Below are 93,237 nucleotides of genomic sequence, written 5' to 3'. Positions count from 1 at the left end.
GTATCCGGCACCAGGGCGCGGCGCAGCGGCAGGATCGGCAAACCTTGCCGCTCGCAGGCCATGCACTGGTCAGAAGGCAGCCCGGCTTCGGCTGCCGCAATGGCGATACGTTGGCTGATTGTCAAAAACGACCTCGCATTGAAAGGGACCGTGATGGTCCCTGAACACTAACGAGGAATCGCTTGCCGGAGGTTCCTGGGGCGTCCTAAAACCTTGTAGGAAACGTCTCTAAATGAGCCATTGGACAGTCATAAAGCTGTCCATTCATAGGCTCGGGAGCCATGCCGAGGCTTGTGGGAGCGGGCGCGCCCGCGAACACCGGCAGCGCCGGTGCCATCCACCGCGTCGGATTCTTCGCGGGCGTGCCCGCTCCCACAGGTACTGCGCAGGCTTCAGGCCTGCGGAATACCCGTGGGAGCGGCTTTAGCCGCGAACACCGGCAAAGCCGGTGCCATCTACCGTGTTGGATTCTTCGCGGGTGAACCCGCTCCCACAGGTACTGTGCAGGCTTCAGGTTTGCGCAAGACCAGTGGGAGCGGCTTTAGCCGCGAACACCGGCAACGCCGGTGCCAGCTACCGCGTTGGATTCTTCGCGGGGGAGCCCGGTCTCACAGGTATTGCGCAGGCTTCCGGCTTGCGTGATACCTGTGGGAGCGGGCGGGCCCGCGAACACCGGCAACGCCGGTGCCATCCACCGCGTCGAATTCTTCGCGGGCATGCCCGCTCCCACAGGTTTTGCATAAGGCTCGGGTTTATCGAGGCGGCCAACCGCCGGCTACAGCTTTTGTGCATGCTTTGGGACCGATGCGGGCGAGGCCAGGGGCAGCATGAAGGTCAGCAAAGCGCCTATCACCAACAGCACTGCGGCATAGACAATCCCGGCCGTGAAACTTTGGGTCAGGTCTTTAAACCAGCCAACCACCAGCGGGTTCAGCGCCGAACCTGTGTTGCCGAAGGCGTTGATCACCGCAATGCCAATGGCGCGCGCCTTGAACGTCAGCGCCTGGTCCGGGGTAGTCCAGAATATCGACATGGCGGTGTACGACCCGGTGGCCGCCATGCAGATGCCGCACAGTTGCACCATTGGGTTACCGGCATAAGCGGCAAACATCCAGCCGGCAGCGGCCATCAGCATAGGCAGCACCAGGTGCCATTTGCGTTCCTGGCTGCGGTCGGAATGCAGCCCCCATACCACCATGCCGATGATGGTGCACACCTGCGGGATCATCGCCAGAAAGCCAATGGTGCTGTTGCTGCTGTCGGCGGCACTGATGCTCTTGATGATCAGCGGCGTCCACACGGCGATCATCGCCAGCGTGTTGACCAGGCAGAAATACACCAGGCTGAACATCAGCACCGTGGGTGAGAGCATTTCGTGCAACAGGCTAGCGGGGCCGTCCCCTGTTGTGCGGTTGGAAGCTGGGTTGTCTGCGGCCAGGGCATGCTGCAGATGTTGCTTGTCTTCGCGGCTCAGCCAGCGGGCCTGCTGCGGCGTGTCGTTCAGGTAGCCGAACACCACGAAGCCCATGATCACCGAAGGCATGCCTTCGAGCAGGAACAGCCACTGCCAGCCGTGCAAACCCCATACACCATCCAGGCCAAGTATCAGCCCAGAGAGCGCCGACCCGAAGCCTGCGGTAAACGGCATCGCGATCATGAACAGGGCGTTGGCCCGTGCCCGGTAAGCCGCCGGAAACCAGAACGTCAGGTACAGCAGCACACCTGGCAGAAAGCCTGCCTCCGTGATACCCACCAGAATCCTCAGCAGGTACAGGCTGCTGGCATCAGTCGCGAACAGCGTCGCGGTCGAGGCCAGCCCCCAGGCGATCATCAGGCAGCCGATCCATTTGCGTGCACCAACCTTGGCCAAAGCCATGTTGCTGGGGATACCACAGGCGATATAGGCGATGTAGAACAGCGTGGTGGCCATGCCGAACTGGGTACTGCTCAGGCCCAGGTCACCCATCATGGTCAGGCCGGCAAAGCCGATGTTGATCCGGTCGAGAAACGACAGCACAAAGCACAGGAACAGAAAGCCGAGCAGGCGCCTGGACACTTTGCGCATAACGGTTTGCTGGGGACTGCTGGCGGTTTTTATCGTTGTAATGGGGGCAGTGTTCTGATGCATGTGGGCGCCTGGTTATTATTGGTTTCAGCGGCACCGGCTTCGGTGCATTGGCCAGTGCAGGTACTACAGGTCTTTAAGCGCGCACTGGGCAAGTTCAGTGAAGGCCTGGGCGTCGCCAAGCGCATGGGCGCTGAGCAGCGCCAGCTTGGTCAGGAACAGCTCGGCCTTGGCCGGTGTGGCCTGGTCCAAAGCGTCTGCCAGTACGTCGTAAACCACTTCCAGGTCTGTTGCGGTCAGGGTGTTCATGGCGCTTCCTCTCAGTGCTTGCCCAGGGCAGTGTCGATGGCGGATTGCAGTTGTGCGGCCGATACCTGCAGCCAGCGGGCGCAGATGTGCTGGTCTGGGCGCACCAAGTAAGCGCCATTGCGGGGGATGCCATACCTGGCGGCGATGCGGCCGGTGGTGTCGTCGATCAGTTGGTCTGCACCGGTGATGATGGCCTGGGCGTTTTGCGCAATCGCGATGATCTGCAAGGGCACGCCGCTGCTGCGAATGGCAGTCGCCTGCTCGATCACGTCACTTGGGATGCAGTCACTGTCGGTGAAATAGAGCAGGTAGAAGCAGGCACCCAAGTGGTCGAACAGGTAGTCGTCTTCGGCCAGCCTGATGTTCAGTAGCGGGGCGCCGTTGCGCGGGCCGGCGGTGAAATGCTCATTGTCGTCAGTTGCACAGTTGAGCACCGAGTCCGCGTAGTCGTGTGGCCGCGAGGTGCGCCAGTGGTACAACGGGCGGACGAATGCCTGGGTCAGAGACAGCGACAACACCGCATCGCGTACCAGGCGGTAACCCGCTGTGGGTGGCGCCATGAACCGGGTGCTCTTGCCGGCCTCGCCGATGATTTCCCGCGCCGCACTGACGCGTTCGGTGGAATAGGACGGCAGCAGCTTGGGGCCTGCCAAACCCTGGAGCGTGAGGGCCAGTTTCCACACCAGGCCATGGCAGTCCTGGAACCCGGTATTGGCGCCACGCACGCCGAAAATCGGCAACAGGTGTGCCGCGTCCCCGGCAAATATCACGCGCTTGTGGATGTAATTCGGCAGGGTCAGCGCCCGGGTGGAATAGACCGAGCTCCAGTCCATTTCCCACTGTGGGTCTTCAACGCCAAGCATGCGCAGCTGGGCATTGATGCGTGTGCGCAGTGATTCCGGTTGCAACGCCTGTTCCGGGGTTTCGCTTTCGGGCAGTTGGTAGTCGATGCGCCAGATATCACCCGGTTCGCGGTGCATCAATACGGTGTTGCCCGGGTTCCAGTCCGGGTCGAAATAGGCCAGGCGCTCGGTGGGCAGGCCCAGGTCGATCTTGATATCAGCAATCACGAAGCGCCCTTCGTACGCGGTACCCTCCAGTTTCAGCGCCAGCAGGGTGCGCAGTGTCGAGCGGGCACCGTCCGCCGCTACTACCCAGTCAGCGTCCAGTTCATAGCTACCGGCTGAGGTATCGATGCTCAGCCGGGCGAAGTCGTCATGCTGTGCCAGGCCGGTTACGCGGTTACCCCAGCGCAGGTCTACCAACGGATCAGCCTCGGCGGCCTCGACCAGCAACTGCTCCAGGCAGGGTTGTTGCAGGTTGGTCATGGGCGCGTAGCGGTCGTCAGGATCGTGTGGGTTTTCCATACGAAACACCAGCTGGTTGCGGTAGAACGAATTGCCGCAGCTCCACGGCAAGCCAAGCTCGCAGACCCGCTCGGCGACACCTACCTGCTGCAGGATTTCCATCGAGCGACGGGTGAACACGATCGCCCGGCTGCCCTCGCTCACTTGCCGTTCCGCCGCCAGTACCACGCAGGCTATGCCATGACGGGCAAGGTCCAGGGCAGTGGTCAGGCCGATCGGGCCGGCGCCTACCACCACTACAGGTTTGCGTTCAACGGGGGCGGCCCCGACGCTGGCCGTATGGGCGGGGAAGACTTGATAGTTGAAATAGAGGGAACGACGCGGCTCGCTGTGGGGCTGATGCATGTGGTGCACATCCTTATTTTTGTAGCTTTTCAGGTGTGCAAGTGACTGTACGTGAGGCGACAGCCAGCGATGTCCCCTTGAGGGGACAACTGCAATTTCCACGGCCTGCAGAGCGAAGCAGGCGCTGCCCAGTGTCTATAATCTGGGCAACTCTTCGCGCAACGGATGCTCACATGGCCAGATCAACAGTCCTTACAGCTGTTCTCACCTCATTGGCCTTGGCCTTTGGCCCGGCGCTCGCTGACCCGGGTAACGGCAAAGGCCAGGGCCAAGGTCAGGGGCACGGCAAGGGCCAGGCTCAACACTCCCAAGGCCAGGGCAATGCGGGCGGCCACAAGCAGAGCGCTGGCGGCAATGACTGGCACGGCGGCCCGTCCATCGACCGCGGTGATGTGCTGGGCATTCTCGGTGGCCACCGCAGTTACTGGAGCCCAGGCCCCGCATTGCCTCCAGGCATTCAGAAGAACCTTGCGCGCGGCAAGCCCTTGCCGCCCGGAATCGCCAAAAAACTGGATGGCCGCCTGGTGGGGCAGCTGCCGCACTATGACGGGTATGAGTGGATGCAGGCGGGCGCGGACCTGATTCTGGTCGCTGTGGCGACCGGGATCATCTATGAGGTGTTGAACGGGGCGTTCGACTAGGGCCGCAGGCTTTTGAACTGAAACAGGACGAACTCGCCCTGCACGAAGCGGCGCTTCACTTGATGGTGCTTCACTTGGGGGATGGCGCAAAGAGCCTGGTAATGCCGCCCGCTTGCAACTTGGCAAGCAAAAGCCGCGAGCCCGGCCTTTTGCACCACCGGTCGAACACAAGGCACTCACGCCTGCCGATTTCTCTCTGAACAACAAGCGCACCATCGGTGCGCTGCCACCAGGAGAAAGCCCATGGCAATCGACCACAATGGCCCCGACTCGCCGTACCCGGGGCCGACGGAAAGTATCACCGACGCAGGGGCCGGCCACGGCTCGGGCCTTGAGCAGGCTGAGTCCGAGCCCAAACAAGGTGTCGGTGAAGCCTGGTCCGAAAATCGCCCGGTAGACTGGGACCCACCTCCAGGCAATCCAGGCTCTGACCAGGACGGGCAGCTCGACCGGGACAACGGTACCGCAAGAATCAACGATGAGCAGGCGGGTGCAGGTGATGGAGAGGTTCCGTTACCCGCAGATGATGAAGGCCCGATTGAAGAGGAAATGAAAGACGTGGAGGCCAATAACTCGGTATCCGCCGAGCATCCTCTACCGCGTTGATGGAATTTGCCTTACAGGGCCTGATGCCAACAACTACAAGGCGTCCAGGCCCTGCCATCATGATCAGGCGTTTCTCCAGCAGGCCAGCAATGCCCGCTTCGCTGAACGAGTGCTCGACCCTGGCGTGGTCGCGGCATCGTAGTCCGCTGCATTCGTTTGCCGCAGGGCAGCGATGATTACTCGGCTAATATCCGCAGCATCTTCTGGTCGCGCCCTGCGAATCTGATACTTCATGTGGTTACCTCAATTCCTTGATCTGGCACCGCCACCGTGGGGGCGGATTTACCCGCGAAGCATCTTGCGCGGAGTATGGCACCGGCTGCGCCGGTGTTCGCGGGCAAGCCCGCCCCCACAGGTATGGCGCCAGCTCAGACGTTGCACCGTCCCTGTGGGAGCTGGCTTGCCTGCGATGGGCTGCGCAGCAGCCCCTCTGGCGCATCAACGCTTTCGTAATAGGGTAGCCAGCCCAACGGTCAGCACTACGGCGCAAAGCATGGCCAGCCCGATGGTCAGGCCAACGCCCCACACTTCGAGCAGCGCCGCCAGCACAAGATAAAACGCGATCACCCCCACCGCACCGATCGCATTGCCCCGCACCATCGCTACCATCCCGGCCCGCCCGCCTTGTACATGGGCGAACACCACCAGCGGCCAGGCAATCACCGGTATCGGGGCGAGCATCCCGCTGGTCGCCGGGCCCAACCAACTGGCCAGGCTGGTGATGATCATCAGCAGGCAAGTAGCAGACACCATGCGCAGGGGGATCTCCCAAAATCGCTGACGGCTGCGGCTCAGAGTGTCGGGTTTGGGCTCACGGCCGCTGGCGCGTATCAGCACGCCAATAAGCACCAGTGCCACGGCAATCGACAGGTACAGGTTGCCCCAGTGGGTAAACGCATAGGCGGCCACGCCATAGCACAGCAACGCCAGCAGCACGGCTGCGGCGGCGCCCAGCCTGCGCGTGGCCAACAGGTAGAAGGTGTAGGTGGCCTGCACCGCCGCCAGGCCGCCCAGTGCGCCGGGTATCGCGCCCAAGGCGAAGGCATTGCCCTGTTCCAGGCACAGGAAGGTCATTACCAGTGCCGAGGTGATCGGCAGGCCGGACAGCAACCCACCCAGCAAACCGCCCCAGCGGCGCGAGGCGAGGGAGATGGCCCACATCAGCAGGGGGGTGACGATAAGTTTCAGGTAGAACAAGGTCATTGCGGGTGTATCCAGGCTAGATGACGGTGCGCCCGCCGTCGGCATTGGGTAGGGCGCGGATGATTCACCCGCGGCTGGCCTCCAGGGCCTGGGCCAGGTCGGCGATGATGTCGTCACTGTGCTCGATGCCTATCGACAGGCGCACCATGTCCCGCGGCACGCCGGCCTTTTCCAGCTCCTCGTCGTTGAGCTGGCGGTGGGTGGTGGAGGCGGGGTGGCAAGCCAGAGACTTGGCATCGCCGATGTTCACCAGGCGCACCACCAGCTGCAACGCATCAATGAAACGCGCACCGGCTGCCTGGCCGCCCTTGATGCCGAACGACAGGATCGACGCCGGCTTGCCGCCGGTGTAGCGCTGGGCCAGCTCATGCTCGGGGTGGTCGGGCAGCCCGGCGTACTTCACCCAGGCCACCTGCTCGTGCGCTTGCAGGTAATGGGCGACCTTCAGCGCGTTCTCGGTGTGGCGCTCCATGCGCAGGGCCAGGGTTTCCAGGCCTTGCAGGATCAGGAAGGCGTTGAACGGCGACAGCGCAGCGCCAGTGTTGCGCAACGGCACCACGCGGCAGCGGCCAATGAAGGCGGCGGGGCCGAAGGCTTCGGTGTAGGTGACGCCGTGGTAGGACGGGTCGGGGGTGTTGAGCAGGGCGAAACGTTCCTTGTTGTCGGCCCAGGGGAACGTGCCGGAGTCGATGACGATGCCGCCGATGCTGGTACCGTGGCCGCCGATGTACTTGGTCAGCGAGTGCACGACGATGTCCGCGCCATGTTCGAACGGTCGGCACAGCATTGGGGTAGCCACGGTGTTGTCGACGATCAGCGGCACACCGTGGCGGTGGGCGGCTTCGGCCAGTGCGGCGATATCGACGATATTGCCGGCGGGGTTGCCGATGGATTCGCAGAACACCGCCTTGGTGCGTGCGTCGATCAAGGCTTCGAGCGCAGTGATGTCGTCATGGGCGGCGAAACGGGTTTGAATGCCCATGCGCGGCAGGGTGTGGGCGAGCAGGTTGTAGGTGCCGCCGTACAGCTTGGCCACCGAGACGATGTTGTCACCAGCCTCGGCGACGGTCTGGATGGCGTAGGTGATGGCCGCCATGCCCGAGGCCACCGCCAGCGCGCCAACCCCGCCTTCGAGGGCTGCCATGCGCTTTTCGAGTACATCGTTGGTCGGGTTCATGATGCGCGAGTAGATGTTGCCGGCCACTTTCAGGTCGAACAGGTCGGCGCCGTGCTGGGTGTCGTCGAAGGCGAAGGAGGTGGTCTGGTAGATCGGTACGGCCACTGCCTTGGTGGTCGGGTCGGGGCTGAAGCCCGCGTGGATGGCGAGAGTTTCCAGCTTCATGCAATCGTTCCTTGAGCGTGGGGTGGAAGCGTTCGAGCATGCGGCGGCGGAGGGGAGTGGGTCAAGGACGCTTTACGGAGCCATTCTCTCGCCTTCGCCACGCCGTTGTGCCTGCACCGACTGTAAAGATATGCAAAGTTTCCCCGGGCCATCATGCCGCAGCTCTAGAATCCGCCCGCTGCCCAACCGGCTACTGGCAGGCAGCAGATCTAACCCTGTGGAGCGTTCCAATGAAGTCGAAACATTTTTTCCGTGCAGCCCTGGTTGCAGTCCTGGTATCTAGCCTGTCGGGTTGCTGGATGTTCATGCCGCCGGGCGGTGGCGGCGGTCACGGTGGTGGCCACGGCGGTGGCTTCGGCGGCCATCAGGGCGGCGGCCCTCGCTGAGCTGACCTCGCGATGGAACGCACTGCCTCGGCCGGGCTGCAGCAGCGCACCCGGCGCGAGCGCGCTCACCACGCTATCCGCTCGCCATCCCACCCCCAAAAACTGCCACTCTCCGACGGCCCAAGCCGCCCCACCTGCTCAATCACACACCGTGCAGCAAACGGCGGTTCAAACAGCTTCCCCTCCGGCACATTCCCTTGAAACGGCCGCGACAGCTCGGTATCGGTAGTGCCCGGATGCAGCGCCAGCACCGTGGCGTTCGGGTTCAGGCGTTTCAGTTCGATGCTTGCGGTGTGCAGCAGCTGGTTCAGCGCGGCCTTGCTCGCGCGATAGCTGTACCAGCCGCCCAGTCGATTGTCGCCGATCGAACCAACCCTGGCCGACAGGGCTGCAAAGGTGGCGGGCTGACTGCGCAGCAGTGGCAACAGATGCTTGAGCAACAGGATCGGCGCGAATGCATTGGTGGCGAAGCTGGCTTGCAGGCTGGTGAGGTCCAGTTGGGCCAGTGATTTCTCGGCTTTGGTGCCCTCCTGCTGGAGGATGCCGAGTGTGCTGATAACCAGGTGAAGGTGCGGGCAGGCAAGGCCCACCTCGCTTGCAAGCGCAGCCAGCGCCTGCTCGTCGCGAGCATCGTAATCCAGCAGTACCACGCGTTCGCCATGTGCCTGGGCCAGCGCAAGCAGGCCGTCAGCAGTGCGGGCGTGTCGCGACACAGCCCAGACCCGGCTTACATCATCGCGGGCCAGCAACGCCGCACACAGTGCCAGGCCGATACCTCGGCTGGCACCACATATCAGCACGTGGGCATTGTCAGATAACCCGGGGATCAGGCTCATTGGGTGCGCCTCATGTTTCGAATGAATCTAGCCTACCGGCATGGTCTTTTGTTTTAAATATGCGTTCTAGCTTGGGTTTTCGAGGCCGCTTTGCGGCCCCAGTCTGCAAACGGTGCATATCAGAAGTTGTAAGTCAGCCGGGTGAAGTAGTAACCCCCGGTAAAGCCATAAGGCGAATAGGCCCCATACCCCTTGGTCATGGTCTTGCTGCTGGGGTTCTGCCGTTCGGGGTAAACATCAAACAGGTTCTGCGCCCCCACGGCCAGGTTGAGGTCTTTGGTCAGCTGATACCCCACGTCGATATCGGTGATCCAGCGCGCCTTGTACTCCCGGTCCAGGCTGCGGTCGGTCGCCGAGTTCACTTCACGCCATGAACCATAGCGGGTCAGGGTGAGGTTGCTGGTCCAGCGCTCGCGTTGCCAGTTGGCGCCCAGAATCAACTTGGTGTGCGGCTGCACCTCAGTCAAAAAGTTGCGCGCCTGGCGGTCCATCAGGCTGTAGTCCGTGCCCTGGATAGTGACGTTCTCCTTGTAGCTGAGGATCTGCGTCTGGTTCCAGTTGAAGGCAGCTGTCCATTTCAGTTGCCCCCAGTTGCCCAGGTTCTGGTCGAAATTGCCCACCAGGTCCAGGCCCTTGGTGCGGGTGCTGGCGCCGTTGGTGAAATAGCGTCCGCCAGAGGTGGAGTCGATGCCGTTGTCCAGCAGCGCCTGGGTCACTTCGTCGCCCAGCAGGGTACCGGTGAGCGTGATGCGGTCGCGCACATTGATCACGTAGGCATCCGCAGTAAACGACAGCTGCGGAGCAGGCTGGTAGGTCAGGCCCAGGCTGTAGTTGGTCGAGCGCTCGGGCTTGAGTGCGGTGGCGCCCAATGCCTTGGCTGCCGCCGAGTCCACCGGCAGTACGCCGTAGTTGATCGACTGGTATACGCCATTGACCACGCCGTAGGTGGTCGAGCGGGCGCTGAACAGGCTGTTGGCCAGCGAAGGTGCACGAAAGCCGTTACTGACCGTGGCGCGCACGGCCAGCTCGGGGGTGAAGTCGTAGCGGGTGGTCAGCTTGCCGCTGCGGGTGGCACCCACTCCACGGTTGTAGTGTTCATAGCGCAGCGCGCTGCCCAGGTACCACTGCGGCAGCGGGTTGAAGCCGACCTCGATGTAGCTGGCCACGCTGTTGCGGCTGGTGCTGGTGGCTTCGTCCGGCGAGATGCCGTTGGTGACCTGTGCACCGGAGGCGGCGCAGTCGCCGGGCGCACGGCAGTAGCCGCCGTTGGCCCACGAGGCCCAGTCGCCATCGCGCACCTGATAGGTATCACGCCGGTGTTCCAGGCCCCAGGACAGGTCAAGCGGCTTGTCCAGGCCGATGTCGAAGCTGCGTTGCAGGTCGAGGTTGCTGGTCAGCTGTGTGGCAATCCAGGTGCCCGATTCGAAATGGTTGGGCGTGGCCTCGCCCAGCGAGGCGTTCTGGTTGTGCGTGGTGCCCTGCAGCGCCTCGTTGCGCCCGTAGGTGCTGGACAGGTCCCAGGCCCATTCCCCGGCATTGCCCTTGGCGCCGAAGGCGCCCTGCACATCATCTTCCTCGATGTACCAGGTGGGCGTGTAGCCACCGGGGTAGCCGTTGGGGCCGGTGGTGATGGTGTTGGTGATGGTCGGCAGGCGGAAGTTCTGGCCCTGCTCGGCCTTGCGGTGCGAATAGGTGGTGAAGGAATACAGGGTCAGGTCGTCGCTTAGCGGCAGTTCGGCGTTGTAGCCCAGGGTCAGCAGGTTGATCTTCGGCGTGCCGTAGCCGCCGTAGGTCGACTTGCCGGCCTTGTCGAAGGCTTCGGCATAGCTGTAGCCGTTGGCGCTGGCCTTGTTGTCGTCGTTCTGGCTGCGCGCATCCAGGGCCAGCTGCACGATGCCGCTGTCACCGACCTCGAAGCCCTTGTTCAAGCCTTGCTGCACGGTCTGCTTCTTGCCGTCGTAACCCTGGCCTGCGTTGGTCACCGAGGTGCTGGAAGCGTCGGCCTTGAGGATCACGTTGATCACCCCGGCGATGGCGTCGGAGCCGTACTGTGCAGCTGCGCCATCGCGCAGTACCTCGACGTGGTCGATAAGGCTGATGGGGATCAGGTCAAGGTCGGTGGGTGCTGCGCCCGCATGGATGCCGCTGATGTTAAGGGTGGCGCTGGTATGGCGGCGCTTGCCGTTCACCAGTACCAGTACCTGGGCCGCATTCAGCCCGCGCAGGCTGGGCGCACGGGCCATGCCGCTGGCGTCCCAGCCGGTTTTTTCCGGCAGGGTGAAGGATGGCACGGTGGCGCTGAGGGCTTCCATCAGGCCGGGCTTGCCGGTTTGCTGCAGTTGCTTGGCGCTGATCACATCGATCGGCACCGGGCTGGTGGTGACGGTGCGTTTTTCCGAGCCGCGGTTGCCGGTGACGATCACGGTGCCCAGCTGTGACGGGGCCGTGGCCTGGGCAGCGCCCTCGGCAAATGCGTCAGGCGCGGCCAGGCCGGTGGTACCAAGGGCCATGGTCAGCAGTGCGGGTTGCAGGCGCGGGCTGGGCAGTTTCAAGGCGTGAAGCATGTTCGCTCTCCATGAGCGCTGTCGAACAGCGGGTGCACAGGGGCCGCCCGCCGGGTGGCCCCGGCAGGCAAGCAATAGGGGAAATTGGCTAGCGGCGTATCAGGGCGCTTTTGCAGCGACCGCTTCGATCTCGACCAGGGCGCCCGGCAGGGGCAGGGCCACCACCTGCAAGGCGGTGCGGGTTGGCTTTCTCGGCTGCTCGGCAGTGGCGAAAAATTCGGTGTAGGCGGCTTGCAGCCCGGCAAAATCCAGCTTGCCCTCGGTGGCCGGGTCACCTACCAAAAACACCCTCAGCTGTACTACGTCACCCAGGCCCAGACCCTGGCTTTGCAGCGCAGCCTGGATCTTTTTCAGCACTGAGCGGGTCTGGGTTTCGGTGTTGCCATAGGCGGCAATGGTCTGTGGTGGTGCCTTGGGGTCGGCAACGTCGGGCAAGGTGCCGCTGACGAAGGTCAGCGAGGTGCCGGCGGGTACGGTGACCAGTTGCGAAATGGGGAACTTCGAGCCTGGCGGGTCGACACGCTTGATGGTGTCGGCCTGGGCGGTAAGTGCGGACAGTGACATGAAGGCTCCAAGCAGCAGGGCAGTTTTGTTCATGATTGGGCTTCCTTGTTCAGGCGGCGACGCCGCGTTGCTGTTGCAGGGCGTGCCGGGCGATCTGCCCGACCACATGGCGTGCCGAGTCCGCAGCGCTGTTCTGCCAGATGCCCACCCCGCCATGGGCCAGTGCATCGCTGGCCAGCCAGGTGCGGCCCTGGGGCTGGTTGAGGTGCGAGTAGCCGGGTTCGGCAAGCACGTCATGGACAATCCATGGGCTTTCGCTGAACGGCACCTTGGACCAGTTCACCGCCACCCCGCGCTGCAACTTGCCGGCATGGCCCGGGTGCAGCGACTCCACGGCCTGGCGCGACGACGCCAGTTGCTGCTCTGTCGAACGCGTGGCAAATGTGCGCGCCACTTCGCCGGTGTTGTAGGTGCCCACCAGGATGCCTTGCGCACTGTTCAGGTGGTCGCTGGGGTACCACAGCAGCCGCGCTTCGTGGTTGATGTAGGAGAGCCCGCCGTAGATCTGGAACTCGCTTTCCCAGAAGCGCGGTGCCTGCCATGCCACCTTGTTGGCCAGGTCTGGCTTGGCCTGGGCGATGGCCGCCTGGGTCGTCTTGCCAAAGTTGTGGTCGACCCGGGCCAGCAGTGGCAGGGGAATGGTGACGATGGCGTAGTCGGCCGTTTCTACCTGGGTCTTGCCGCTGCGCCGTTCGCGCCAAGTGACCTGGCTGGACTTGTCGCCGGTGCGGATCGCCTGCACTTCGGCGTGCAGCTGCACCTTGTCCCGCACCTTGGCGTACAGGGCTTTGGCAATCTGGTCCATGCCGCCGACCGGCTGGAACATGGTGGCGGAAAACTCCGGGATCTCGTCGAATACCAGCGGCAGCATCAGGTTAGGGTTTAGCAGTTGCCTGAGTGCCACGGGCTGGCGCTGGATCGGGGTCTGGTCGCCCGCCCCGGCGAAGCGGGTATAGCCGGCGCGGACCGAGCCCTTGTAATGGCGCTGCTCGTCGAGGTCGCCGTATACCTTTAGAAAGTCCAGCAGGGCTTTCTGGTCGCCGGTGTCCAGTTCCTTGTCCAGCGCTTTGCCGCTGATGCTGCGCGACAGCAGTTCGCTGAGGTGCCCACGGGTGTCATTCACCGCCTGGCGCAGCAGCAACGGTGGCTGGGCAAGGTCTGGTTGGGCGAGGGCGTTGCGGCTGCTGTTGACCAGCACTTCCAGCGGCACGCCCAGCTCGCGGCAGTAGCCGAGGATGGTCAGGTGATGGCTGGGCAGGCGTGCGGGCCCTGCATTGAAATAGTGGCCGTTGTCGAAACGCACCTGCTGGCGGCTGCCGTCATTGTGCAGTACCTCGTCGCCGTTGCGCAGCGTCCACGCACGCCCGCCGATTCGCTCGCGGGCTTCCAGCACGCGCACCTCAAAACCGGCTTTGCCAAGTTCATAGGCTGCCACCAGGCCGCTGATGCCAGCCCCCACCACCAGCACGCGCTTGCCGTTGCCGGACGTGGTCGGCAGGCCCAGCGGCTGGAAGGTGCTGGCCGTGGCCGCAGTAGGCAACAGGCCTAGCGCGGACAGGCTGCCAAGCGCGGCGCCGTAGCTGCCAGCGGCCATCAGGTGGGCAATAAGGTCTCTACGGGTCAAGCCCATGGTGTGTTCTCCTTGCAAGTGGAAAGTGATTCCGTTCAGCGCGGCGCTACAGCTCGTAGCGCACACTCAGCAGCACGGTGCGTGGGTCGTTGACCGAGTAATAGGCGGTGCGGCTGGCGGCCGAGTTGGCAATGCTTTGCGGGTAGGCGCGGTCGAGCAGGTTCTTGACCGACAAGGTGGTGGTCCAGTGGCCGTCCGCGCTGGCATAACTGGTGCTGGCATTCCAGAAGCCCTGGGCAGGTACTTCGTAGATATCGGCGTTCAGCGGGTTGGCGTAGGAGCGGGTCTGGTACTGGTAGTCGGTGTTGGCCACCAGCTCACCCGGCAGGTTGACGGGCACCGTCCAGTTCAGGCCAAGGCTGGCGTTCCATTCCGGTGCAAAGATCATTTCCTTGCCGTCGGCACTCACGCCTGGGCCACTGGCATTCTGGAAGTCGTCGTACTGGCTTTTCAGGTAGCCCAGGTTGGCGGTCAGGCGCAGGTCGCGCGCCAGCAGCACGGTATTTTCCAGCTCCACGCCGTAGGTGTGGGCACTGCCGACGTTCGTACGCAGGTTGGCGCTGATGGCCGGGTCCCAGGCATTGGTCTGCAGGTCGTCGTAGTCGTTATAGAAGAAGGCGATGTTGCTGCGCAGGCGGCCATCGGCAAAGTCGCCCTTGAAGCCCACCTCATAGGTGGTGACGTTTTCCGGATCAAAGCCCTGCTCGGCAGCGGCGCGGGTTGGCGCGCGGTTGTCGAAGCCGCCGGCCTTGAAGCCCCGGGCCACATAGCCGTACTGCACCAGGTTATCGCTCCAGGCGTACTCCAGGCCGATCTTGGGGCTGAGGGATGCCCAGGAATCACTGGTTTCGGTAGCGAAGTTGGTGCCGGTGATTACCCGGTCGGTGGTGATGGCGTAGTTGCTGTAATCGAAATTCTTGTGCTCGTGGGTGAAGCGCAGGCCGGTGGTCAGCGACAGGCGAGGGGTGAGCTTGTAATTGCTCTGGCCGTACAACGCGTAGCTTTCAGTATCGGTGGTGCTGTATTGGCCGCTGGCATTGACCCGGTTTTGCGCCACCGAAAAGGTCAGGCTGTCGCGCTCGGCGCGAAAGCGCTCCTTGTACAGGTACACACCGAGGGTGTAGCTGAACCTGTCGTATTCGCCGTTGAGCTGGAACTCCTGGGTGGCGTAGCGCTGCTTGTAGGTGATCAGGTTGTTCTGGATCGGCGACGCGGTGCCGCTGTTGGCCTGGCCGGAGTTGTCGTAGTCCACCGGCTGGTCGAACTCGGACCAGGCCGTGACCGACTTGAAGTTCAGGTGGTCATCGATGCTGTAGATCGCGCGCAGCACCGCACTGCCCTGGTCCAGCTTGTTCTTCGGGTCGAGGCTGCTGTAGGTCTTGAACTTGTCGAAATGGCCGTTGGCCGGGTTGAAGGGGGTATAGCTGGTGGTATCGCCGCGGTCGAAGGTGCCGGCCAGGGTCAGTTGCACGTCCCAGGGCGAATCCTGCGGGGCCAGGCGCAGCTTGCCGCGGTAGGACTGGATGTCGATGTTGTTGACGTCCTTGTCACGGGTGCGGTTGTACACGGTGCCGTCGCGGGTCAGGCGTATGGCCGAGAAGCTGCCGAACAGGGTGTTGTCCACCAATGGCCCGCTGACCAGCAGGCGGCCGTTCTGTGCGTTGTAGTTGCCGGCACCCAGCTCGACGAAGGCGCGGGCCTGCTGGGTCGGGTCGCGGGTGATTACCCGTATCGCGCCGGCTGCACTGTTGCGCCCGTACAGGGTGCCTTGTGGGCCGCGCAGCACTTCAACGCGCTCCACGTCGTTGAAGTCCAGCATCGAAGAAATCGCCCGCGGGATGTACAGGTCATCGGCGTATACCGCAACGGCCGCTTCCTGAATCGGGTCGGTCTCGCCAATACCGCGTATGCCATAGGTTTGTGCGCTGTAGGAAATGGACTGGCGGTTCAGGGTGAGGTTGGGCACCCGACCGGACAGGTCGCGGATGTTGTTGATCTGCGCATCCTGCAGGGTGCGCTCGTCGAAAGCGCTGATCGCCAGCGGGGTTTTCTGCAGGTTCTCTTCACGGTGCTCCGCTGTGACGGTGACGGTTGGCAGTTTGTCGCCTGGCGTCTGGGCAGGCTCGGCGAAGGCCGTGGGCGTGAAGAGGGCAAATGCAACGGCGGCGGACAGGTGAGGGCGTACAGGGTAGGGCAAAGGCTTCATGCTGCAGCTTCCAGATAACCAGCATCGAGTGGGATTTCGGATACCTGGATACCGCAGCCGGGTGTGATGACCTGAGGCGCAAGGAGGTATTAGGTTCCTTTGCCTCCGCCAGTCAGGGGTCGGTCTGGTGAGAACATATCTCTATGAAAAAACGTTTTGAAATACTTTTTGCGTCTAAGCTAATATTATTAACATGAATTAATAAAAGTGCTTAAAATTCAATAAATGCATTTTATGGTTGAGATAGAGGTGGTTTTCAGGGGCCGAGTGGCCATGAACCTGTTGCTTGCGGGTGGCGCAACGGCGGCTGGCGCCCGTGCCGACGAGGGTTACTTCGAGTCGCTGCGGGCCAAGGTTCGTAAGCCTCAAGGATGAAAAGCAAACGTCTTTGGCCAACGCAGGGGGCTAGCTGTCTCCGGTTTGCACCACTGCGCCTGAGCGTCACTCCAGGTAAATCTTGGTCAACAACCGCAACAACTGGTCCCGCTCCTCATCATCCAGCGCAGAGGTCGCCTCGCGGTCGCTGTCCTTGGCGATCTGCTTCAGTTCCTTGAGCAGCGCTTCTCCCGTCTTGCTCAAGAAGATCCCGTAAGACCGCTTGTCCGGCTTGCACCGCACGCGCACGGCCAAGGCCCGTTCTTCCAGCTTGTTCAGCAGGGGCACCACCTGCGGTGGCTCGATCGCCAGCGAGCGCGCCAGTTCAGCCTGCAGCAACGCCGGTGTCGTCCTGCTCCCGCACAGGCGTGTCGTGCGGGGAGAGCGTCGTTGAACGCCCCCTGTTCGCCACCCCGAACGGCACATGCACCATCGGCAAATCCCCCGCCGGCGACTGCAAGTGGCTGCGCTGGTCGTCGAAGAACACATGGGGCTTCAGAATCGACAACACCCTGGGCTTCTCCATGCCGCCGAGAAAGAAGCACTCGTCCGGCGATACGCCCCAGTCCTTCAACGTCGTCACCACCCGCTCATGTGAAGGCGCATTGCGCGCCGTGACAATGGCAATCCGCAAGATCCGCTTGTAGTCCGGGTTCTCGGCCAGCTTGCGGTCCTCCAGCATGCGTATCAGCGAAAGCTTGCGGTACAGGTCCGCCAGCGGCCCTGGCGAATGCGGAATGCCCTTGTGTACGCGCTCGTGCTCCTGAAAGTCATCCAGGTTGTCGTTGCGCTTGTACACGCTCTCCGCCTCGTCGTCGGCAATCACGCCATCGAAGTCGAAGGCTACGCGCAATTCGGTGTCGATCTCGTCATCGTAGATGCGCGTCGGCAGCACCCGCCCGGCCGGGTAGTTGGCGTCGATGGCTTTCTGCACGTCTTCCTCATTGGCACTGAGGAACAGCGAGGCGTTGAATGCCGGGATGTACTCGTAGGGCGAGCGGCCCGACATGAACGCCGCGCGGGTGATGTCCAACTGATAATGGTTGATCGAACGAAATACCCGCAGGCCGGTTTCCGGGGAGTTGCGCGAGAGCAGCACCACCTCTACCGGCAGTTGCTCGGGGAATGCCTGGTTGATACTCAGGAAGCGGCGAATGAACGGGAACGCCACGCCTTTGGGGAATGGCTCGTCCAGGTTCTGCTGCTGGTGATGGCGGTACGCCTCGACACCCTGGGTCTTGTAGATGTCGTCCGAGACGGTAAGGTCGAACAGCGCACTCGAGGCAACGCCAATGACCAGTTTCTGTTCGATGGGGTAGGGCATTGAGCAACTCCTGAGCCTGTGCTGATGGCAAGTGTACGCCTGCGCGGTGACGAAAGCCCTCAGGCCTCCGGCACCAGTCCGAGCAGCACCTGAACCTGGCGCTGCAACTGGCTCACATGCTCGCGCTCTGCACGCAGCGCGGACTGCAGTTCGCGGTTTTCCTGTTTATGGATGCGAGCGGAGCGCTCCAGCTCGCGGTCGCCTTGCAGCAGGTCCCACATCTGGCCTTGGCGAGCGTTTTGCAGACCCACCAGCAGCAGGGTGATACCGCAGACGCCCAGCAGAGAGATTTCGATAGCTTCCATGTGACGCTTCCTTGGATAGTGGCAGTTTGCCGGTAAGCGAAACGATATGTCCATAAAGGCTACATGTCGCATTGCAGACCTCCCCGTTACTGATCAACCACTCAAATCTCTCGTTCATCAGTGGATCCAGTGATGCCAATTTGATAGCTTTCCGCCCCTTACCGCTGTATCCGGATAGGAATTGATGAACCAGCTATACGAACACGGCACTCTGACCCCGGTCGCGAAGCCGATTGTGGACAGGGTGATCGAGACCGCCCTTGGCAGTCTGGACGCTACTTCCGATAACAAGGTACTGCGTGGCCTCAACGATGCGTTGGCGGGCGAAATAGAACGTTTGAACGCAGACGTCGCGACCCCGGATGGCGACCTGCAGGGGCCACTGAGGGTGTTGCGCGAACTCAGGCAACAGCTCGACGAACTGCTGGCGCTGGCCGATGGTCATGCCTTGTGCAGGCAAGCGGTGGAGCGCCTGGCAAGTGTGCAAGGCCAGCATGAAATCGAAATGGCCGCGCTGCAGGCCAGTGCCGAGGTGCAGAGCCGCAAGCTGGTGGCAAGTACCTTGGCCCGCGTGCAAAAGGAAGGGGCAATCCGCAAGAGCCTTGAGCAGTACCAGGAGCAGCTGGCCGCCAGCAACCTGGCACGGGACGCGCTGTCTACCACGGTGACGACGGCTTTGAAGAGGCTTGCGCTGGCAACCAGCACCCAGGCTCAGCGCGTTGATAGCGTCGAGACGCATTTGGCCAGCCTGGTGGAGCGCCAGCGTGAATGCGAGCTGCAATTGCAGCAGGTGTGCGGGACGGGCTGGGCGGTGTATCTGGAGCGCAATGCAGTGCCGCTGGTGGCGTTGGCGGTGGCTGTGTTTGCGCTGGGGCTGAACCTGTTCGGTTGAGCGCAACTTAACGGCAAACCTGAGGCCTGCGCGGTCGTTGTGGAAGCGGGTTCACCCGCGAAGAATCCTGCACAGTGGATGGCACCGGCTTCGCCGGTGTTCGCGGGCACGCCCGCTCCCACAGTGATCGCGCAGACTCTGACATTTTTAACACGACAGTGGCTCCCGCAGGGCTCAGCGTCGAGCTGCCAGGGCCTCAGGGTTGGCAACGTTCTTTGGCTTTCCTTCGAAAAACGCCAGCACATTGTCGAAGGCATCGCCAAAGTACAGCTCGTAGCCGTTCTTCTCCACGTACCCCAGGTGCGGCGTACTGAGTACGCGTGGGTGGCGCAGCAGCGGATGGGCCGGGTCGAGCAGCGGCTCCTCCTCGTACACATCCACCGCCGCGAAACCCGGCCGCCCAGCATCCAGTGCCTGTAGCAATGCCCCCGGGGCAATCAGTTCTGCGCGGCTGACGTTCACCAGCAAGGCGTCGGGCTTCATGTTGGACAGGTCGTCGAAGGTCACCCCGTGGCTTGTCTGGTCGGACAGGCGCAGGTTCAGGCTGACAATATCCGCTTCGGCAAAGAATGCCTGACGCGAGGCAGCAGCGCGATGGCCATCGGCTTGGGCTGCGGCGCGGCTGCTGTCGCTGCCCCACACCAGCACAGGCATGTCGAACGCCTGGGCATAACGCGCCAGACGCTGGCCGATCTTGCCGTAGCCCCAAATACCCAGCAGCTGGCCGGCCAGCGCCTGGCCCAGATTGACCTGCCATTGGCCTTGGCGGAAAGCATTGATGGCCGGCACCAGTTGCCGGCGGGCATTGAGGATCAGCGCCCAGGCAAGCTCCGCAGGCGCCACCGGCGAGCCGCGCCCCTCGGTCACCGCAATGCCGCGTGCGGTGCAGGCAGCCAGGTCCAGGTGGCTGGACACCTTGCCGGTCTGGCTGATCAGCTTGAGGTTGGGCAGGCGGTCGAGCAGGGCGGCGTCGATGCGGGTACGTTCGCGGGTGAGTACCAGTGCGTCGGCATCGGCAAAGCGTGCTGCAAGTTGCTCCAGCGTGGCCGGCTGGCGCTCATGGAGCACGCTGACAGCGTGCCCGCTCAGCTTGCCGAAGCAATCGAGCGTGCGGATCACATCCTGGTAGTCGTCGGGAATGACAATGCGCATGGTGGTCTGGCCCTGGCGGTACAGTGAAGCGTCGAAGATAACCCAACTGCGCGCATCAACGTCAGATCAGGATGTAGTCGCTGCGCACCACCACCGGCTCATGCGCCCCTTCGACCAGGTGCACGAACTGCCCGCCCACCTGGTCGATTGCCAGGCAGTCGTCGACATCGAGCAAGGCGTCGGTGTGCGGCTTCAGCCAGTGTGCCTGCATGCGCTGCTTGCCCAGGGCCTTGGCTTCGGTCTTGTTGCGGGCGGCAACCAGCAGGTAGCGGTGCGCCTCGCCGAACACATCGCGCTCGTAACCGCCGAGGTTGATGAAGTACAGGTGCAGTGCGCCGCGGGCGGGGGCGTCCGGGCGCAGTTCGATCCGTTGGCCGTCCACGCCGTGCACTTCCAGCCACGAATCGATGTGCAAGCCTTTCGCGCTACCGAACCAGGCCTGGCGCAGCTGCGGGTAAGCCTGTTCGAAGGTGTCGGCCTGGGCGAATACCACGTCGTGGACTTCGATCTTGGCGCCGGGGTGGCGGCCTCCGAGCATGACGACGTAAAGCATGGGCGGTCCTTTGCGTGGCATTGAGTGAAAGTGCATTGTACCCAGCCACAGCCAGTTCGATGAAGCGATGCCTGAGCATTGTTGGCGCGGGCATGCCCGCGAAGCAGTCCGTGCGGTGGATGGCAAGGGCTTCGCCCGTCTCGCCCGCGCTGCCGTTGGCTTCCTCGAATGCCACCGTGGCACTGTGACGCCTCGCCGGGGACGAGTCCACCGATTACAAGGGATTGCGCAGGCCGCCAGACAGGTGCTCTACCAGAAAATCCACAAACACCCGCACCCGCGCCGGCATCGCCTGGCCACCGACGAACACCGCATGGATCGGCTCGCGGTCGTCAGGGTTGTACGCCTCCAGCAACGGCACCAGCCGCCCGCTGGCCAAGTCGTCGACCACCGTGAAGGTACCGATGCGTGCCACGCCGGCACCGATCCTGGCCAGTTGCGCCAAGGCTTCGCCGCTGCTGCATTCGATATTGCCCGTCACCTTCAACGAGAATACCTGCCCGTCGCGGCGAAACGGCCAGTCGGGCGCGGCACGGCGGAAGTTGAAGCGCAGGCAGTTATGCCGGGCCAGGTCTTCAGGCTCAAGCGGGGTGCCGCAGCGTTGCAGGTACTCGGGCGAGGCAACCACCACCTGGCCGGTTTCACCAATGGCGCGGGCGCTCAATGAACTGTCCGGCAGGTGCCCGAAACGCAATGCCACGTCGGCCTGGCCGCCGAGAATGTCGGCCACTTCGTCACTGAGGGTAAGGTCAACCAGCACTTGCGGGTAACGTGCGCTGAAGGCCGCCAGCAGCGGTACCACGGTCAGCCGGGCATGGCCCAGCGCAGCGCTTACCCGCAAGCGCCCGCGCGGCACGCCCTGGTCGGTGATGGCTTCTTCCACTTCGAGCATGTCGGCCAGCACCCGCCGTGCACCGCGCAGGTACGCCTCACCCTCGGGGGTGAGGGTGATCGCGCGGGTGGTGCGCAGCAGCAGGCGGGTGCCCAGGCGCTGTTCGGTGCGGGCGATGATGCGGCTGACCGCAGAAGGCGTCAGGTTCAGTGCCCGCGCGGCGGCCGACAGGCTGCCTTCTTGCGCCACCCTGGCAAATATCTCCATCTCGCCGGATCTTCCACTGAAGTCCATTTGTGCCTCGTGCGCAAAGGTGGTTGGCAAAAAAGCAGTCTAGTGCACTTTTAAAATGGATCGTAGCATTTGCGGCATAGATAAGGAGCTTGCCATGCGTATCAATCCACCTCTCGTCGCACTTGCCATCGGTGCCTTTGGCATCGGTGTCACCGAGTTCGCCCCCATGGGCATGTTGCCCAGTATCGCCACTGACCTTGGCGTCTCCATCCCCGCTGCCGGGCTGCTGGTCAGTGCCTATGCCATTGGCGTGCTGATCGGCGCACCGCTGATGACCCTGGCCACGGTGAAGATCCCGCGGCGTTATTTGCTGATCGGGCTGATGGCCATTTTCACACTGGGTAACCTGATGTCGGCCCTGGCCAGCGATTACACCAGCCTGCTGGTGGCCCGTGTGGTCACCTCGCTCAACCACGGTGCCTTCTTTGGCATCGGCTCGATTGTCGCGGCCAGCGTGGTACCGCCCGAGAAGCGCGCCGGGGCGGTGGCGGCAATGTTCATGGGCTTGACCCTGGCCACCATCGGCGGCGTGCCGCTGGCGACCTGGTTTGGTGAAATGCTGGGTTGGCGCACGGCATTCTGGGGTATTGCCGGGCTTGGCCTGGTGGCGATGACCACGCTCTGGTACGCGCTGCCCAATGTGCCGTCGCCCAAAGGTGACGGGGCCATGGCCGAAATCCGGGTGCTGGGCCGCGGCCCCGTACTGGCGGCGTTGCTGCTGACGGTGGTGGGTTCCAGTGCGATGTTCACGGTGTTCACCTACATTGCGCCGATCCTGCAGAGCGAGGCGGCGGCGTCCACCACCTTCGTGACAGCCATGCTGGTGTTGTTCGGTGTGGGCCTGACCTTGGGCAACGTGTGGGGCGGCAAGGCGGCAGACCGCTCGATCGACCGCACGCTGATCGTGTCGTTGGCGTTGTTGATTGGCGTGCTGCTGGTGTTCCCGCTGGTGCTGGACTGGCCGCTGCCGACGGCCTTGGCGATCCTGGTGTGGGGCGCGGCCAGCTTTGCACTGGTGCCGCCACTGCAGATGCGGGTGATGGAGGCAGCCAAGGATGCGCCCAACCTGGCATCGGCGGTGAATATTGGTGCATTCAACCTGGGCAATGCGATTGGCGCGGCGCTGGGTGGCGCAGTGATCAACGCAGGTTTGGGCTACCCGGCGATTTCCCTGGCGGGCGCGGCGATGGCGGCGCTGGGGTTGGTGATGGTGTTGCTGTTTGCCTGGCGTGGGCGGGTGGTGGCAGCGGGGCGGCAGGTTGCGGTGTAATTAGCTGAGATCGCCGGGGGCGCTGTGCGCCCCTATCGCGGCACAAGGCCGCTCCTACAGGTACAGCGCACGCCTCAGGTGCTGCGCGATCTTTGTGGGAGCGGCCTTGTGTAGCAATAGGGCTGCAAAGCAGCCCCAGGATCTTGCAGGTGGGACCCCTCAACACACCTCAGAACTTGCCGCGCAAGGTCAGCATGTAGTTGCGTGGCGCGCCGTACCAGTTGCCGGTGTCGCTGGCATCCACGGTCTGGTAGTACGTCTTGTCGAACAGGTTGTTGCCATTGAGCGTGGCCGTCCAGTGTTCCTCGATGCGGTACTCGACCAAGCCGTTCCACACCGCATAACCGGCCTGGCGAAACGCATACGGGTCTTGTTGGCTGAGCCCACCGTCGGGCAGGCGGCGCTGGATGAAGCCACTCTTGTAGCTGTCGCTCTGGATGGTGGCCCCCAGGCCGACCTTCCAGCGCTCGAACTCGCCGGGCAGTTGGTAGGTGGTAAAGAACCTGAACAGGTGCTTGGGTGTTTGCGTGCTCATCGGCGTGCCGTTGTTGGCGGCATTGCCGGCAACACGTTGCCTGTTGATGTTGAAGGTGTAGCCGGCCATGGCTTGCCAACCGGGGGCCAGCTCACCGGAAATCTCGCTGTCGATACCCTTGCTGATCACCTCGCCAGAGGCGCTGTAGAAACCTTGGCCAGTGCTCACCGCTTCGTTCAGACGCTTGGTGTAGTAAAGCGCGCTGGACAGGTTGAGGCGCCCATCGAGCAACCCGCCTTTGGTACCGAACTCGTAAGTTTCGCCCTCGATCGGGTCCAGTGGCTGGCTGCTGGGGGACTTGAAGGCGGTTTGCGGCTGGAAGATCTCGGCATAGCTGGTGTACAGCGACCACTGCCGGTTCAGGTCGAGCACCAGCGCGCCAAACGGGGTGATGACGCCGCGGTTGCTTTCCTTGAGCCGGGTGTCGGCATTGTTGAAAACCGGGACCACGGTGCGGGTGTTGTCACGGTAGTCGGAGTAGCGTGCGCCCAAGGTCAGGTGCAGTGGCTCGGCAAGCTGCGCCTTGAAGGTGGCATATGCACCGGATTTGCGCTGGTTCCAGTCGGGGTTGTAGTAGTAGCTGGGGGGGGGGGGCGCGGCTTGGGCATGGCGCCGGCGTCACCTGTGGTGATGTCGAAGGGCACGTTGATGTCGCTTACTTGCGACAGGTCGCTGTCGTTGCCGCCGACCACGGTGATGCCGGTGGTCTGGTCCAGCACCTGGGTCAGGCTGGTGAGGTGCTGGTCATCCATGCGCTGGCGGGTCATGACACTCACGGACTGCGGGGTTTCGCGCAGGCTGCGTGGCGTCTTGCCGCCTGTGCTGATGGTGCCTGTGGTGTAGGAACCGGTGTTCTCGGTCTGCTCGCCGAGGTTGGCAGTGCCGGTCACGTTGGTCGGGTCCAGTGCCACAGCACCCAATGGCAGCGGTTCGCTGGCCGGGATCAGGCGGTAGCCGCTGTGCTGCGGCATGGCTTGCAGGCCGCTGCCGACCAGTAACTGCTGCAGGGCTTGTTGGCTGCTAAAACTGCCGCGCAGCCCGGCGCTGTATTTGCCGGCCAGGTCACCCGGGGTAAAGGCAATGTTCAGGCCGGTGCTGCGGCTGAGGGCAATCAAGGCTGCATCCAGCGAACCGGCCGGGATGACGAGCTCATAGCGGGTGGCGGTGCTGGCGCTGTCGGTGGCATGGGCCAAGGGCAGCGTAGCCAGGCCCAGGCTGGTGCAGAACAGGGCTTGGCGGATGGCGAGGCGCAAGGGGGCGGGTCGGGTCACGTGGGGTTCTCGTTGGCAATTTGAGTGTTCTGCTGTGTATGCCGGGCGAGATTGCAAACCCCTTCACCCGGCGAGCACTTTTTTTGCCAGGTTGTTTCAGGCGCTAAGGCGCACCCAGTAACGCGTCATTGCCTGTACGCGCAAGCCGTGGGCCTGGGCGATGAACGCCAGGGTGGCGTCGGTGTCGTTGAGGTTGAAATTACCGCTGATAGTGCGTTTCGCAACCTGTGGGTCACAGCCAAGGTAGCCGTTGCGATAACGGCCGAGCTCGTCGAGCAGTTCGGCCAGCGGCATCGCCCTCGCGGTCAGCAGGCCGTCGCGCCAGGCAGCGGCGTCTTCGGCGTTGCCGGGCAGGCGCAGCACGTTGTCGCGGGTTACCCGCCAGGTTTCTCCGGGTTGGGCAACGGCACCGGTACCCGAGCGTGGCTGTATGTTCACGGTGCCTTCGGCAACACCCAGGCGGCAGGCGTCGGCGTACTGACGTATGTTGCAGCGGCTGCCGTGGGCGGTGAACGTGGCAAAGGTGGTGGTGACCTGCAATGGGCGCTGTTGCAGGCTGGCGTTGTCGCCACCACTGACCAGGTAAAGCTCGCCGCGCAGCAGTTCGATACGCCGGTGCCGGGCATCGAAATACACACGTACGGCGCTGTCGGTATTTAGCTCCAACTGGCTGCCATCGGCCAGGGTCCAGCGCTGATGTTCGCCGACACGGGTGCTGTAGTCGGCCATCAGCCGCTGCCAAGGTGCGGTTTCGCGGGTCCCCCAGGCGGTGGTGCCGACTGCCGCGAACAGCGCCAGCAGTTTCAGCACCTGGCGCCGCTGCAGGCGGGCTTCAGGCAGTTTTTCCAGCGCCTGGCGCGCCAGCCCGCTCGGCACACCGGCAAAGTGCCCGCTCAGGCTCTGCATGCGCGCCCAGGCCAGGCGGTGGGTTTCGTCATCCGCCAGCCAGGCCTGGAAGGCCGCCCGGGTAGCAGGGTCGGGCCGGTTGTACGTGAGACGGATCGACCATTCGATGGCCTGGTCTACTGTTGCGCCGGGTAGCGCCGGCAGTGTGCTGGTGCTCATGGCGTGCTCTCGAAGACAAGCTGATAGCAATGGCGCAAGGCTTTGCTGAGGTCGCGTTCGACGGTGGACAGCGACACCCCCAGCTGTTCGGCAATGCGCGGGCAGGGCATGCCATCCAGTTGTGCCAGCAGGAAGATGGTGCGCGTGCGTGCGGGCAGCGCGTCAAGCAGCCGGTCGATGGCCACCAGTGCCTCGAGGGCCAGGGCACTGATCTCCGGTGATGGCACTTGAGCCTCGGGCAGCTGCGCCAGCGTGTCCAGCCAGGCCCGCTCGATGTCGCGATGGCGCCACAGGTCGATGACCAGCCCGCGGGCAATCGTGCGCAAATAGGCACGTGGCTCCAACAGCGCCTTTGCCTGGCGCCTTTGCAGTACCCGGACAAAGGTGTCGTGGGCAAGGTCGGCAGCATCCGCTGCACTGTTCAGCCGATGGCGCAGCCAGCCTTGCAACCAGCCGTGGTGCTCGACGTAGAGATGCTCGATGGGGTGTCTGCTGCCGGGCATGCCACTCTTCCGTGTTCGTGCACTAATGGTAATGACTCGCATTATTACCCGATGCCCGGCACTGAAACCAGTGTTGTACGTTACGGCGTACCGTTACGGCCGTGCAGGTGATAGGCCGGGCGTTCGCTCAGGCGTTCGTAATAATCGCGAACCGCTGGCAGGTGCGGGTGCTCGAACGGCGTTTCGAACCAGCGGTTGACCGAGAGGCCGATAGGGATATCGGCCAGGGTGAACTGGCTGCCGGCTACGTAGGCACCGGTGCTGGCCAGTTGGCGGTCGAGGATATGCATGTAGTGCGACCATTCGGCGCAACCGGCGGCCAGTGCTTGCGGGTCCTGGTGGGAGGGGGAGTGCCTGACCAGTGACATGAATGCGTAGCTCCACGAGCGGTTCAGGTCCGAGGCCTGCCAGTCGATCCACTGGTCGATCCTGGCCCGCGCCTGGGCATCGTCGGGGTAGAACGCGGTGGCACCGTAGCGGTTGGCCAGGTAGCGGATGATGCTGTTGGACTCCCACAAGGTGAAGTCGCCATCCTGGATCACCGGGATCATGGCGTTGGGGTTCAATGCCAGGAACTCCGCGCTGTCAGTGGCCTGGAAGCCAGAGCCCCAGTCTTCGCGCTCGAATGCGACCTCGAACTCGCAGCAGGCCCACAGGACTTTTCGCACATTGATGGAAGAAGCTCTGCCCAGTATCCGTAGCATGGTGTTCGTCCTGGTGTGGGGGAGGTTGATCGTCCGACACTGGCAGGTGCCGGTCAAGGGGCTGATCGGTGGCAGAGCGCCCATTTCATGGGGTTCGTGTAGTCCATTTCCGAAAGTGGTTCTTTCCATCCTGCTGGTCATTGTGATGGGGGAGGTGGCGTCCTAGGCTGGGGATGCTCGTAACCCCGAGGAATGGACATGGACAACGACACCCCGAAAAGCAGCAAGCTCAATGTCGTGCGTGCAGCGAGCCGGTTTGGCAACGCCGATGCCGAACTGGTGCAGATGAAACCGCAGCTGCCAATGAGGACCGCACTGACGGAGGCCTCGGGCATCATGGGCTGCATCACTGAAATTACCCGCAAGGCCATCGACAGGCCAGCCGACCGCAAGGTGATGATGCAGGCCACGTTCTATCTGGCCGGCATGGCCAAGGCACTGATCGATGGCCAGCTGCTGCAGGTGCGTCAGGCGCGTGAAGGTGAGCGCGAACCCTAGTCAAGCTTGCCTGGGGGCCCTTAACTTGGCACCCTTGGGCGGTTTGAATCGTCTGTATCACCACAGAAGGAAGTTTGCATTGAGCTGGGACAAGGTGGGGAAACTCCTCGTAGCCGTGCTTTTAGGCCTGATGGTGCTTTTGACCGCCTACGTGTTGCTCAGGAGCAGCCCGCGCCTGGAGGCGTCACTCACCTATGCCTACCTCACCTATCCCACCCAGTTCAGCGAGCGCATAAGCAAAGCCAGCGAGCAACTCAAGTATGAGCAGTTGCAGGGGCGTATCAACAGTATCGGCCAGGGCGGTCTGAGCCACGATCAGGTCGAGCGCCTGATTGAAATGGCCCAGGCACCCTATGCGCAGTTGTTCGCCAAGCCCTTCGAGGCCGGGCTGGTCGATCACCGTACCGGCTTGCTTATCGAACTGCGCAACAGTGGTGACGCGCCGGTACGGGAGGTAAAGATCCGTCTGCCAGCCAAGGGCCTGGTGCAGGTGCGTGATGCTGCCGGCAACGACACCCTGCTGGAGACCGCAACCGCGCAGGTGGACATCCCGGCCATCGAGCCGGGTGGCACGTGCAAGGTCTGGGTCTATTTCGATGCAGACTATCTGCAGATCCGCCAGGGCGGGGTCAGCATCAGCCACGCAGACGGAGTGGCCAATGTGCAGGTGTACCACGAGGTCATCGGTTTTCCGGCCATGGTGGCCCGCTACAGCCGCGAGTTGATGGTGTTACTGGGCGTACTGGCGGTCAGCGTGCTGGGCCTGGGTTATGCCTGCCTGGCACGGCGTAGACCGCGGTAAACGCCTCACTCGAACATAAATATCTGATTGGGCGGGGCACCTGTGGGAGCGGGCAAGCCCGCGAACACCGGCGCAGCCGGTGCCATGCAGCGCGTCGCACTCTTTGCGGGCGCGCCCGCTCCCACAGGATAAAGCTGCGCTTGCCAAAGCCTTGTTCCACGGGCGACAGCGCAGCATAACGGTGTGGCATGCGTGTTCTGTGATCAAGGGTCATTTGCTTGAAACTCAACACACCCCCGTTGACGACCCTCTATAGTGCTCGGCATTACAAGAGCCATCTCGAGCCTGCCTGATGATCCCTTCCCTGGATTCCATTTTTTCTCGCCTGCGCCTGCGTCAGTTGCGCCTGCTGATCGAGCTGGATCGCTGTGGTTCGCTGCACAAGGCGGCCGAAGCCATGGCCATTTCCCAGCCCGGGGCCACCAAGGCGTTGCGTGAGGTGGAGGAGGTGCTGGGGGTACCATTGTTCCAGCGCCTGCCCAGCGGCCTGGTAGCCAATGACGTGGGCCGTTGCGTGGTGCGCTATGCGCGGCTGATCCACAGCGACCTGGGGCACTTGCGCGAAGAGGTGCTAGGCATCGTCCAGGGCCAGGGTGGGCGGCTGGCGGTGGGCAGCATCATGGGGGCCATGCCGACACTGGTCAGCGCCCTGGGGCGCTTGCGCCGCAAGCAGCCGCAGCTGGCGGTGGAAATTGCCGAGAATACCAGCGCCAACCTGCTCGCCCAGCTGGACGAGGGGCGCCTGGACCTGGCCATCTGCCGGCCGGGGCTGGGCCGCAACGCGGCGGACTATACCTTTGTCGAACTGGCCCAGGAGCCGTTGGTGGTGGTCGCGCACCCGCAGCATCCGCTTGCCGGGGCAGCGGCACTGGCGATCAGCGACTTGAGCCATTACCGCTGGGTGGTCTACCCGGCGAACATGCCCATGCGCCAGGCGCTGGAGCGCGAGTTGAGCGAGGCAGGGGTGGAGGTGCCCCGCTACCCGCTGGAAACCTTCTCCACCTTCGCGACGTTCATGCTGCTGGAGGATGACCCGACGCTGGTGGCGGTCATTCCCAGTGCCGTGGCGGCGTTTGCCGAGCAGCGCGGGTTGCTGGTGTCGCTGGCGGTGCAGCTACGGGCGTTGAGCGAGCCGTTCGGCATCGTGCACCGTGTGGCGGCGCCGCTATCGCCAGCTGCGCGGTTGCTGGTAGAGGAATTGACGGCCAATTGAAGTTTGACGGCGCGCGCCCTCCTGCCCATCGCTGGCGGGCTGGTGGGGATAAGCGATGGTTATTGGTGGATCAGCTCTTTTCATTATCGGCGGCCCTGCCTGTGCTCTAGATTACCCCCGGCACGGCCTGCCAGTACCCCTGTAACCCTATTGCATCAAGGAGCAACCCAATGGATCTAGGCATTTCCGGCCGCTGGGCCATCGTCTGCGCGGCCAGCCAAGGCTTGGGCAAAGGCTGCGCCGAGGCGCTTGGCAAAGAAGGCGTGAACCTGGTCATCAATGCCCGCACCCAAACCACCCTGGAGCAGACCGCCACCGAGTTGCGTGCGGCCTGCCCGGGCATCGAGGTGCTTACCGTGGCCGGCGATGTGGCCGATGCCCAGGTGCGCCAGGCGCTGTTGGCGGCCTGCCCGCAGGTCGACATCCTGGTCAACAACGCCGGTGGCCCGCCACCGGGGGACTTCCGTGACTGGGGGCGTGACGACTGGCTGAAGGCGCTGGACGCCAACATGCTCACCCCCATCGAGCTGATCAAGGCGGTGGTCGACGGCATGGCCGAGCGCGGTTTCGGCCGGGTAGTGAATATCACCTCTGGCGCGGTGAAGGCGCCGATCGACATTCTCGGTTTGTCCAACGGCGCCCGCAGTGGCCTGACCGGTTTCATTGCCGGCCTGGCCCGGCAGCAGCGCCTGGCGGGCAGCAATGTGACACTGAACAACCTGCTGCCTGGGGCGTTCGACACGGCGCGTTTGCAAAAGACTTTGCAGGCGGCGGGTGGCGATGTGCAAGCCACTGCCCAGGCCAGGCGCAAGGCCATCCCGGCGGCGCGCTTTGGCGATGCCGGGGAGTTTGGCGCGTACTGTGCGTTCCTGTGCAGTGCGCATGCCGGTTATATCACCGGGCAGAACCTGCTGATCGATGGCGGGGCGTATCCGGGTACTTTCTAAAAGGTGCGGGGGCGCATTGCCCCCACAACCAAGGGCGGCAGGCAAACTGGCAATGATCCGGCGAATACCGCATACTTGTCGGCAAACGCCGAAACAGGAGTATGCCATGCTTGCCGAAGTGCTTCGCGACAACGGTTACCACGAGTACCGGGCGCGCCTGCAGGCGCTGCTGGAAATACCCGAACTTGCCAGTGACTTCGAAATCCACACTCGCATCACCCATGGGTTTGCCGCCACCTGGCTGGTGAAGTTGACCGAGCGTGGTGTGTTCACCCCGGTGGAGCGGGACCAGATCATTCCCCTGCGCACCCTCAAAACCCGTATCGAGCGTGACCAGCCGCTGACCGTGGAAGAGAGTGATCGGCTGTTCCGCTCGGCCCACATCACCGCCATGGCCGAAGCCGTGTTCGGTGAAGCGGACAAGGCCAAGCGCTGGCTGTCCAAGCCCAAGGAGCGCTTCTCGGGGCTGACGCCCATGCAGATGCTCACCACCCAGCAAGGCACCACTCAGGTGGAAGAGATGCTGCTGCAGATTGCCGAGGGCTTTGGCCTGTGATTTTGTGGCGTATCAGCGCCTATGCAGATTTGAGTGGCACTGGGGGCTTGCGTGTAAGCGGCCGCTGGCACCAGGCGGGCCGGCCGGTAGTGTATGCCGCCACCAGCCCTTCCGGGGCCATGCTCGAGGTGCTGGTGCACCTGGAGATAGACCCCGAGGATTTTCCTACCACCATGCGCCTGATCCGCATCGAATTGCCCGACACGGTTTCACAAGCGCAGCTGCCCGCCTTGCAGCCCGGCTGGTCCGCTCAGCCTGAGTTGACCCGGGCGCTGGGCAATCGCTTTCTGGATGACTGCTCGGCATTGTTGCTGCCGGTGCCGAGCGCGATCATGCCCAGCACCATCAACTACCTGTTCAACCCACGGCACGCACAGGCGCAGCGCGCGAAAATCCAGGTCGAGGATTTTACCCCGGACAGCCGCTTGTTCTAGCGCGTGTTCACCACAGTGCAGCCGACGCCGTCGTCAGCACCCGGTCAAACACGGCGAGCGCCTGGTCTACTTGCGCCTCGGTGGTGAATCGGCCGATGCTCAAGCGCACACTGTTGCGTGCCTGACGTTCGTCCAGCCCCAGTGCCAGCAGTACATGCGAGGCGGCGTTGCTCGCCGAGTTACAGGCCGAGGTGGTCGACAAGGCCAGCTCGCTTGCCAGTGCCGCGCTGTTGAAACCCTTGCTGTCGATGCACAGGTTCAGGGTATGGGGGATGCGTTGGCTGGCGCTGCCGTTAAGGGTCACGCCGGGTAAAACCAGCAGGCCATCGCGCAAGCGTGTGGCCAGTTGCTCAAGGCGCTGGTGCTCGCTGTCACCTGGTTGGCCGGCCAGGGCAAAGGCGCTGCCCATGCCGGCGATCTGATGGGTTGCCAGGGTGCCGGAACGCAGGCCCTGCTCATGGCCGCCGCCGTGCATCTGCGCACGCATCAGCGTACGGGCGCGTGGCCCGACATACAGCGCGCCGATCCCTTTTGGCCCGTAAACCTTGTGCGCCGAGAACGACATCAGGTCCACGGCCATCGCGTTCAGGTCGATGGCGAGCTTGCCTACGGCCTGTGCGGCATCCACGTGCAGCAGGGCACCGTGGGCACGCACCTGTTGGCCGATGGCGGCAAAATCGGTAACCGTGCCCAGCTCGTTGTTGACCGCCATCAACGATACCAGGCGGGTATCGGCGCGCAACGCTGCCTGCACGCTTGCAGGCGGGATCAGGCCGGCGGCATCCGGCGCCAGGCGGGTCACGGCCCAGCCTTGGCGCTCCAGTTCGGCCACTGTGTCGAGCACGGCTTTGTGCTCCAGTTGGCTAGTGATCAGGTGCCCAGGCTGGTCGAAGCCTCGGGCAATGCCTTTGAGTGCCAGGTTGTTGGATTCGGTAGCGCCCGACGTCCAGACCAGGTTGTCGGCTTGCGCGCCGACGCGCTCGGCCACCTGCTGGCGGGCTTGCTCCACGGCCTGTCGGGCGGCTTGGCCGTAGGCATGGCCACTGGACGCCGGGTTGCCGAAGTTGGCCTCGCTGCCAAGGCAGGCCAGCATGGTTTCGATGACCCGATCGTCGACGGGGGTGGTGGCGGCGTAATCGAAATAGAGTGGGGCGCTGGGCATTGGGGCGGGTCCATGTCTGTCGCCGTGAAATCGGCGATTGATGGGGTAATCGTATCCGCCATGGCTGAGATATTTTTCGCTTCCCGCCGCTTTTTTCTCAATGGGCGTGAGAAAACTTTCTCTCTTTCTAACCTTTGGTAGAATATTTTTCTTCAGGAGGGCGAGGCTATGGGCCGCCCCTCGCAGGCAGCTTCAGGCGGGCTGCAGGGCTTTCTCTTCCTCTGCTACCACGCGTTCGCACAATTCGGTGATCTGCTCGCGCATCCAGCGGTTGGCCGGGTCCTGATCAGTGCTTTCATGCCAGTACAGGTGCGTTTCCAGTGCGGGCACCTCCACTGGCAGTGGCTGGTAACGCAACTGATGGCGACGGGCGAAACGCTCGGGAACGGTCATCGCCATGTCGGTCTGCTGCAACACCTGCGAGGCCATCAGGTAGTGCTGCGAACGCAGGGCGACCTTGCGCTGAACACCCATCTTGCCCAGCGCCAGGTCGACGTAACCCAGGCCGTTGCGGCGGCTGGAAATATGGATATGGGTCATGCCCAGGTAGCTGTCGAGGGTCAGTTTGCTGTCAGCGAGTGGGTGGCCCTGGCGCAGGGCGCACACATAGCGGTCTTGCATCAGCTTGACGTGGCGCACCTGCGGGTCGGTGTTCAGGGGGGCGTCGATGGCGAAGTCCAGGCGGCCGGCGGCGAGTTCCTTGGTGGTCTCGCGGCGCTTGCACAGGAAGCTTTCGATCAGCACTGCGGGCGCCAGGCGGCGCAGGCGCTGGAACAGCGGCGGCAGGATGACCGCCTCGGTCAGGTCAGTCATGCTGATGCGGAAGGTTTTGTTGGCCTGTTGCGGGTTGAAGATGCGGCTTTCCTGCACCGACGTACGCAACAGTGCCAGGGCGTTGCGCACCGGGCCTATGATGTTCTGCGCCATCGGCGTGGGCACCATGCCTTGTGCGGTGCGCACGAACAGCGGGTCGTTGAAGGTTTCGCGCAGCCGCGAAAGGGCGTTGGACACTGCAGGCTGGGTAATGCCGACAATCTGCCCGGCGCGGGTCAGGTTGGCTTCGGTGTAGATCGCATCGAACACGATGAACAGGTTGAGGTCGACCTTGCTGAGGTTCATGGGCGCCGCTCTTTGTTGGAATTATTGGCCGATCATATATCGGTTATGAATGTTTATACACGCGGAAAATAGACTAGGTGGATGGGGGCGCGCTGCTCTAGGCTCTGCCCATGTACTCCGAACCGTGAAGGTAGCCCCGATGGATTTCGCCTATTCGCCCAAGGTCCAGGCACTGCGCGAGCGCGTTACTGCGTTCATGGACGCCTACGTGTACCCCGCCGAAGCCGTGTTCGAGCGCCAGGTTGCCGAGGGCGACCGCTGGCAGCCCACGGCAATCATGGAAGAACTCAAGGCCAAGGCCCGCGCCGATGGGCTGTGGAACCTGTTCTTGCCCGAATCGGAATATGGCGCCGGCCTGAGCAACCTGGAATACGCCCCGCTGGCAGAAATCATGGGCCGCTCGTTGCTCGGGCCAGAGCCGTTCAACTGCTCGGCGCCGGACACCGGCAACATGGAAGTGCTGGTGCGTTATGGCAGCGAAGCGCAGAAACGCCAGTGGCTTGAGCCGTTGTTGCGCGGTGAGATCCGCTCGGCGTTTGCCATGACCGAGCCGGACGTTGCCTCCTCGGACGCTACCAATATGGCCGCCACTGCCGTGCGTGACGGCGACGAATGGGTCATCAATGGCCGCAAATGGTGGACCTCCGGCGCCTGCGACCCGCGTTGCAAGGTCATGATCTTCATGGGATTGTCCGACCCTGAAGGCCCACGCCACCAGCAGCATTCGATGGTGCTGGTGCCCACCGATGCGCCGGGCGTGAAGATCGTCCGCCCGTTACCGGTGTTCGGCTATGACGATGCCCCTCATGGCCACGCCGAGGTACTTTTCGAGAACGTAAGGGTGCCTTATGAAAATGTGCTGCTCGGCGAGGGGCGCGGCTTCGAGATTGCCCAAGGGCGCCTTGGCCCAGGCCGTATCCATCACTGCATGCGCTCGATCGGCATGGCCGAGCGTGCACTGGAGCTGATGTGCAAGCGCTCGGTGGAGCGTACTGCCTTTGGTCGGCCACTGGCACGGCTGGGTGGCAACGTCGACAAGATCGCCGACTCACGCATGGAGATCGACATGGCCCGGCTGCTGACGTTGAAAGCGGCGTACATGATGGACACCGTCGGCAACAAGGTGGCCCGCAGCGAGATCGCGCAAATCAAGGTGGTGGCGCCGAACGTGGCGTTGAAGGTGATCGACCGGGCAATCCAGATGCATGGCGGGGCCGGGGTGAGCGGCGATTTTCCGCTGGCCTACATGTACGCCATGCAGCGCACCCTGCGCCTGGCCGACGGCCCGGATGAAGTGCACCGGGCGGCGATTGGCAAATATGAAATTGGCAAGTATGTGCCGGTGGAGCTGTTGCGTAGCGGGCGATGAAGTCGTCAGCCTGAGCCGGCCTCTTCGCGGGTGAACCCGCTCCCACAAATACAGCGTGGGCGCGAAACCTGCGCGGTACCTGTGGGATATTGGTTGGACCAGGGGGTCAGACTCGCATCTGTGGGTCTTCCTCTTTCTCGCTGACCGGACTATCAGCATTTGAAGCCTTCGTGGATTGAACGTCCTTGATGTCCGGCTTCTCCCCCCGCGTCTTCACCAACGAAACCACCACCCCACCCAGCAACAACCCGAACGTCACCCCCAACGACAGCAGCGCCGGTACCTTGCCCACCATGCCGTGATAGAAAATCTTGCAACCAATGAAGATAAGTACCAGCGCCAACGCATACTTGAGGTAAACAAACCGGTGCATCAACGCCGACAGCGCGAAGTACAACGAACGCAGCCCAAGAATGGCAAAGATGTTCGAGGTGTAGACAATGAACGGGTCCTGGGTAATGGCGAAAATCGCCGGCACGCTGTCGACGGCAAACACCAGGTCGGCCAGTTCGATCAGCACCAGTGCCAGGAACAACGGGGTGGCGTAACGCAGGGCCTTGCTGTGCCCGGGCGGGGTCTGGTGCACGAAGAAGTGCGAGCCGTGAATCTGGTCGGTCACCCGCATGTGCCGGCGCACGAACTTGAGTATCGGGTTGTTGGCCAGGTCAGGGTGGCTGTCTTCCTTCGAAAGCGCCATCTTCACCCCGGTAAACAACAGGAAGGCACCGAAGATATACAGCACCCAGGCAAAGTTCTGCACCAACGCGGCGCCCACGCCAATCATGATCGCCCGCAGGAACACCACCCCCAGGATGCCCCAGAACAGCACACGATGCTGGTAGCGTCGGGGGATGGCAAAGTAGCTGAAGATCATCGCCATGACGAACACGTTGTCCATCGACAGCGATTGCTCGACCAGGAAACCCGTGTAGAACTCCAGCGCCGACTGGGCGCCCAGCTGGTACCAGACCCCGGCGCCGAACAACACACCAACGCTGAAGTAGCCCGAGTAAAGCAGCAGGCTTTCGCGCATTTCGATTTCGCGGTCGTGGCGGTGCAGCACGCCCAGGTCGAGCACCAGCAAACCGATGACGATGGCCATGAACACCAGCCACAACCAGGCGCTGGTACCGAGTACAGGGGTGGTGAGGAATGCTTGCAGAGCTGTCATGAGCCCCTCCTTGAATGTCGACGTTGCATGGCAACAGTGATCCGACATGGCGGCTTGGCAGCCGTCAGAGGGGCCCGGTATCACATGAATTTGAGCCTAGACCCGATTGCACGAGATACCGAATGGGGAGCTGTTACATTTCTTTGCCAGAGCCCCCTGCATCAATTCAATACACCCACACCTCGACCCGCCGATTGCGCAGTCGCCCTTGTTCCAGCTCATTGCCGGCCACCGGCAGTTCATCGCCCATACCCGTCACTTCCAGCAACTCCACGCCATCGCGCGCCAGCTCGCGGCGCACTGCCTGGGCCCGAAGGCGCGAGAGCAGGGCGGCGCGACCAGGCGTTTCCTTGGGGTCGCCAAACCCTACCAGCACCGCTTTGCTCTGCAGCTTGCCAGCCTGGCGCAGGTACTCGGCCACCCGCTGCACGTCGCGCAGGGCCTTGTTGTCGAGGCTGGCGCTGCCTTCCTGGAAACGGAAGTTCACGCTCAGCCGTTGCGCCCGCTGGGCCAGGGTGCGGTAGCGCGGCGGCATGTCGGCCAGGGGCGCTACTGCCAGGGCCTTGATCTGCTGCGAAACAAAGCCCTGCTGGGCGACGATCGCCTGGCCGGCCGGGCTCTGGGCAAAGTCGGCCAGGGCCCTGGCCTGTGGCTTGGGGTTGGCCGGCAGGTAGAAGTACAGGCGCCGTGACAGCGGGTAATCTTCACTGGCTACCAGCGCGCGCTCCGGCAGCATGGCCGGTGCGTCGCCTTCGGCTACCGCCAGCACCTTGGCCCCGTGCAGCGAAGCCAGGCTGCTGAAGCCGATGGCCTGGCGGTCGGTGGCCACCTGCGCGGCCAGCTCGTCACTGGACTCGAAACGCCGGGCCTTGGTCGATAGCTCGTTGTGCTGGGGCTCCAGCACCAGCGCCTTGAACGTCTCGAAGGTGCCGGAGTTGTCGTCACGGGCGTACAGGTGGATGGCGCCGCCAGCAATACCCAATTGCTCCCAGCGTTGGATCTGCCCGGAGAAAATCTGCGCCAGTTGCTGAGTGCTGAGTTGCGGCATCGGGTTGTCGGGGTGGACGATAACCGCAACGCCATCCAGGCCGATGACTTGCTCGGCAGCGGCTGCGCGCAGGTCGCCCAAGGCCCGCAGCTGGCGTACTTCGCTGTCGTTGATCGGCCGCGAGGCGGCTGCCAGGTCGGCGTCGCCCCGGCCCAGGGCGATGAAGCCGGTGCTGGATCCGTGGGCAGCGATGTCGATGCGCACGGGTTGGCCATGCGCATCGCGTGCGGTGATCACGGTCTCGTTGGCCCGCTTGCCGGGTTGCTGCTCGATGGCGGTGGCTTGCTGCGCGTGCAATTGCCCCTGCACCAGCGCTGGCAGCAAGGCCGCGCCGATGGTGTTGGAGCCTTGCGCACGTATGTGCATGGGCTCGGCCAAGGTCGCAAACGGGATCAGGGTGAGCAGCAATACAAGCAGGCGGGGCATGCCGGGTGGCCCTGTGACATAGAGTTGGCCGGCAGATTACGACAGTGGCGTGATGATAATGTGACAGACCGTAGGGGAGGGCTCTGCCCTCCATTCGCGACACAAGGCCGCTCCCACAGGCGACCGCGATTCCTTGTGGGAGCGGCCTTGCGTCGCGATAGGGTCGCAAAGCGGCCCCGGTTATCTCAATGCGCCCCGGCGGATTTGCTCAGGTCACTCTCGGCCCACTCGGTGTAGATGCAGGCATCCGCCACCGCCCAGCGCACCTTCACGCTGTCGCCCGGCTGCATCGGCATGCCCGCGGCCGAGAGTGCCTTCACCGTCAGCTCGGTACCCCCTGCAGTCACCACATGGCAGGTCTGGCTTTCACCCAGAAACAGCACTTCGCCAACCTTGGCACTGACCTCGTTCCAGCCCGCCGGCAGCGGCTCGCGCGCAGCCTGTTCGGCGGTGAGGGCCAGGGCTTTTTCCGGGCGCACCATGATCAGTGCATCCTGCGAGGCGGACAGGCCTGGGGTCAGACGAATGGCCACTGGCTGGCCCTCGAAGCTCCCGGCGCCATTGCTGCTGGCCTTGATACGCAGGAAGTTGGAGTTGCCCAGGAACGAAGCGACAAAGGCATTCGGTGGGTTCTGGTACAGGTCGTAACCGGTGCCCAGGCCGACGATCTTGCCGTGGCTGAAGATGGCGATGCGCTGCGACAGGCGCATGGCTTCTTCCTGGTCATGGGTGACGTAGACAATGGTGATACCCAGCCGGCGGTGCAGTTGGCGCAGTTCGTCCTGCAGGTCTTCGCGCAGTTTCTTGTCCAGCGCGCCGAGCGGCTCGTCCATCAGCAGGATGCGTGGCTCGTACACCAGTGCCCGGGCAATCGCCACGCGCTGCTGTTGCCCGCCAGACATCTGCGACGGCTTGCGGTGGGCGAACTGCTCCAGCTGTACCAGCTTGAGCATGGCGTCGACCCGCTTTTTGGTCTCGCTGGCGCTCAGCTTGCGGATGGCCAGCGGGAAGGCGATGTTGTCGCGCACGTTCAGGTGTGGGAACAGCGAATAACGCTGGAACACCATGCCGATGTCACGCTTGTGCGGCGGTACATTCACCAGCGACTGGCCGTCTACCAGGATCTCGCCGCTGCTGGGGGTTTCGAAGCCGGCCAGCATCGACAGGGTGGTGGATTTGCCCGAGCCGCTGGAACCGAGGAACGTCAGGAACTCGCCGTCCTGGATTTCCAGGTCGAGGTTGTCCACGGCGGTGAAGTCGCCGTAGTGCTTGTTCAGGCCGCGCAGGCTGACCAGGGTCTTGCCTGGCGCGTTGTCTTTGATCACTGCACTCATTGTTGTTTTCTCCGCGCGCTCAGGCGTTTGTTTCGGTGCGCCGGCGCAAGGCGGCGGCAATGAACATGACAAGCAGCGACAGGCCGATCAGCAGGGTCGAGGCCACGGCGATGACCGGGCTCAGGTCCTGGCGCAGGGTGGTCCACATCTTCACCGGCAGGGTCTGCAGGTCGGGGCTGGCCATCATCACGCTCAGCACCACCTCATCCCACGACACCAAGAAGGCGAACAGGCCGCCGGCGATCATCCCCGGGCGAATGGCCGGGAAGGTGACCTTGAAAATCGCTTGCAGGCGCGAGGCACCGCAGATCACTGCGGCATCCTCGATCGACTGGTCGAACAGCTTCAGCGAGTTGATGATCGAGATGATGGTGAAGGGCAGGGCGACGATCACGTGGCTGACCACAAAGGCGAACAGCGTGCCGGTGTAGCCGAGCTTGAGAAACAGTGCGTACACCGCCACGGCTATGATCACCAGCGGCACGATCATCGGCATGGTGAACAGCCCGTACAGCAGCTCGCGGCCCGGGAAGCGGCCACGCACCAGGGCGAATGCGCTGGGCAGGCCCAGCAGCACGGCGGCGATGGTGGTCAGCACGGCCACCTTCAGGCTGGCCAGTGCGGCGTCCATCCACTCTGGGTTGGAGAAGAACTGGCCGTACCACTTGAAGGTCCAGCCCGGGGGCGGAAACACCAGCCACTGGGACGAGCCGAACGACAGCAACACGATGAACACCACCGGCAGCAACAGGAAGGCCGCAATGACCCCGGTGGTCAGGTACAGGCCCGTACGCAGCGGGCGGCCCATGGCATTGGGAGACAGGAGCATGGCGGTTTACCTCGCGTTGCCAACCGGGGATTCCGGCTGCAGCTTCAGGTACAGGTAGAAGAGCACCAGGGTGATCGCCACCAGCAGTGCGGCGGCGGCGCTGGCCAGGCCCCAGTTGAGGAACGACTGCACCTGCTGGATGATGAATTCGGGCAGCATCATGTTCTGTGCCCCGCCCAGCAGTGCCGGGGTGACGTAGTAACCGAGCGACATCACGAACACCATCAGCGCGCCGGAGAACAGCCCCGAACGGCACAGTGGCAGGAACACCTTCCAGAAGTTGGTCCACGGGCTGGCGCCGCAGATGGAGCCGGCCTGCAGCACCATCGGGTCGATGGCGTGCATGGTGGCCTGCAGCGGCAGCACGATGAACGGGATCATGATGTAGCTCATGCCGATTACCACGCCGGTGAGGTTGTGCACCATTTCCAGCGGGGTATCGATGATACCCATGGCCATCAACGCCTTGTTGATCACACCCGAGCTTTGCAGCAACACCAGCCACGAGTAGGTGCGCGCGAGCAGGCTGGTCCACATCGACAGCAGCACGATGTTCAGCAGCCAGCGGCCCCAGCCCTTGGGCACCAGGGTGATCGCCCAGGCCAGCGGGAAGCCCAGCAGCACGCTGATCAGGGTGACCACACCGGCCACCGAGAAGGTGTTGAACAGCACCCGTGCGTAGGCCGAGTTGGCGAACAGCTGCTCGTAGTTGCCCAGCCCCGGCGTTGGCTCCAGCACCCCGCGCAGCAACAGGCCGACCAGTGGGGCGAAGAAGAACAGGCCAAGGAACAGCAGGGCCGGCAGCAGGTTGCGGCTGCCCTTCCAGCGCTGGCTCAGGCTGGCGCGGCGAGGGGCCGTTCCGGGGGCGCCGGTGCCCGTGGGGGCACCTTGCGCGTTATGCAGGGCGTTGATGGCGACTTTCATTTGACCAACCACTCATTCCAGCGGGCCGCGATGGCCTGACCGTTCTTGGCCCAGTAGGCGAAGTCGAGGGTGACCTGGTCCTGGGCGTAGGCAGTTGGCAGGTTGGGCGCAAGGTCCTTGTCCAGCTTGGCCACGCTGTCGACGTTGACCGGGGCGTAGGCGGTCTTGTTGGCGAACTCGGCCTGGCCTTCGGCGCTGCTGGCGTTGGCCAGAAACTTCATGGCCGCGTCCTTGTTCTTTGCGCCTTTGGGGATGACCAGGAAATCGGCCATGACCAGGTTCTGTTTCCAGCTCACACCCACCGGTGCACCGTCTTGCTGCAGGGCATAGACACGGCCGTTCCAGAACTGGCCCAGCGAGGCTTCACCCGAGGCCAGCAGCTGCTGCGACTGGGCGCCACCGCCCCACCAGACGATATCTTGCTTGATGGTGTCGAGTTTCTTGAAGGCGCGGTCCAGGTCCAGCGGGTACAGCTTGTCCGGCGCTACGCCGTCGGCCAGCAGGGCCAGTTCCAGCACGCCCGGGCTGGGCCATTTGTACAGGGCGCGTTTGCCCGGGTAGGTCTTGGTGTCGAACAGTGCGGTCCAGTCCACCGGCTTGTTGGCACCGAGCTTGCCTTCGTTGTAGCCCAGTACGAAGGAGAAGAAGAACGAGCCGACGCCATGGTCGGAGACGAAGCGCGGGTCGATCTTGTCGCGCTTGATCTGAGTGAAGTCGAGGGGTTCCAGCAGGCCTTCGCTGGCGGCGCGCAGGGCAAAGTCGGCTTCGACATCGACCACGTCCCATTGCACGTTGCCGCTTTCGACCATGGCCTTGAGCTTGCCGTAGTCGGTGGGGCCGTCCTGCACGACCTTGATGTCGGTGGCTTTGGTGAAGGGTACGGCCCACGCTTCTTTCTGGGCGTCCTGGGTGGTACCGCCCCAGCTGACGAAGTTCAGGCTGTCAGCGGCCTGGGCGGCCTGACATGCCAGGGTCAGCAGGCTGGCGGACAGCACTGCGGTTACACGTTTGCTCAACAGCATGGTTACGCCCTCGTTGCTTTTGTTATTCGAGGCGGGGCTTGTGGTGCGCCCGCCAACAGTGTTCGGGGAGCAGCTAAAACAAAGTGTCTTGGTGGCCGTTTGTGATTGTAGGTGCCGGCCTGCAGATTCAAGGTCTACGGGATATCATATTATGGTATTCCAAACTTTTGGCAAGAGGTATGAGGCGACCGGCCATCACCCCGGCCTTTACCAACCGCCGCAACCCTTTGTAGGAGCGGCCTTGTGCCGCGGAAGGGCGGCACAGCGGCCCCAGGGGTTCAGCGTCGACACACACATTGACGGGGCCGCTATGCGGCCCTTTCGCGGCACAAGGCCGCTCCTACAAGGGGACTGTGTCAGGTCGGGAGGCCTGGCTCGAACGGGATGCTCTGCACCACCTCCAGCTCATACCCTGCCAGGCCGGCGTACTTCAGTGGTGGCCCCAGGTGACGCAGCTTGCCCACGCCCAGGTCCTGCAGGATCTGCGCCCCGGTGCCTACTTCGGAGTACACCTTCGACTGCCCACGCTGGTACGGCCTTACCGGCTGTGTCAGCTGTGGTATGCGCTCAAGCAAGGCTTGGGAGGATTCATGGTTGGCCAGGATCACCACCACGCCAGCGCCTTCCTCGGCCACCTTCTGTAGCGCCGCCCACAGTGTCCAGTTGGCGGGGCCTGCGTATTCGGCACCGACCAGATCGCGCAATGGGTCGATGACGTGCACCCGTACCAGGGTCGGTTGCTCGCGGCGGATGTCGCCCATGACCATGGCCATGTGCACGCCACCTTCAATGCGGTCCTCATAGGTGACCAGACGGAAGGTGCCGTGCACGGTCGGCAGCTCGCGCTCGCCGATGCGCTTGATGGTCTGCTCGGTGCTCAGGCGGTAGTGGATCAGGTCGGCGATGGTGCCGATCTTGATGCCATGCCGGGCGGCGAACACTTCCAGGTCGGGGCGCCGGGCCATCGTGCCGTCGTCATTCAGCACCTCAACGATTACCGACGCCGGGCTGAAGCCGGCCAGGCGCGCCAGGTCGCAACCTGCTTCGGTGTGGCCGGCGCGGGTCAGCACGCCGCCTTCGCGGGCGCGCAAGGGGAAGATGTGGCCGGGTTGCACCAGGTCTTCGGGGCGGGCGTTGGCAGCCATGGCCGCCGCCACGGTGCGCGCCCGGTCGGCGGCGGAAATGCCGGTGGTGACGCCGGTGGCCGCCTCGATCGACACGGTGAACGCCGTGCTGAACACGCTGCCGTTGGCCGGTACCATCTGCTCCAGGCCCAGGCGCTGGCAGTGTTCGTCGGTCAGGGTCAGGCAGATCAGGCCACGCGCTTCGCGGGCCATGAAGTTGATGGCCTGGGCGTCGCAACGCTCGGCGGCGATTAGCAGGTCGCCTTCGTTTTCCCGGTCCTCGTCATCCACCAGCAGGACCATCTTGCCTTGCCGGTAGTCCTCGAGAAGCTCCTCGATGGTGTTGAATGCCATGTTGCACGCTCACTGTGGTGGGATGATTTTTATGGTATACCATCATACACAAATATCGCCTTAACAGGAGAGCAGCGCATGAAGGCCTACTGGATCGCCCATGTGGACGTGACCGACCCCGAGCAGTACCAGCAGTACACCCAACGCGCGCCGGCAGCCTTCGAGGCATTCGGCGGTCGCTTTCTGGCACGTGGCGGGCGCAGCGAGGCGATGGAAGGGCGGCCTACCCCTCAGCGTAGCGTGGTGATCGAGTTCGATTCGTACGAGCAGGCGGTGGCGTGTTATCGGTCCGCGCTGTACCAGGAGGCGTGCAGCCATCGCCAGGGGGTGGCGAAGGCTGAGGTGATCATTGTCGAAGGGTTTGAACCCTGATGTTGGGCTGATGGCCCTTTCGCGGGTAAACCCGCTCCCACAGGTACACCACGAATTTCCAGTTCTGTGGTGTACCTGCGGGAGCGGGTTTACCCGCGAAGAGGCCGGACCTGCCTGACGGCATTCCAGCCTCTGCCGCCTGGGTGGGTAAGGTTATTGAAGGTGGACTTTGAGTTCACCGGCCGCCTGGCGCATGGCTGCCTTCACTGCTGGCACCTGACTCAGTGGATTGAGCAGGCCATAGTCGTGGATCATGCCGTTGTACCGCACCGAGGTAACGGTTACCCCAGCAGAGTTCAACTTGCGTGCATACGCTTCGCCTTCATCACGCAACACATCGAATTCAGCCGTTTGCACCAGCGCTGGCGGCAAGCCCTTGAGCTGTTCACTGCTGGCCCGCAGCGGCGAGGCGTAGATCTGTTCCCGCGCCTTGGCATCGGTGGTGTAGTTGTCCCAGAACCACTTCATCATCCCGGTGGTCAGAAAGTGCCCTTCGGCAAACTGCTTGTACGATGCCGTCTCGAAGCTGGCATCGGTCACCGGCCACAGCAACAGCTGGAAGCGCAGGGCAGGGGTGCCGGCCTGTTTGGCTTTCAGCGCCACTACTGCCGCCATGTTGCCGCCGACGCTGTTGCCGGCCACCGCCAGGCGCTTGCCGTCCACGCCGATCTCCTTGCCATGCTCGGCCACCCAGCGGGTCGCAGCGTAGGCTTGGTTGATCGCCGTCGGGTAGTGCGCTTCCGGCGACGGGGTGTAGTCCACATAGACCGCCACCGCACCCGAGCCGACCACCAGGTCGCGAATCAGCCGCTGGTGGGTCGGGAAGTCGCCAAGCACCCAACCGCCGCCGTGGAAGAACATGAATACTGGCAAGTCACCCTTCACATTGGCCGGGCGTACCACTTGCAGCTTGATCGACTCGCCGCTGGCCTGGACGGTGCGTTCCTTTACTTCGATACCGGAGAGGTCGACCTTGACCGATGCCTGGGCCCCCGTCAGCACTGCCCGGGCGTCTTTCGGGCTGAGTTGTTCCAGAGGCTTGCCGCCGCCTTGTTCCAGGGCTTCGAGAAACGCCTGGGTGTGCTGTTCGACACCAGGGCTACCCGCAGCGAAAGCGCTGGAAACGGACAGGGCCAGAAGGGAGGCGGTAAGGGTTTTGTGGACAATGTTCATGAGCGAATCCTTTTCCATGCAAGTGTTGGTAGTGGGCGTCTTGCCTGGCCTGTTGGGCCATCGCTGCGACTTGTGCGTAGGTTAGGCAGATGCACTGGCGGGAAAAAGCCGCTATAAAGCGTTTGACTGTCACCATGAGCGAGACAATGAACCCCTACGAAGACATGCGCATCTTTGCCCAGGTCATGGAGGCCGGCAGTTTCACCGCCGCCGCCGACCGCCTGGGCATGTCCAAGCAATCGGTCAGCCGGCGCCTGATGCAGCTCGAAGAGCGCTTGGGCGTACGCCTGCTCAACCGCTCTACCCGGCGTCTGGACGCCACGCCGCTGGGCCAGCACTACTACCAGTCGGCGCTGCGCCTGCTGGGCGAGGTGCAGCAGGTAGAACACGACATCAGCGGCCAGGCCCAGGCCCTGCGCGGCACCTTGCGGCTGAGCGCACCGCTGTCGTTCGCCATGTCACACCTGGGCTGCCTGTTGACCGAGTTTTTGCAATTGCACCCGCACGTCGATGTCGAGGTGGACCTCAGTGATCGTGCCGTGGACCTGATCGGCGAAGGCTACGACCTGGCGCTGCGGATCGGCGCGCTGGAGGACTCCAGCCTGATTGCGCGGCGCATTGCCAGTGTCGAGCGGGTGTATTGCGCGAGCCCGGCGTACCTGCAGGCGCGGGGTGTACCGCTAAAACCGGAGGATCTGGCCGGGCACGACTGCCTGCCCTATGGTCATTCTCGCCAGGTGCAGTGGCAGTTCCGCCAGGGCGGCAAGGCGCAGGCGATTCAGGTGACAGGGCGCATGCGTGCGAACAACGGCGAGTTGCTCAGGGATGCCGCTACCGCCGGGATGGGGGTGACCTACCTGCCGACCTTCATCGTTGGGCAGGCGTTGGCGGATGGGCGGCTGGTGAATGTGCTTGAAGAGTGGACGCCGCCTGCCTTGCAATTATCAGCGGTGTATCCGCAGCACAGGCAGGTGGCGCGGCCGGTGCAGGGGTTTGTGAGCTTTTTGCGCGAGCGCTTGGTGCAGTTGTAGGCCAGCCTCGGCACCTTGCCGCGAAGCGCAACGCCAGCGGCAAGGCGAGCGCCCGGATCGGCGCCAGGATCAAGCCAGATGGCGGCCCAGCTTGAGGCGCCAGCGCGCCGGCAAAGCGCCCAGCAGGCGCAGCACCAGTATGAAGGTGGCGGGGAAGGCGATTTCCAGCGGCCGGCGTGGCAGGCGCGCGATGATATGAGTGGCGGCGCGTTCGGCGCTCCATAGCTGGGGCATGGGGAAGTCGTTGCGGCGGGTGAGGGGGGTGTCGACGAAGCCGGGGCTGACCAGGGTGACATCGATACCTTCGCCAGCCAGGTCGATGCGCAGGGACTCGACCAGATACCGCAATGCCGCCTTGGACGCGCCATAGGCGCCGGCGCGCGGTAGCGCCAACCAGCTGACCGAACTGCCCATCACCACCAGGTGTGGCTGCTGGCCGCGGCGTAGTAACGGCAGGGCGGCGGCCAGGCAAAGGCTGGTGCCGGTCAGGTTGGTACGTATCACTCGCTCGACCAGCGCCGGGTCGAAGTGCCCCGGCTCCAGGTACTCGCAGGTGCCCGCATTGAGGATCACCTGGTCCAGTGCGCCCCAGGCGCGCTCGATCTCCCCGGCCATCTGCGCCACCTGCCCAGGCTGGTCGATATCGCCCACGGTCAGCAGTACCTGCCCCGGGAACTGCGCGGCCAGTGCCGTCAGCTTGTCTGCGTGGCGTGCACCCAACGCCACCTGATGGCCTTGCTCCAGCAAGTGCAATGCCAGCGCAGCACCAATGCCGCTGCCGGCACCGGTGAGCCAGCAACGGCTCATGCCAGCCTGCCTTTGAGCCAGCGAATGGCGCTGCCCATGACCGGCACATGCTCGTACAGCAGAGCGCCGGCGTCGAAGTAATCCTGGTGAAAGTGCACCCGCTCATGCCAGCGCAGGTGGCTGCACCCCTGCAGGCTGATCAGTTGCCCACGGGCCAGCTGCGGGTGGCGATATTGCAAGGTCCAGCGAATGTAGCCGTGGCCCGGTTCCAGCTCGTCGGTGCCTTCGAAGCGGTAATGGCACTCGGGCACCTTCGCGTACAACTGGGCGAAATAAGCCCGCAGCGCGGGAAGGCCGGTGAGCTGGTGCAGAGGGTCGCGAAATGCTACGTCCTCGCTGTACAGGTCGTTCAGCAAGTCGAGGTTGTGTGTATCGAGCGTGGCAAAGCGCTCGGCGAAGGATTGCAGGTAGCTGGACATGCACAATACCTGTACAAGTTAGGTTCTTTGTACAAGGTATAGTGCAGGTCGCTGTAGAAATCTATACAGAATAATTATTATGTACAGGGTGTGTTGGTTCGACATGAGATTTTCTGCGCCTGAGAGATCGAGCGCCGCGCGGGTGGCGCTCGATCTCCCAGGCGCAGAAAATCATGTGGTGAACTCGCCCAGCCCGATCAAACCGCCATCGAACTCATCCATGGCATCCAGCATCGCTTCGCGCAAGTAAGCCAGCGATGCCCGATCGAACAGCAACTGCAACGCCGGCCGCTCGTCACTGCCCACATTCACCATAATCACATTTATCCGTGCCGCTGAAGTCTGCGCTACCGCCCCGACCGGAAACGCCTCGGCACGTAAATCCACCCCGCACAACTTGGCCATCACCGCACTGCCATGCACCCCTGACAGTTGCAACCAGGCATGGCTGTCCTGGCGCGGCAGCAGGTAGTTACGCTGTGCATCCTGCACCCACTCAGCTTCCGCGGCAGCCACCCGTGCGCCTTCGTCGGCCAGGCTGCCCAGCAACAGGTACTCGGTTTGCGACAACCGCGCTACCCAGCCGCCGTCGTCCTGACGCGCGGCCTGGTTCGGCTGCTGAGGTAAACGGTAGCCACGTTGCTGCAGGTAGGCAGCACTGTCGCCCCCGCGAAAGCCGACCCGTGCCACATCGGTCAGGTCAGTCAACGCACAGGTGTGCAACAACTCGGCCCGCGGGCTGCGAGGGATAAACGCTTCGGCTTGCAAACTGGTCATGGCTCAGAGCTCCTGGCGCAGGTTGTCGGGATCGTGGAACGGCAGTTGCACCACCTTGGCGTGCACCATCGTGCCGCCTTCCACGCGGATCGGGATGTGCATGCCGGGGGTGGCCTGGTGGGCGCCGGCATAGGCCAGGCCGATGATTTGCCCCAAGGTTTGCGAGTACTCGCAGGAAGTGACATTGCCGGTGATGTCCGGCCCGTCCAGTACCAGGTGCCCCTCAAGTGGCTGCGGGCTGCCCTGTGGCAGGGTGAAGCCGACCAGCTTGCGCTTGAGCGGCTGCGCCTCAAGGATTTCGATGGAACGCTTACCGACGAAGAACGGCTTCTTGCGGCCGATGGCCCACTGCATGTCGATCTCTGCCGGGTGGGTCATGCCGTCGGTGTCCTGGCTAATGATCACATGGCCTTTTTCCAGGCGCAGCAGGCGCTGGGTCTCGACACCGAACGGGCGAATACCCAGGCCCGTACCGGCTTGCATCAGGGCGTCCCACAAGCGTTCGGCATGGCGCGCCGGCACATGCACTTCATAGCCCAGTTCACCGACGAAACCGACCCGCAGGATGCGCGCCGAAATGCCAGCCACCTCGCCTTGGCGTACGCCGAGGTAGGGGAAGGCTTCTGCCGACAGGTCCACGTCTTCGCACACCTTGGCCAGCACCTCGCGTGACAGTGGCCCGGCCAAGTTGACGGCGGCCAGGGCGGCGGTAACGTTGGTGATGTCCACGTCCAGACGCCACTGCGCGTTCCACTTCAGCATCTGTTGGTAGATGCGGTCGACACCGCTGGTAGTGGCGGTGACATAGAAGTGTTGCTCGCCCAGGCGTGCGCAGACGCCGTCGTCTATCACCACGCCCTGTTCATTGGTCATCAGCGCATAGCGGGTGCGGCCGACAGGCAGCTTGGCAAAGCCGAAGGTGTACACGCGCTCCAGCAGTTCTGCAGCGTCGGGGCCGCGTACGTCCAGGCCGCCCAGGGTAGAAACGTCAATCAGGCCGACTTTTTCGCGCACATGGCGGGCTTCTTCCTGCATGCAGCGCTCACGTTCCTCTGGCTTGCCGTAGTAGGCCGGGCGTTGCCAGATACCGGCAGGCATCATTTTCGCCCCGGCTTGCAGGTGGCGGCGGTGCATGGGTGTTTGCCGGTACGGATCGAAGGCACGACCGGCCACGTGCGCCAGTTTTTCTGCCTGGAACGGTGGGCGCGCGGTGGTCACCCCGGTCTCGCTGATGCTGCGGCCGGTGGCATGGGCGACCAGGCGTGCAGTGGGCAGCGCCGAGTGGCGCCCCTGGGACGGGCCCATGCCGACCGTGGAGAAGCGCTTGACCAGTTGTATGTCACGGTAGCCACTGCGGGTGGCGTTGACGATGTCGCGCACTTGCAGGTCTTCGTCGAAGTCGACGAAATCCTTGCCTTTGGGGTGCGGGAAAATCGGCCAGGGGAAATTGACCTTGGCTTCGGCGCTGAACACCGGCTGCGACGGCGCTTGCAGGCCCAGCGCTGCCAGTGCATCGGCGGCCCCGCGTGTGGCATCGGCCAGCACGTTGGCCAGCGAGTGACGGCCGTTCACCGAGCCTGCGATATCCAGCCCGGCCGGCAGGTCGCTGAGGGTGAACTCGTCACGGTTGACGTCATAAGCCAGCTTGCCACCGGCCTGGCACAGCAACTGATACACCGGCATGTAGCCCGCCGACATGCACAGCAAGTCGCAGGCCAGGCGCAGGCCATGCGCGCCGACCTTGCCCTGGCCGGTGATCGGGCGAATATCCACCCCGCTGACATGGCGCATGCCTGTTTCGTGCAGCGCTTCGTACACCGTGCTGCCCAGGTGCACGGGGATATCGCGGCGCTTCAGTTCGGCAGCCAGTGCGGCATCGGCTGGCGCGGCGCGCATATCGACCACGGCAGCCACGGCCACGCCTTGCTCCTGCAGGTCGAGGGCGGCCAGGTAGCCATCATCGTGGCCGGTGAGGATCACCGCACGCTGGCCCGGCTTGACCGCGTACAGCTTCATCAGCCGCTGGGCGGCGCTGGTCAGCATCACCCCCGGCAGGTCGTTGTTGCGGAACACCACCGGCTGGTCGAACGAACCGGCCGCCACCAGGCAACGGCTGGCGCGTACCTTGTACAAGCGCTTGTGCTGGATCACCGGCAGGTAATTGTCGGTGAACCAGCCGTTGCAGGTGGCCTCCAGCAGCACCTGGATGTTCGGGTGGCCCTCGAGGGTGGCCAGCAGCTCCTGGCGCAGGCTGGCGGCGCGGGTGCCGGCGATGTCGAAGCGGGCGTAGGCAAGCGAGCCACCCAGCACAGGCTGTTGTTCGATCAGCAGCACCTTGGCCCCGGCATTGGCCGCGTCCAGCGCGGCGCGCAGGCCGGCGGGGCCGCCGCCGATGACCGCCACATCAACGAACAGGTAGGCTTTGTCGTAGTACTGCGGCTTGAAGCCAAGGTCGAGCACGCCCAGGCCGGCCTTCTTGCGAATCAGCGGCTCCCACACCTTCCACATGCCCATGGGCTTGTAGAAAGAGCGGTAGTAGAAGCCCACCGGCATGAAGCGTGAGAACTTGCCCAGGTAGGCGTCACGGTCATGCGTCAGGCTGCCGTTGAAGTTCTGCCCTTCGACCACCTGGCCCTCGCGGGCGGCTTCCAGGTCGGCCAGCACGTTGGGTTCTTCAGGCAATTGCACCAAGGTGTTGGCGTCCTGGCCGGCCATGCTCAGCGGGCCGCGTGGGCGATGGTATTTGAACGAGCGCGACAGCAGCCAGCGGCCGTTACCCAGCAGGGCGCTGGCAATGGTGTCACCGGCAAAGCCTTGGCAGGCCTGGCCGTCGAACTCGAAGCGCAGCGGCCGCTCGCGGTCGATCAGCAGGCCCATGGGCGCGGGCAGACGGGTAGGGCTGTTCATCCGGCGATCTCCGGGGTGGCGGCGGGGGTGAAGTCGACGCGGCGGTCGAACAGTGCTTTCGGGTCGAAGGTGCGCAGCACCTGGTCGCTTCCCGTGTGGCGCTCGGCCAGGAACCAGTAGCTGGAAGCGTTGTGCAGCCACCACTCGGTCACCACCCCGGCCAGGTTGTCGCTGTTGAACACATAGTCGGCCCACTCGGCGTCGCTGCAGCTGGCCGGATCGGGCATGTGCTTGAACTCGCCGCCGTAGGTGAACTCGCTGATGTTGCGCGGGCCGTTCAAGGGGCAGGTCAGGATCTTCATCGTCGTTGCTCCTAGTGGCTGGCCGCAGTGGCGCCCATTTCGTTGACTTGCTGGAAGCGGCTGAAGCGCTCCAGGGCGAAGGGGGCGATCATTTCGGGTACCTTGCCGCCGCTGGCCACCAGCTCGGCCATGGTCTTGCCGCAGATGGGCGTGGCCTTGAAGCCCCAGGTTCCCCAGCCGGCATCCAGGTAGTAGTTGTGCACTGGCGACAGGCCCATGATCGGGCTGTAATCCGGGGTCATGTCGGTCATCCCGGCCCACTGGCGCATCAGCTTGGCGTTGGCCATGAACGGGAACATCTCGATGGCGTGGGCCAGCAGGCTTTCCTTGAGGTCGAGGGTGGAGCGGGTGTTGTACAGCGGGTAAGGGTCGGAGCCGCCGCCAAAGACGATTTCCCCACGGCTGGTCTGTTGCACATAACAATGCAGCGCCGACGAGCTGACCAGCGGATCGAGAAATGGCTTGAACGGTTGGGTGACCATGGCCTGCAGCGGGTAGGTGTGAATCGGCGCACGGATGCCTGCCTTGGCCATCAGCAGCGAACTGGCGCCGGCCACGGCCTGGACCACGCAGCCGCACTGCACCGTGCCACGGTTGGTCTTCACCGCTTCGATGCGGCCATTGCGAATCAGCAGGTCCTGTACTTCGGTCAGCTGGTGGATTTCCACGCCGCGCTTGGCCGCCTGTTTGGCGTAGCCCCAGGCCACTGCGTCATGGCGTGCAGTGGCACCGTCGATGTGCCAAAGGCCTGCCAGCACCGGCAGGTGGCCAGGGTCGAGGTTGAGGCTGGGCACCAGTTCGCGAATCTGTTGGCGGTCGATCATTTCGGTGCGCCCGCCAAAGTGCTTGTTGACCTCGGCACGCTGGCGGAAGGCGCGCACGGTGGCATCGGTGTGCGCCAGGGTGAGCTGGCCGCGCTCGGAATACATGATGTTGAAGTCGAACTCGTTGGACAGGTTCTGGAACATGCGCACCGATTCTGCGTAAAAGCGCACACCCTCGCTGGTGAGGTAGTTGGAGCGGATAACCGCGGTGTTGCGTGCGGTGTTTCCGCCTCCCAGGTAGGCCTTTTCCAGCACGGCGACGTTGGTCACGCCGTGGTACTTGGCCAGGTAGTAGGCGATGGCCAGGCCGTGGCCGCCGCCGCCAATGATCACCACGTCATAACGAGGCTTGAGTTCGCACGGTGGCGGCAGGTCGACCTCCACCGGGTAGTCGGCACTCAGGCCGTATTTCAGCAGGGCGAAAGGCATGCGGTGCGCTCCTGGTGGGCGGCCTGTTGCTGCAGGTCGAGGGCGAGCAGGGTGTTTTTCATCAGGTAGGCGATGGTCATCGGGCCGACGCCACCGGGCACCGGAGTAATGCCGGCGACCTGGGGCAGGGCAGCGGCGAAGTCGACATCACCGACCAGGCGGCTGTGGCCGCCGTCATCGACGCGGTTGATGCCGACGTCGATCACCACCGCGCCGGGCTTGAGCCAGTCGGCGCCTATCAGCCGAGGTTTGCCCACTGCGGCCACCAGGATGTCGGCCTGGCGGCACAGCGCCGGCAGGTCGCGGCTGCGCGAGTGCACCACGGTCACCGTGCAGTCGGCCTGCAGCAGCAGGGCAGCCATGGGCTTGCCGACAATGTTCGAGCGGCCGACCACCACCGCATGCTTGCCGCGCAGCTCGCCACAGGCGTCGCGCAGCAGGCGCATGCAACCGTTGGGGGTGCACGGGGTGAGCACATCGCGGCCTTGGGCCAGGCCACCAACGTTCTCGCTGTGGAAGCCGTCCACGTCCTTGAGCGGGCTGATGGCTTGCAACACAAAGTGCTCGTCGATGTGCGCGGGCAACGGCAGTTGCACGAGGATGCCGTTTACCTCCGGGTCGCGGTTAAGGCGGTCGATCAAGGTCAGCAGGTGGGCCTGGGTGGTGTCGGCGGGCAGGCGATGTTCCAGCGAGCGGATGCCCACCTCTTCGGCGCGCAGCACCTTGTTGCGTACGTACACCTGGCTGGCGGCATCGGCGCCCACCAGCACCACGGCCAGGCTTGGTTGCACGCCGCCCTGGCGCAGTTCCTGCACCTGCGCGCGCACTTCGGCCAGCACCCGCGCGGCGGTGGCCTTGCCGTCGATCAGCTTGACGCTGGGAAGGGCGCTCATTTGAAGATCACCGTGCGGTCGTGGTTAAGGAACACCCGGTGTTCCAGGTGGTATTTCACGGCGCGGGACAGGGCGATGGTCTCGGTGTCGCGGCCGATGGCCACCAGGTCGTCCGGCGCGTAGGCGTGGTCCACGCGCTGTACTTCCTGCTCGATGATCGGGCCCTCGTCCAGGTCGCTGGTCACATAGTGGGCGGTGGCGCCGATCAGCTTGACCCCGCGCTGGTAGGCCTGGTGGTAGGGCTTGGCCCCTTTGAAACCGGGCAGGAACGAGTGATGGATGTTGATCGCCCGGCCCGACAGCTGGCGGCACAGGTCATCAGAGAGGATTTGCATGTAGCGCGCCAGCACCACCAGTTCGGTGCCGGTGTCCTCGACGATGCGCAGCAGCGCGGCTTCCTGTTCGGCCTTGGTGTCTTTGCTCACCGGCAGGTAGACGAAGCGAATGCCCTGGCGCTCGGCCATTGGGCGCAGGTCCAGGTGGTTGGAAACCACGGCGGTGATGTGCATGTCCAGCTCGCCCTTGGCGTGGCGGTACAGCAGGTCGGACAGGCAGTGGTCGAACTTGCTCACCATCAGCAGCACACGCATGGGCCGGGCGCTGCTGTGCAGGCTCCATTGCATGTCGAAGCGTTGGGCCACGTCGGTAAAGCCGGCCTCCAGCTGCGGCGTGTCACCGCTGATACCGGTGTTGAAGCGGAACACTGCGCGCATGAAGAAGCGCCCATTGTCCTCGTCGTCGAACTGCGCCATCTCGCTGATGTAGCAACCGTGCTCGGCCAGGTAGGTGGTCACCGCGGCGACGATGCCAGACACGGCCGGGCAACTGACGCGCAGGATGAAGTGATCGGGAGCGGGGTGCATGTCGGATAGGCCTCGTGATGGAGTGGGGCAGGTCGGGCACAAGGGCAAAAGAAGCTTCGCGAGAGGGCGAAGTGGTGTTTCTTCGTAGGAATATAAATTTCCTTTAGGCGATTTATAGGCGAAATGAGGGGTGCCGGTCTAGCGGTTTGTGAAATTTTTTATCCTGACAGGAAAGTTTTTTTTCAGGCCTTTGCCGGGCTATGCTTGCTCCATGACAACACCACCGCCTCTGCGCCAACCTTGCCCTCCTGGTGCCTGCGACTGCGGCCGCGAACACTTGGTCGATCACCCGCAGGCGGCCCGGCGCATCCTCCTGCTCACCCGACAGGAAGAAAAGCGCCTGCTTGAACGCCTGGAAAACCTCAAGGACCTCGAGGACTTGCAACGCCTGCAGCAACGCCTGTACGAAAACCTCGGCATCCGCGTGCACATTGCCCCCGGCTACAACGAAGTGCGGACCATGCGCGGTATCGTCATTGAACTGGATGACCAGCCGGGTCTGTGCCGCAAGACCCGGCAGTCGATCCCGGCAGCAATTCGGCGCGGGCTGGAGCGCAACCCGCAGGTGGCCTTCCGTCTGCTGGATACCCACGACCTGCTGCGTGATGCCTGACCTTTGATTTCTGCACCGCTTGCTCTTTGTGGGAGCGGCCTTGTGTCGCGATAGGGCTGCGCAGCAGCCCCGGCTATTTCATTGGAAACGCCGAAATCGGGGGGCCGCTTTGCGGCCCTATCGCGACACAAGGCCGCTCCCACACGGTGGCGCGTCAGTTCCTCTAATTTTTTCAACGCTTGCTACGTCTACTTGAAAGCCCCCCTGCATCAGGCGTGCAGCGGCACTCACCATTCAAGGAGACAGGCAATGACTTCCGTTTTCGACCGCGACGATATTCAGTTCCAGGTAGTGGTCAACCACGAAGAGCAGTACTCGATCTGGCCGGACTACAAGGCCATCCCCAACGGCTGGCGTGCCGTGGGCAAGAGTGGTTTGAAAAAGGACTGCCTGGCCTACATCGACGAGGTGTGGACCGACATGCGCCCGCTGAGCCTGCGTCAGAAAATGGCCGAAGCCGCTACTCAGTGACTGCCCTGAACCTGCTGTGCCTGCCGTATTCCGGGGCCAGCGCCATGGTCTACAGCCGCTGGCGGCGCAAGCTGCCAGCCTGGCTGCAAGTGCGCCCGGTGGAGCTGCCCGGTCGTGGTGCGCGCATGGCCGAGCCGCTGCACACCGATATGCAAGCCCTGGCCCGGCAACTGGCCAGCGAGCAGCGCCTGGCGGCCAGTGCCCCCTATGCGCTGCTTGGGCACAGCCTGGGCGCGCTGCTGGCCTTCGAGCTGGCCCATGAACTGCAGGCGTTGGGCTGCCCGCCACCCTTGGCGCTGTTCGCCTGCGGCACGGCGGCGCCCACGCGGCGTGAGGACTACGACGGCAAGAACTGGCGCGAGCCCAAGAGTGACGCCGAGCTGATCAACGAGTTGCGCGAGCTTCAGGGTACGCCCGAGGAAGTGCTGGCCAATGCGGAGCTGATGAGCCTGACCTTGCCCACCCTGCGCGCGGACTTTTTGCTCTGCGGCACCTACGCCTACCGCCAGCGACCGGCGTTGCAGTGCCCGCTGCACGTGCTGGGCGGCGCGAATGACCGGGCCAGCGACGAGCAATTGCAGGCCTGGCGCCAGGAAACCCACGGCGAGTTCTCGCTGCGGATGTTCCCGGGCGGCCACTTCTTCATCCATGAGCAGGAGGACCACGTGCTCGGCGCGCTGACTGCTTCGCTGGAACCGCTTCGGCTTTCTGCCTGATTGACGTTACCGCTTGCCTGGGGGAGGCTAGGCCTTTTCCCAGGCAAGGGGCGGACAATGCTGATCGATCCACACAAGGCCACGCTGCTGGTCGTCGACATCCAGGAAAAACTCATCGGCGCCATGAGCGACCCCGAGGGCACCCGGGCACGGGCCCGCTGGTTGCTGGCTGCGACTGCCGAGCTGAAGTTGCCGACGGTGATTTCCGAGCAGTATCCCAAGGGGCTAGGGCATACCGTGGCGGATCTTCTGGCCGCAGCCCCGGCAGCCGAAGTGGTGGAAAAAAGCCATTTTTCCTGCGTGGCCGCCGAGTGCCTGCCGGCCAGCCTGATGGCGCGTGAGCAGGTGATCGTTTGTGGTATGGAAACCCATGTCTGCGTGCTGCAGACGGTGCTTGGCCTGCTGGCGTTGGGCAAGCAGGTGTTCGTGGTCGAGGATGCCTGCGACAGCCGCACGCCGGCCAGCAAGGCGGCGGGGCTGGCGCGCATGCGTGCCGCCGGGGCACAGGTGGTGACCCGTGAGATGGTGTTGTTCGAATTGATGGGCAGTGCCGGCCACCCGCTGTTCCGCCACATCAGCAAAACCTACCTGGTCGGTGAACAGCCCTGAACGGCCGGTTACTGGCTGCCGGGTTGATGGCCCTGGCGCTGCTGCAAGGTTGTGCCGGGCGCCGTGAAGAAGCACCGGAAGCAGACCCGGCCAAGGTCCGCGCCCAGCTGCTGCGGTTGCTGCCTGCGCAGGCCAAGGACCGCGAGGGCTGGGCCAAGGACATTCAGGTGGCTTTCGAAGCCCAGCGTATAACGCCAAGCAAAAGCAATCTGTGCGCGGTACTGGCGGTGACCGAGCAGGAATCGACCTTCACCGCCGACCCGCAGGTGCCCAACCTGGGGCGTATCGCCCGTGAGGAAATCGACCGCCGTGCCGCACGCCTGCATGTTCCCAGGCTGCTGGTCGACGGCGCTCTGAAAACCCCTTCGGGCAACGGCCAGAGCTACCAGCAGCGTTTGCAGGCAGTGCGCAGCGAGAAGCAGCTGAGCGAGCTGTATGACGAGGTCATTGCGCGTGTACCGCTGGGCAAGACTTTGCTGGGCGGGCTGAACCCGGTGCACACAGGCGGGCCGATGCAGGTCAGCATCGACTTCGCCGAAAAGCATGCGCAGGCTTACCCCTACAGCCATGACGGCACGATTCGCCAGGAAGTGTTCACCCGGCGCGGCGGTATGTATTTCGGTATTGCCCACCTGTTGGGCTACCCGGCCAGTTATGAACGCCAGTTGTACCGTTTTGGCGACTTCAACGCAGGCTGGTACGCCAGCCGCAACGCGGCGTTCCAGGCGGCATTGAGCAAGGCGACCGGCGTGCCGCTTGCCCTGGACGGCGACCTGATTGCACCGGGGGCGATCATGCCAGGCACCACCGAGCAGGCCGCGAGAAAGTTGGGGGTGAAGCTGGGGCTGCGTAACCCGCAGATTCGCAGCCAGCTGGAGGAGGGCGACAGCCTGGCGTTCGAAGACAGCAAACTGTACAGCGGAGTATTTGCCCTGGCGGATGCCAAGGCCGGTAAACCGGTGCCACGGGCGGTGTTGCCGGGGATCGAGCTGAAGAGCCCGAAGATCACCCGCAAGCTGACCACGGCATGGTTTGCCGGGCGGGTGGATGAGCGTTATCAGCGGTGCATGAAGCGTTAGTCATGTGTTGCCTGTGCCGGCCTCTTCGCGGGTAAACCCGCTCCCACAGGGTTAGCACTGACCATGAGGTCAGTGCAGTACCTCAAGGCCTTTGCAGGGATACCATTGGTTCGGAAGGCAGTGAGGTCCCTGTGGGAGCGGGTTTACCCGCGAAGAGGCCGGCGCAGGCACCATCAGCTTTCGCCCAATGCCCCCACCACCTGGTCGACACTGGCCTTCAACCCTGCAAACGCATCGTCAGGGTCACTCTCCACCACCACCAGCTTCGCCCCGGCTGCCTTGATCACTTCGGCCACCGCCGCGTCCGGCTGGCGGTGGTCCAGCACCAACGCGACATCCTGCGCTTTCAGATTTTCCTCCAACGCCTTGAGCGTGGCAGCATCCCACTCGGCCGGCAGTGGCTGCTCCACCACGTCCAGGTTCAACCCGCTGGCGAGGTAACCCAGCCGCTCGGACAGGCTCACCACGGTCAGGTTGTCGACCTTGGCCAGGCGTGTCTGGCTGCTGGCCGAAAGCTCCAGCAGCTGGCGTTTGAGGCCCGCCAGGTTGCCCTGGATCTTCGCTTTGTCACCTGGGGCGAGGCGCTCCAGGTCGTTGGCCACCACATCGGCCATACGCCCCAGGTTGGTCGGGTTGAGCCAGGGGTAGGCGCCATAGGCATCATCACCCGAGACCGCAATCCCTGGCAGCGCACCGTCCACCGGCCGTGCGGCATCGATTTCGACGATGCGGATGTTGCTGCGGCGGGCCATTGGGTACAGCGGGTCGTCTCGCCAGATCGAACGCACGCCGATCACCGCGTCGGCCTGCTGTGCGGCTTTCTCCAGGCTGGCGCCACCGCGCCCGCTGAAATACGACGGCTGGCGGCTGGCCGGCAGGTTGGCCGGCGCCGCACGTTTTAGCTGTACTGCAGTGCCGTCGAGCAGGGCGCTGGCCAGGCTGTGGGTGACGGGCAGGGTGGTCAGCACTTGTGTGGCAAAAGACAGCGACGGCAGGCCGGCCAGGGCCAGCGCCAGGGTCAGGCGTTTGAAGTTCATGCCGGGTTTCCTTGCAGGCGGGGGACGAGGGCGCGGGCCAGGGCGGCCAGGGCAAAGCACATGCCGGCGACCAGGATGATCGCGGCGCCTGACGGCACCGGCAGGTCGAAAACGATCGGCAGCAGGATGCCAAACAGGGTGCTGATGGTGGCAATCACCACCGACAGGAAGAAAAAGCCCTTGAGCGACTGGCTGACCAGGCGAGCGGCGGCAGCGGGGATGACCAGCAGCGCACCGACCAGGATGGCCCCGATCACCTTCACGGCGGCCACGGTCACCAGGGTCACCAGCACCACGAACAGGTAGTCCAGGGTTTTCACCGCTACCCCGCGCACGGCCGCCAGCTGTGGGTTGAAGCTGGCCAGCATGATGCGGTTGTACAGCGGCAGTGCCAAGGCCAGCACCAGTACCGCGACGATGCCCAACACCACCAGGTCCTGGCCGCTGACGGTCAGCACCGAGCCGAACAGCACGTTTTCGAGGATGTGCACGTTGATCTTGCCAGCCAGCATCAGCAGCAGGCTGGCACCCAGCGCCAGCGACACCGAGAGGAACACGCCGATCAGCGTGTCCGGCGACAGCCCGGTGCGGTTGCGCAGGAAGTTGAGCAAGATACCGAACAGCAGGCAGTAGCCGAACAGGCTGCCATAGGGGCCGGTGTAGGGCTCGCCCAGCAGGATGCCGATGGCCACGCCGGTCAGCGCGGCATGGCCCACTGCCTCGGAGAAGAAGGCAAAGCGCTTGACCACCACCAAGGTGCCCAGGCCGCCCAGCACCGGGCCGATCATCATGCCGGCCAGCAGGGCGTTGACCACGAAACCGTAGGCCAGTGCCTCGGGCAGGTAACCAGCGGTAGCCCATTCCTGGACCAGTTGGCGAAATGCTTCAAAACTCATGAGGCAAGGCTCTCGCTACGCGGGTGAACGGAGAACAGGCCGAGCAGGCGCTCCGGTGTCAGGGCCTGGGCGGGTGGGGCGTCGAACAGCACCTTGCGGCTCAGGCCGGTTACCCGGTCAGCAAGGCGCAGCACGGCTTCAAGGTCGTGCTCAATCCACAGCACGGTGGTGCCAGCCTGGCGCCAGCCCTTGAGCAACTGCTCGAACACCTGGATACCGGCCTCATCGAGTGCCGACATGGGCTCGTCCAGCACCAGCAACTGCGGCTCGGGGATCAGGCCCTGGGCCAGCAGCACGCGCTGGCGCTCGCCCCCGGACAACGCACCCATGCGCCGCTTGCGCTTGTCGAGCATGCCGACCCGCGCCAGGGCCGCGTCGATGGCCGGTTGCACGCGCCGCGACAGGCCGAGAAAGGCCGGGCGGCGCTGGCACATGGCGGCCATGAAGTCGTCCACGGTCATTGGCAGACCGCGGTCGAACTCCAATGCCTGGGGCACATAGCCGATCACTTCGCGTTCGCTAGGCCAATGCAGGGTGAGTTGGCCCTGATGCGGCATCTGCCCGAGCAGGGTCTTGATCAGCGAGCTCTTGCCGCCGCCGTTGGGGCCGACGATGGCGTGCACGCTGCCGGCGGCCACGCTGAAACCGACCTGTTCCAGGATGCGTGTGCGGCCTAGCGTCAGGTCGATGCCGGCGAACTCGATGCGCGGCCCGAAGCCCGTCACCAGGTTGGCGGCGGCGGTCATGCGCGGTTCTCCTGGATGGCGCGGACCACGGTGTCGAGGTTGCGCTTCATCTCCACTTCGTACTTGTCCTTGGTGTATTCGCCATAGGAAATGTGCGTCAGCGGGTACAGACGCACGCCAGATTCGCGCTGGATGGTCTCGACGTAGGCCGACGGGAAGTCCATTTCCGAGAAGATCACCCGCACGTCCAGGGCCTTGAGCTGGTCGATGGTCTTCTTCAGCTGGGCCGGGCTGGGCTCGATGCCATGGGCAGGCTCGACCACGGCCGTCACCTCCAGGCCGAAGTCGCGTACCAGGTAGTCGTAGGCGGCATGGATGGTGGCAACCCGGAAGGTGGCGCTGGGCGCCTCGGTGACCTTGGCCAGGGCTTCGGCACGCAGCGCGCGCAGGCGCTTGGCGTAGGCGCGGGCGTTTTGCGTGTAGAGCTTGGCGTTGTCCGGGTCGAGCTTGCCCAGTTCGCGGGCGATGTTGTTGACCTGCGCGATGGTGGTGCTGATCGACAGGAAAGTGTGCGGGTTGACCACCTTGCCTGCGCCACGGGCGGCAATGCCGGTGGCTGCCAGCAACGGCACGTTCTGGTTGGCTTCGATGGTGTTGATGCCGGGCTTTTCGCTGGCGGCGATCATGCGGTCGGCGAAGTCGTCGTGGCCGACACCGTTGAGAACCACCACATCCAAGGTGCCGATGCGCTTGATGTCCTCGGCCCGTGGCTCGTAGGCGTGGGGGTTGAAGCCCGCTGGAATCAGCGGTACCACTTCGGCCTTGTCGCCGACGATGTTGGTCACGTAGCTGTAGTAGGGGTGCAGGGTGATGCCGATGCGCAGGGGCTTGCCGTTATCGGCCAGGGCCATTGCCGGCAGGGCAAGGGCCAGGAGCAGGGCGAGGGCGGAGCGGAACATGGGGAAGTCCTTGGGTTCAGTGGCGGTGTTCGCGGGTAACCCCGGCGTCGTAGTGGCTGACCACCTGCTGCCAGCCAGCGGCGATCAGGGCCGCCTGGCCGAGGTCGTCCGGGGTCATGGCGGCGCTGTCGCGGCGCAGCCAGACATCGGCCTGGCCAGTGCTGTCGGCCGGCAGGATCAGCAGCAGGCTGCCGGCGACTTCCGGGACCTGGCTGCGGCCCAGGTAAGCGCCGGGTTCCAGCCACGACCATTGGTGGCCGCCGCGGCTCTGGCTGCCGGCATCGACCACGAAGGGTGGCAGGCCTTCTTCGGCCAGGGCCTGCACGCTAGGCACGGCAGCGTTTTCTTCACGCAACAGCTGGATTTCGTCGAAGGCCACCCGCAGGTCGGTGTACAGGCCTTGTTCGGCGGCGGTGAGGTCGCGCCGGGCGTCGATCTGGTGGCTGGCAATGGTCTGTTCGTCTTCGCGCTCGCCACGCAGCAGCACTACGCTGGCAGCGAGCACCACAATCAGCAGGCTGATCAAAAGCACGTACAGGGTTTCGTGCCCGGCGCCGGCCGGGCGAATCACTTGGGCGCGGCTCATGGCTGTGCGATATCGGCGTAGTCGACTTCAACCACGTGCCCGGGGCCTGCATCGAACAGGACGTAAAACTCGCCGTCCGGGCGCTTGAAGGTGAGCGTCGAGTCGTCGCCAAGCTTGCCGCCGACCAGCACTTGCTCGTCATAGCCGATCACATCCAGGGTCACCCCCGGGGCACCGCTGCCGTCCGAGAAACCGCCGGTGCACGTGACCTGGCCGCCGGCCGTTTCTTCACATTCGCACATCGGGTTGTGCGCCAGGGCAGGGCCGGCGGCCAGCACCAGCAAGGGCAGGGCGAGGGTTCGCATCAGCTGTTTCATTTCTTGCCTCCTTGTTTTTCGAGCCAGGCCACGGTGGCTGGCGATGCTTTGGCCAGCGGGACCGACGCCTGGTGCATGCTGCCGTCCCAGCCTTCCAGGGTGATCCAGATCTGTGCGTCGGGTTTGGTACGGGGTGGGATCGGCAGCGAGGTGCCCATGTTGTACGGCGCGCCGAAGAAAATGGTGCCGGCGGCGCGCAGGCTGCGTGGTTTGCCAATACGCAGGTAGGCTGCTTTGACGTCCTTGACGCAGGCCTTGCACAGCGACGCATTGAACGACTTGAAGTAGCCGGCGGGGCCGTCGGCACGTGGCGCCTCGTCACGCATTTCGGCCAAGTCGAGGCTGTACGGGCCAACCTGGATATTGCTGATCACGTTGGCGCCAAGGCCGGCTTCGCCGCGGAACAGTTTCGCGTCGGCGAAATACTTGGGCATGAAGCCCAGCGGGATGAGGATCAACAGGATGTTCAGGTGAAAACGCCACTTCAGCCAAAGTTGCTTTAGCGGGCTGGCGGGCAGGACTCGGGCCTGGCTCATGAGTGGATCTCCACGGTGGTTTCACTGCGTGCCGCACGCGGTGCCCGCTCGCTGCGTTTGAGGGCGGCGGCGGTGGCCTGGGCGGTGCGTTTGGTCCAGATCAGCAAGCCGCTGAGCACCATCAAGGTCAGGATCAGGCCGAAGAAGAACCAGATCAGCTTGATCGGCAGGCCGCCGAAGTCGCCGGTGTGCAACGGGCGCATGGATTCGGTGACGAACTCCAGGGCCGAGCGGTCGCTGATCAGGAACTGGCTGTCGACATTGCTTGTGTACGGGTTTACCGAAGCACTTTGGAACATCAACGGATACCAGCCCGGGCCGGACAGGGTGATGTGGCTGTAGGCGGTGGCAGGGAGAGAGATGGCACTCACCTCCAGCCCCGGGATCGCCAGGCCGGCGATGCGGGCTGCCTCGTCCAGGTCGATATGTGAGGCCGGGCTGCCATCTTGGGTTTGTGGCACTTCTTCACGGGCGATCACCGGCACGATGGGCCGGCTGGATATGGTGATGTGGTTGTCGAACAGGATCGCCTGGATCAGGAACCATGTGCCGGTGATGGCAATGACGGCAATGAACCAGATCGACCACACCCCGGCCAGGCGGTGCAGGTCACCCCAGAAGATCCGTGAGCCATGGCCGGTGCGCACGGGTTTGAAAAAGCCCTTCCAGAACTTCTTGTACACCACCAGGCCGGTGACCAGCGAAGCCAGCATGGGCAGGCCAAGCAATGACACCAGGTACCAGCCCCAACTGAAACCGTTGGTGAACGGCACCAGCCACCAGCCATGCAGGGCGCGGGTGAAGGCTTCGAAGTTGAAATCCGGGGTCTTGCCCTGGATGGCCGCTGTGTAGGGGTTTACATACAGCGTTGGGCTGGTGCCGTCAGGAAGGGTGACACTGGCTTTTACTGCGAAGTGCGAACCATCAGGCTGGCTCAGGCGCTCCACCACCATGTCCGGTTCGGTCTTGTTCAAGGCCTCCAGCACCTGCTGGAAACTCAGACGCTCGACGTCTGCGTCGGGCTTGTTGGCACGCACGGCCGGGTCGGCGAGCCAGACAATCTCCTGGCTGACCACGGCGAGCATGCCGGTAAAGCAGACGATCAGCACAAAGAACCAGATCGGCAGGGCGAGCCAGCTATGGACCAGGAACCACAGCCTGGATTTGGATTTTTTCGGTGATTTGGCCATCAGACGGTCTTCTGCATTGGGTGGTCGAGCGTGTGCCCAACCAAAGAGGGCTGTACTGATAAGGACGAATGAGAATTGAAAACCTGCCGTTTTAAATGCAAGCAAATGTTTCTAAGCGCAAGGCCGGCCTGCGCGCGAGGCGTCAGCCGGCCTTGAAAGGAGATGTTGCAGAGGGGTCAGGCGCGGGTCAGGGCCACGGCAGGTTGCGGTTTGCCGTGCAGCTGCGCCAGGTCCTGGTACAGCGCTTGGCCAATTTCCGCAGCGCGGGCCGGCAGCACCGAGAGCAGCGTGTCGCTCAGGCCGTGGCTGTTCTCGCAGAAGCCCTGCAGGTACACCGAGGCCTGCAGGTCGGGGCTGGCGAGCACTCGGTAGTTGCGGTCGACGCTGAAGTCGTCCAGATAACCGGCCAGCGGTGCCAGCAAGTCACGGTGCGAGCGGCGTTCGTAGCCGGTGGCGAGAATCACCGCGTCGTAGCGGTGGGTTTGCTGCTGGCCGGTGGCTAGGTCGCGCAGGGTCAGTTCCAGGCCTTCGCGGGTAGCCACAACAGCTTCGACCTGGCGGCGGCACAGCACGTTGTGACGGTGCTGGTGGGCGACCTTCTGCCGGTACAGGATGCCGTAGATACGTTCGATCAGGTTAAGGTCCACCACGGAGTAGTTGGTGTTGTGATATTCGCCCAGCAGTTTCCTGCGCTGGTCGGCCGGTTCGTTGTAGACCAGGTCGGTGTAGTCCGGCGAGAAGATCTCATTGACGAACGGGCTGTCGTCTGCGGGTTTGAGCGCCGAGCCACGCAGAATCATGTCGACCTTGATCGACGGGTAGCTGTCGTTGAGGTCGATGAATGCCTCGGCGGCGCTTTGCCCCGACCCGATCACCGCGATGCGCATCGGTTTGCCGGCGGTGCACGGCAGCTTGTTCAGGCTGCTCAGGTACTGGGAGTGATGGAATACCCGCGGGTCGTCCTTGAAGGCACCGAACTTTTCCGGGATTTTAGGCGTGCCGCCGCTGCCGACCACCACCGAGCGGGTGCGGCGGCTGTATTCGCGGCCCTGGGCGTCGCGCGAGACCAAGCGCAGGTGCTCGACACGGCCAGCCTGCACCTCCGGCTCGATGCGAAGCACTTCCTGGCCATACACCGCCTGGGTGGCAAAATGTTCGGCGGCCCAGCGCAGGTAGTCGTTGTACTCCAGGCGGCAGGGGTAGAAGGTGCCGAGGTTGATGAAGTCGGCCAGGCGCTGCTTCTGGTGCAGGTAGTTGACGAAGCTGTAGGGGCTGGTGGGGTTGCGCAACGACACCAGGTCCTTGAGGAACGAGATCTGCAGCTCGCTCTGGGTGGCAAGGGTTTCGCCGTGCCAGCGGTAGTCCTGCTGCTTGTCGATGAACAGTGCGTCGAGGGCATGGCCCTGGGACTCGGCGAGTTCTTCCAGGGCAATGGCCAAGGCCAGGTTGGAAGGGCCGAAGCCCACGCCGATCAGATCTTTGATGGTTTCCTGCTGTGAGGACTGGCTCATGGCTGCGATTCCCTGAATGGTCGAATATTGACGCCGCCGGGGCTCCGGCTCCTGCGCAAGTACATGTGTTGGAACGAGCCAGTCGCGGGGGAATTTAAGCGGGCTAAAGAACTGCGAGGGGGGGCCGATAGGGGGGTTACGGCAAGGACCTTCTTTCAGCAGGGAATCGACATGAGTGGAATCACGACAAGCAACCTGATGATCAATGGCATCTCAGCGCAGACGCTGAGCGAGAACGCAACGACCGAACGCGAACAGGCAAAACAGGCTGGCGAGGCACTGGGCCCCTTGAGCATCAGTAGCGACAGCATGAAGGTTTCTGCGGGTAGCCAGGCGCAACCTACGGACAGTGAAGACAGTGGTGAGTCCGAGGCCGTAACCGAGCTGCGTCAGCTGATCAAGGACCTGCAGAAGCAGCTTGTCGAGGAGCAGAAGCAGTTGGCCGCGTTGCAGAACAGCAAGATGGATGACGCTGCCAAGGCGGCTGCGGTGGGCGCCAAGCAGGCGAGCATTGCAACCATCAACGGCCAGATCATGGCTGCCACGGCGCAGCTACTGGAGCTGTTGCAGCAAGAGGGTGGCAGCAGCTCGGGCGGGATGGTCAGCGCCACGGCCTGACTGTCTGGCGCAATAACCTGTCGGAGCGGCCTTGCGTCGCGATGGGCCGCAAGGCCGCTCCTACACACAGCGCCAGTGGCAGGCGGTTATTCGGACGCCACGCGCCCCTTGTTCTGCCGGTCGCTCTTGTACTGCATGGCCACTGCCGGTGCCGGCTTGGCGGCACCGGTCTCCAGCCACTGACGCATGCGGCTGGCATCGGCGAAGTGGGTGTATTTGCCGAAGGCGTCGAGGATGACCATGGCCACCGGGCGGTTGTCCATGCGGGTCAGCAGCACCAGGCAGTGCCCGGCTTCGTTGGTGAAGCCGGTCTTGGTCAGCTTGATGTCCCAGTTGCTCTTGTTCACCAGGTGGTCGGTGTTACGGAAGCCCAGGGTGTAGTTGGGCTTGCGGAACGCCACGGTCTTTTCGCGGGTGGTCGACAGCTCGCTCAGCATCGGGTACTTGCGCGAGGCCATCAGCAACTTGGCCAGGTCGCGGGCGGTGGACACGTTCTGCGTCGACAGGCCGGTCGGCTCTACGTAGCGGGTATGTGCCATACCCAAGCTGCGGGCCTTGGCATTCATCGCCTTGATGAACGCCGGATAGCCGCCGGGGTAGGCGTTGGCCAGGCTGTTGGCGGCACGGTTTTCCGACGACATCAGGGTAATCAGCAGGGTTTCGCGGCGGTCGAGCTGGCTGCCCAGGCGCACGCGCGAATACACGCCTTTCATTTCCGGGTTGTTGGCAATGGTCATGGTGAGCATCTCATCCATGGGCAGCTTGGCATCCAGTACCACCATCGCGGTCATCAGCTTGGTTACCGAAGCGATCGGCACCACGCGGTCGGCGTGGCTCGAATACAGCTCCTGGTTGGTATTCAGGTCGATCAGCAGGGCGCTGCCTGAAGCCAGATGCAACTTGGACGGGTCACGTTGGACTTGGGCCGGGGGTTGTGCAGCAGCAGTCGACGGAAGGGTCGCGGTACCTGTGAGCAACAGCAGCAGGCTGAGGATGGACAGGGATGTTTTCACGTTGAGGCTCACTAAAAGTTGGTATGTCGTTGGCTGTGCAAGGGTTTTCCCCAAAAACCGATGCATTCTGGAGTATGGCTGAATTGCTGTCGAATGCCTTATGACTAAAGGGCGCAAGGTGAACGAAATTTAATCCTTTACCAATTCTGTACCAATTACGTTCTTTTCCAGTTCTGCCAGTTCCGCCCAATCGTTGGCAGAATTCAACCACTTTGTGTAGGTCGAGAGAAGCACCTGCACCGAGTGGCCAAGCTGCCCAGCAATAAACGCTGGATTCATCCCCGACATGAGGCACATCGTGGCATACCTCTACCGTCTCTCAGCAGGGCAACACGCTGTCATGATGAACGCGGTGGACTGGTCAGGTGAAGTCGACGTTGCCTAAAGGCCGGGAAATCCGGCAGTAGTTCCCGGCCGCCCAGGTGCTGGTGGCTCAGGTGCTGAGCGAGTACCGGGCAACCGTGACCGTAACTGTTCAGGACCCAGCCGAAAAGGAGGTTGAATGATGACCTTTGCAAGGGCCTAGTACTGGCGATCATTCCACCAGCTAAGGCACTGTTGTCCGGAGTAGCCTGCCTCTATCGCGTGGAGAAAGCCCATGTTGTCGTCGTCAACCTGAGGATTGACTACAGAGTCGCCAACCAGGCCCGCAGAATGAGGTGTGCCGGTTGCTTAGTGAGCATCAAGTAGCCTGTTCAGAAGCCCCTCTTGGTGCTCACTGTCATAGCACCCTGGTTGGTTTGGAGGGGTGGCATTGCACGGTAGGTTTCGCTGATCCCAACGACTTCCATAAGGGCTATTGAAGTAGTGATTACACCCGGATAGAACAATCACTAGCCCCACCAAAACTCCTTTGCCCATAGATATCTCATCCATTGTATGGTTGATTTGAGACGATTTCGCCTTTGACAACGACACGCCATTGCCACGCCAAGCGTGGGCGTTTTTTCACCTGGAGACCAACCACGCTGGTTACAGTTGAGGCAGTTCTCGATGGCCAGGTCCGCGTAGCTCAGGTTCTGAAGGGTTACAGCCGCGAGGCTACTGTCATTTCGAGCCGCCTGACTGAGCCGGTTCTTGATGCATCTGCAGGCTGAAGCTCGGAATCACCATATTGCCGTATTTGTATTGCTTATAGCTGGTGTATGGCAGCACAACGGTATCAGCAATACAAGATGCGGCCATGTCGACCAAGATTTCATACGGGTCCGAATGTATTCCCGTTCTTTCCGGCCCAGTTAAGTTGCAAAACTGGTAGGCAACGCCGCTGTACACCCGAGGGATGGCTGGGCAGTACGAGTTCCATTCAGCCAGATCGCCCACGGCTTTCGACTCTTCCGACACCGTGCGAACGGTTCCGCATCCACTCAGCGCGGTTACGAGTACTATCCCAATCCATGGTTTCATATCAGCCCCCTATCCTGCGAAGACCTGATGATATCCCGCCGAAGTCAAAGCCTGCCATTGGATCCTATGCGTTATGACTAAAGGGCGCAAGGTGACCGAAATTTAATCCTGCGCCGCGTGAATGACGCGTCAGGATGCGATGAGGTAGGCCGCTACGCCCTTGGCCAAGCGCCAAGGTTTCCAGATTGAAAAATGATCGACCAACCGGCTGTAGTTACCCGCCAGCCCTGCAACCACGAGGTATACAAACCACTTTCGCAGCATTCTGGAGAACTTTCTTTTAATGAATCGCAACAATCGGCACACCTTGAAAAATGGCCCTGTCGCAAAAACGAAAAAGCCCAACTGAGTGTTGGGCTTCGGCGTCACTCCTCAACACCAGCAGGAATGACAGGATCGGGCAAATTTACGGCACGGCGACATGACACTGCAAGCCCTTTCGAGCGCCTGTTTCCTGCCGCTTCACCGGGAGGACTGATCCGCTGCTGCCGCTAGCGTTAAGGCAGCGTGATACCGCACATCAATCTGTGCGCAAGATCGGGAACTGCGCCGCTGGATTGCGTGATTCGGCGTTCATCAATGCGCACGCAGTCGCGGCCTCGGACTTGTTGATAAAGCCGCGCTTGAGCCGCTGTTTCTCCTGGTTGTCGTAGATATCGAAGCCGCCCGAAGTTGTAGCGGCATAGAACCGGTTGCCGATGCAGAAGGACTCGCCTTCCACTGGCACAGCAGGAACGATAACGAATCTTGGTTGCATGCTTCGCACCTCCCCAGGCAGATAACTAATTATTAGTCTGAGAGCGGGGAGGCAACAATATGACTCATCGAGACTAATCAATGGCGTGGCGTGTCACGCGTGTCAACCACGCGCTTTTGGTCCGCCGGCGTCCCGATGCCATTTGTGACGGGCGGGGCATCGGGATGCGTTGCCGGCTTTCGACGCTCAGCGATGGATCAGCGAGAGCTCGCTGATGATGCAGACCGAGCCGTCAGTGGCCGGCGTTGCATCGGTGTAGTCAACCTGGTTGTAGATGCCGCCGTGGAATTCGAACAGGTGCGACGCCCAAGTGCTGTCGAGCTGTAAATCACCAGAGGCGCCGGACACCCCGTTGCATTTGGCCGTTACATTCACCACGCCTGCAGACGTGGTGTGGATGCTCACGTTGAACTGCGCCCCCAGAGGCACCCCTTTGAGCACGGTCGAGTTCACCGGGTCGGTCTGGTTGTAGGTCCGCCGAAACCCCAGGGTAATGTTGCCTTTGTTCCAGAACACCTTCACCGGCGGGCTGTCATCCCCACGCACGTGCATCTGGGCGATCACCACCTTCAGCGCCGAGTTGACCTTGGTCAGGGTCATGGTTTGGCGATTCCAGTGATCCTGGGCGCTGGCCAATGTCCAGTCTTCGGTTTCTGTCCACTCGCAGCGGGTCCTGTGGGTGCTTTTGCTCGAAGCACCTTTGGTAGGGGCTGAAAGCTGGATCGAGCCATCGCTGAGTACTGTTACCACACTCGGCAACCGCGCGATCGCTTCGGCACCGTTGAGTTCGAGTGCTACAGGATTGGTTGAGGAGACGGCCACCGGGGTGGCGATGGTGAGGTTGCTGATGTCTACGGCCATGGGAGCTCCTGACGAAAAAGTGGCTTGAAGGATGAACCGATCGAGCAGCCTTGCACCTGGCTGTCGAATCGAAAATTAGCCTCAGGCTAAAATATAGTCAATAGCTATCAGCTAAAAAATTCGCTCTGAGACAAATTACCTGCTGGCGAAATTTTTCTGTGACAGGGCTTTACGCTGGATTTGGCGGTGAGATAAGCTTTCCTCGAGTACTGTACGAATATACAGCTATCAGGATGAGAATATGTCTAAGCACATGAAGGCTGCACCTCAGCAGCATCAGGAAATGACCGGAGTAGAGCGGCTTAGCCTGCGGGTGTCGTCGATGATCAACCACCCGCTCGCACAGACGCAGCGCTGGGTCGTTGTGCATCGCCTGGATACCGACGGTGATGCGGAGTGGGAGGAAGTGATGGGCCTGCTGTCCGACACGCCTGAGTTGGACCTGACGTTCAACGACGACGAAAGCGTCACCGTGCGCTGGGAGCGTAGCAGTGTGGAGGAGCGTGACGACTTTATCGTCGAGCAGTTCAGCAAGGAGGAGGTTGAAGCGGCAGCGCCTTTCTGAGCGTCATGCGAAGCCCGCCTGGGTGGCGGGCTTCGGCTTCATACCAGGTGCGCATTCCACACCAATAGCACCCTGGCCTGAATGTAGGTTTCTTCCCGGCGAATCATGCGGTCCTTGTGCCGCGAGTTGTCGGAAATCATCTCGAAGTGGTCATCGTCAGCGATCTGCAATCGCTTGATATAGATGTGATCACCCCAGGAGAAGAAGTAGATGCCATCGCCGACAAACTCGCGGATGCTGACATCGACGATCAGCGGGTCGCGGTGCTTGATGGTCGGCTCCATCGACTGGCCCCAGCCGGTGATCATCTTCAGGTGGTGGTGTTCAGTGAACGCCACACCCAGCTCGCGAAGATGGCTGGGGCTGACGCGAACGTCCTTGAACATCTCGGGGTAGTCGTGGGGGATCTGGCCACCGCCCATGGCGGCCCGCACATCGTAGTGGGCAATCCACACTTCGTCACCGACCACGCCCGGGCGAACAAAGCCAGCCTGTACCAGCGTGGCATCCTGCGGTTCTTCTGCAGCGGCCAGCAGCCTTTGCCGGGTTTCTTCAGGGATTCCCTTGCCGCTTCGGGCAAGCATCTGCATGACCAGGTCGGCCGCCGAAAGCTTGCCTTCGCCCGCTTCGACCGACGGCTGCACGGGGTCGCCTGCCGACAGTGCGTCGAACCAACCCCGGGGCAGGCCTTCGATGCCCTCGATTCTGCGGGCCACATCATCGCCCAGGTTTTTAGCGGTCTTGTCGGAAAGAATCTGGCTCAGGTGTGCAGGCGCCATCCCCCAGCGTTCTGCGCAGGATCCCTTCTTCTGGCTGCCGATAAGCTTGACCAGGTTGTGCTTGCGAATGTCGTAGATGTCCATAGGACGAAGCATGCCAGTGTTTAGCTTGCTGCTAAATGTGCGCATGGCTAAATTATCTCTTGTCGCAATGTTAGCTGTAGGCTAAATTAAATCCATCAACAAGAAAAGCCACTGAGGCATTTTTGTCCAGGGCTCGTCGCATCATCATCGGTAATGAGGTTTACATGGATCCGACCGACCTCGGCCCGGGCACAGTCACTTGGCTGAGCGGCACGGGCACTGTGTTGCTTGGTGCATTTCTATGGCTGCGCAAGTGGCTGTCCCGGGATGCAGCCGAGCGTGCGATGGACAACGCAGATATTGCAGTTATCCGCCGCCTGACCGAGTTGCTGGACATTGAGCGGGACGCCCGGCGAGAGGCAGAAGCCAAAGCTGATCAGCTCGCCAGGGAGCGCAACGATCTGGTGCTGACCGTAGGGCGGCTGCAAGGCAAAGTGCTGGCGCTGACCAGCCAGCTGCGGCGTAGCTCACAACGCTGAGCCAACACTGAGTGACAGGGCCGGCAAAAACAAAAAAAGCCCGCCAGATCGGCGGGCCATAAAGGGCGTAGGGAGCAACGCACAACAAATTCGGGTCAGGCCACCAGAACGCCTGGTTGCAACTGCTCAGCCAGGGCCTGCGCCGAGGCAAGGGTCGGCATCGGGCCGCTCACGGCTTCGCCGTTACGCACCAGGTACCAACATGCCAGCAGGCCCTGCTCACGCAGTGAAGTGGGTACGGCGCTGCCGACAACGGACATGATCTGGATAGTGGCCATGTGGACCTCCTGTGAAACATGGCTCCACCATACGCAGCAGCCTGGGCGGTTTGAAATCAACTTCCTTGATAGTGGTCATTAGTTCTATCAACCCTTACCAGCGCGGTGGGCCGTAATACACCGGGGGCGGGCCGTAGTAGGTGCGGTAGCCCGGGGGCGGTGGCGCCGGCGCGTAGTACGGCTGGTAATACACCGGCTGCGGCGGTGGTTGCACGTAGACCGGCGGCGGCCCGTAATAGACCGGCTGGCGTTCGACGTACACCGTACGGTCACGCCCGCCATAAACCGTCGCGCCGACTACAGCGCCGACTACCGCCGCACCCAGGAGCGGGCCCGGCCGATACCAGCCACCGCCGCCATGGCCGCCGTGGGCAGCAGCGGGCCCGCTGATGGCCAAGGCGCCGACCAGCAGGGCGACTCCGGGAATGTGACGGTTCATAGAGCAACCTCGCAGAGAAACCCCACGTTCGGGGCCTTACTAATATGACTCCAGTCTCTGTCAGCTGAGCACAGGGGAACGGTAAAGGTTGTGTAAGGGACGACCAGTGGTTGGCTCTGTTACGCTGAACAAACGTTTCAGTTATGACAAAGGAGCAGGTTATGTCGACAACTCCCAGCCGGGATACCGTGCTGTGCATCTCCCTGGCCGGCCGCCCCGGCACCTTCGGCGTTCGTTTTCACAACCACCTGTACCAGCAGTTGGGCCTGGACTTCTACTACAAGGCCATGCGCACCGATGACCTGCCTGCGGCGGTGGCGGGGATCCGCGCGCTGGGTATCCGCGGTTGCGGCGTGTCGATGCCGTACAAGGAGGCCTGCATGGCACTGGTCGACGAAATCGACCCGTCGGCAGCGGCCATCGAGTCGGTCAATACCTTGGTCAATACCGATGGCCACCTGAAAGCCTACAACACCGATTACCTGGCCGTGCGCCAGTTGCTGGCGCAGCATCAGGTCGATCCGGGCACCGCCTTTGCCTTGCGTGGCAGTGGTGGGATGGCCAAGGCCGTGGCCAGTGCCCTGCGTGATGCCGGCTTTGCAGAAGGCATCATCGTTGCGCGCAACGAGCAGGCAGGTCGGCAACTGGCGGATGTGTGCGGCTATCGATGGGTGGCGGAGCTGGGCGACATCTGCCCGCCGATGCTGGTGAACGTGACGCCGATCGGTATGGCAGGCGGGCCGGAGGCAGAGGCGCTGGCGTTTTCCGAGCAGGCCATAGCGGCGGCGGAGCGGGTGTTTGATGTGGTGGCGATGCCGGCACAGACGCCGTTGATCCGCCGGGCCCAGGCGTTGGGCAAGCCGGTGATTACCGGGTTGGAGGTCATCGCGCTGCAGGCGCTGGAGCAGTTTGTGCTGTACACGGGTATCCGGCCGACGCGGGCGCAGGTTGAGGCCGCAGTAGCTTACGCCCGGGAGGGCTAGTTACTCCCGTGCTGGCCCCTTCGCGGCTTTAGCCGCGAAAGGGCCAGTACAGACCATAAAAGGGTCAGAACACCTTGTGCCCGTCATCCAGCTGCTGGTCGACCAGGGCCCGGCCATGGGCCAGCGACACATGCTGCGCATTCTCAAGGCTGGAGAAAAATTTCATTGGCATCGACAGGCGCTTGCTGGTATGCCCGTCGGGCGCGGTGATCAGGCAGCCGGCGGCATAGGGCAGGGGGGAGTCGGGGTGGGGCATCACGCTGGCGGTGATGGTGTGCTCGCGGTATTCACAGTGAAGAGATTGCATCGTCCTTACCTCGCTGTGGCATGTGAAGCAGTTACCTTCATATACCACAGCAAGGGGCCGGGAGTTCCCGGCCCGACGAGCGAACGGCGACGAACGTTTAGCCCTTGAGCTCGGTGGGCTGGATCACTTCGACCCAGTAACCGTCCGGGTCCTTGACGAAGGCCAGGTGGTTCATGCGCCCGTCCTGCAGGCGTTTCTGGAAGGGTACTTCCAGTGCTTCGAAGCGCGCACAGGCGGCGCGCACATCCGGCACGGAGATGCAGATGTGGCCAAACCCGCGCGGGTCGGTGTTGCCGTTGTGGTAAGCAAACTCGGCATCGTTTTCGGTGCCGTGGTTGTGGGTCAGCTCCAGTACGCCAGGGATCGACTTCATCCACTGGTGGCGTGCGGCGTCATCGGCGGGAATCTGCGCCGGGTCGACCAGGGCCAGGAAGTACAGGCTGAAGGCTGCTTCCGGGAAATCGCGCTTGTCCACCAGGCGGAAGCCCAGCACGCGGGTGTAGAAGTCCAGCGACTTCTCGATGTCCTTGACCCGCAGCATGGTGTGGTTGAAGACGAATTGGGCGGTAGCGGCATCCGGTTGGGCGGTGACGCCAGGCAGGGTTTGCAGATCGTGCAGGCTCATGGGAACTCCTGAGACGGGGCCGGGCGCAGGGCACCGGCAAAACAGACAGGCTGGCCATGATACGGCAGTGCGCTGATTGCGCAAATGAAAGCGCCCTGCACAAGGCAGGGCGCTAGAATTAGAGGCCCGCATGTGCGGGCGCGTGGGGTCGCTAGTCCTTTAGCTGTCTCGATACTGAGCCAGCCCTTGTGAAAAAAGTGTGAAGCAAGTGTGGACGTTTCATCGGCGTACCCAGCTTTCTACCGTGGCGCCCCCGTACTGTTCTTTCCAGGCCTTGAGGCCCCGGTGGTTGCCACCTTTGGTCTCGATCCGCTCGCCGGTGTGCGGGTTCTGATAAACCTTTACCACGCGCGGACGGCGCTGTTGCTTGGGCGCTGTGCTGGTACCCCTGCTTACCGCCTTGGGGTCGAGGATGGCGATGATATCGCGCAGGCTCTTGTCATAGCTTTTCATCAGGCCGACTAGTTTCTGCTCGAATTCGATTTCGCGTTTGAGGCCGGCATCCTTTTTCAAGGCTTCCAGTTGCGCCATTTGCTCCTGGAGCGCTTTTTCGGCAGCACGAAACTCTGCAAGTCTGGACACTGTAATCACTCCTGTACGTCGGTCGTGGCAGGGCGTGACGAACATTGAATACGCATAAAAACGCCAGCCACGCGGGTGGGTTCCGCTGTTCGCTGATATCGAGTGTAGTCATTCATGGGTACTTGGTAAACTGCTAACTTTTGTAAGTAAGGCGGGAACTTTCCTAGTTTTGCGTGCGGTATTTTCCGGGTTTTTTGCGCTTGCCCTTCGGCACGTTTAGACCATGGTCCAATGGCCTGTGCCAGAGCCTTTGCGCGATCATTTCAGATGATGGCCGGCGATTGTTTGGCCTTGTCGCAGTGCCGTGGCCAGTTCGTGCCACAGTGTGTTAACTCGCCTTTGATTCTGGATGTTTCCTCGCATGTTTGCCCCTTTCCCCCTCGCCCCTGGGCGCCGTGTTGCCGGCCTGTTCATGTTGTGTGCCGGCGTCAACGCCCAGGCCGCCGGTTTTCTTGAAGACAGCAGCGCCAAGATTGAAGCACGCAATGTCTATTTCAACCGGGATTTTCGTGACGGCCATAGCAGTTCCAGCCAAGGTGCGTCCAAGCGGGAAGAATGGGCACAAGGTTTCATCCTTAATGTCCAGTCGGGTTATACCCAGGGCCCGGTAGGTTTTGGCGTGGATGCGCTGGGCATGTTCGGTTTCAAACTCGACTCCAGCCCGGCCGACAGTAACAGTGGCTTGCTGCCTTCTTCCGGGCATGATCCTCGGCACTCGGCTGACCAGTACGCGAAGATGGGGCTGGCGGCCAAGGTCAAGGTGTCCAATACCGTGCTCAAGTACGGCTCGATGATGCCCGATGTGCCCTTGCTCAAATACAACGATGGCCGCCTGCTGCCTACCATGTTCCATGGCGCCATGCTCACGTCTGAGGAAGTGCGCGACTTGAAGTTCACCCTGGCCCGCCTGGACAAATACACCGCGCGGGATTCCACCGACCGCCAGGACATTCGCGTGCACTGCAAGAACAAGCGCTATGCCTGCGATATCGAAGCCGACCACTTCGACCTGGCTGGTGTCGATTACCGCTTCAACGAGCGAATCAGTGCCCAGTACCAGGTGGCCAAGCTGGAAAACATCTACCGCCAGCACTTCCTCGGCCTGGTCGCCAGCCAGCCGTTGGCGGTGGGCAGCCTGTCGGCTGACCTGCGCCTGATCAAGAGTGATGACATTGGCAATGCCCGCGCGGGTGCAATCGACCATCGCGCCTTCAGCGGCATGCTCGGCTACAGCCTGGGCGGCCACAAGATCAGTGCCGGCTGGCAGCGGATGTATGGCGACAGCGCCATGCCCTACCTGGATGGCAGCAACCCGTACCTGGTCAACTATGCCCAGGTCAACGACTTCGCCGCCGCTCAGGAGCGTTCCTGGCAGGTGCGTTACGACTATGACTTCAAGGCGCTGGGCGTGCCCGGCCTGACCTTCTTCACCCGGTACATCAACGGCGACAATATCAAGGTGCCGGGCAGCAGCGCCGAAGGCAAGGAATGGGAGCGCGACACCGAGTTCAAGTACCAGGTGCAAAGTGGCACTTTCAAGGATGTCAGCGTGCGCCTGCGTAATTCCACCTACCGCAGCAACTATGAAAAGTGGGCGCGTGACATGGACGAAACACGTGTCATTGTCAGCTACAACTTCTCGCTGTTCTAAACGTCGCAGGGCAACGCATCCAATACTGCTGGCGGGAGATGCAGGCGAGACCTTTGACACCCCGTCGGGTGAAGAAGCGGCCAAGCCTGTATCCCATGCAATGGTGCTTTAGCATGTGGTGCGGTTTTTAATATTGACAGCCCGACTTGAAAATATCTTCGCCTGCCAGTTGTACCCGGGGGCTGTGCCCCTCGCTCGAGCTCCAGTAGTAGACGGTATAGTTCATTGCCAAGGGGTTTCGACCATAGAGGCCAAAAAAGACCGTCTGTGTTTTACTGCGGTTGTCATCTGCCACACTTCGCACGACCCACAGCGGCTTATCGGGTTCGGTCGCCTCAACCTGAATATAATAGGGCATCCGGAAGTTAGGGGTCGGGTCTTTCCACTTTAGCGTCAGGGTGCCTAAGACCCCATTGAAATTGTCGACGCACAAGTCAGTCGGGGGTTTTTCCAGAGCAGGCGTTATAAATGACCCTTTGTCCTCGCGGTCGGCCGCCTGGCCTTCGCTTTGATAGACCCTGATGACGTAATTGTACTGCGTATCAGGGCGCAGATCATAAAGTGGTGTGGCGTTATTGGACAGGTTGTGGCGAGTGAAGGCTTGGCCATTCAGGGAGACTTCCACGAACGGTAGGCGAATGTCCCGCGGCCTGTTTTCATACATGAGCAGCCCGCTAATTGCGTTACCGCCTGGCTGGGTACTGAAGTTGAACTTCGGCGGTGGCGGGAGCAGGTGCAGGGGCGTCGTGGTCGGTGTGGCGTTATCGGTGTCGTTGTTGGTGACGACATTGACAACCATATGCCCTTGTCCCTCGTCCAGTTCGGCCGTCAGGAACCCACGTCTGAAGCTTGCTCCAGCGTCATATACTGGCGTGTCGCCGATGGGGTGCTTGATTCCGACGTCGTGGTGGTGTCCATGGAAAATACTCAGGACTCGGTATTGTTTGACCAGATTGTAAAAACGAGTCCTGTCGGCTGCTGATCCGAATGTTGCATCCCCAGGTGAGCGATGCATGTTGATGACAATATATTTGCCATTTTTGTTTGCCACCGCCATCTGCTGTTCAAGCCAGGCGAGTGAAGAGGTAATTTCGAAGCGGACCTCCCTGGGATAAATTGGGCTGCTGTTACTGGAAAAGCTGTTGGTGTAGTTATAATGGTCGTTGAGTTGGATGAACATGATGCTGCCAATGGTTTTGCTGTAGCCGTAGCTTCCGGTCCAGCGCCTATAGTCAGGCCTGTCTTCATCGGTTAGATGGAATGCGTCAACCTGCCATCCTCTGACTGCGGCCTCGAGGTGCTGGATGGAGTCTCGTGCGCAGCCGTTGTTGGCACACTTGCCGACATTGTTCTGATAGTCGTGGTTCCCCAAACTCCAGTAAGTGCCGGGTACCCTTGCCAGGTGTTGGAACATCACGTCCCATTCGCTGCCGTGGCCGAACTCCGTCACGTCCCCATTAAGAAAAACAGGAATGGTGCCGCCTGAGGCATTTCGCCAGTGGTTGATAGCGTTATCTTGTTCTGTCATTAATTGTTTCGACAGTTCCGGCTCGTCGGAGGAATTTGGCCCGCGTGGGTATTGGGTGTCCGCGCGTATGACGAAGCGTTGAATCGTGTCTTGAGGGCTTGATGCATTCAATTCTTTCGGTGGCGAAAGCGAAGCGCATGCGGCCGTCGACAGGCCTGCCACAATCAGGGCAGCGCGTATCGTGTGTGTTGTAAGGTGCATTGCCGGGAACCTGCATTTCAGACAAGGTCCCCCGAGTGTAGGGATTTCCTTTGTTCTCAAATACTATCAAGTTTACCAGTTGCTGATGTACAAGGTATAAGGTGGATAAATGAATGCCAACATACTGTTGATAGGAATCGGGCCAGGCGATCCACGCCAGGTTACCTATGAGGCGGTCGAGGCGCTGCAACGCGCCACGGTATTTTTCGTCCTTGCCAAGGGCCCTGGCACGGATGAGCTGGTGCGCTTGCGCAAGGCTGTCCTTGAGCGGTACCGGCCCGAAGGTGGATATCGCCTGGTGCAGGTGGACGACCCACGTCGTGATGCCCAGGCCGAAGACTATGTGGGGGCTGTGCACGACTGGCACCGCCAACGTGCAGCCCTTTATGCCCGGCTGATCGGCGAACAAATGGCCACTAAGGATATTGGCGCCTTCCTGCTGTGGGGGGAGCCGACCTTGTACGACAGCACCCTGCGCATTCTCGACCTGGTCCGCGAACATGGCGTGACGTTGCGCTTGCAGGTCATTCCTGGCATCAGCAGTGTGCAGGCGCTGGCGGCGCGGCACCAGGTGCCGCTCAACCGCATCGGCGAGCCTCTGACCGTGCTGCCAGGGCGGCGCCTGGCCGGGCAGGGGCCTATCGACAATGTGGTGGTGATGCTCGACGGGCAGTGCGCGTTTGCCCAGCTTGATGACCCGGAGCTGGTGATCTACTGGGGCGCGTACCTGGGGACCGAGGATGAAGTCTTGATTGCCGGGCCCTTGCAGGCGGTGAAGGCACGCATACTGGAAGTGCGGGAGCAGGAGAGGCGGCGCAAGGGGTGGATCATGGATACCTATCTGTTGCGCAGGGAGCTGTGAGCTGTGTTGCCTTTACTGGCCTCTTCGCGGGTAAACCCGCTCCCACAGGTACTGCACAGCGTTCGAAACGGTGCGGTCCCTGTGGGAGCGGGTTTACCCGCGAAGGGGCCGGTACAGGCAGCCCCAATCTCAAACTGGACCGAGCATGGCCACCACCTTGTCGCGCAACTGGTCGATGCTGAACGGCTTGCCGATCAGGTGCATGCCCTCGGGCACATTGATACTGTCGGCATAGCCACTGGCGAACAGCACGGGCAGCAACGGGCGCAACTCGCGTGCTTTACCCGCCAGTACCTCACCGCGCATGTCCGGCAAACCCACATCGGTCATCATCAGTGCCAGTGTCTGGTTAGGGTCTTCGAGCACCCGCAGCGCGGCTGCGGCGTCTCCGGCTTCGATGACCGAGTAGCCCAACTCGTCGAGCACTTCGACCATCAACATACGGACGATGTCGTCATCTTCGACTACCAGAAGGTGCATGGTTTGGGTCCTGTGCAATGAATGTCTTTAATCTGTGCTCCGGTTGGCAGCAGAAGTTCCCGAGGATACCGATCCCTGCAATCAGATGGAACGATTGGCGCACTGCGCCTTCAAATACTGGCTAAATGCCCTGCCAGACCCGGTAAAGCTGGTTAGACTCGCTTATCAGGACGGCGCAGTGGCAGATAACAACAATCCGCCACTCTTTTCCAATGGACTTTTCTTGCTCGGGCGTTTTCACATGATTCAAGCAGCCTCGATGGACCAGCGAAGCTTCCGCAAACTGTTGAGCCGTAACATCGGCCTACCCTTGGGGGTTGGCCTGCTGGGCGCGGTGGCCTTCGTCGCGGTGATCAATTACCTGCTTTCGGCCATGCAGTGGGTCGAGCACACCGACCGGGTGATCGGCAATGCCAACGAGACGGTCAAACTGTCGATCGACATGGAAACCGGTATGCGCGGCTTCCTGATCACGGGCGACGAGCGTTTCCTTGACCCCTACGAGGTGGCCAAGCCACGTATTCTCGGCAGCCTGCAAAGCCTGCGCGCGATGGTCGAGGACAACCCGCAGCAGGTTGATCGCATCGACCGGCTGATTGCCTTGCAGCACGCCTGGAACGACTTCGGCAACGAGATGATCACCCTGCGCCGCAGCCAGGGCGATTACCAGGCCTCAATCGGCAATGGTCGGGGCAAGCGCATCACCGATGAAATCCGCAAGGAATTCGATGGCCTGATCAGCACCGAACAACAGCTGCGCATGGCCCGGAACGAAACGGTCAGCTCGGTTACTGTGACGGCGATTTCGGCCTTCGTGCTGTTCATCGTCAGCCTCAGTGGTTTGCTGGCGTACCTCGGCCGTCGAGACCTGCTGGCGCTGTCGACCAGCTACGATGAAAACCTTCAGGCCCAGCAGCGCTCGGCGCAGCGTCTGGAGCACCAGGCCTGGTTGCGCAACGGCCAGACCCAGCTGGCTCAACAGGTGCTCGGTCAACTGTCCTTGCCCATGCTCGGCGACAACATCCTGCGCTTCTTCGCTTCTTATCTGGGCAGCGTGGTGGGCGCCGTGTATGTGCGCGACGAGCATGGCCGCCTGGTGCGGGTGGCCTGTTATGGCCTGGGCGCCGAAGAGCAGGCCCGCGAGCAGATCAGGCTGGACCACGACGGCCTGTTGGCCCAGGCGGTGCGCGAAGGCCGCCTTTTGCGCCTGGACGACCTGCCAGAAGACTTCTATCGCCTCAGTTCCGGCCTGGGCAGCGGCCTGCCGCGCAGTGCGCTGCTGATGCCGGCCACCGAAGACGGTCAGATCAACGGGGTGATCGAGCTGGGTTTCCTGCGCCCTCTGCAAGAACGCGATGAAGAGCTGCTGGAGCGCGTCGGCGGCAACCTCGGCATGTCCATCGAAAGCGCCCGTTATCGTCAGCGCCTGCAGGAAGTGCTGGCCGAAACCCAGCAACTGAATGAAGAGCTGCAGGTGCAGCAGGAAGAACTCAAGACTGCCAACGAAGAGCTTGAAGAGCAGTCACGAGTGCTCAAGGAGTCCCAGGCCCACCTGGAGACCCAACAAGCCGAGCTGGAGCAGACCAACGAGCAGTTGTCGGAACGCACCGATGCGCTCGACCGCAAGAACGATGAGCTGGGCCGGGCGCAGGTGGAGTTGCAGGCCCGCGCCGACGACTTGCAGCGCTCGAGCAAGTACAAGTCCGAATTCCTCGCCAACATGTCCCACGAGCTACGCACGCCGCTGAACAGCTCGTTGATCCTGGCCAAGCTGTTGGCAGAAAACGGCGAAGGCAACCTCAGCGAGGAGCAGGTCAAGTTCGCCGAATCCATCTACTCGGCCGGCAACGACCTGCTCAACTTGATCAACGACATTCTCGACATCGCCAAGGTCGAGGCCGGTAAACTCGAAGTACGCCCCGAGACCACCCAGGTCGAGCGCCTGGCAGAAGGCTTGCGCGGCATGTTCCAGCCGCTTGCCGGCCACAAGGGCCTGGCCTTCGAGGTCAAGGTCGAGCCGCATGTGCCGACCACCCTGTTCACGGACCGTCAGCGCCTTGAGCAGATCCTCAAGAACCTGTTGTCCAATGCCATCAAGTTCACCGAGCGTGGCCAGGTCAGCATGAACGTCAGCTTCCAGGCTGGCAATGGTATCGTGTTCGCGGTGCGTGACAGCGGCATCGGCATTGCTGCCGATCAGCAGCAGGCGATCTTTGGCGCCTTCCATCAGGTCGATGGCACCAGCAACCGCCGCTACGGTGGCACCGGCCTGGGGCTGTCGATTTCCCGTGACCTGGCGCATTTGCTCGGTGGCCAGATCAATGTCGAGAGCACCCCGGGCCAGGGCAGTGTGTTCAGCCTGATTCTGCCGGAACGCTATGCCGCCGAGGCTGAAGACATCGAGCCGCAAAGCCTGCGCCCTGCCGTCGACGCGTTGCCACCTGCGCCGCAAGTGCCTGTGGCCGCTACCACCCTGCGCCCGGCGCCGACTTTTGCCGACGATCGCGAGCGGGCACCTTTCGATACCCGGTGCATTCTGGTGATCGAAGACGAGCCCAACTTTGCCCGCATCCTCTTCGACCTTGCGCACGAACTGGGCTACAGCTGCCTGGTGGCCCATGGTGCCGACGAAGGCTTCGAGCTGGCGGCCCAGTACATACCGGACGCCATCCTGCTGGACATGCGCCTGCCCGACCACTCGGGCCTGACCGTGCTGCAGCGCCTCAAGGAGCAGGCCGGCACCCGCCATATCCCGGTGCACATCATTTCGGTGGAAGACCGCGTCGAGGCGGCCATGCACATGGGCGCGGTAGGTTATGCGGTGAAACCGACCAGTCGCGAAGAACTCAAAGAAGTCTTCGCTCGCCTGGAAGCCAAGCTTACGCAAAAGCTCAAGCATATCCTCCTGGTGGAAGACGACGACCTGCAGCGCGAGAGCATCGCCCGACTGATTGGCGACGACGATATCGAGATCACTGCCGTGGCCATGGCCCAGGATGCCTTGGCGCTGTTGCGCGAGAACATCTACGACTGCATGATTATCGACCTCAAGCTGCCCGACATGCTCGGTAACGAGCTGCTCAAGCGCATGACCGCCGAGGATATCCGCTCCTTCCCGCCAGTAATCGTGTACACCGGGCGCAACCTGACCCGCGAAGAAGAAGCCGACCTGCTCAAGTACTCGCGGTCGATCATCATCAAGGGCGCACGTTCGCCGGAGCGCCTGCTCGACGAAGTGACGCTGTTCCTGCACAAGGTAGAATCGCAGCTGTCCAACGAACGGCAGCGCATGCTCAAGACTGCGCGTAGCCGCGACAAGGTGTTCGAGGGGCGCAAGGTGCTGCTGGTGGACGACGACGTGCGTAATATCTTCGCCCTGACCAGTGCCCTGGAGCACAAGGGGGCCATCGTCGAGATTGGCCGTAACGGCCGCGAGGCCATCGAGCGCCTGGAGCAGCATGACGACATTGACCTGGTGCTGATGGACGTGATGATGCCGGAAATGGACGGCTTCGAGGCGACCCGGCTGATCCGCCAGCAACCGCGCTGGCGCAAACTGCCGATCATCGCCGTGACCGCCAAGGCCATGAAGGATGACCAGCAGCGTTGCCTGCAGGCCGGAGCCAATGATTATCTGGCCAAACCGATCGACCTGGACCGTTTGTTCTCGTTGATTCGTGTATGGCTGCCGCAACTGGAGCGAATTTGACTAGCGAACGTAACACCGACATTGAAATCCGCTTGCTGATCGAGGCCATCTACCTCAAGTACAGCTACGATTTTCGCAATTATTCCGGCGCCTCGATCAAGCGCCGGATCCTGCATGCGCTGCGCCAGTTCGACTGCCTGACGGTATCGGCGCTGCAGGAGCGCGTGCTGCATGACCCCGGCATGTTCATGCAGTTGCTGCAGTACCTGACGATCCCGGTCAGCGAGATGTTCCGCGACCCTGACCACTTCCTTGCCGTGCGCAACGAAGTGGTGCCGCTGCTGCGTACCTGGCCCTCGATCAAGGTCTGGATCGCGGGCTGTAGCACGGGCGAGGAGGTGTATTCCATGGCCATCCTGTTGCGTGAGGAGGGGCTGCTCGAGCGCACCATCATCTACGCCACTGACATCAACCCGCATTCGCTGGACCGGGCCAAGCAGGGCATCTACTCGATGCAGAGCATGCGCGAGTATGAGGAAAACTACCGTCTGGCCGGCGGCCGTCGTGACTTTACCGAGTACTACACAGCGGCCTATGGCAACGCCATCATGGACAGCAGCCTGCGCGACAACGTGACCTTTGCAGACCACAGCCTGGCCACCGACAGCGTGTTCTCCGAGACCCAGCTGGTGTCGTGCCGCAATGTGCTGATCTACTTCAACAAGGAGCTGCAGGACCGCGCCCTCGGGCTATTCCATGAGTCGCTCTGCCACCGGGGTTTCCTGGTGCTGGGCAGCAAGGAGTCGGTGGACTTTTCGGCCTACAGCGACCGGTTCGAGCCGCTGGTCAAGCCCGAACGGATCTTCCGTAAGTCATGAACGGCGTACGCGCAGTGGTGATCGGCGCCTCGGCTGGCGGCGTGGCGGCATTGTTTGAAGTGCTCGGCGCGCTGCCACCGGCGTTCGCCCTACCTGTGCTCTGCGTGCTGCACCTGCCGGACGACCGCCATAGCCAACTGGCCGAAGTGCTGCAGCGTCGGCTGCATCGGCCGGTGCACGAGGCACGTGACAAGGAACGCATCAGCAGCGGGCAGATCTATGTGGCGGGTCCGAGTTACCACCTTTCGGTGGAGCACGACCTGACGCTGTCGCTGAGCCAGGAAGAACCCGTTCATTTCTCGCGTCCAGCAATCGATTTTGTGTTCATCTCGGCGGCCGATGCCTATGGCGACGGCCTGCTAGGTGTGCTGCTCACCGGTGCCAACGAAGACGGCGCCAGGGGCCTTGCCTATATCAAGAACAATGGGGGCTGCACGATAGTCCAAGACCCTCGCGACGCACAGGTCGCCCTGATGCCGGAGGCCGCCCTGGCCCTGCACCAGCCCGACCATATCCTTACTCTGAGTGGTATCGGGCAGCTGCTCGCGACCCTGGAATACAGCGCATGCTAAGCCACACCACCGCCAAACTGCTGATTGTCGACGACCTGCCGGAAAACCTGCTGGCGCTCGATGCCCTGATCCAGGGCGACGACCGCGAGGTGCACCAGGCCCAGTCTGCCGAAGCGGCGTTGTCGTTGCTGCTCGAGCACGAGTTCGCGCTGGCCATCCTCGATGTGCAGATGCCGGGCATGAACGGTTTCGAACTTGCCGAGCTGATGCGCGGCACCGACAAGACCAAGAACATCCCGATCGTTTTCGTCAGCGCCGCAGGCCGCGAGATGAACTATGCCTTCAAGGGCTACGAGAGCGGCGCCGTGGACTTTCTGCACAAGCCGCTCGATACCCTGGCGGTAAAAAGCAAGGTCTCGGTGTTCGTCGACCTGTTCCGCCAGCGCAAGGTGCTGGGCCGGCAGCTGGAGGCCCTGGAGCATAGTCGCCAGGAGCAGGAGCTGTTGCTCAGCCAGCTGCAGGTGGCGCGATGTGAGCTGGAGCATGCAGTGCGCATGCGTGACGACTTCATGTCGATCGTCTCCCACGAGGTGCGTACGCCGCTCAATGGCCTGATCCTGGAAACCCAGTTGCGCAAGATGCACCTGGCACGGGGCAACCTGGACGCCTTCAGCGCCGACAAGCTGCAGGCCATGGTCGAGCGCGACGAGCGGCAGATCAACAGCCTGATCCGGTTGGTCGAAGACATGCTGGATGTTTCGCGCATCCGTACCGGTAAATTGTCGCTGCGACCCAGGCTGTTCGACCTCGGCCAGCTGGTGCGCGGGTTGGTGGAAAACTTCACCGCCCAGGCCATGGCCCTGGACACACACATCGAACTGCAGCGCTGTGAAGCATTGAAGGGTGAGTGGGACGAATTCCGGATTGAACAAGTAGTGGCCAACTTGTTGTCCAATGCCATGCGTTACGGCGAGCGCAATCCGGTGCAGGTGCGGGTGTTCGAGCAGGAAGGCATGGCCTGGGTGCAGGTGCAGGATCACGGCATCGGTATCAGCGCCGCCAACCAGCAGCGGATCTTCCAGCAATTCGAGCGGGTCGCTGCCCAGCAAGCCAGCGGGGGCTTGGGCTTGGGGTTGTACATCTCCGAGCAGATCGTGCAGGCGCACGGTGGCCGGATACGGGTTGAAAGCGAGGAAGGCAAGGGCGCCACATTCACCCTGCAATTGCCGCTGGCAACATTCAAAGAACAAAACGACCAGGCTCGGGCAACCTCTGCGTAAGCCTGGGGTCTGATGGCCAACTGTAAGAATTTCAAGGCGTTAACATGAGTGAAGATGCACAAGATGTGGTGTTGGTCGTCGAGGATGAACCGGCGATTCGCATGATTTTGCGTGATTACCTGGCAGGTGAGGGGTACCACGTGCTGGTGGCCGAAGATGGCGAGCAGGCGTTTGCCATCCTGGCCAGCAAACCGCACTTGGACCTGATGGTGACGGACTTCCGCTTGCCGGGTGGCATCTCCGGGGTGGAGATTGCCGAGCCCGCGGTGAAGCTGCGCCCGGACCTGAAGGTAATCTTCATCAGTGGCTACCCGGCAGAGATTCTCGAGTCAGGCAGCCCGATCACCCGCAAGGCACCGATCCTGGCCAAACCGTTTGACCTGGACACCTTGCACGAGCAGATCCAGAGACTTTTGCGTTAAAGCGGGTGGCCCCATCGCCGGCAAGCCAGCTCCCACAAGTACTGCACAGGCCTTGAGATCTGCAGCGTAACTGTGGGAGCTGGCTTGCCGGCGATAGGGCCAGTAAAGGCTATCGCAGGGTCCGCTCTATACCACCTGCCAACATGCTCTCCATCAGCCCCAGCCCCTGTTCCTCGGGCAATGCCTTCAACATCCCCGGCAACTGGTTCAGCAGCGTCGCCACCACATGCGCCGTGGCCACCAGTGCCTGCCCCTGCAACTTCGCCTGCGGCGCGATCAGCCTCAGCAACCCCGCCTCATAACGTTTGCGCAACAAGGCCAGGCGCGCCTGCTGGTCATCGCTCAGGCAGCACAAGTCGCGCTCCGCCAGCCGAAACTGCATCGGCCGTTCGGCATGCAATTGCCAGTGTGCTGCAATCAGGCAGCCCAGTGCCGAGGCCCCGCGTGCCATGGCCCGGCGGCCTTGGTCCAAAGTGGCCTGCAGTTCTTCGTACAACTCCTCGATCAAGTCGTACAACAGGTCCTGCTTGCTGGGAAAGTGGTGGTACAGCGAGCCTGCCGTCAGCCCCACATGGGCCGCCAGCTCGCGCATGCTGACCTGGCCAAAGCCCTTTTCGGCAAACAGCGCCATGGCCCGGTCACGTCGCTCCTCAAAGCTGGCACAGCGCATTGCGGCATTGACCGGGGGCATGGCGGCTTGTCCTCAGTAGGTGAAGAAACCGCGGCCGGTCTTGCGCCCCAGCCAACCGGCCGCGACCATTTCCTTGAGCAGCGGGGCAGGGCGGTACTTGCTGTCGCTGAAGCCTTCATGGAAGGCCTCCATGATCGCCAGCAGGGTGTCCAGGCCGATCAGGTCGGCCAGGGCCAGCGGGCCGATGGGCTGGTTGCAGCCCAGGCGCATGCCGGTGTCGATGTCCTCGGCGCTGGCCAGGCCCTCCTGGCGCACGAAGATCGCTTCGTTGATCATCGGCACCAGGATGCGATTGACCACGAAGCCTGGGCGGTTGCCGGCGGTGATCGGCGTCTTGCCGACCTTTTCGGTCACCACCAGTGCCTGGGCGTAGGTGCTGTCGCTGGTCTGCAGGCCGCGGATGATCTCGACCAGCGCCATCATCGGCACCGGGTTGAAGAAGTGCACGCCAATGAAACGCTCGGGGTGCTCGATGCTGGCGGCCAGCTGGGTGACCGACAGCGACGAGGTATTGGTAGCGATCAGGCAGTCGTTGGCGACGTTGGCGGCCACTTGCTGCAGGATGCGCTGCTTGAGCTGCAGGCTTTCGGTGGCGGCCTCGATCACCAGCTGCGCGCTGCTGAGCTGGGCGTAGTCGGTGCTGGTGCGGATGCGCGTTTTTGCCGCCGCCGCCTTGTCCGCATCCAGGGTGCCTTTGCTGACCTGGCGCTCGAGGTTCTTGCTCAAGGTGGCCACGCCGCGCTCCAGCGCCGCGTCGGAAACATCCACCAGCAGCACCTGGTAACCAGCTACTGCACACACCTGGGCAATACCATTGCCCATGGTGCCGGCGCCGATCACGGCGATCTGTTCAATACTCATGTGTCAGGCTCCCTCAGACGCGCTCGAAGACCACGGCAATGCCTTGGCCGCCACCGATGCACATGGTGGCCAGGGCGTAGCGGCCCTGGATGCGCTGCAGTTCATGGATGGCCTTGGTCGCGATGATCGCGCCAGTGGCGCCCACCGGGTGGCCCAGGGAAATGCCCGAACCGTTGGGGTTGACCTTCTCCGGGTCGAAGCCCAGCTCGCGGGCCACGGCGCAGGCCTGGGCGGCGAAGGCTTCGTTGGACTCGATCACGTCCAGGTCCTGCAGTTTCAGGCCGGTCTTTTCCAGCACCTTGCGGGTGGCCGGGATCGGGCCCAGGCCCATCAGTTCGGGCTCGACACCGGCGTGGGCATAGCCCACCAGGCGCGCCAGCGGCTTCAGGCCCAGGCGACGCACCGCGTCACCGCTGGCCAGCACCAGGCCGGCCGCGCCATCGTTGATGCCGCTGGCGTTGCCTGCAGTCACGGTGCCGTCCTTCTTGAACACGGTCTTCATGCCGGCCAGTTGCTCGGCGGTAACGTCGCCACGCACGTGTTCGTCCACGGCGAACTGTACGGTGCCTTTGCGGGTTTTCAGCTCCACCGGGGCGATCTGGCTGTCGAAACGGCCTTCGGCAATGGCGCGGGCGGCGCGGCGCTGGCTGGTCAGGGCCAGTTCATCCTGCATCTCGCGGGTAATGCCGTGTTTGGCGGCGACGTTTTCTGCGGTGATGCCCATGTGGAAGTGTTCGAACGGGTCCTGCAGCACGCCGACGGTGTAGTCGATGCCTTGCAGGTCGCCCATGCGCGCGCCCCAGCGCGCCTGCGGCAGCAGGTACGGGCCACGGCTCATGGACTCGGCACCGGCGGCCACGGCCACGTCGGCATCACCGAGCAGCAGGCACTGGGTGGCAGAAACGATGGCCTGCAGGCCCGAGCCGCACAGGCGGTTGACGTTGAAGGCAGGGGTTTCCTTGGGGATGCCGGCGTTCATTGCGGCAACCCGCGACAGGTAGGCATCGCGCGGTTCGGTCGGGATCACGGTACCCATGACCATATGGCCGATCTGCTCGGCGGCCACGCCCGAGCGCTCGATGGCTGCGCGGGTAATGGTAGTGGCCAGGTCGGCCAGGGGCAGGTCCTTGAGCGAGCCTCCAAAACCACCGATGGCGGAACGCACGGCACTGACGACGTAGATTTCTGGGCTGCTCATAGAGGCTCCGTAAGCTTAGGCATGGCGGGACCGGGCCAGGCTCTGCGAGAATGGCCGGCGGTCCCGGAGTGGGATCGAGTCTAGGCAAAGGCTCTGTTGCAGCCTATGCCGGATCTGTTCAAACAACCTGGCACTTTTTGCCACTCAGCATAGACAGCGAAAACCACCATGCGCGATAGCGATTCGGTCGCCGTGTACTTTCTCAATGCCATGCTCCACGCCCTGCGGGACTGCCCAGCCGAGCGTGATGCGCAGCTGCGTGCCGTGGGCATCGACCCGCAACTGCTCGAACAGCCCCAGGCACGCGTACCGGCCAAGGCGTTCTCCGAGCTGTGGTTGGCACAGATTCAGCGCCTGGACGACGAGTTCTTCCGCCTCGACAGCCATGGCATGCCGCTGGGCAGTTTCGCCCTGATCTGCCGGGGGCTGATCCTTGAACCAAACCTGGAAAAGGCCTTGCGCCAGTGCCTCGGTGGCTTCGGCCTGTTCCTGCGCGACCTGCGCGGCAGCCTGACGGTGCGCGCTGGGCGCGCGCTGATCAGCGTGCAGTCGAGCATTGCCGACCCACTGACCCGGGTGTATGCCGAGGAAACCTACCTGGTGCTGATGATCGGCATGTTGTGCTGGCTGGCCGGGCGGCGCATCGCCATCGACCGCACCGAGCTGGCCGTGTCGCGCCCGGCCCAGGACGACGACCTGCTGTTGTGGGGCCCGGACCTGCGCCTGGGCAGCGGGCGTACCGAAGTGGAGTTCGACAGCGCCTACCTGCGTTTGCCAGTGGTGCAGGACCTGGCGACCCTGAAAACCTTTCTGCGCAGTGCGCCGCAGGGGTTGGTGATCCGTTTTCGCAACCAGAACGGACTGGTGGCGCAGGTGTACCGGCATTTGCGCGCCCGGCACTATGGGCAGTGGCCGACCTTGGCGGCGCTGGCGCAGCTGCAGGGGATCAGTGCCAGTACGTTCCGCCGGCAGCTGGAGCGGGAAGGGCGGTCGTACCAGCAGATCAAGGATGAGGTGCGCCGGGCGATGGCCTTCGAGCGGTTGCGCGAGGGGGTGTTGAGCATTGCCGAGATAGCCGAGCAGGCCGGGTTCCAGGAGCCGAGTGCGTTTCACCGGGCGTTCAAGAAGTGGACCGGGCAGAGCCCCGGCAGCTATAGGGCGCGGTTGGCCGGGCGTTAGTTGTTCCCTGTACCGCCCCTATCGGCGGCAAGCCAGCTCCCAGAGACCGCGCAAAGCTTGAGACCTGCACCGTACCTGTGGGACCTGGCTTGCCGGCGATGGGCCGCAAGGCGGCCCCAAATGATGCGGGCTCTTACGCCCATGGAACCGCCCACCCACTACCCAAGTAGCATTCGTCCCCCTTGCTCACCTTCGTACACTGACCCCTCAGCCACCCGCGCCGGAGACCACGATGCAGCAGGCTCAAAACGACGGTGTGGTCAGCGCCATGTCACAGGCCCCCGATGCACGGGTGGCCGCCCAGGACCTGGCGCGGCAGCTGCTGCACCCGCACCTGGGTTTCGTGCTGTTCTTCTGTTCCGCCGAATACGACTTGCAAGCCTTGGGCGAAGCGTTGGAGCAGGGCTTTGGCGGTATCCGCCTGGTCGGTTGCACCAGCGCGGGCGAAATCACCCCGCTGGGCTACGGCCGCAATTGCGTCACGGCGGTGGGCTTTGATCACCGGCATTTTTCCATCGCCACCGAGCTCATCGATGAGATGGAGCACTTCAGCCTGATCGACGCGCAGCAGATGGTCGAGCGCCTGGTCGGCACCTGCCGCAGCAACACCCTGGCGCCGATCAAGGGCCACAGCTTTGCCCTGACCCTGCTCGACGGCCTGTCCAGCCGCGAGGAGATGGTGCTCGCCGCGCTCAGCGCGGCACTGGGTGACATCCCGCATTTTGGCGGTTCGGCCGGTGACGACAATTACCTGACCCGTACCCATGTGTATTTCGGTGGCGCGTTCCACAACGGTGCCGCAGTGGTGGTGCTGGTCAACACCTGGCTCGATTTTGAAGTGTTCACCACGCACCACATCCTGCCACGGCAGGAAAAACTGGTGGTAACCGGCGCCGACAGCGCCCAGCGTCGGGTCTTCGAGCTGAATGCCGAGCCTGCTGCCGAGGAGTACGCCCGGCACATCGGCGTGCCGGTGGCTGCGCTCGATTATCGGGTATTCGCCGCCCATCCGCTGGCCGTGCGCATTCATGACCAGTACTACGTGCGGGCGATCCAGCAAGTGCATCCGGACCTGAGCCTGAGTTTCTACTGCGCAGTGGAAAATGGCATCGTGCTCACCGCCATGGCCCCGGGCCCGCTGTTGCCGAACCTGCACCAGCTGTTCGACGGTTTGCACCAGCGCCTCGGCCCGCCGCTGCTGACCATCGGTTGTGATTGCTTTCTGCGGCGTCTGGAGCTGGAAGCCCATCACGGCCTGGAGCCGGTGGGGGCGTTCTTGCGCGAGCAGCGGGTGATCGGCTTCAACACCTACGGAGAACAGTTCAATGGCATGCATATCAACCAGACCTTCACCGGGGTCGCCATTGCCCGCAACCGGCCTCCTGTCGGGCGCTGAACTGCAAGCAGAGCTCAGCCGGCTGCAGCACGAAAATCACAAGTTGCAGCGGATCAACGGCGCGTTGATTGAACGCATCGAGTCGGGGGTAACGCGGGGCAACGACCCCTATGCGGCGTTCCAGCATTCGGTGGTGCTGGCCGAGCAGGTGCGTGAACGCACCGATGCCCTGAACCAGGCCATGGCTGAGCTCAAGGCCGTCAACCGGCTGCTGAGCGAAGCCCGACAGCGGGCCGAGACCGCCCACCAACACCAGATTCGCCTGATTACTGACAATGTCCCGGCGCTGATCGCTTACCTGAATGCCGATCTGGTCTACGAATTCACCAACAAGGTTTATGAAGAATGGTATTGCTGGCCGCACGGCGTGATGCTGGGCCAGAGCCTGCGCGAGGCCCACAGCGAACAGCATTACCAGCGCCTGCAAGCCTATGTGGCGCGTGCCTTGGCGGGGGAGAGCGTCACCTTCGAATTTGCCGAAACCAACATCAATGGCCAGGAGCGCTACATGCTGCGCTCCTACGTACCCAACCGCCTGGCCAATGGCGACGTGGTGGGTATCTTCGTATTGATCCGCGACATTACCGAGCGCCGCAATACCGCCCAGGCGCTGCACCAGGCCTATCAACACCTGGAGCAACGGGTGCGCGAACGCACCGCTGAACTGACCAGCCTCAACGACCAGTTGCTGCGTGAGATAGAGGAGCGCAGCCAGGCCGAGTCGCGCCTGCGCGAGGCCAAGCGCGAGGCCGAACAGGCCAACCTGTCGAAAACCAAATTCCTCGCTGCGGTCAGCCACGACCTGCTGCAACCGCTGAACGCGGCGCGGCTGTTCACCAGCGCGCTGCTCGAGCGCCGCGAGCCGCAAGACAGTGCCCACCTCGTTCGAAATGTGAGCAACTCGCTGGAGGATGTAGAGAACCTGCTAGGCACCCTGGTCGATATATCCAAGCTCGATGCCGGCGTGATCAAGGCCGATGTCGCCCCGTTCGCCCTCAACGAACTGATGGACAACCTGGCTGCCGAATACGCCGAAGTGGCGCGCAGCGAAGGGCTTGAACTGCATTTTGTGGGCTGTTCTGCGGTGGTGCGCAGTGACATCCAGCTGCTGGCGCGGATCCTGCGCAACCTGCTCAGCAATGCCATCCGCTACACCCACAGCGGGCGCGTTGTGTTGGGTTGTCGGCGCCAGCGTGGC

At 62.8% G+C, this 93,237-nt stretch carries 95 protein-coding genes and 3 pseudogenes (1 of these 98 cut by a window edge); 33 read left to right on the top strand and 65 right to left on the bottom strand.

What is annotated here, in order from left to right; all coding sequences use genetic code 11:
* Positions 1-775: 775 nt before the first annotated feature.
* The 3 genes from E8E78_RS17565 to E8E78_RS17555 form a co-directional block, all read right to left on the bottom strand.
* Complete coding sequence (locus E8E78_RS17565) at positions 776-2,065, bottom strand: MFS transporter (protein WP_053092293.1); 1,290 nt, start codon at positions 2,063-2,065, stop codon at positions 776-778.
* Positions 2,066-2,191: 126 nt separating this feature from the next.
* Positions 2,192-2,374, bottom strand: coding sequence for a hypothetical protein (locus E8E78_RS17560; RefSeq protein WP_049276062.1), 183 nt, complete (start codon positions 2,372-2,374; stop codon positions 2,192-2,194).
* A gap of 11 nt (positions 2,375-2,385) precedes the next feature.
* Positions 2,386-4,086, bottom strand: a complete 1,701-nt coding sequence (locus E8E78_RS17555; protein ID WP_049276064.1) for an FAD-dependent monooxygenase — start codon at positions 4,084-4,086, stop codon at positions 2,386-2,388.
* Positions 4,087-4,259: 173 nt separating this feature from the next.
* On the opposite strand from E8E78_RS17555, the gene E8E78_RS17550 reads away from it, so the two are divergent.
* The gene (locus tag E8E78_RS17550; RefSeq protein WP_049276065.1) at positions 4,260-4,727 is read left to right on the top strand and encodes an anti-virulence regulator CigR family protein; all 468 of its coding nucleotides are present in this window, start codon (positions 4,260-4,262) and stop codon (positions 4,725-4,727) included.
* A gap of 243 nt (positions 4,728-4,970) precedes the next feature.
* Positions 4,971-5,333, top strand: coding sequence for a hypothetical protein (locus tag E8E78_RS17545; RefSeq protein WP_049276067.1), 363 nt, complete (start codon positions 4,971-4,973; stop codon positions 5,331-5,333).
* A gap of 438 nt (positions 5,334-5,771) precedes the next feature.
* Here the strand turns inward: E8E78_RS17545 and E8E78_RS17540 are convergent, their stop codons facing one another.
* Both E8E78_RS17540 and E8E78_RS17535 read right to left on the bottom strand, forming a co-directional pair.
* Entirely contained in the window at positions 5,772-6,536 is a 765-nt protein-coding gene (locus tag E8E78_RS17540; RefSeq protein ID WP_049276068.1) for a hypothetical protein, read from the bottom strand.
* A gap of 64 nt (positions 6,537-6,600) precedes the next feature.
* Positions 6,601-7,878 (bottom strand): bifunctional O-acetylhomoserine aminocarboxypropyltransferase/cysteine synthase, encoded by a 1,278-nt coding sequence (locus tag E8E78_RS17535; protein WP_049276069.1) that lies wholly within the window; start codon positions 7,876-7,878, stop codon positions 6,601-6,603.
* Between the two features lie 230 nt (positions 7,879-8,108).
* On the opposite strand from E8E78_RS17535, the gene E8E78_RS17530 reads away from it, so the two are divergent.
* Positions 8,109-8,264 carry a hypothetical protein gene (locus tag E8E78_RS17530; RefSeq protein WP_162838445.1) on the top strand — a complete coding sequence of 52 codons (156 nt, stop codon included), beginning with the start codon at positions 8,109-8,111 and terminating at the stop codon, positions 8,262-8,264.
* A gap of 65 nt (positions 8,265-8,329) precedes the next feature.
* Here E8E78_RS17530 and E8E78_RS17525 read toward each other — a convergent pair whose 3' ends face one another.
* The 8 genes and pseudogenes from E8E78_RS17525 to E8E78_RS17490 all read right to left on the bottom strand — a co-directional run bounded on the left by E8E78_RS17525 (position 8,330) and on the right by E8E78_RS17490 (position 18,068).
* Positions 8,330-9,100, bottom strand: coding sequence for an SDR family NAD(P)-dependent oxidoreductase (locus E8E78_RS17525; RefSeq protein ID WP_049276070.1), 771 nt, complete (start codon positions 9,098-9,100; stop codon positions 8,330-8,332).
* 119 nt (positions 9,101-9,219) lie between these two features.
* On the bottom strand, positions 9,220-11,664 hold the full coding sequence (locus tag E8E78_RS17520; RefSeq protein WP_080983714.1) for a TonB-dependent receptor: 2,445 nt from the start codon (positions 11,662-11,664) through the stop codon (positions 9,220-9,222).
* Between the two features lie 99 nt (positions 11,665-11,763).
* The gene (locus E8E78_RS17515; protein WP_049276072.1) at positions 11,764-12,261 is read right to left on the bottom strand and encodes a RidA family protein; all 498 of its coding nucleotides are present in this window, start codon (positions 12,259-12,261) and stop codon (positions 11,764-11,766) included.
* Positions 12,262-12,277: 16 nt separating this feature from the next.
* Positions 12,278-13,858 (bottom strand): FAD-dependent oxidoreductase, encoded by a 1,581-nt coding sequence (locus tag E8E78_RS17510; protein WP_114942114.1) that lies wholly within the window; start codon positions 13,856-13,858, stop codon positions 12,278-12,280.
* Positions 13,859-13,904: 46 nt separating this feature from the next.
* Positions 13,905-16,064, bottom strand: a complete 2,160-nt coding sequence (locus E8E78_RS17505; RefSeq protein ID WP_049274551.1) for a TonB-dependent receptor — start codon at positions 16,062-16,064, stop codon at positions 13,905-13,907.
* A 441-nt stretch (positions 16,065-16,505) separates the two neighbouring features.
* A pseudogene (locus E8E78_RS17500) lies at positions 16,506-16,778 on the bottom strand (MarR family transcriptional regulator); the annotation flags it as partial.
* The gene (locus E8E78_RS17495; protein WP_049274550.1) at positions 16,765-17,763 is read right to left on the bottom strand and encodes a 5'-nucleotidase; all 999 of its coding nucleotides are present in this window, start codon (positions 17,761-17,763) and stop codon (positions 16,765-16,767) included. The gene E8E78_RS17495 and the pseudogene E8E78_RS17500, both read right to left, overlap by 14 nt.
* 59 nt (positions 17,764-17,822) lie before the next feature.
* Positions 17,823-18,068, bottom strand: coding sequence for a hypothetical protein (locus E8E78_RS17490; RefSeq protein WP_280311689.1), 246 nt, complete (start codon positions 18,066-18,068; stop codon positions 17,823-17,825).
* A gap of 505 nt (positions 18,069-18,573) precedes the next feature.
* Between E8E78_RS17490 and E8E78_RS29110 the strand changes: the two genes are divergently transcribed.
* Positions 18,574-18,960 (top strand): hypothetical protein, encoded by a 387-nt coding sequence (locus E8E78_RS29110; protein ID WP_155403409.1) that lies wholly within the window; start codon positions 18,574-18,576, stop codon positions 18,958-18,960.
* Between the two features lie 174 nt (positions 18,961-19,134).
* Here E8E78_RS29110 and E8E78_RS17480 read toward each other — a convergent pair whose 3' ends face one another.
* From E8E78_RS17480 to E8E78_RS17470, 3 genes are all read right to left on the bottom strand, one after another.
* Positions 19,135-20,112 carry a D-2-hydroxyacid dehydrogenase family protein gene (locus E8E78_RS17480; RefSeq protein WP_049276470.1) on the bottom strand — a complete coding sequence of 326 codons (978 nt, stop codon included), beginning with the start codon at positions 20,110-20,112 and terminating at the stop codon, positions 19,135-19,137.
* A 61-nt stretch (positions 20,113-20,173) separates the two neighbouring features.
* On the bottom strand, positions 20,174-20,665 hold the full coding sequence (locus tag E8E78_RS17475; protein WP_049276469.1) for a DUF1543 domain-containing protein: 492 nt from the start codon (positions 20,663-20,665) through the stop codon (positions 20,174-20,176).
* A 214-nt stretch (positions 20,666-20,879) separates the two neighbouring features.
* Positions 20,880-21,791, bottom strand: coding sequence for a LysR family transcriptional regulator (locus tag E8E78_RS17470; RefSeq protein WP_049276468.1), 912 nt, complete (start codon positions 21,789-21,791; stop codon positions 20,880-20,882).
* 94 nt (positions 21,792-21,885) lie between these two features.
* On the opposite strand from E8E78_RS17470, the gene E8E78_RS17465 reads away from it, so the two are divergent.
* A complete protein-coding gene (locus E8E78_RS17465; RefSeq protein ID WP_049276467.1) occupies positions 21,886-23,061 on the top strand; it encodes an MFS transporter in 1,176 nt (391 codons plus the stop codon).
* Between the two features lie 169 nt (positions 23,062-23,230).
* Here E8E78_RS17465 and E8E78_RS17460 read toward each other — a convergent pair.
* From E8E78_RS17460 to E8E78_RS17440, 5 genes and pseudogenes are all read right to left on the bottom strand, one after another.
* Positions 23,231-24,127 (bottom strand): annotated as a pseudogene (locus tag E8E78_RS17460) (TonB-dependent receptor); the annotation flags it as partial.
* A complete protein-coding gene (locus tag E8E78_RS17455) occupies positions 24,091-24,567 on the bottom strand; it encodes a TonB-dependent receptor plug domain-containing protein (RefSeq protein ID WP_280337119.1) in 477 nt (158 codons plus the stop codon). The pseudogene E8E78_RS17460 and the gene E8E78_RS17455, both read right to left, overlap by 37 nt.
* A gap of 396 nt (positions 24,568-24,963) precedes the next feature.
* Positions 24,964-25,932: a FecR family protein gene (locus tag E8E78_RS17450; protein WP_049274704.1), complete on the bottom strand. Its 969-nt coding sequence runs from the start codon at positions 25,930-25,932 to the stop codon at positions 24,964-24,966.
* Positions 25,929-26,435: a sigma-70 family RNA polymerase sigma factor gene (locus tag E8E78_RS17445; RefSeq protein WP_049274702.1), complete on the bottom strand. Its 507-nt coding sequence runs from the start codon at positions 26,433-26,435 to the stop codon at positions 25,929-25,931. Before E8E78_RS17445 ends, E8E78_RS17450 begins: the two co-directional genes overlap by 4 nt.
* Positions 26,436-26,515: 80 nt before the next feature.
* Positions 26,516-27,139, bottom strand: a complete 624-nt coding sequence (locus tag E8E78_RS17440) for a glutathione S-transferase (protein ID WP_049274700.1) — start codon at positions 27,137-27,139, stop codon at positions 26,516-26,518.
* Between the two features lie 198 nt (positions 27,140-27,337).
* On the opposite strand from E8E78_RS17440, the gene E8E78_RS17435 reads away from it, so the two are divergent.
* The 6 genes from E8E78_RS17435 (at position 27,338) to E8E78_RS17410 (ending at position 31,589) form a co-directional block, all read left to right on the top strand.
* Entirely contained in the window at positions 27,338-27,637 is a 300-nt protein-coding gene (locus E8E78_RS17435; RefSeq protein WP_049274699.1) for a DUF3077 domain-containing protein, read from the top strand.
* 79 nt (positions 27,638-27,716) lie between these two features.
* Complete coding sequence (locus E8E78_RS17430) at positions 27,717-28,439, top strand: hypothetical protein (protein WP_049274698.1); 723 nt, start codon at positions 27,717-27,719, stop codon at positions 28,437-28,439.
* A 292-nt stretch (positions 28,440-28,731) separates the two neighbouring features.
* Positions 28,732-29,652, top strand: coding sequence for a LysR family transcriptional regulator (locus E8E78_RS17425; RefSeq protein WP_059396273.1), 921 nt, complete (start codon positions 28,732-28,734; stop codon positions 29,650-29,652).
* Positions 29,653-29,822: 170 nt separating this feature from the next.
* Positions 29,823-30,599 carry an SDR family oxidoreductase gene (locus E8E78_RS17420; protein WP_049274696.1) on the top strand — a complete coding sequence of 259 codons (777 nt, stop codon included), beginning with the start codon at positions 29,823-29,825 and terminating at the stop codon, positions 30,597-30,599.
* A 106-nt stretch (positions 30,600-30,705) separates the two neighbouring features.
* On the top strand, positions 30,706-31,155 hold the full coding sequence (locus E8E78_RS17415) for an MbcA/ParS/Xre antitoxin family protein (protein WP_016487684.1): 450 nt from the start codon (positions 30,706-30,708) through the stop codon (positions 31,153-31,155).
* Entirely contained in the window at positions 31,152-31,589 is a 438-nt protein-coding gene (locus tag E8E78_RS17410; protein ID WP_016487683.1) for an RES family NAD+ phosphorylase, read from the top strand. Before E8E78_RS17415 ends, E8E78_RS17410 begins: the two co-directional genes overlap by 4 nt.
* Before the next feature lie 7 nt (positions 31,590-31,596).
* Here the strand turns inward: E8E78_RS17410 and E8E78_RS17405 are convergent, their stop codons facing one another.
* Both E8E78_RS17405 and E8E78_RS17400 read right to left on the bottom strand, forming a co-directional pair.
* The gene (locus E8E78_RS17405) at positions 31,597-32,751 is read right to left on the bottom strand and encodes an aminotransferase class V-fold PLP-dependent enzyme (RefSeq protein WP_280311686.1); all 1,155 of its coding nucleotides are present in this window, start codon (positions 32,749-32,751) and stop codon (positions 31,597-31,599) included.
* A gap of 192 nt (positions 32,752-32,943) precedes the next feature.
* Positions 32,944-33,870: a LysR family transcriptional regulator gene (locus E8E78_RS17400; RefSeq protein WP_049274693.1), complete on the bottom strand. Its 927-nt coding sequence runs from the start codon at positions 33,868-33,870 to the stop codon at positions 32,944-32,946.
* A 139-nt stretch (positions 33,871-34,009) separates the two neighbouring features.
* Here E8E78_RS17400 and E8E78_RS17395 point away from each other — a divergent pair, with 139 nt between their 5' ends.
* The gene (locus tag E8E78_RS17395) at positions 34,010-35,239 is read left to right on the top strand and encodes an acyl-CoA dehydrogenase (protein ID WP_049274692.1); all 1,230 of its coding nucleotides are present in this window, start codon (positions 34,010-34,012) and stop codon (positions 35,237-35,239) included.
* 106 nt (positions 35,240-35,345) lie between these two features.
* On the opposite strand, the gene E8E78_RS17390 is transcribed toward E8E78_RS17395, so the two are convergent.
* From E8E78_RS17390 to ribBA, 7 genes are all read right to left on the bottom strand, one after another.
* Positions 35,346-36,410, bottom strand: a complete 1,065-nt coding sequence (locus tag E8E78_RS17390; RefSeq protein WP_049274691.1) for a TerC family protein — start codon at positions 36,408-36,410, stop codon at positions 35,346-35,348.
* 166 nt (positions 36,411-36,576) lie between these two features.
* On the bottom strand, positions 36,577-37,884 hold the full coding sequence (locus E8E78_RS17385) for a phosphate ABC transporter substrate-binding/OmpA family protein (RefSeq protein WP_061203941.1): 1,308 nt from the start codon (positions 37,882-37,884) through the stop codon (positions 36,577-36,579).
* A 185-nt stretch (positions 37,885-38,069) separates the two neighbouring features.
* The gene (locus E8E78_RS17380; RefSeq protein ID WP_049274689.1) at positions 38,070-39,218 is read right to left on the bottom strand and encodes an ABC transporter ATP-binding protein; all 1,149 of its coding nucleotides are present in this window, start codon (positions 39,216-39,218) and stop codon (positions 38,070-38,072) included.
* A 19-nt stretch (positions 39,219-39,237) separates the two neighbouring features.
* Positions 39,238-40,047 (bottom strand): ABC transporter permease, encoded by an 810-nt coding sequence (locus tag E8E78_RS17375; RefSeq protein ID WP_010954645.1) that lies wholly within the window; start codon positions 40,045-40,047, stop codon positions 39,238-39,240.
* Positions 40,048-40,053: 6 nt separating this feature from the next.
* Entirely contained in the window at positions 40,054-40,971 is a 918-nt protein-coding gene (locus tag E8E78_RS17370) for an ABC transporter permease (RefSeq protein WP_016499075.1), read from the bottom strand.
* The gene (locus E8E78_RS17365) at positions 40,968-41,993 is read right to left on the bottom strand and encodes an ABC transporter substrate-binding protein (RefSeq protein WP_049274688.1); all 1,026 of its coding nucleotides are present in this window, start codon (positions 41,991-41,993) and stop codon (positions 40,968-40,970) included. The genes E8E78_RS17370 and E8E78_RS17365 overlap by 4 nt, the downstream gene beginning before the upstream one ends.
* 356 nt (positions 41,994-42,349) lie before the next feature.
* The gene (gene ribBA / locus E8E78_RS17360) at positions 42,350-43,471 is read right to left on the bottom strand and encodes a bifunctional 3,4-dihydroxy-2-butanone-4-phosphate synthase/GTP cyclohydrolase II (RefSeq protein WP_016499077.1); all 1,122 of its coding nucleotides are present in this window, start codon (positions 43,469-43,471) and stop codon (positions 42,350-42,352) included.
* 78 nt (positions 43,472-43,549) lie between these two features.
* On the opposite strand from ribBA, the gene E8E78_RS17355 reads away from it, so the two are divergent.
* Positions 43,550-43,843, top strand: a complete 294-nt coding sequence (locus E8E78_RS17355; protein WP_049274687.1) for a DUF1330 domain-containing protein — start codon at positions 43,550-43,552, stop codon at positions 43,841-43,843.
* A 153-nt stretch (positions 43,844-43,996) separates the two neighbouring features.
* On the opposite strand, the gene E8E78_RS17350 is transcribed toward E8E78_RS17355, so the two are convergent.
* Complete coding sequence (locus tag E8E78_RS17350; RefSeq protein WP_049274686.1) at positions 43,997-45,016, bottom strand: alpha/beta hydrolase; 1,020 nt, start codon at positions 45,014-45,016, stop codon at positions 43,997-43,999.
* Positions 45,017-45,162: 146 nt separating this feature from the next.
* Between E8E78_RS17350 and E8E78_RS17345 the strand changes: the two genes are divergently transcribed.
* Entirely contained in the window at positions 45,163-46,047 is an 885-nt protein-coding gene (locus tag E8E78_RS17345; RefSeq protein WP_049274685.1) for a LysR family transcriptional regulator, read from the top strand.
* A gap of 69 nt (positions 46,048-46,116) precedes the next feature.
* Here the strand turns inward: E8E78_RS17345 and E8E78_RS17340 are convergent, their stop codons facing one another.
* From E8E78_RS17340 to purU, 8 genes are all read right to left on the bottom strand, one after another.
* Entirely contained in the window at positions 46,117-46,854 is a 738-nt protein-coding gene (locus tag E8E78_RS17340) for an SDR family NAD(P)-dependent oxidoreductase (protein WP_016499081.1), read from the bottom strand.
* Positions 46,851-47,273, bottom strand: a complete 423-nt coding sequence (locus E8E78_RS17335; protein WP_049274767.1) for a nuclear transport factor 2 family protein — start codon at positions 47,271-47,273, stop codon at positions 46,851-46,853. Before E8E78_RS17335 ends, E8E78_RS17340 begins: the two co-directional genes overlap by 4 nt.
* 171 nt (positions 47,274-47,444) lie before the next feature.
* Complete coding sequence (locus tag E8E78_RS17330; protein WP_280311685.1) at positions 47,445-48,050, bottom strand: sarcosine oxidase; 606 nt, start codon at positions 48,048-48,050, stop codon at positions 47,445-47,447.
* Between the two features lie 3 nt (positions 48,051-48,053).
* Positions 48,054-50,957 (bottom strand): 2Fe-2S iron-sulfur cluster-binding protein, encoded by a 2,904-nt coding sequence (locus tag E8E78_RS17325; protein WP_280311684.1) that lies wholly within the window; start codon positions 50,955-50,957, stop codon positions 48,054-48,056.
* Positions 50,954-51,259 (bottom strand): sarcosine oxidase subunit delta, encoded by a 306-nt coding sequence (locus E8E78_RS17320; RefSeq protein ID WP_016499085.1) that lies wholly within the window; start codon positions 51,257-51,259, stop codon positions 50,954-50,956. The genes E8E78_RS17325 and E8E78_RS17320 overlap by 4 nt, the downstream gene beginning before the upstream one ends.
* Before the next feature lie 11 nt (positions 51,260-51,270).
* A complete protein-coding gene (locus tag E8E78_RS17315; RefSeq protein ID WP_016499086.1) occupies positions 51,271-52,512 on the bottom strand; it encodes an FAD-dependent oxidoreductase in 1,242 nt (413 codons plus the stop codon).
* Positions 52,494-53,405, bottom strand: a complete 912-nt coding sequence (gene folD / locus E8E78_RS17310; RefSeq protein ID WP_049274764.1) for a bifunctional methylenetetrahydrofolate dehydrogenase/methenyltetrahydrofolate cyclohydrolase FolD — start codon at positions 53,403-53,405, stop codon at positions 52,494-52,496. The genes E8E78_RS17315 and folD overlap by 19 nt, the downstream gene beginning before the upstream one ends.
* Positions 53,402-54,268 carry a formyltetrahydrofolate deformylase gene (gene purU / locus E8E78_RS17305; protein WP_016499088.1) on the bottom strand — a complete coding sequence of 289 codons (867 nt, stop codon included), beginning with the start codon at positions 54,266-54,268 and terminating at the stop codon, positions 53,402-53,404. The genes folD and purU overlap by 4 nt, the downstream gene beginning before the upstream one ends.
* 211 nt (positions 54,269-54,479) lie before the next feature.
* Here purU and E8E78_RS17300 point away from each other — a divergent pair, with 211 nt between their 5' ends.
* The 5 genes from E8E78_RS17300 (at position 54,480) to E8E78_RS17280 (ending at position 57,756) form a co-directional block, all read left to right on the top strand.
* Complete coding sequence (locus tag E8E78_RS17300) at positions 54,480-54,881, top strand: hypothetical protein (RefSeq protein WP_041168003.1); 402 nt, start codon at positions 54,480-54,482, stop codon at positions 54,879-54,881.
* A 249-nt stretch (positions 54,882-55,130) separates the two neighbouring features.
* Complete coding sequence (locus E8E78_RS17295; protein ID WP_016499090.1) at positions 55,131-55,352, top strand: MbtH family protein; 222 nt, start codon at positions 55,131-55,133, stop codon at positions 55,350-55,352.
* Positions 55,349-56,068: an alpha/beta fold hydrolase gene (locus tag E8E78_RS17290; RefSeq protein ID WP_049274762.1), complete on the top strand. Its 720-nt coding sequence runs from the start codon at positions 55,349-55,351 to the stop codon at positions 56,066-56,068. Before E8E78_RS17295 ends, E8E78_RS17290 begins: the two co-directional genes overlap by 4 nt.
* A gap of 57 nt (positions 56,069-56,125) precedes the next feature.
* Complete coding sequence (locus E8E78_RS17285) at positions 56,126-56,677, top strand: hydrolase (protein ID WP_049274761.1); 552 nt, start codon at positions 56,126-56,128, stop codon at positions 56,675-56,677.
* Between the two features lie 26 nt (positions 56,678-56,703).
* The gene (locus tag E8E78_RS17280) at positions 56,704-57,756 is read left to right on the top strand and encodes a DUF1615 domain-containing protein (RefSeq protein ID WP_084966094.1); all 1,053 of its coding nucleotides are present in this window, start codon (positions 56,704-56,706) and stop codon (positions 57,754-57,756) included.
* 173 nt (positions 57,757-57,929) lie between these two features.
* Here E8E78_RS17280 and E8E78_RS17275 read toward each other — a convergent pair whose 3' ends face one another.
* From E8E78_RS17275 to E8E78_RS17235, 9 genes are all read right to left on the bottom strand, one after another.
* Positions 57,930-58,793: a zinc ABC transporter substrate-binding protein gene (locus tag E8E78_RS17275; protein ID WP_049274759.1), complete on the bottom strand. Its 864-nt coding sequence runs from the start codon at positions 58,791-58,793 to the stop codon at positions 57,930-57,932.
* On the bottom strand, positions 58,790-59,689 hold the full coding sequence (locus tag E8E78_RS17270) for a metal ABC transporter permease (protein ID WP_016499095.1): 900 nt from the start codon (positions 59,687-59,689) through the stop codon (positions 58,790-58,792). The genes E8E78_RS17275 and E8E78_RS17270 overlap by 4 nt, the downstream gene beginning before the upstream one ends.
* Positions 59,686-60,435, bottom strand: a complete 750-nt coding sequence (locus tag E8E78_RS17265; RefSeq protein WP_084966095.1) for a metal ABC transporter ATP-binding protein — start codon at positions 60,433-60,435, stop codon at positions 59,686-59,688. The genes E8E78_RS17270 and E8E78_RS17265 overlap by 4 nt, the downstream gene beginning before the upstream one ends.
* Positions 60,432-61,334 (bottom strand): metal ABC transporter substrate-binding protein, encoded by a 903-nt coding sequence (locus E8E78_RS17260; protein ID WP_049274757.1) that lies wholly within the window; start codon positions 61,332-61,334, stop codon positions 60,432-60,434. Before E8E78_RS17260 ends, E8E78_RS17265 begins: the two co-directional genes overlap by 4 nt.
* Positions 61,335-61,350: 16 nt before the next feature.
* A complete protein-coding gene (locus tag E8E78_RS17255; protein ID WP_084966096.1) occupies positions 61,351-61,920 on the bottom strand; it encodes a DUF6162 family protein in 570 nt (189 codons plus the stop codon).
* Positions 61,917-62,237, bottom strand: coding sequence for a hypothetical protein (locus tag E8E78_RS17250; protein WP_016499099.1), 321 nt, complete (start codon positions 62,235-62,237; stop codon positions 61,917-61,919). Before E8E78_RS17250 ends, E8E78_RS17255 begins: the two co-directional genes overlap by 4 nt.
* Complete coding sequence (locus E8E78_RS17245; protein ID WP_049274170.1) at positions 62,234-62,773, bottom strand: hypothetical protein; 540 nt, start codon at positions 62,771-62,773, stop codon at positions 62,234-62,236. The genes E8E78_RS17250 and E8E78_RS17245 overlap by 4 nt, the downstream gene beginning before the upstream one ends.
* Positions 62,770-63,963 carry a PepSY domain-containing protein gene (locus E8E78_RS17240; protein ID WP_049274168.1) on the bottom strand — a complete coding sequence of 398 codons (1,194 nt, stop codon included), beginning with the start codon at positions 63,961-63,963 and terminating at the stop codon, positions 62,770-62,772. Before E8E78_RS17240 ends, E8E78_RS17245 begins: the two co-directional genes overlap by 4 nt.
* 176 nt (positions 63,964-64,139) lie before the next feature.
* Positions 64,140-65,474, bottom strand: coding sequence for a SidA/IucD/PvdA family monooxygenase (locus tag E8E78_RS17235; RefSeq protein WP_049274166.1), 1,335 nt, complete (start codon positions 65,472-65,474; stop codon positions 64,140-64,142).
* A 171-nt stretch (positions 65,475-65,645) separates the two neighbouring features.
* On the opposite strand from E8E78_RS17235, the gene E8E78_RS17230 reads away from it, so the two are divergent.
* Complete coding sequence (locus tag E8E78_RS17230; protein WP_049274164.1) at positions 65,646-66,092, top strand: hypothetical protein; 447 nt, start codon at positions 65,646-65,648, stop codon at positions 66,090-66,092.
* Positions 66,093-66,178: 86 nt separating this feature from the next.
* Here E8E78_RS17230 and pbpG read toward each other — a convergent pair whose 3' ends face one another.
* The 6 genes and pseudogenes from pbpG to E8E78_RS17200 all read right to left on the bottom strand — a co-directional run bounded on the left by pbpG (position 66,179) and on the right by E8E78_RS17200 (position 70,130).
* Positions 66,179-67,105 (bottom strand): D-alanyl-D-alanine endopeptidase, encoded by a 927-nt coding sequence (gene pbpG, locus E8E78_RS17225; protein WP_197862721.1) that lies wholly within the window; start codon positions 67,103-67,105, stop codon positions 66,179-66,181.
* Between the two features lie 129 nt (positions 67,106-67,234).
* A pseudogene (locus E8E78_RS17220) lies at positions 67,235-67,411 on the bottom strand (site-specific integrase); the annotation flags it as partial.
* A gap of 741 nt (positions 67,412-68,152) precedes the next feature.
* A complete protein-coding gene (locus E8E78_RS17215) occupies positions 68,153-68,512 on the bottom strand; it encodes a YceK/YidQ family lipoprotein (protein ID WP_049276602.1) in 360 nt (119 codons plus the stop codon).
* 129 nt (positions 68,513-68,641) lie between these two features.
* Positions 68,642-68,881 carry a hypothetical protein gene (locus E8E78_RS17210; RefSeq protein WP_139813878.1) on the bottom strand — a complete coding sequence of 80 codons (240 nt, stop codon included), beginning with the start codon at positions 68,879-68,881 and terminating at the stop codon, positions 68,642-68,644.
* Between the two features lie 151 nt (positions 68,882-69,032).
* The gene (locus E8E78_RS17205) at positions 69,033-69,269 is read right to left on the bottom strand and encodes an Arm DNA-binding domain-containing protein (protein WP_016499105.1); all 237 of its coding nucleotides are present in this window, start codon (positions 69,267-69,269) and stop codon (positions 69,033-69,035) included.
* Between the two features lie 186 nt (positions 69,270-69,455).
* On the bottom strand, positions 69,456-70,130 hold the full coding sequence (locus E8E78_RS17200; protein WP_049276603.1) for a polysaccharide lyase family 7 protein: 675 nt from the start codon (positions 70,128-70,130) through the stop codon (positions 69,456-69,458).
* A gap of 241 nt (positions 70,131-70,371) precedes the next feature.
* Here E8E78_RS17200 and E8E78_RS17195 point away from each other — a divergent pair, with 241 nt between their 5' ends.
* Complete coding sequence (locus E8E78_RS17195) at positions 70,372-70,695, top strand: DUF1654 domain-containing protein (protein ID WP_049276605.1); 324 nt, start codon at positions 70,372-70,374, stop codon at positions 70,693-70,695.
* 38 nt (positions 70,696-70,733) lie between these two features.
* Here E8E78_RS17195 and E8E78_RS17190 read toward each other — a convergent pair whose 3' ends face one another.
* The gene (locus E8E78_RS17190; RefSeq protein WP_049276606.1) at positions 70,734-71,558 is read right to left on the bottom strand and encodes a S24 family peptidase; all 825 of its coding nucleotides are present in this window, start codon (positions 71,556-71,558) and stop codon (positions 70,734-70,736) included.
* Between the two features lie 164 nt (positions 71,559-71,722).
* On the opposite strand from E8E78_RS17190, the gene E8E78_RS17185 reads away from it, so the two are divergent.
* A complete protein-coding gene (locus E8E78_RS17185; RefSeq protein ID WP_016499109.1) occupies positions 71,723-72,037 on the top strand; it encodes a hypothetical protein in 315 nt (104 codons plus the stop codon).
* Between the two features lie 95 nt (positions 72,038-72,132).
* Here the strand turns inward: E8E78_RS17185 and E8E78_RS17180 are convergent, their stop codons facing one another.
* Complete coding sequence (locus E8E78_RS17180; protein WP_049276607.1) at positions 72,133-72,315, bottom strand: hypothetical protein; 183 nt, start codon at positions 72,313-72,315, stop codon at positions 72,133-72,135.
* Positions 72,316-72,409: 94 nt separating this feature from the next.
* Complete coding sequence (locus tag E8E78_RS17175; protein WP_059396243.1) at positions 72,410-72,754, bottom strand: hypothetical protein; 345 nt, start codon at positions 72,752-72,754, stop codon at positions 72,410-72,412.
* Positions 72,755-72,915: 161 nt separating this feature from the next.
* On the opposite strand from E8E78_RS17175, the gene E8E78_RS17170 reads away from it, so the two are divergent.
* Entirely contained in the window at positions 72,916-73,737 is an 822-nt protein-coding gene (locus tag E8E78_RS17170; protein WP_049275455.1) for a shikimate 5-dehydrogenase, read from the top strand.
* A gap of 64 nt (positions 73,738-73,801) precedes the next feature.
* On the opposite strand, the gene E8E78_RS17165 is transcribed toward E8E78_RS17170, so the two are convergent.
* From E8E78_RS17165 to E8E78_RS17155, 3 genes are all read right to left on the bottom strand, one after another.
* Positions 73,802-74,044, bottom strand: coding sequence for a hypothetical protein (locus tag E8E78_RS17165; RefSeq protein WP_049275456.1), 243 nt, complete (start codon positions 74,042-74,044; stop codon positions 73,802-73,804).
* 97 nt (positions 74,045-74,141) lie between these two features.
* Positions 74,142-74,669 carry a lactoylglutathione lyase gene (gene gloA / locus E8E78_RS17160; protein ID WP_043196134.1) on the bottom strand — a complete coding sequence of 176 codons (528 nt, stop codon included), beginning with the start codon at positions 74,667-74,669 and terminating at the stop codon, positions 74,142-74,144.
* 219 nt (positions 74,670-74,888) lie between these two features.
* Positions 74,889-75,251: a histone-like nucleoid-structuring protein, MvaT/MvaU family gene (locus E8E78_RS17155; protein WP_049275457.1), complete on the bottom strand. Its 363-nt coding sequence runs from the start codon at positions 75,249-75,251 to the stop codon at positions 74,889-74,891.
* Positions 75,252-75,612: 361 nt separating this feature from the next.
* Between E8E78_RS17155 and E8E78_RS17150 the strand changes: the two genes are divergently transcribed.
* Positions 75,613-76,902 carry an OprD family porin gene (locus tag E8E78_RS17150; RefSeq protein WP_049275458.1) on the top strand — a complete coding sequence of 430 codons (1,290 nt, stop codon included), beginning with the start codon at positions 75,613-75,615 and terminating at the stop codon, positions 76,900-76,902.
* A 127-nt stretch (positions 76,903-77,029) separates the two neighbouring features.
* On the opposite strand, the gene E8E78_RS17145 is transcribed toward E8E78_RS17150, so the two are convergent.
* Entirely contained in the window at positions 77,030-78,631 is a 1,602-nt protein-coding gene (locus E8E78_RS17145) for a metallophosphoesterase (RefSeq protein ID WP_080983697.1), read from the bottom strand.
* A gap of 109 nt (positions 78,632-78,740) precedes the next feature.
* Between E8E78_RS17145 and cobF the strand changes: the two genes are divergently transcribed.
* Positions 78,741-79,493: a precorrin-6A synthase (deacetylating) gene (cobF, locus tag E8E78_RS17140; protein WP_049275460.1), complete on the top strand. Its 753-nt coding sequence runs from the start codon at positions 78,741-78,743 to the stop codon at positions 79,491-79,493.
* 129 nt (positions 79,494-79,622) lie between these two features.
* Here the strand turns inward: cobF and E8E78_RS17135 are convergent, their stop codons facing one another.
* On the bottom strand, positions 79,623-79,973 hold the full coding sequence (locus tag E8E78_RS17135; RefSeq protein WP_049275461.1) for a response regulator: 351 nt from the start codon (positions 79,971-79,973) through the stop codon (positions 79,623-79,625).
* Positions 79,974-80,214: 241 nt separating this feature from the next.
* Between E8E78_RS17135 and E8E78_RS17130 the strand changes: the two genes are divergently transcribed.
* Genes E8E78_RS17130 through E8E78_RS17110 form a run of 5 tightly spaced genes read left to right on the top strand, consistent with a single transcriptional unit; the run spans position 80,215 to position 86,714 of the window.
* Positions 80,215-83,682: a response regulator gene (locus tag E8E78_RS17130; protein ID WP_049275462.1), complete on the top strand. Its 3,468-nt coding sequence runs from the start codon at positions 80,215-80,217 to the stop codon at positions 83,680-83,682.
* The gene (locus E8E78_RS17125) at positions 83,679-84,500 is read left to right on the top strand and encodes a protein-glutamate O-methyltransferase CheR (protein ID WP_016499120.1); all 822 of its coding nucleotides are present in this window, start codon (positions 83,679-83,681) and stop codon (positions 84,498-84,500) included. Before E8E78_RS17130 ends, E8E78_RS17125 begins: the two co-directional genes overlap by 4 nt.
* Positions 84,497-85,072 (top strand): chemotaxis protein CheB, encoded by a 576-nt coding sequence (locus E8E78_RS17120; protein ID WP_049275463.1) that lies wholly within the window; start codon positions 84,497-84,499, stop codon positions 85,070-85,072. The genes E8E78_RS17125 and E8E78_RS17120 overlap by 4 nt, the downstream gene beginning before the upstream one ends.
* Positions 85,066-86,292: a hybrid sensor histidine kinase/response regulator gene (locus E8E78_RS17115; RefSeq protein WP_049275464.1), complete on the top strand. Its 1,227-nt coding sequence runs from the start codon at positions 85,066-85,068 to the stop codon at positions 86,290-86,292. Before E8E78_RS17120 ends, E8E78_RS17115 begins: the two co-directional genes overlap by 7 nt.
* A 44-nt stretch (positions 86,293-86,336) precedes the next feature.
* A complete protein-coding gene (locus tag E8E78_RS17110; RefSeq protein WP_016487624.1) occupies positions 86,337-86,714 on the top strand; it encodes a response regulator in 378 nt (125 codons plus the stop codon).
* 109 nt (positions 86,715-86,823) lie between these two features.
* Here E8E78_RS17110 and E8E78_RS17105 read toward each other — a convergent pair whose 3' ends face one another.
* Genes E8E78_RS17105 through E8E78_RS17095 form a run of 3 tightly spaced genes read right to left on the bottom strand, consistent with a single transcriptional unit; the run spans position 86,824 to position 89,464 of the window.
* Entirely contained in the window at positions 86,824-87,405 is a 582-nt protein-coding gene (locus E8E78_RS17105) for a TetR/AcrR family transcriptional regulator (RefSeq protein WP_016499123.1), read from the bottom strand.
* Positions 87,406-87,417: 12 nt separating this feature from the next.
* The gene (locus tag E8E78_RS17100; RefSeq protein ID WP_049275465.1) at positions 87,418-88,266 is read right to left on the bottom strand and encodes a 3-hydroxybutyryl-CoA dehydrogenase; all 849 of its coding nucleotides are present in this window, start codon (positions 88,264-88,266) and stop codon (positions 87,418-87,420) included.
* A 13-nt stretch (positions 88,267-88,279) separates the two neighbouring features.
* Positions 88,280-89,464: an acetyl-CoA C-acyltransferase family protein gene (locus E8E78_RS17095; protein ID WP_049275466.1), complete on the bottom strand. Its 1,185-nt coding sequence runs from the start codon at positions 89,462-89,464 to the stop codon at positions 88,280-88,282.
* Between the two features lie 168 nt (positions 89,465-89,632).
* Here E8E78_RS17095 and E8E78_RS17090 point away from each other — a divergent pair, with 168 nt between their 5' ends.
* From E8E78_RS17090 to E8E78_RS17080, 3 genes are all read left to right on the top strand, one after another.
* Positions 89,633-90,643, top strand: coding sequence for an AraC family transcriptional regulator (locus E8E78_RS17090; protein WP_049275467.1), 1,011 nt, complete (start codon positions 89,633-89,635; stop codon positions 90,641-90,643).
* 232 nt (positions 90,644-90,875) lie between these two features.
* Entirely contained in the window at positions 90,876-92,039 is a 1,164-nt protein-coding gene (gene nosP, locus E8E78_RS17085) for a nitric oxide-sensing protein NosP (RefSeq protein ID WP_016500234.1), read from the top strand.
* Positions 92,008-93,237, top strand: partial view of a NahK/ErcS family hybrid sensor histidine kinase/response regulator gene (locus tag E8E78_RS17080; protein WP_049275468.1) — the 5' portion only. 669 nt of this gene lie beyond the right edge of the window; the window shows 1,230 of its 1,899 coding nt (coding positions 1-1,230); its start codon is at positions 92,008-92,010; the stop codon falls past the right edge of the window. Before nosP ends, E8E78_RS17080 begins: the two co-directional genes overlap by 32 nt.

The sequence above is a fragment of the Pseudomonas sp. BN505 genome (assembly GCF_029873175.1).
Taxonomy (GTDB): Bacteria; Pseudomonadota; Gammaproteobacteria; order Pseudomonadales; family Pseudomonadaceae; genus Aquipseudomonas; species Aquipseudomonas putida.
This window is presented reverse-complemented; position numbering and strand designations above follow the sequence as displayed.

Bases quoted from the DNA above. Each gene is read 5' to 3' on its own strand.
- E8E78_RS17375 (WP_010954645.1), bottom strand. From the start codon at position 40,047: ATGCTCCTGTCTCCCAATGCCATGGGCCGCCCGCTGCGTACGGGCCTG.
- folD (WP_049274764.1), bottom strand. From the start codon at position 53,405: ATGAGCGCCCTTCCCAGCGTCAAGCTGATCGACGGCAAGGCCACCGCC.
- E8E78_RS17130 (WP_049275462.1), top strand. From the start codon at position 80,215: ATGATTCAAGCAGCCTCGATGGACCAGCGAAGCTTCCGCAAACTGTTG.
- E8E78_RS17385 (WP_061203941.1), bottom strand. From the start codon at position 37,884: ATGCCCCGCCTGCTTGTATTGCTGCTCACCCTGATCCCGTTTGCGACC.
- E8E78_RS17250 (WP_016499099.1), bottom strand. From the start codon at position 62,237: ATGAAACAGCTGATGCGAACCCTCGCCCTGCCCTTGCTGGTGCTGGCC.
- E8E78_RS17255 (WP_084966096.1), bottom strand. From the start codon at position 61,920: ATGAGCCGCGCCCAAGTGATTCGCCCGGCCGGCGCCGGGCACGAAACC.
- E8E78_RS17510 (WP_114942114.1), bottom strand. From the start codon at position 13,858: ATGGGCTTGACCCGTAGAGACCTTATTGCCCACCTGATGGCCGCTGGC.
- E8E78_RS17480 (WP_049276470.1), bottom strand. From the start codon at position 20,112: ATGCGCATTGTCATTCCCGACGACTACCAGGATGTGATCCGCACGCTC.
- E8E78_RS17465 (WP_049276467.1), top strand. From the start codon at position 21,886: ATGCGTATCAATCCACCTCTCGTCGCACTTGCCATCGGTGCCTTTGGC.
- E8E78_RS29110 (WP_155403409.1), top strand. From the start codon at position 18,574: ATGGCCGCGCTGCAGGCCAGTGCCGAGGTGCAGAGCCGCAAGCTGGTG.
- E8E78_RS17490 (WP_280311689.1), bottom strand. From the start codon at position 18,068: ATGGAAGCTATCGAAATCTCTCTGCTGGGCGTCTGCGGTATCACCCTG.
- E8E78_RS17295 (WP_016499090.1), top strand. From the start codon at position 55,131: ATGACTTCCGTTTTCGACCGCGACGATATTCAGTTCCAGGTAGTGGTC.
- E8E78_RS17240 (WP_049274168.1), bottom strand. From the start codon at position 63,963: ATGGCCAAATCACCGAAAAAATCCAAATCCAGGCTGTGGTTCCTGGTC.
- E8E78_RS17170 (WP_049275455.1), top strand. From the start codon at position 72,916: ATGTCGACAACTCCCAGCCGGGATACCGTGCTGTGCATCTCCCTGGCC.
- E8E78_RS17535 (WP_049276069.1), bottom strand. From the start codon at position 7,878: ATGAAGCTGGAAACTCTCGCCATCCACGCGGGCTTCAGCCCCGACCCG.
- E8E78_RS17315 (WP_016499086.1), bottom strand. From the start codon at position 52,512: ATGCCTTTCGCCCTGCTGAAATACGGCCTGAGTGCCGACTACCCGGTG.
- E8E78_RS17550 (WP_049276065.1), top strand. From the start codon at position 4,260: ATGGCCAGATCAACAGTCCTTACAGCTGTTCTCACCTCATTGGCCTTG.
- E8E78_RS17335 (WP_049274767.1), bottom strand. From the start codon at position 47,273: ATGTCCAGCTACCTGCAATCCTTCGCCGAGCGCTTTGCCACGCTCGAT.
- E8E78_RS17320 (WP_016499085.1), bottom strand. From the start codon at position 51,259: ATGAAGATCCTGACCTGCCCCTTGAACGGCCCGCGCAACATCAGCGAG.
- E8E78_RS17285 (WP_049274761.1), top strand. From the start codon at position 56,126: ATGCTGATCGATCCACACAAGGCCACGCTGCTGGTCGTCGACATCCAG.
- ribBA (WP_016499077.1), bottom strand. From the start codon at position 43,471: ATGGCATTCAACACCATCGAGGAGCTTCTCGAGGACTACCGGCAAGGC.
- E8E78_RS17370 (WP_016499075.1), bottom strand. From the start codon at position 40,971: ATGAAAGTCGCCATCAACGCCCTGCATAACGCGCAAGGTGCCCCCACG.
- E8E78_RS17560 (WP_049276062.1), bottom strand. From the start codon at position 2,374: ATGAACACCCTGACCGCAACAGACCTGGAAGTGGTTTACGACGTACTG.
- E8E78_RS17540 (WP_049276068.1), bottom strand. From the start codon at position 6,536: ATGACCTTGTTCTACCTGAAACTTATCGTCACCCCCCTGCTGATGTGG.
- nosP (WP_016500234.1), top strand. From the start codon at position 90,876: ATGCAGCAGGCTCAAAACGACGGTGTGGTCAGCGCCATGTCACAGGCC.
- E8E78_RS17165 (WP_049275456.1), bottom strand. From the start codon at position 74,044: ATGCAATCTCTTCACTGTGAATACCGCGAGCACACCATCACCGCCAGC.
- cobF (WP_049275460.1), top strand. From the start codon at position 78,741: ATGAATGCCAACATACTGTTGATAGGAATCGGGCCAGGCGATCCACGC.
- E8E78_RS17495 (WP_049274550.1), bottom strand. From the start codon at position 17,763: ATGCCCTACCCCATCGAACAGAAACTGGTCATTGGCGTTGCCTCGAGT.
- E8E78_RS17235 (WP_049274166.1), bottom strand. From the start codon at position 65,474: ATGAGCCAGTCCTCACAGCAGGAAACCATCAAAGATCTGATCGGCGTG.
- E8E78_RS17380 (WP_049274689.1), bottom strand. From the start codon at position 39,218: ATGAGTGCAGTGATCAAAGACAACGCGCCAGGCAAGACCCTGGTCAGC.
- E8E78_RS17105 (WP_016499123.1), bottom strand. From the start codon at position 87,405: ATGCCCCCGGTCAATGCCGCAATGCGCTGTGCCAGCTTTGAGGAGCGA.
- E8E78_RS17515 (WP_049276072.1), bottom strand. From the start codon at position 12,261: ATGAACAAAACTGCCCTGCTGCTTGGAGCCTTCATGTCACTGTCCGCA.
- E8E78_RS17300 (WP_041168003.1), top strand. From the start codon at position 54,480: ATGACAACACCACCGCCTCTGCGCCAACCTTGCCCTCCTGGTGCCTGC.
- purU (WP_016499088.1), bottom strand. From the start codon at position 54,268: ATGCACCCCGCTCCCGATCACTTCATCCTGCGCGTCAGTTGCCCGGCC.
- E8E78_RS17185 (WP_016499109.1), top strand. From the start codon at position 71,723: ATGGATCCGACCGACCTCGGCCCGGGCACAGTCACTTGGCTGAGCGGC.
- E8E78_RS17365 (WP_049274688.1), bottom strand. From the start codon at position 41,993: ATGCTGTTGAGCAAACGTGTAACCGCAGTGCTGTCCGCCAGCCTGCTG.
- E8E78_RS17180 (WP_049276607.1), bottom strand. From the start codon at position 72,315: ATGGCCACTATCCAGATCATGTCCGTTGTCGGCAGCGCCGTACCCACT.
- E8E78_RS17275 (WP_049274759.1), bottom strand. From the start codon at position 58,793: ATGAACTTCAAACGCCTGACCCTGGCGCTGGCCCTGGCCGGCCTGCCG.
- E8E78_RS17120 (WP_049275463.1), top strand. From the start codon at position 84,497: ATGAACGGCGTACGCGCAGTGGTGATCGGCGCCTCGGCTGGCGGCGTG.
- E8E78_RS17145 (WP_080983697.1), bottom strand. From the start codon at position 78,631: ATGCACCTTACAACACACACGATACGCGCTGCCCTGATTGTGGCAGGC.
- E8E78_RS17260 (WP_049274757.1), bottom strand. From the start codon at position 61,334: ATGTTCCGCTCCGCCCTCGCCCTGCTCCTGGCCCTTGCCCTGCCGGCA.
- E8E78_RS17215 (WP_049276602.1), bottom strand. From the start codon at position 68,512: ATGAAACCATGGATTGGGATAGTACTCGTAACCGCGCTGAGTGGATGC.
- E8E78_RS17390 (WP_049274691.1), bottom strand. From the start codon at position 36,410: ATGACAGCTCTGCAAGCATTCCTCACCACCCCTGTACTCGGTACCAGC.
- E8E78_RS17245 (WP_049274170.1), bottom strand. From the start codon at position 62,773: ATGAGCCAGGCCCGAGTCCTGCCCGCCAGCCCGCTAAAGCAACTTTGG.
- E8E78_RS17205 (WP_016499105.1), bottom strand. From the start codon at position 69,269: ATGCAACCAAGATTCGTTATCGTTCCTGCTGTGCCAGTGGAAGGCGAG.
- E8E78_RS17325 (WP_280311684.1), bottom strand. From the start codon at position 50,957: ATGAACAGCCCTACCCGTCTGCCCGCGCCCATGGGCCTGCTGATCGAC.
- E8E78_RS17505 (WP_049274551.1), bottom strand. From the start codon at position 16,064: ATGAAGCCTTTGCCCTACCCTGTACGCCCTCACCTGTCCGCCGCCGTT.
- E8E78_RS17555 (WP_049276064.1), bottom strand. From the start codon at position 4,086: ATGCATCAGCCCCACAGCGAGCCGCGTCGTTCCCTCTATTTCAACTAT.
- E8E78_RS17450 (WP_049274704.1), bottom strand. From the start codon at position 25,932: ATGAGCACCAGCACACTGCCGGCGCTACCCGGCGCAACAGTAGACCAG.
- E8E78_RS17475 (WP_049276469.1), bottom strand. From the start codon at position 20,665: ATGCTTTACGTCGTCATGCTCGGAGGCCGCCACCCCGGCGCCAAGATC.
- E8E78_RS17340 (WP_016499081.1), bottom strand. From the start codon at position 46,854: ATGAGCCGTTGCTGGCTCACCGGTGCCGGCAGCGGCATTGGTGCTGCG.
- E8E78_RS17195 (WP_049276605.1), top strand. From the start codon at position 70,372: ATGTCTAAGCACATGAAGGCTGCACCTCAGCAGCATCAGGAAATGACC.
- E8E78_RS17405 (WP_280311686.1), bottom strand. From the start codon at position 32,751: ATGCCCAGCGCCCCACTCTATTTCGATTACGCCGCCACCACCCCCGTC.
- E8E78_RS17400 (WP_049274693.1), bottom strand. From the start codon at position 33,870: ATGAACCTCAGCAAGGTCGACCTCAACCTGTTCATCGTGTTCGATGCG.
- E8E78_RS17440 (WP_049274700.1), bottom strand. From the start codon at position 27,139: ATGCTACGGATACTGGGCAGAGCTTCTTCCATCAATGTGCGAAAAGTC.
- E8E78_RS17175 (WP_059396243.1), bottom strand. From the start codon at position 72,754: ATGAACCGTCACATTCCCGGAGTCGCCCTGCTGGTCGGCGCCTTGGCC.
- E8E78_RS17100 (WP_049275465.1), bottom strand. From the start codon at position 88,266: ATGAGTATTGAACAGATCGCCGTGATCGGCGCCGGCACCATGGGCAAT.
- E8E78_RS17115 (WP_049275464.1), top strand. From the start codon at position 85,066: ATGCTAAGCCACACCACCGCCAAACTGCTGATTGTCGACGACCTGCCG.
- E8E78_RS17395 (WP_049274692.1), top strand. From the start codon at position 34,010: ATGGATTTCGCCTATTCGCCCAAGGTCCAGGCACTGCGCGAGCGCGTT.
- E8E78_RS17355 (WP_049274687.1), top strand. From the start codon at position 43,550: ATGAAGGCCTACTGGATCGCCCATGTGGACGTGACCGACCCCGAGCAG.
- E8E78_RS17565 (WP_053092293.1), bottom strand. From the start codon at position 2,065: ATGCGCAAAGTGTCCAGGCGCCTGCTCGGCTTTCTGTTCCTGTGCTTT.
- E8E78_RS17345 (WP_049274685.1), top strand. From the start codon at position 45,163: ATGAACCCCTACGAAGACATGCGCATCTTTGCCCAGGTCATGGAGGCC.
- E8E78_RS17435 (WP_049274699.1), top strand. From the start codon at position 27,338: ATGGACAACGACACCCCGAAAAGCAGCAAGCTCAATGTCGTGCGTGCA.
- E8E78_RS17090 (WP_049275467.1), top strand. From the start codon at position 89,633: ATGCGCGATAGCGATTCGGTCGCCGTGTACTTTCTCAATGCCATGCTC.
- E8E78_RS17135 (WP_049275461.1), bottom strand. From the start codon at position 79,973: ATGCACCTTCTGGTAGTCGAAGATGACGACATCGTCCGTATGTTGATG.
- E8E78_RS17190 (WP_049276606.1), bottom strand. From the start codon at position 71,558: ATGGACATCTACGACATTCGCAAGCACAACCTGGTCAAGCTTATCGGC.
- E8E78_RS17470 (WP_049276468.1), bottom strand. From the start codon at position 21,791: ATGGACTTCAGTGGAAGATCCGGCGAGATGGAGATATTTGCCAGGGTG.
- E8E78_RS17350 (WP_049274686.1), bottom strand. From the start codon at position 45,016: ATGAACATTGTCCACAAAACCCTTACCGCCTCCCTTCTGGCCCTGTCC.
- E8E78_RS17200 (WP_049276603.1), bottom strand. From the start codon at position 70,130: ATGGCCGTAGACATCAGCAACCTCACCATCGCCACCCCGGTGGCCGTC.
- E8E78_RS17420 (WP_049274696.1), top strand. From the start codon at position 29,823: ATGGATCTAGGCATTTCCGGCCGCTGGGCCATCGTCTGCGCGGCCAGC.
- E8E78_RS17415 (WP_016487684.1), top strand. From the start codon at position 30,706: ATGCTTGCCGAAGTGCTTCGCGACAACGGTTACCACGAGTACCGGGCG.
- E8E78_RS17150 (WP_049275458.1), top strand. From the start codon at position 75,613: ATGTTTGCCCCTTTCCCCCTCGCCCCTGGGCGCCGTGTTGCCGGCCTG.
- E8E78_RS17330 (WP_280311685.1), bottom strand. From the start codon at position 48,050: ATGACCAGTTTGCAAGCCGAAGCGTTTATCCCTCGCAGCCCGCGGGCC.
- E8E78_RS17425 (WP_059396273.1), top strand. From the start codon at position 28,732: ATGATCCCTTCCCTGGATTCCATTTTTTCTCGCCTGCGCCTGCGTCAG.
- E8E78_RS17095 (WP_049275466.1), bottom strand. From the start codon at position 89,464: ATGAGCAGCCCAGAAATCTACGTCGTCAGTGCCGTGCGTTCCGCCATC.
- E8E78_RS17445 (WP_049274702.1), bottom strand. From the start codon at position 26,435: ATGCCCGGCAGCAGACACCCCATCGAGCATCTCTACGTCGAGCACCAC.
- E8E78_RS17520 (WP_080983714.1), bottom strand. From the start codon at position 11,664: ATGCTTCACGCCTTGAAACTGCCCAGCCCGCGCCTGCAACCCGCACTG.
- E8E78_RS17525 (WP_049276070.1), bottom strand. From the start codon at position 9,100: ATGAGCCTGATCCCCGGGTTATCTGACAATGCCCACGTGCTGATATGT.
- E8E78_RS17265 (WP_084966095.1), bottom strand. From the start codon at position 60,435: ATGACCGCCGCCGCCAACCTGGTGACGGGCTTCGGGCCGCGCATCGAG.
- E8E78_RS17280 (WP_084966094.1), top strand. From the start codon at position 56,704: ATGGCCCTGGCGCTGCTGCAAGGTTGTGCCGGGCGCCGTGAAGAAGCA.
- E8E78_RS17530 (WP_162838445.1), top strand. From the start codon at position 8,109: ATGAAGTCGAAACATTTTTTCCGTGCAGCCCTGGTTGCAGTCCTGGTA.
- E8E78_RS17545 (WP_049276067.1), top strand. From the start codon at position 4,971: ATGGCAATCGACCACAATGGCCCCGACTCGCCGTACCCGGGGCCGACG.
- gloA (WP_043196134.1), bottom strand. From the start codon at position 74,669: ATGAGCCTGCACGATCTGCAAACCCTGCCTGGCGTCACCGCCCAACCG.
- E8E78_RS17110 (WP_016487624.1), top strand. From the start codon at position 86,337: ATGAGTGAAGATGCACAAGATGTGGTGTTGGTCGTCGAGGATGAACCG.
- E8E78_RS17270 (WP_016499095.1), bottom strand. From the start codon at position 59,689: ATGAGTTTTGAAGCATTTCGCCAACTGGTCCAGGAATGGGCTACCGCT.
- E8E78_RS17230 (WP_049274164.1), top strand. From the start codon at position 65,646: ATGAGTGGAATCACGACAAGCAACCTGATGATCAATGGCATCTCAGCG.
- E8E78_RS17455 (WP_280337119.1), bottom strand. From the start codon at position 24,567: ATGCCGCAGCACAGCGGCTACCGCCTGATCCCGGCCAGCGAACCGCTG.